Below are 110,554 nucleotides of genomic sequence, written 5' to 3'. Positions count from 1 at the left end.
AAGTGTCTACTTGACAGGGATAATACCAATGTTCCAACAGAACTTTCCCGGCTTTTTTGATTGTTCAATGATCAAGAGAATGCTGCCTCAATAGCTACAGAACTTATCTTCGTTTTCCTACCAGTATTTCTAAATCAATCGTAATCTGCGATAAGGACTCTTGAACGCTGGCGATGGCTGATTCCGTCCCATGCCAGGAGAGTGGCGTCATATGAATGAGTGAATTCTTCATAACTTCCGTTACGGGCAGAGTGTATGTTAGCGGAATGCAGTCTACGAGATGATGATGCTGGGCAAATCGGTGCAATACACGCTCTCTGCCGTCTAGTTGATGAGATCGGTCCCGAAACAAAAGCTCTCTCATTTCCATTAGATATCGGGAACGGGGAATCACTTTGATGATCCAGCCATCCTTCTTCATCACTCGCCCGAACTCTTCATAATTCGAAGGGGAGAGGATATTCAGGATCACATCCAGTTGCCCCTCTGCAAAGGGACTATAAGTAAGATCACCAACAAACCAGACTTGCTGGTCGTAGGTAGAAGAAGCCATGGCAATACCCTCTTTGGCGATGTCGATCCCCCAGCCCACAGATGAAGTATTCTGTGTAATCTGCTTCAAAAGAGATCCCTCTCCTGCACCTGCGTCCAGAATATGCAAGGGCTGACTCTTGCTATTGGAGTAACCTTCAATCCAATGGCGAATGATTTCGGTCAGAGGCGTATAGATCGCAGTTTGAGATAAAATATTCCTTTTGGCCGAAAATAACCGTTTGTCATAGTTGCCCTTGAAAAAACGTGTCATGAAATTGATATAGCCTTGTCTTGCCAAATCAAAGGTATGCTTGGAACTACATTGAATACTATGCGGACTAATCGTTATCATTGTGTGATGACAGATGGGACATGTAAGCATATGGATGTATGGATAAATAAGCGCAGCACTTCGTTCTCTGCGTTGGATTGACATGGAATAACACCCCATTCATTCAGATCTGGATAACTGAAGAAAAGGGCATAACAAATAAACCTCTATCGTACATCTTAAAAAAAGAGGTTATGTTATGCCCCAAGTTATCTGTATCGAATGAATTGAATAATCATAGGATGGTTGCGCTCCTTTGCCAATCAAGAGTAGGGTGAAAAAGTGAACGATACTATTATAACAGTTTGCGCAGAGAGGATAAACGGAAGGAAGACTACACCGTTGTGAAAAAAACAGAGCGCCCTGTTAACCGTTAGTCGGTCAACCAGAGCGCTCCATTTACTATTTAGCTGTGGCTGTCTTCAATACATACTTGGATAATGCATCGTCATTGATCTGGTAGATGATATGATCGCTGTACGTTGAATAACCATCGAGCATTCCAGGATTCGAAGCGAATGCATATTCATGTACCGTTTCCAATGTTTGCGGATCAAGAATAAAGCCGGATTTGGCAAAATTCAGTTTGTAATTTTCATCCTGTGTACGCTCAACGACCATCAACACTTCCTGCTGATCTTTGAATGTACGTTCTGTGACTTTGCCTTTCATGGTGTACAGCTCCAGCTTTTGGCCTGTAAACAGGGTATAACCGTTGCCAGCGGTTTGAACGTAGGCATCACCGGCAATAGCACGGCCCCAGGCGAGTTTGCCATCGGTTCCAAATCCCATCAGCTTGTTGCCTGTGTTTGCAAAATTGGCACGCATGATCACGGAACCATCGTCCAGAATGGCCAGCGATTCACCGCCACCATCACCCAGGGTGTTGGCATTGCTTGGGAACTGATAGAAGGAAAGACGATTCAGCGTGCGATCATAGATCTCCACTTTTGGATTGGACGCTGCTTGCCAGAAGCTTCCGACTTTAGTTTGTTTGCTGGCATCGACTACGATCCGGTCACTGCCTGCTTTGAGTACAGCACCGTTGATTGTTTTTTCCGTAATCAGTTTTCCCTTCTTGTCATACAGCGAGATGGCTGAACGAACGGAACCGTTCGATTGAACACCAGGGCTTGAAGCGATCAATAATGTATCGTCGTCCAGAAGGTACATGGATGATGAGTTATTTACGGTTTTGACCCAGTTGGTTTTGCCGGATGTATTATACGAGTATACTTTCTTAGTTCCATCCGAATATTCCATATATACATAGGCTGTGCCGTTGTTGGTATATATGGAGTTGGAGTAGGTTGTATAAGGCCCACTTTTCTCATGGAAAATAACGTTCCATTTCAATTGTCCGGTCGTGGCATCCAGTGCCTGGAGCGAATCCAGCTGCCAATCCAGCTTGGTATTGCTACTTGTTTTGATGACTGGCTGTGAAGAATGAACGTATACCAAGTTTTTGGAAGGCACAGCATTCAATTCTTTGATGATGACGTCTTTCTCCGTGTTCACCTCAGTGAGTGCCAGGGATGATGAGGTCCACGCAGCCTTGGGCAGTGGAGCATTAGACTCTGCTGCGTAACTCGGTGTATGCAGGCTGAAGAGGAGCATGCCACTGAGAATGAGCACAGCCCATGTTTTGGACTTTCGTTTGTTGGATGTATGCAAGTTATAAACCACCTTTCTTCGGTTCAAAATAGAACCGATTGTTGAATTCTACCATTTCATACATGTGAAATTCAACCTGAGTGTCTGTAACCTTTTATGGTTGAGATATAATATTATTGTTGTTTGGAGAAGTTCGAGGGTTACAGGGAATTCATCTTCTTTCTGTTAAGAAAGAAGTCTGCTATATTTAGTCGGATGACGAGGGCTGATAAGGGTACGAGCCTGCTAGATTAGAGGAACGACAAGGAGAACAGACATGAACTGGAATGAAAATATGACCACTGCGGGTATAGGCATTATTGTCCTTTTACTGCTCATCGCCTGGATCATTCGTCGAGTCATTCGGCGAGGGCAGCGCATACGAAGTGAGGCCAATCCGCGTAAGATTACGATTAAGGATATCGATAAAATGCAGGATGGATCGGAATTTGAACTGTACCTGTATCATCTATTCGAACAACTCGGTTATGCCGAAGTACATAAGACCACAAGCAGCCGAGATTTTGGTGCGGACCTTGTGTTTGTGGATAGAGCAGGCAGAACTAATGTCATTCAGGCCAAACGTTACGGAGCGAATCATCCGGTTGGACTCAGCGCAGTGCAGGAGATTTACACGTCCATGCGTTATTATGAAGCAGATAGATCCATCGTGCTCACCTCAGCCAGATATACGGAAGCATGTCGGACGTTGGCGGCAGTCAACGGGGTGAAGCTGCTGGATCGGGAAGATCTGATGGACTTGATCACGCTGTTTAAGTCCAGAAGAATGGAGGAAGCATTGGAATTGATTGAGGAAGACGATCAGGAACCTGTGGAAACTTGGCAGTCGAGGAGAAAAAGAGTTCCGCGTTAGTAGAGGAACGACGTTGAATCCGCGTAGATCACCTTCACTTGTCTGACTGCACATGATAATATTGAGTGCATACCAACCAAGGGAGAGTGTTTATTATATGGCACGTACACAAACGCAAAAAACATTGCGCAAAGCAGAGCGGTCTGGACAATGGTGTCCGGAGCAAGGTCGAAGAGTAAACGGAGATTATGGAGCATTATCCCAGCATGTTCGAATGATGCCCACGAAACAGGAAAAATTGCAAAAGGTCAAACACAAGAAGCGGACCCAGGATGGTGGTGCTTCTTTTTCTTTTGTCTATCGTGTGCGGAGTACTGCATAAGCATCCAATTGAAAAAAGATCTTCCTCCGGTTGGAATGACATCCCTTGGACTGTTAAAATCAATGTATCTCTTTTGAATTGCTAATACAACACATCCTCCTATCTTCAATGAAAGGAAGAATCCTACATATGACAACAGCGCTTCGCATGAATAAGAAAATCGTTCGGCGTTTTTTGCTGCAAACGCAATCTTTATTAGGACGTTGGCCCGCCGCTTACTTGCCTTCGGGCCCTGAACAGGTGATGCAGCTGATCCGCTCCCTTGGCTGCGTACAGATTGATCCTGTCGCCGCTGTAACCGGAAATCAGCATTTGGTGCTGAGTGCCCGTGATCCGGGGTATAACTCCGATGATCTACATACCTTGCTGAGTGATCATAAAGTGTTCGAATATTTTGCCAATGCCGCATGTGTTATTCCGATTGAAGACTATGCTCTGTTCGAACCTGTGCGTGCCCGATTACGCGATCGACTGGCTCCGTCACTGCAGGGGCTGGAGAATACAGTGCAGCATGTGCTGAAGCGTTTGGAAGAAGAGGGACCGCTACCTTCAAGAGCTTTCCGTGCCGTCGAACGGGTAAGCGGATATTGGGACAATGCGGATGTGCCGAAAACGAAGGATACCACGCTGGCGTTAAACCTGCTTCTGGATTCGGCAGCCATTCGTGTCGTGGCGAGACAGGGGAACGAACGTTATTTTCAGATTACGGAATCCGGACTGCTGGAGCAAGGTCGATCAATGTCAGCGGATATCGATATTTTGGCTCAAAGGCAGGTACTCATGGACAAGTACATTCATGCATATCGGGTCGTGGACGTGCGAGATCCACGATTGGGCTGGATGAAATCCACCGCTGCTGAACGGCGGAATGATATGGCTGCACGTGTTGCAGATGGTCGCATGATCCCGCTGGAGGTAGAGGACGTTGCGACGCCTTATTACATCCGTGCAGAAGACGAAGGTTTGTTACTGGAGATGGAAAGGGAAGAGACGCACTATGATTCATCAGGTCCGGTTCGATTCCTGCCCCCGCTGGACAATTTGCTGTGGAGAAGGGAACGGATTGTGGATTTATTTGATTTTCATTATAAGTGGGAGATTTACACACCAGAGGTGAAACGTACCTACGGTTATTACGCCATGCCCATTCTTCACGGAGATCGGCTGATTGGACGCATGGACCCACGACTGGATCGCAAAACGGGCGTGTTAACTGTTCGGTTATTATCGATGGAAGAGACTGCTCCGCCTGTGGAGGAATGGATCGCGGACTTTCGGGAGGGGCTCCAATTTTTTGCAACCACACATGGAGCACGAACCATTACGGTAGAGAAGACAGTGCCGAAAGAACTGAAAAAGCAGCTCAAGTCGATTTTGTAGAATCGTTAGACACCAAAAAGGGGAGCAATAGCTCCCCAAAGACTGATCTGGACTTGTAATAAGCTTGTTACTACACTCCCTCAGTAGATTTGTTTTCAATTAACGCAGATGTGGTACTTCAACATTCGGATCAACATCTGCTTCATAATCCACGCCGTCGGTTTCGAAACCAAACAGTTGGAAGAACTCTTGACGGTATCCTTCCAGATCGGACAGATCGTAGATGTTTTCGGTGTTCAGCTCGTTCCAGAGCTTCGCTACTTCTTCCTGAACGTCCGCTCTCATCTCCCAATCATCGATACGGATGCGGCCTTCTGCATCGGTCGGAACTTCTCCACCCGCATACAGGCGATCAGCGAACAAGCGTTGTAATTGCTCGATGCAGCCTTCGTGCAAGCCTTTTTCTTTCATGACTTTGTACAATGCAGAGATATACAGCGGCACCACTGGAATTGCGGAGCTCGATTGGGTTACCAGCGCTTTGGCTACCGTGAGGTAAGCGCGTCCGCCCTTTGCACTCAGACGATCATTCAACTTGTGTGCTGTCGCTTCCAGATGATTCTTGGCTTGACCGATGGAACCATCACGATAGATCGCATGAGTAAGTTCAGGGCCGATATAGGAAAAAGCAATGGTTGTTGCATGATCGGCGAGTACTCCGCCCTCTTGCAATGCGTTCATCCACAGTTCCCAATCGTCTCCACCCATAACCTTCACCGTCTGTTGAAGTTCATCTTCACTTGCCGGATCAATCGTAACGGACGTCACTTCTCCCGTATGGAAATTGACTGTTTTGTTCGTGTACGATTGTCCGATCGGTTTGAGCACCGAGTTGAATACTTCACCTGTGTTCGGATCGGTACGGCGTGCCGAGGCTACGCTGTAGACCACGAGGTCAACCTGACCGAGTTCACTTCGAATCAGTTCGACGGTCTTTTCTCTTGTTTCATTGGCAAAGGCGTCGCCTGTAATGCTGTATGATTTCAGTCCTGCTTCTTCAGCCGCCTTCTCAAATGCAGCGGAGTTGTACCAGCCTGCTGAAGCCGTACGTTTTTCTGTGGAGCTGCTTGGGCGGTAAATGCCGATGGTGTTGGCTCCGGCACCAAATGCGGATACGATGCGCGAAGCGAGTCCATATCCAGTGGAGGCTCCAATGACGAGTACGTTACGCGGTCCGTTCAATTGCGGTTGGGATTTTACATAATCAATTTGTTCCTGTACTTGTGCAGCACAGCCTACAGGATGGGAAGTTGTACAAATAAAACCACGTGTTCTTGGTTTAATAATCATTCATTTGCATCCTTTCATATTCAACTCTTGTTCATCATTATTGGATAATGCTCTTGTACATACTTCCTTATTGTAAAACAATTGCCTCCGAAACGGAAACCGTTTCGATGGATTTGGCTAAAAGACGGGTATTCCAGCTTCACATCCGGGATGCTATTATATAGTAGATTCTAAGGATTGAAACGAAAGGAAGGCAAGCCATGCTGAAGGAACGGATTGAATATCTGAGCAAAAGAAAGCAAATCTCCCGCAAAGACCTCGTGGAAGGTCTGGTCACGCAGGCTCACTTTGCCAATATTCTGGCCGATCGTTATCCACTCCCTGAAGATCTGGCAGAGGCTATTGCGTCACGTCTTGGCGTTACGACTTCCTATCTGTTAAATGCTTCTGCACAGGATGAGGAAACACTGGCGCGGGCAGAGGCTATTTTTGAACAAATGTCAGTTCCAGCTTCGGTGATAGCAGAAGATATCGTGCACGCGCTGGAGGATCGGGATGATGCGCTGACAGTAGAGCTGACCACGGCTCTGATGAAGGCGGTCTATTATCAGCAACTAAATGATGCAGCAGCTCATGAATATATACATACCTCCTATTTGAATTTTTATCTGGAGAAATACGGTCGTCCTGACGATGTAGATTTGCCACGGCCGCTAGCGAAGGCGTTATTATATTACAAAGTGCAATACTATCGTTCCAAGCTTGCCTATGTGGATGTGTTAACGCATGCAACCAGACTCAGTGAGTTGGCCCTTCCTGGAAGTGAATTCTGGCTGTCTGTGCAGAATATCAAGATGGAAGCTTATATCCAGGTTAAGCAGTACGAGGAAGCCAAGCAGGTGTTTGATCTCACAATGCGACATGTCTATGATCAGCGGCTGTTTCATCGGTTGTCCGGTTTATATGTGGCGTACAGCGGATATTGCTTTGCGATGGGACTTGTGCAGGAGGCGCTCTCGGCATTGACAATGGCAGAGGCGAATCTGGTGTATGCCGGCAATCAGGGCGATCTGGTTACAGCCATTGCGAACAATCGGATTGTCATGTTAACGATGACGGGGGAGCTGGATCAGGCGCAGTCGGAGATTGAGCGATTCGAATCCCTGTTGCAGCAGGAACCGGAAGAAACACAGCAAGCCATGAAGCCATTAGTCAGTGTGTATCGGTGTGAAGTGGCTCTGGCACGAAAAAACTGGGGTGTACTTGCGCAGAGTGTGGATCAACTTCTCCAATGTGCATCGACTCCGGATCAGCAGATGAGCGCAACCTTCTACCAGAGCCATCTGGCTCTTGCGCATGGAGATCGTGAAGTGTTCATGGAGCGTGCTCTCGCGTGTTTGCCTTATTTTGAGTCCGTACAGCATGTCATGCGACTTGAACCTTTATATGAGGGAATGGCCGTGGTGTCTGAGGATCAGCGAAAATATAAGGAAGCCGCCATGTATTATCGGAAGCTAGTGTACCTGTTGCGCAAAAAATAGATCAAAAATCGGCTTGGAACAGCCGTTTTTTTGCATGATTTTGTTCAATACCATTGCATTAGGCACAAAATATGCCTGCCAACCTTTCATTTAAGAGTCGTTTTACGGCTCTTTTTTTGCGGATTCACCCCAAATGCATGCTAAAGAAACGAAAATCCATTGGTTTAATCGTCGGATTTTTCGTTTCTTTTGTATGCAGTCAAAAGGGTATTCAAGGACAAGCCGTCCTGTTTATACTTTAACTATAACTAAAAACAAAAAAAACGAGGTGTTCATTATGGGATGGTTTGGTAAAAAGAACAAACAGGAAGATGCGATTGCGAAGGCAGATAAAATGATGAATAAAGGACTCAGCGGCATGATGATGAAAGGTTTCGTCTCAAAGGAACATCGGGAAGCAATCAATCAGAGCCTGGATTCGGCGAAGCAGGCACAACTGGCGGCAAGTGGTTCCCTTCCCTTAACCGCAACAGCCACGGTAATCACGATTACCGATACGGGCAAGCTAATCAATTTTGATCCAATTGTTGTACTTGTTCTGGAAGTAACAGAGACGAATGGCAGTCAGTATCAGCGAACATTGGAAACACTGGTGTCTAAGATGCAGATTCCGCGTGTGGGAGATCGAGTGGGATTGGGTCAAAATCCGGCGAATCCGTCCGAGCTAATTTACATGGGGCTGTTGTCCGTCTAGAAGGTGTTCGAACTACAAAAGAGCAGGCTATCATTTATTGAATACAATTAACAACGAATAATAGAGATATAGAGAGGGTGGGGCAGATGGTAGGTTTCCTGAGATTGGTCGGTGTGTTGACTGTATTTGGGGTAGGGTTCTCCCCATTTCTGTTAGAGCAGTTGTGGAATGATTCTTTTATTATTAAACAGGCATGGTGGTATACACCAGCCATTTTTGCCGGATTTGGGCTGATCTTTATTCCCTCCATTTTGACTAATATCTTCGGCGTTGGGAGGGTGAAGTCAGGATTACCAGCGGTTGGTGTCATTAAAAGTATCCAGCAGACGGGTACGTATATTAATGAGCAGCCGGAAGTTCGACTGGGCCTGACCGTCTCGCTTAAAGGGCGTGAGAAATACGATACCGAGTTGAGAACGATTATACCGTTGACGTCATTGGCTCAGTTTCAGCCGGGCAGCTTTATTCCTTTAGTGGTCTCTGTGAAGGATGAACGCAGGGTAGGGCTTGATCTGAAAGGAAGACTGTCTCAGGAAGATATGCAGCAATTGCTGGATGAGAAGATGGTGCAGTATGGCGTGGCACCTGAGATGATGGATATTGCACGAACGGGCGAGAAAGCGTTGGCCAAAATTTTGGATGTTACTCCACTTGGAAGCGGAGGTAATGGCAAAATCAAACTTCAGCTTACGCTTAGTGTAACGAAGTCAAATGGAGAGACGTTTAAGGTGACCACACCAAAGGAAATTTATCCATCTACCCTACCTCAGGTTCAGCAAGGCCATATTATTAACGTGATCTACTCGAAGCAGGACCCGTCAAAGTTGGTGCTGGCACTGAATGTACAGGAGGGACAGTTAAGTGACCTTTTCTCATCCTGATGCTGTTTGAACAAAAAACCTGCACCATCACGATTCAAGTGATGGTGCAGGTTTCTTTTTGTGTATTTTGTTTTGGAGAGAATCTGGATGAGCTTAGCTTAAATCAGACGATGCCCAGGCGCATCCGATAAGAGAATAGAACTTGTCTCGATTCTCCGTCAAATATGCGGGTAGCCAGCTGTCTGAACTCGTCTGCTACTGTGAGCAGATCAGTGGCTCCGAGTTTCACTGCCGTTTGCAGGCCTCCTTGGCTGAGTGCCAGATTGACGTAACGATCCGCATCGAACGTTTCCCGATGATGAAATACAATTTCATGCGAATAACGGAACAAGCCGGACTGCTTTATCTGCTGCAAATGTCCGTCTTTACTCCATTTATGTGCCTGATTTTCCTGGAGGGCCAGACTGGCCGCCCGATGATCTGCCTCCGTATTCAGCTGCAGATAGGCTTGTTCCAATTGCCAATCAATCACTGGTGGCCAGTCACAGTCGTAGGCAGCAAATATGCCTCCTGGACGCAGTACACGCGCAAATTCGCGCAGTGTGGATTGGGGCTCCATCCAGTGGAACGACTGTGAGCAGGTCACGATATCCACACTGCCATCAGGTAGTCCCAGTTCGTGGGACAGGCCGGAGACAAAGCGAAGATGGTCCGGTTTGCCTGCCGCTTCCCATTTGGACTCTGCGACAGCTCTCATATCATCGCTTGGCTCGACGCCAATAACACGTTCTGCCTCATTTAGCCAAATCCATGAGGATAATCCGGTACCACAGCCAATATCCGCGACCATACGAGGTTTGCTACCCAAATAGTTCGTCAAAATATCCACGACCTCGGTGGGCGCAGCAGGTCGGTTCTGGTCATATAACGTACCGAAACCTTTGAATCGTTCCACATTGTTACGTCTAATGTCTTGCATGGGCAAACCTCCTTCAGGAAATGGACGGATAGGAAACCAAAAGATCAAAAGATGATCAGAGCTTCATTATATCATTCATTTTTCACCCCGTTGTTAACGACCTGTTGCAAATGTTCTACTGCTTTGATATGTCGTCTGAGCAGTTCCTGTCCAATATGAGGAGGTTTAACTACGGTCAGGTCTGAACCGAACGACATCAGGAAGGAGTAAAGCCATTCTCCTTCATTCAGTTCAAGGGCAACGCGCAGCCTACCGTCGGGCTCTTTTTCAACGCGTGACGGTTCAAAAAAATCATAAACCCTATACGCAATTGAGTTGGAGAACGACAGTACCAGAGCGGTTTGGTTAATAGAGACGTGAGCCTCATTTGCCATTGTACCGATGTTCATGCTGTTCTTGGAAACCCTCGGCAGAAATTTCAGCTGGGTGATGCGTTTCATTTTGAACGTCTGAAATTCGTTTCGGTCGTGCTCGTCGTGGATGTATCCCTTGAAATACCAGGTACTGTTCTTGAACAAAAGTTTGAGAGGCTCAACGGTCGGGACACTCCTCTCTCCATCCGAATTGACATAGTGAAACGTAATCCATTGATTCGTAAATATCGCCTGTTTGACCTGATTGAACAGTTCCCTCTCTTGTAGTGGGATGCTGCCCCATGGTGAAAAATCGAACTCGATCCAATCCAGCTTGTGATCAAACAGGGCGGTTAAACGTTTGAGCATATGGGCAGTGTTAAGGTGAGGGATAGCGCTGACGCTATATAATCCAAGCAAAATTTCATTCTGATCATCTTCGGACAACAGAGATTTGTCCATGACAAAGTTGTCCATGAGATGGATGCCGCCATGCTTTCCGGTTGTCGTGTATACGGGGATACCTGCTGCACTTAGTCTGTCGATATCACGGTACACCGTGCGCACGGATATCTCGAACAAACGCGCGAGTTCGGGGGCGGTAGCTTTCTTTTTCTCCAATAACAGCAATAGCATTCTGAATAATCGGTTATTTTCCATGCCGACATTATACCATGACAATAGGTGTCAGGGTATGGGTGGTACACTTGTGTTAGAGTCTCACCAAGACATTTTAGCTCAGTCTTATAATTAGTTTTTGATTTATTGCAAAGTAGTGAAGGGGATGAAATCGATTCTGAAGAAACGAAGTGTTAGCCTAAAAGCTTTCTGTAAGAAAGCTACTTCGGAAGCATACGCTATCATCGGATTTTTCCACTTAGAAAGGGGAATAAAAGAAATCCGAGGATAACAGCGATCAGAAGAACGATTCGTGACCGGAACGGCTACTGCATAACATCAAGTACTTAATTTAGAAATGAGTTAAAAATGAAGGAGGAATTGATGATGTCGATGAAAGACGGATTTTTCTGGGGTGGCGCAACGGCCGCTAATCAGTTTGAAGGTGGATGGGACAAGGGTGGTAAAGGCCCAAGTACTTCCGATATGATGACAGGTGGAACGCACACCATACCGCGGCGGATTACGACTGTACTGGAAGAGGGCACGTATTATCCGAGCCATGAAGCGGTTGATTTTTATGGTCATTACAAAGAGGATATTGCCTTGATGGCCGAAATGGGCTTCAAAATGTTCCGCATGTCCATTAACTGGTCCAGAATCTACCCGAACGGTTATGATCTGGAGCCAAACGAAGAGGGATTGCAGTTCTATGACAACGTCTTTGCCGAGTTGAAAAAGTACAACATTGAGCCGCTCGTGACCATTTCTCACTACGAGACTCCATTTGGTCTGACCCAGAAATATAACGGCTGGGCTTCCCGCGAAGTGATTGATTGTTATATCCGATATTGTACAACCCTCTTCAACCGATACAAAGATCAGGTGAAATACTGGCTGACCTTTAATGAGATCAACTGTCTGACGATGCCAATGGGGGCTTATATGGCTGCAGGTATCCTGTTTGAAGGTAAAGAGACTTTGATCGATGGCGTTGATGATCCACAGACCCGCTTCCAGGCGCTGCATCACCAATTTGTTGCAAGTGCAAAAGCGGTGAAGTTGGGACATGAAATCAATCCTGACTTCCAAATCGGCTGTATGGTCGCTTTCATGACAACATATCCGAATACATGCAACCCGGACGATATTTTGCTCGCGCAGAAGAAGGACCAACTGTCCAACATGATCTGTGGAGACGTACAGGTTCGTGGAGCATATCCTGGATTCGCCAAACGTTTCTTCGCCGAAGAAGGCATCCAGATCGAGATGCAGCCGGAAGATGCACAGGCTCTGCGTGAAGGCTGCGTAGACTTCTATTCCTTTAGCTATTACATGTCCTTGGTCGAGAGTGCGGATGAGTCGTTGGATAGAGCAGAGGGAAATCTGCTGGGCGGCATCAAGAATCCGTATTTGGAAGCTTCTGATTGGGGCTGGCAGATTGATCCGAAAGGATTGCGTTACACCCTGAACCACCTGTATGACCGTTACCAGATTCCATTGATGGTTGTGGAGAACGGATTGGGTGCGGTGGATGTAGTGGAGGAAGATGGCTCCATTCAGGATGACTATCGCATTGATTATTTGAGAGGCCACATTGAACAAATGAAAGAAGCAGTTGCCGATGGTGTGGAGCTTATCGCTTACACGATGTGGGGATGTATCGACTTGGTCAGCGCATCCACGGGTGAGATGAAGAAACGCTACGGCTTCATTCATGTGAACAAGGACAATGATGGAAATGGTGATCTGAGCAGAACACCGAAGAAGAGTTTCCACTGGTACAAAAAAGTCATTGAATCCAATGGCGAGGAGCTCTAGGTTTGCACTATAAAACGGCTTCATAATGACGTTAAAGAACCTCACCGGAGCAGGAGCACCCGTGAGGTTCTTTAACGTATTCAGCGATGGCTCCGGCAGGACCACGCAGGCTTGTTCGTACGGCTGTTCATCGTGATGCGTAGCATTCATTAAACCGCGCGCCAGGAGATGCACGCGATGTGAAGTTGTGCAGTCGCATTTTAGTACAGCTTCCAGCGTGTTCAAGTCAGAGGTTTAGACTGAAGCAGGGAGATTCGTTCCAGATAGCGCTGGTAGAACCATATGCATGTAGCAAGCCAGCATCCGCTTAAAAAGTAACCTCCGACTACATCACTGGGATAATGCACGCCCAGATAGATGCGGCTCATGCCAATGGTAAGGATGAAGGCTGCGCTCACAATGATCATCGCTATTCGTCCGGCTGTTGTGGGTACATGCTTCCAGATCAGGAAGGCCAGTCCGCCGTACAGGCTGAACGCTGCCATGGAGTGTCCGCTGGGGAAGCTGTACCCGGTCGCTTCAATGATCCGGTGAATGGTGGGGCGCGCACGCTGAAACACGAGCTTCAGCAGGGTGTTCAGTATTGCAGAGCCTGCGATGACACAGCCCAAAAAAAGAAGCTCCCGTCGATGTCCTAAAAAGACATACAAAACGATCATCGAAATGAGGGTAATAGCGACGACGGGCAAGCCGCTGCCAATCCAGGTGAACAGCTCCATCCACCGGGTCATGCCAGGGGATTCCATGCCCTGAATCCAGGTTATCAGGATGTCGTCAAATCGGTGAATCTGATTATCGCTGATGGACAGGGCGATGATAGCAAATACAACAAGGCTTAGAGCTGCGGCGAGCAACGGAATGGAAATATTTTTTTTAAAATTTTGCATCAATGGTTATGTTCCTCCAGGATGTCTGTTTTCTTATCGTTTTCTAATTTACCCTTAAAGCTGCTCCCAGAAAAGTGGGCTATGATTAGATGCAGGTTCATTAAATTGGGAAAAGGGGATTAACTTATGTCTTTTATACGATTTGATTACCAGCTTTTTCATTGGATTAATCAGCAGGCGATGCAGCTCTCGTATTTGGATGGCATCATGATATTTTTTGCGAAATATGCCCTTTTTATGTTTCCTGCGGGAATGTTTGTGTACTGGATATCGAAGAGTCAAAAAAAACGCATGATTGTGCTGCAAGCCATATTGGCAGCATGTGCGGGGACTGCCGTCAGCTTTGTTACAGGTCACTTGCTTCACAGAGACCGGCCATTTGTGACCCATTCGGTGATTCAATTAATCAACCATAGCGCTGATGCATCCTTTCCAAGTGATCATGCGACGGTTGCCTTTGCATGTGCCGCTGCATTTTGGCTGGGTCGCGTCAGGTATCGGTGGGGGTGGGTTCTCATCGCCACTTTCATTGCAATTGCTCGCGTATGGTCTGGTGTACACTATCCCTCGGATGTAACTGCCGGCGCGCTCATTGGTGTGGCAAGCGCCTGGGGAATCGGGCGGATTTTCATCCGTATGAAACTTCCAGCCCTGTTCATCCCTCATCAAGCGAGAACACTCCAATCAGAAAACCGCAAATGAGCGGCTGTTCACCCGAAGCGGCGAATCAGCTGTTCCGCCGGAAGTAAGGAGGCCACACTGTAGTGGTAAAAAAGAGGGCTGTTGTGCAGCCCTCCTTATCATGTCCGGTGTTGGTTTCCGACATTCAGGATGCAGATGCGGGAAGCAGGACAGTTACGGTCGTTCCTTCATTTACATGGCTATCGATGAATATCTGCCCGTTGTATCGTTTGACGAGGCGTTCCGCAATGGCGAGTCCCAAGCCGGTCCCCCCTTGTTCGCGACTGCGGGCTTTATCAACACGGTAGAAACGGTCAAAAACATACGGCAAATCCTCTGCTGGAATGCCCATGCCTTTATCGGCAATCTGAATACATACATCGTTGTCACGTCGCATTCCGTGGACCCGAATCTCTTTGGTTATCGGTGAATATTTAACGGCATTATCAACCAAAATCCGCAGGATCTGCTCCAGATGTTGAGGAAGCATCTTCACTTCAATACCGGATAGATACTCCAGATCAATGTCAAAGGCAGTATCCGGGTACAGCTGCACAACGTTGGTGAGCGCATGCTGTACCGTCTGGCGAAGATCGACCGCAGCTTCCACTGCAATGTGCCCAGACTCGGCTTGGCTAAGTAATAACAGTTCATTCACTATCGTTTTTAGCCGTTTAAGCTCCTGGGCGGAAACATCCAGGGATTCATTCAAAATGTCCGGGTCATGCTTGCCCCAACGGTTCAACAGGGAAATATGTCCTTCAATAATGGCTACGGGTGTACGCAACTCGTGCGAGGCATCTTCCACAAACTGCTTTTGTTGCTGAAACGAAAGCTCCAGCTCATCCATCAGTCGGTTGAACATTCGGGCGAGGTTGGTCAACTCATCATGCTGATCCGGCACATCCACCCGTTCATGAAGTCCCTTCTGCTGAATCTTGATCATCGTTGCATTCATGGTCGTAATAGGCTTGACGAACTGGTGTGAAAGGACAATCGCGCCCAGAATGCTTAAACCCACAGCAGCAATCCCCCCGCCAAACATGACCAGCAGCAGTATATCGCTTAGTTTATCCGTATTTTCCAGGTTGGTCACCATTTCAATCGTCCCGCTGAAATTTGTGGTTATGAGTGGTGATCTCATAATGAGCAGGTGATCTTCGTAGTGCCATGCATTGATCAGAATGCGTTTTTGCACCGTTTGCGGCTCGACCCACTGTTCAGGAAGACGGTTGGATACTTCAAGAAGCACAGTTCCTTCCTGATCCAGAATGCGGATCATCTGATTCTCCTGATTGAACTTGGTCATAAAAGAACGGTTGTCTGCAATTTGCGCTGATGACACTTCTTTCTCTTGAAAGTAACTTTCCATCTCAATCATGCTTTTCTCCATATTTTGCTGTTCCTGTTCAATGAGCCATTCGTTAATTACAAAGTATTGAACGATGTTATACACAATAAACAGCGTGCCCAGCAATAGTGAAATCCAGATCGTCAATTTCCAGCGGATAGACCAATGGGAGCGGGGAAGATATGTTCGAATCCAGCGTATCATTTCTGAATCCCGTAACCCAAGCCTCGTATCGTCTGCACAAAGCTGGGAGAGCCCGACACATCGATTTTACTGCGCAAATAACTGATGTAGACATCAACCACGTTAGTATCCACGTCAGCATCGTATCCCCATACCAGATCCAGCAGCATCTCCCGGGTCATGACACGACCCATATTTTGCATGAGGATCACCAGCAGGTCAAATTCGCGCCGGGTTAATTCAACAACCTCTCCGTCTTTCTTGAAAATGCGCGCCTCCAGATCCAGATGCAATCCATGATGAATCAGTACGGAATGTTCGCTGCCGGTGTTGGAACGGCGAAATAAGGATCTCATCCGTGCAAGCAGCTCTTCAATGGCAAAAGGCTTCGGAATATAATCATCGGCTCCGCTGTCGAGTCCCATGACGCGATCCATTACACCATCACGAGCCGTAATCATAATAATGGGTGTTTGTTTGATGTTGCGTATTCTCCTGCACACCTCTACGCCGTTAAGGCCGGGCAGCATTAGATCGAGCAGGATCAGATCCCACTCCTTTTCGAGTGCCAGTTCAAGTCCGTGTCTTCCATCGTAGGCTACACTGACCGTGTAGGCTTCATGCTGCAATTCCAGTTCTATAAAGCGAGCCAGGTTTTTCTCATCTTCAATCAGCAATATGTTTCTCATCAGAATCGGTCCATTCCTTAAATTTGGAAGCAGTCAGATCGAGCTTACAGGTTAAGCTTACCAAGTCCAGTGTACAACATTCAAATTAGAAAAGAATAAAAGAAGTAATGCGGTTTTCTTATCAAATTCTAATGCAGAAGGTCTAGACTGGGCTTAACCCCAGTACGAGAGAGAAGTGATCATAATGAGCCAGCCGAATCGGGTTCAATCCATTGGTTCAAGAACACCCGCCAATAGTGCAAGGACACCCCTCAAAACGCCTAATGACAAGATCAAACCTGAACCAGCCAAGAGCACATCCAAAACTTCAACGAAGAAAAAATCATCCGGGATGGGGTGGCTTGTTGCCCTGATCTGTATTGGCGCTACCGGAGCAGTGGCATTATTCCTGGATCCGTCTGTCAAGGACACCGTATTGCATGCTGTAGAGAATGCAGTCGGAGTTCGTGCCACACCGCCTGCTGTATCTGCCAATCCAGTCAGTCAAGCTCAGACAGCACCATCTGGAGCGTCGTCGCAAGCACAGCAATCCGTTCAGTCACAGGCCACAGCTTCTACAACGTCGACGGTGCCAGCTGTACCTTCAACGGATCATATTGCCGCAGCCAAGGACATTGCCAGGACTTACGCCGATATGCCTCCAAGCAAGGCTGCTGCTGTACTTGTACAATTGACCGATCTGGAGATCGTGTATGCAATGACCGAGATGTCCACAGAACAGAGAGCGCAAATCTGGAGTAAAATGGACCCGGAACGGGTTGGTAGCCTTTCGGTGCAAATGAAGCCTCGCTCCGTGGTTACGGATCGTGAGCTTGCGCTCATTCAGCGTAAAATCAATAAGCAAAACAGCGACATAGCCAGCCAATCAGTCCAGGAACTGGTACATACCTTCTCGAAAATGTCTTCCCCAAGTGCAGCCAAGCTGATTCAAAAATTGTTCCAGACCGATTCCGCCAAAACGATTGATATTCTGAAGAAAATGGATGTGGATACCCGAGCGAGTATTTTAACAGTGATGGCCGGTAATTCGGTTATGATGGATACAGCAAAACAGATTTCTCAGTCTTTTCTGAAATAATGATAAGGACATTGAATCAAAAACCAAGCGATAGATCGAAAAAAATCCCCATAAAAGGGATTTTTTTTAGTGTGTTATAATATTCCATAATTATGAAATGTAAAGAAATTACCCGATGGCATAGCAAGTGATGTTCAATACGGGAAGGGGAAAAAGAAATGAAGTGTGCAGTGATCGTAACGTTAGCTCTGTTGTTCATTACAGCCGGATTTCTGCTGGTACCGGAAGGTCGAGCGTATGCTTGCAGCTGTGTAGAATCGAATGCCCAAGAGAAACTGAAGACGTCCACATCGGTTTTTACAGGTAAAGTGGTGAAAAGGGGTGGGGTGCAAATATTTAGCACTGACCGAGTGAGAGCATATACCTTTGAAGTGGATACCGCATGGAAGGGTGTTTCTTCTAAACGAATGACTGTCCTGGGTAATGATGCCGGTTCGGAATCTTGTGGGATTCAATTGGAGAAGAACCAATCCTATCTGATATTTGCCTACCAGGATGAAGAGGGAAGTAAGTTGCATACGAATCTTTGTAGTGGAAATGTTTCCGTTGAACAAGCCGGAGACGCGTTAAAGCTACTGGGAGCAGGGAAAGTGCTGAGTCAGGATGATTTTGGAGAAACCATTCATGGACGAAGTTGGTCATCTTATCTCATGATATATGGTGGAGTTGTTCTATTGATTGTATTGGTAAGTGGCTGGATCTGGAGAAGAAAGAAGCGCACTTAATGTAGGTCTAATTGAAGGAAAAGTGGTATTTCGGCAACGGAGGAAAAAAAATCAAATCCCCGTGTGGAACGTTGAGGTAAGCTCGCGTTCCATGCGGGGATTTTCTATATTCGGTCGGATACATCGTACCGATTCAATTAGTTTAACTGCAGCATATATTCATACGCCGTGATACCGAATACCCGTTTAAAGTGTCTGTTCAGATGGGTCAGGTCGACAAATCCACATTCAGCAACAGCAGAGTAGATATCTTTATGTGTTTCAATGGACTGTCTGGCACGCTCCACCTTGCAATTCAGAAAAAACTGGTAGGGGGATATGCCGGCCTGGGACTTGAACTCGCGGATAAATTGAAACTTGGACATGTTAAATTCCGCACACAGGTCGTCCAGTTTCAGCACGTCTTCAATACTGCAAAACATCATTTCTTTCGCTTTTCGAACCAGATTGTCCTGAGGCCGCCACAACTTGGTGTCCATTTCCGACTGGGAGAGTAATTGCAACAGGCCCAAGAGCAGTTCACTGCATCTCGCCTCATCCTGTCCGTTTTGAACAGCATCATTCAGCATCAGGATGCTTCGTGCAAGCACAGGGTCATAGACGATGGGGTTATTAAAACGCAATTCCTTTTTCCCAAGAACCTCTTCGACCAAATCCGGCTTCAGATATAGCATGACATAGTCTATGCCGGCTTTGTCATAGGAACTTCCATCGTGGGACTGCTCCCGGTTGAATAACATCACGCCGTTTTTGTGGGAGGCCTGATAATGTCCGTCCAGATGGTATTGCTGAATACCGCGAAGCGTTACTCCTACTGCATATTCCTCGTGGCAATGCTTTTTATAGGTGAAATCCGTAAAGCTGGCGGATAAAGCCAGTATGTCCTGAGATTTCTTATAGTTAAACAATTCCATGCTGCACACACCTCCCGCGCGTTAGATGATTCCCGATACCATAATGGCTGAGTATAACAAAAAAAGAGCCATAAGGATACTCACTGCTTTTTGATGACGATTGAGTAACGTTCTGAAGACGGAGCCAAACACGACCCAACTGGAATAGGCCAGGAAGCCGATGATGGTAATGATGATCACGAACAGAAACGTTGACATGGTGCTATCGTAGTACGGCAGCACATAGCTGGGAATGACAGTGAATGTGAACAGAACCACTTTTGGATTCACAAACTGCATGATTAAACCGTTCAGAAACCCCGTAACTTGCTTCGATGCTGTCTCCGTGGAACCCATTTTATAGACTTGATAAGCCAGATATATCATATAAACACTACCCACGATCTGCATCACATGGAGAATGCCAGGCAATACCTCAGCGAGAAGATGATTGAGAAGAGCAGAAGCAGCAAGTAACAAGCCAAATGCAACGGTGGCACCCCACACATATTCCATCGTTTTCCGGGGACCAACCTGCCCGACGGAAGTGAGAATCACAATATTGCTGGGGCCAGGTGTAAAGGTAACGACAATACAATAGATGAAAAAAGATGTAAGATTCATAGTGCCTCCCCGAGTTGTAGTTACATGATCATACTCCGGGGAGGCATTGGCTTATAGTACATTATTGCAGCAGAATGCACATGAGCGGGAAAAAAATCATAACTTTCCAGCTAATAGAAACGTCATAGAAGTAACTACTCTGATATCGAGGTGATTAAATGAAAGCTGTAAGTAAGTTGCTGTTCCTATGTATGATACCTCTTTTATTGTCTGCCTGCTTACAAAACGCGGAAAGTAAACAGCCGACCAATAATTTGGATCTGAGTCCTCCAGTTGAAATTTCATTCGAAGAAGCGGAAGCTAGGACCCCGTTTGAAATCAAACAACCGTCAGTTCCTTTCCAAGTTATTCAAAAATCAGCAAGGATTTTAGATACCAATGGTAAATTTGAAGCAGTAGAAATCACGTATGTAAATACCGATGGAGGATTGAACCTGATCACTATGATTACAAACTCAAAGGTGGATACGCCTCCGAATGGGAAGAAAGGTCTAAAATTATCTAATGGTTCGCAAACGTGGGACCAAGGAGACGGACATGTAAGTGCCATCTATTGGAGAAACGAGGGTTTAACTTACTCTCTTATTTCAGGAAAAAATAACAATCTTGAACCGTTATACGATTACCAAACATTACTTGAAATTGCAAATACATTAAAATGATTTTGGTAAGCTAAATCTTTACGGTAACGGGGCACGATAGTTTAATTAACTACCTTTTTGCATAAGGCAGTTCTCTTTTAGGGTAAAACAACATTAAGATCAAGACCCAACTTCTCTGTATGCACAGAGGAAGTTGAGTCTTTTTGTTACTGTATTAAAGCACTTGTTCTATGAATAAAGACTGCAAGGCTAATTTACATTAAGGCATCCAGAAAACGGGTTGCGATGCCGAAATAGATAAACAATGACAAAATATCATTCAGCGTAGTGATTAATGGGCCGGAGGCTACCGCAGGGTCTACTTTGAAACGACTGAGCAGAAGCGGAATGCAAGTACCGGTCAGTGTTCCAATGACAAGAGTGAAGAATAGTGATACGCCAATAATCGCTCCAAGCAGCCAGTCACCTTGCCAGAAATAGGCGATGACCGTAATTAGCAAGCCACATACAAGCCCAATCATTGTGCCTACCTTAATTTCCCGGACAATTAGAGCGAGCACTGTGGCCTTGTCCAGCTTGCGCCCAATTAATCCGCGTACAACGACCGCAAGGGATTGTGTACCTGTATTCCCCGTCATACCAGCTATCATGGGCATGAAGAACGCCAGTGCCACAACCTGATTCAGTGTATCCTCGAAAAAATCCACGATGCTGCCCGAGATGAGTCCGATAAATAACAATAAAATCAGCCAAGGTAGGCGACGTCTGACGGCAACCAGCGGTTTGGTATCAAAATCGATGTCTTTACTGCCACCACCCATTTTGGCGATGTCTTCACTGGCTTCGTCCATAATAATATCAATGACATCATCCATTTGAATAACGCCGCATAGTCTGCGATTTTCATCCACGACAGGCAGAGCCATAAACTCATATCGCTGCAACAGCTGCGCGGCTTCTTCTTGGTCCATATCGACTGTTGCATGGATGACACGTCGGGTCATCAGCTCTTCCACTTTGGTCTTGTCATCTGCCTGAGCAAGGGATTGATAGCTCACGACACCCACCAGTTTGCCTTCATCATCGGTGACATACAGGTAACTGGTCGCTGGGATGTGCAGCGATGCCTGCGATTCTCTCAGTGCTTCCTTCGCGGTTTCATGCGATAACAGGGTACGGTAATGATCGGTCATGATTCGTCCCGCCGTCTCCGGTGGATAGTTCAACACGGATCGGATAATCGAAGAGTGATCCAGGTTCATCGTAGATAACAGCTCTTCCCTGCGTTTGGGGGGCAGATCATGCATGAAGCGAATCAGATCACTTTTGTCCATTTGCTGCATGACTTCCAAGGTGCGTTCCGGACCTAGTTGTTCGAATAGATGAACCTGTTCGTGAAGCGTGAGCGCTTCTGCCATGTCGGCGAGAATATCAGGCTTGAATAGAAGTAAAAAGCGTTTCGTCTCTTGTTCAGGGAACTTTTTATATACGAGAGAAAGGTCATAGGGATGCAGTTCTTTGGCCCATTTATAAAATTCGGTCAGGTTTTGGGTTTGCACGAATTGCACAAGGAGCTCCGTAATCTCTTCAACCGAAAAATCTTTTTTTGGATGGGATCGGTTCATATGTAGTCTCCTTTCTAGATGGGTTCAACTCCGTATTCTTAAACGAAAAGGAATGGAAGTTAAACAGCGACCACGGGAAATGGATATTGTAATCTTGCTAAAACATTCGATATGGGCTTACAAATGAATGCTCCCGGGATATACTTGATGTAGAAAACCCGATGAGGAGGAGACATGTGGAAACGGTTGTAAGAACACAATTGTTATCTCTGGTCGAACCGGAATATCAGAAATTCTCGGCTGCGCTCATTCCGAATATCACGAATTTGTTAGGTGTGAGACTGCCTGAAATACGCAAGATGGCGAAACAAATTGTAAAAGAGAACTGGCGCGCCTATCTGCAAACCGCTGATGATGATTATTTTGAAGAAGTCATGCTGCAAGCGATGGTCATCGGTCATGCCCAAGCAGATATTGAAGAATTGCTGCATCATATCGCTTGGTTTGTCCCCAAAATTGATAACTGGTCCGTATGCGACAGCTTCTGCGGGGGATTGAAATATACAAAGGCACATCTGGATCAGGTGTGGCATTTCTTGCAGCCCTATCTGGTATCCAACCAGGAGTATGACATTCGCTTCGGGGTTGTGATGCTGTTGAACTTTTATATGGAAGAAAAATATATCAGCGAAGTTCTTGCCTCATTAGATCGCATTCAACACGATGGTTATTATGTGAAAATGGCAGTGGCATGGGCAATCTCCATCGCTTATGTGAAACAGCCTGAAGCCACGCTGCGTTATTTGCAGGACAATACATTGGACGACTTTACGTATAATAAGGCTCTTCAGAAAATAACAGAGTCCTATCGTGTTGATTCGGAGACGAAGCAGATCATCCGCAGCATGAAACGAAAAGTGAAGAAACCGGTTCGTGTGTAGTATGTGTGGATAACGAGAAAAGAAATCAGATAACCTACGGGGGAAAGGACGATAGACGTATGAGAAAGAGCATCATGTGGACCAAAATGGAACTGGACGGTCGTCCGTGGGTACTGATTGGCACCGAAAAAGGGTTATGCCGGGTCATTATGCCCAATGAAACGCTTGAAGATTGGAGTAGCTGGATTGGCCGAATTGCTCCTGGAGTGGAGCTCGAAGAAAACGAAGCAGCGTTGAAGCAGACAGGCATGATGGATTGGCTGCAATCCTATTTTGCCGGAGACAAAGTGGCCTTCACCGATGAAATCCCGCTCGATCTGATCGGAACGACATTCCAACTACAGATATGGACAGAACTGGGACGTGTTCCTTATGGTGAGACAAGAACCTATGGCGACATTGCTGCTGCGGTGGGAAGACCTTCAGCGGTGCGAGCTGTTGGGGCCGCCAATGGAGCCAACCCCATTCCCGTACTGCTGCCGTGTCACCGCATAATCGGTGCCAACCGCAAGCTGACCGGTTTTCGCGGAGGATTGGAAATGAAGCGAAGACTTCTGGATATCGAGCAAATTGAAGGTGTGACCGATGGCGGGCATGCGCGGTTTCACTTCTAATCATAATATTTTCATATAAAAGAAGCGGTGGACTACAGCTAGTGCTTCGCTCAATTCTAAATATGTACAGGCACTCTCTAGTGCCTGTTTTTGCATTCTCTATTGTTAGAAGTATGGAGGAGAAACGGAAATATTACGGAAGTGGGTCTTTCCCTTCTGGGACATGGCGCTAACGAATCTCCTACACCTTATTGTGAGGAATAACGTGACGTGTAAAAGCTAACGAACCTCAATAGCCTTATTGTAGTAAAAACCTGTAGAATGACGCGCAAAGGCTCACAGAGCAAGGGAATATGGTGTCTACGGTTCGTTACGATGACTGACCCGTGGAATTTCGTCAAATAGAGTGTGCTCGATTCGTTAAAATAATACGATTGTCTGAGAGCTGTTACGGTCACTTGCTCAAACGATCATAAGATGTTCGCATATACGACATTTAGGGTTATGATGGACGTGGATTACTAGGAAGGCGGAGTCACGGCTGTTTATGAAATCAATGATCAGGTGATCGGGATTGCTCAGGCATACCACCAAGGAAAGGGAAATCAAAGCGAAGAAATGAACAATAATAAAAATACAATTTATTTAAAAATGAGTAGTGTTTTACTCGTTGCTACCATAGGTTGTCTACTTGTTGCTGTCTACTTGCGTACCAAAACAAACACGAACATGTATCAATTTTTAACGTGGGACATTTTCTTAGCATGGGTTCCATTTATCATTTCATCAACGATTAGTTATGTATGCAATATGAAACTTACAAAAACGAGTATCGCATTGGTCGGGGTGATGTGTGCAGGCTGGTTGTTCTTTCTACCGAATTCGGCATATCTTTTCACAGAAATCCTGCATGCATTCAGATACTTTGATCCTCAAGGGGAAACTAAATTCTGGGTTAATATTGATTTTTGGTATAGCCTCACCCTGACGTTTGCCGTAGCTATACTGGGTTTACTTCTGTCCATTTGCTCGATACATCAAATCCACAAATTGTTAAATAAACGATTAAACCAATTTAGCAGTATGGTAGTTGTAGGCGTTATTTTACTCCTGAGCAGTCTAGGGGTATACATCGGCAGATTTAATCGGTGGAATAGCTGGGACGTCCTGAAGCAGCCTGGCCTAATTTTGAAGGATATCATGACTGATTTAAGTGCAGGCAACAGCATTCTGGTTGAATTTGTGGCCATGGTATTTGTGATTCAAATTTTTGGATATATTACACTTCGTATACTGATGGGGAAGTCCAATAATATCTAAACGATAATCGTATGGAATACCAACGTTTTATATATTTTTGCTGAATGAAGTCCTATGGTACCATTGACCACAGATAAACCGGTACTCGATGCAGGATAAACCGAGTGCAAAGAGGGAGTGACCATGTTGAAGCAGGAATATTGGTTAACCAACGTAGCATTGGAGCAAAGTTATGTAATGGAAGACGGACAGGTAACTGGAACCCGGACGAGCCTTGCTCATCTGCGGATTGAGGATGGAGTTATTGCAGCCATCGTGGATGGGGATAAGGCATTGACCAGTGACTTGCCGCAGGTTGATGGTAAAGGACTGTTGCTGCTGCCTTCGTTCGAGGAAGCCCATATTCATCTGGACAAAACGTATTACGATGCACCATGGAAAGCGGTGCGACGCATCTCCAGCATTTTCGAACGTATCGAAGAAGAAAAAGTGTTGCTGCCCAAGCTATTACCCGATGCGAAGCGTCAAGCGGAGAGCATTCTGACTTTGATTCAGGGGTATGGGTCTACCCATGTGCGCAGTCATTGCAATATTGAACCGGTCAGCGGGTTGAAACGGCTGGAAGCGACGAAGCAGGCATTGGAGACATGTTCGGGCAAAATATCCTCTGAAATCGTTGCTTTCCCGCAGCATGGACTTCTCCGCTCTAATTCGGTTGAACTCATGCGTCAAGCCATGGCAGAAGGGGCCACTCATGTAGGTGGGCTTGATCCTCACACCGTCGACGAGCATATCGAGAAATCGCTAAACGCAATGGTCGAACTGGCTGTTCAGTATCAGGCAGGTATCGATATTCATTTGCATGATTCGGGAGAACCGGGTAAACAAGCGTTGCTGCAATTGGCTGATCTGACCGAAGAGGCAGGTCTTCAAGGTAAAGTTACTGTAAGTCATGCGTTCTGGTTTGCCCGTGCGGAGCAGCAAGAAACGGAAGACATGGCCAAGCGAATGGCCTCCCTTGGTATGAGCGTTGCTTCGACCGTGCCTATCGGTAAAATGATGATGCCACTTCCGATGCTCCATAAACATGGGGTGAACGTGAAGCTGGCGACAGACAGTTTGACGGATCATTGGTCTCCTTTTGGTAATGGAGATCAACTGGAAAAAGCGGGCCGCTTCGCCGAACTGTACGGGTATAACGATGAACGGTCCTTGTCTCAATCGCTTGCATTTGTCACAAGTGGCATCACCCCACTGGATTCAGAGGGGCAACAGATATGGCCGAAGGTAGGGGACACAGCCAGTTTTGTACTGGTAGAAGCCAGCTGCTCGGCAGAGGCAGTTGCCAGAAGGTCTGCGCGTCAAGCGGTATGGTTTGAAGGAAATCTGGTAAGTGGGTCGGTGTAGAATAGAGCATAATGGAAGGATGGACCACGGGAAACCGTGGTTTTTTTGTTCTGGATCTGTAAGGAAAGAAGCACTAATCAGCAGTTGAGAAAAGAGGAAGGAACTGCTCGCATATACCACTTTTTGGGTTATGATGGACTAGTCATCATTTGAGCGGGAGTTCGAGGACAATGGTGACATCATATTAAGTTACGATTTAAGTTGAGAGGTGGAACATGATGATCAGAGAGGCCGAAGCCAGGGATGTCGAGGTTATTGAAAGGTTATACAAAGAATTATTGCCGAACAACCTGAATACGAAGGTACTGGCAGAGCGGATTGAAAAAGTTGGGAATAATCCCAACAGTTTCTTATTTGTTTACGAAGTCGGTGATCAGGTTATCGGGACGGCGCATTTACATATCTGTATGGATGCCTTGGTGGAAAACAGACCTTTCGGCGTGGTTGAGCGGGTTATCATTACGGAGCATGTGCAAAGCAAGGGATATGGATCTGAACTTATGAAGTATATAGAGAATGTGTGCATACAGAAAAATTGTGTGAAGGTTTTTCTCACCAGCGGTTCATCCAGATACGAGGCACACGGCTTCTACACGAAATTAGGATACGATGGTGAATCCAGCAAGGCTTTTAAGAAATATTTATAAAACGATTTTCAGGTTGATTGTATATTCGTATCCATATTTTAATAAATAGATGGGAGGATATATAGATGAAAGACATGAACTATTATGAAACTTTTATTGCAGTAGCAGAAGATTGTTCTGTTAAAGTGGCAGAGTTCCCTAAAACCAAAAATGGCGCCAAAACTGTTCCTGTTCTACAGTATGAGATGATAACAAACCATCCTTATCAATATACGCAAGAGGATGTTATGTTTGAAGTATTCGCGCAGCGCAATGATATTCCCGTTGAACAAAGATCACTAGAGAGAACCAAGTTTTTCTCTAAAGGACAACCTTGCCTACGCACATCATCCTTAGGCAAGCGTTATGGATGGGGCATTCATCATAATTCACAAGGAAAAGTGGCGATCTACGCTGTTGAATCGGAAGAATATAAAGACTTTTTAAATGATAGTAGTTTAAAACATGTAAAGGCCATGCGTTCGAGCCGTCAATAGCTCTATAATCTAACTATCAATGCTTAGCAGTGATATGGCCATATTGAAGGGATTTCAAGACAACCGTTACAGGCAGGAGGTAAGAGATGCAGGCTTTAACCAAAGAAACAACAGATACATTATTGGCAGCGATGGACACGTACAAAAGAATTGCACAAAAACTGATCGATAAATTGATCTCGGAAACCAGCCAGGCTGAAAAGGAAGAGATTATCGATGGAGCGTACTACTTGCTTTCCGATGAGGAAGTCTTGAACGGTGAAGACCACCTGAGTGGAAAATGGCATTTCGATGTTCATGGAGAGCATTGCATGTTCGAGAATGCAGAAACAGGGCAAACGTTGGAAGTTTCTCTCGGCAGTAAAGATGATGTGGGAAACATGGACCCTTATTTTTTTTATAACTTTTTGAAATCCACTACAAATTATGAACACCTGATTGCGTATTTTGAAAATCCCTTTGGGGATATGTTGGATTTTTTCGAAAGGTTGGCAGCCCAGAATGTGCTTATTCATGTTCATGGGGTTGAATATAGAAAGCTTCTTTAACTTCGTACAGCAGCATCCCGTTCATTCAAATGGGGGATATGTGTTGAAGAGAAGAACGGGATTATTCGTTACTACATAAAGAAAGGCTAACGTTGTACGCGTATGATTATATCCTGGTCATGATTGCCGAACCCGGAACCATAGAGTGTCAATCCACCGACGTTAGATCCCTCCTCGTCAACCGTGAAACGAAGTGTCCAGAACGGTTCCTCCAGTTTGATATCCTCGATCGTCACGTCCGACATCCGCTCTCCATCCATATACGTACCCGAGTCATCAACACGAATCGTCTTTAATAATCCATATTGATTCACATTGCGATGCCACCATGTCGGCGTATATTTGCCACGAGCAGCCCTTCCGAAATCAGCTGGGCTTGTCCAGGTTCCAAGCGAAATACCGTTAAACGTAAATCGGATATCCGAGGGCCAATGATCTCTTAATCCCGGGGCTTCAGAAGCTATTTCCACTGAAATTTCAATGGCGCTGGCAGTCTGATCAGGAAGCATATAGTTAGGCGTTTTGTATTCGACATACCCCCTTCCAAACCAGAGGATGGCAGCGTGGACCCGCTCAGGATCGAGAAAGTAGCGTGGGTCGTCCCAAACACCAATTTCTTTCTCATGCGTCCCAAGACCGCAGGTAGGATGGACTTCAAATGCAGTATAGTGCCCCACTGAAATCGTCTGCTCTCTAATCCTTGCTGTCCGGCTGGCGGATGGTAGTTCGATCTCGATGTTATTTTGTTTGAGGGAACACAATTTGTGCGTGCCTCCATTCAGGCGTATCCTACGGCTATCAATCAGTCCGGCTTGCTCAAGCTTTCGTATGTGCATCGTGACGATGGAGGGGCTAAGTTCTAACGCAGCCGCAATATCCTTCACATTCATTTCGCTATCTGCAATCAAATCCATGATCCTCCATCTAACCTCGCTTGCCAGTGCTTCGTATAACGGTATAAATTTCGCTTCTCCGTTCGCTTTGATCATCCTTAACAATCTCCTAACCAGGTCTATTGAAATCACATATATATTAATTTAATGAAATTAACTTGACCCTTCAACTCTAATGCATTGAAAGTATGATTGCGATAGTGTTTAATTTTTTTATCTGCTTATGAAGTTGGATTCTTAAATATGTGAATTATAGAAAAAGAGGTGGCTCAAATGAAATACAATAATCCGGTCATTAAAGGGTTCTATCCAGATCCGAGCATCTGCAAGGTGGATGACACTTATTATCTGGTGTGCAGTTCCTTTCAGTATTTTCCGGGTGTCCCGCTTTTTGAAAGCAAAGATTTATTGAATTGGACCCAAATCGGTCATTGTTTAACTCGAAAAAGCCAGATTCATCTGGAGACTGTGAGCAGCTCTGGTGGAGTATTTGCCCCTACAATTCGATACAACAACGGGCGATTTTATATGACCACAACCAATGACACTACTCGTCAGAATTTCTACATATGGACTGAGGATATACACGGGGAGTGGTCAGAACCGATTATTGTGGATCAAGGGGGAATCGATCCGGATTTGTATTTTGAAGACGGTAAGGCCTTCTTTATGAGCAACGGGACCGACGATGAAGGGATTGGGGGAATCATTCAGTGTGAAATTGACATTGAAACAGGTAACAAAAAGACCCCAAGCCGTTCAGTATGGCAAGGATCAGGCGGACGCTATCTGGAAAGCCCACATTTGTATAAAATGAATGGATACTATTACCTCATGGCATCTGAAGGCGGAACCGAGTACGGTCATATGGTCACTTATGCGCGGGGAGATTCCCCTTCCGGTCCTTTCGAGCCCTATGCCAAGAATCCTGTTCTGACCAACCGTAATCTGGGCGGTTATGAACTGCAGGGGGTTGGTCATGGCGACCTGATTCAGGACGAGGAAGTGAATTGGTGGATTTTTCATTTGGGATTCCGTCAGATTGGACAATGGCTTACCTATCATCATCTTGGCCGAGAAGTATTCCTTACGCCAGTTACCTTCGACGAGGAGGGCTGGTTTACGGCAGGGCATAAAGGTACCACACTTATGAGTTTTGACACTGATCGTATCTCTGACACAGTCATTCAACAAGAGAAGAAAAGCTATACGTTCGAGAACGCGGATTGGAATCTTGAATGGTGTTATCTTCGTCATCCAAATACAGAAAATTACTTGTTAGAGCAAGGCAAAATAAAGTTAAAAGGAACCGAAGTGACACTGGATGTTCCAGCATCCCCGACATTCATTGGCCTACGTCAAAAAGACTTTGACGCGACCATCTCAGTTGATGTCAGTCTTACGAACGGAGAGGCAGGCATCACCATCTACATGGATGAACAGCACCATTATGACTTGGCCATTCGCAAAGAGCAGAGCGGGTATAAGGTAATTGAGCGTCTGAATATTGGGGATATCAAATCAGTCGAAAATGAAGTGGAGCTGGGAAGTGATCATCATGCCACATTGGTTATACAGGCAAGCCATGAACGCTACAGTTTCCTTATGCATGCAGATGGCAAGGACATCCTATTAGGTACAGCACAGACGAAATACCTTTCCTCAGAAGTTGCCGGGGGATTTACAGGGGTGCTCATTGGTCTATACGCTAGTGGCGAAGGTTCTGTGGCTGAGTTTTCTAAATTTAAGTGTGATTATCTTTGAAAAGGTAAGGGGAGGGACTTTTGTTCCTTCTCTTTTTTGGTATTCCAATTAAATATATAATTAACCTAACTGTTGCTTTTTCGATAGACTTGTACATAGTTATGATGTCAGGAAGAGGTGTATAAACGTGAAAATAAAATATGAAATGCCTGAATCATTAGTAGACATTGTTCGAATAGATAAGGAGCTACGTGAACGAAATGCTGGAACCTTCCAGGATTTTGTAGGCTTTTATATTAGTTTTAATAATGATGAGGATAGATACTACTGTACGCCAGATGATGCAATCATATTTGGTAGAACAGGAGCAAATGGTGACCACTTTGCTTTTTATGCGTTTAACGGATCCTTTACTGATCTGGAAGAAGCTCCTATTATTTTTATTCAGCCTATGGCAGCTGGTAACCAAGTAACTTTAGTGGCCAGAAATCTTAAGGATTTGTTGGCTTTGTTCATTAATCTTAAGGAAATATATGTATTGGAACGATTTCGATTTTATAAGAACAAATTAGATTTTATTAATGATTATAATGATAACTATTTAAATGATATAAGGCTGAGAGAGAATGATAGCAATTTTATCATTAATCTATTGAGGACGAAGATCGAAGGTATAGTAAATATAGATGATGTATACGAATATATTATTGATTTAAACAAACAAATTAAACTTGTTGTAGATAATGATGGTTATTAGTTTCCGGATAATACCTTTATTGCGAATTAAATAATCTAAAAATATAACAAAAGTATACGAGGCCTTGTTGTTAATCATATAGCTGGATTAGACGCATAAGGGAGGACTATATGGAAGATCAATGGAGAATTGCAACGTATGATGCTGCCTGGAGGCAGATGTTCCTCGAAACGGGGATGACATTAAGAGAAGCATTGGGAGAAACGGCAGTGCGGATTGACCATGTCGGATCAACTTCCATCGTCGGAATGGATGCCAAGCCAATCATAGATATACAAATTTCCGTAACTAATTATGATGGTTTGCTTAACTACAAGCATGAAATCGAAGCGGTCGGCTTCGTATTCAGAGAAGAAAATCCGGATAAAACCAAGCGATATTTTCGCGAAATACCCGGAAGCAGGAGAACACATGTACACGTAAGACAAGCAGGGAGTTTCTCTGAGCAGATGAACTTGCTTTTTAGAGATTATTTGAGGGAACATCCAGAGGAGCGATTGAACTATGCGGAAGAGAAGCACAGGCTTATGGCATTATACAAAGACCAGCGACCCAAGTATGTGGAAGGCAAAGGACCGATGGTGTGGAGCATATTAGAGAAGGCTCATATTTGGTCCCAAGAAATCGGATGGCAACCGGCAAAATCTGATGCATAGGAACATTCAATGGATACAAGTAACCTAATTGGAGTGGTGAAATGAACATTGGAAGAAAGCTGCTAACGACCGTTCTAACCATCATTTGTTTTACATTAGCTGCAAGTATAATATCCATGAATGAATCCTATAGCTTTGATTTTTATATTATTGCTTATCTTGTATACGCGGCTCCCTTGATCTTATTTATCGGGCTACCTTTATCCCTATTGCTGGACTATTTGTTGAGCCGAATTCAATTCGTCAATCATGTCTTATATCTAAGTACGAGGATACTGGGCTACGCATGTGCTGGAGTCCTAGGGATGTATATCTATTATTTGCTCATGGGCGCTGGAGAAGAAAATTTAAATTTTAAAGAGTCGATAGTTTTGACCTTATTTGCTGTCCTTGCTGCTATAATATTTGTGTTGATCGATCTGGGATTGGAAAGTTTGTTAAAGGTGCGAAAACGGAAGGCGTAGTTATAACAAAGTGCTGATTTAATATCATTATTCAGGAGGAATATAAGATGCCAACCCACTGTGCACTTCTTGTAATCGATGTTCAGGTAGCCATGTTCGATGAATCAGATCCTGTATATCAGGGGGACTTATTGCTTCAGAGAATACAACATTTAATTTCCAAGGCTCGGCAAAAAGGTCACTCCGTCATCTACATTCAACACAGTGAGGGAGCAGGGAGCCCCCTTGAACGTGGAACGGCAGGTTGGGCGATTCACCCGTCCATTGCGCCGATCACTGGTGACCTTGTTATTGAAAAGCAGACACCGGATTCGTTTCACGAAACAGATCTGAATCTGAAATTACAAGAAAACGAAGTGAAGGATCTTATTCTGACTGGCATGCAGACGGAGATATGCGTGGATACGACTTGCCGCAGAGCAAGTAGCCTTGGCTATGCAGTAACCTTGGTTCGTGATGCTCATAGCACATGGAATTCCAACATTCTTCAAGCTGAGCAGATTATAGAACACCACAATTCGGTTCTCAGCATGTTTGCGAATGTGGTGGGTACCGAAAATGTAATGAATGGATGAGATGAATTGACGTTTAATAAAAGAATATTTAATCTTTCAGCCTGGCTTGCAGTGTTAGCAGTCATTTTCATTCCAGGAAAAGTCTATACGGAGGGGCCTTTACGAACAGAGTATGGTTTTCCATTGCGATTCTTTACTGATTATCACTATAAGAAACCTGATGATACGATCTGGTTCCTTTCCACTGTATATGTGAATGCTCTACTGTATTTATTTAATGTCCTGTTTATTTACGCTGGAATTCATGTTTTACTCTATGTAAAGAAGAGAATGACAACGCTAAAAGAGTAGGGAGCTGCGACGATCGCGGCTCTTTTGTTTTTACCATATCGTGGGTTATCATAGAAAGCACGATTGCCTGCATTACGATTTTGGACCAAATCGGGATTTGATCAGATTAGCGGGATTTACGGAGAGCGTGAACATTCGGACAAAACTTTTGCCAATATGGAACTGATCAAAACACTTAAAACGCATGAGTAGTAAAGGAGAATGGCTGAATGGAATCTTTCTTTCGTTATAACTGGATCGTGCGTGAGCAATGGTTTCAGTGGTGTGAGGATGTACCGCTTGAAGAGCTGCTTAGGCCTCGAACAGGCGGAGTAGGCAATATATTGCAAACGTTTTTTCATATCATTGATGTAGAGTGGAGTTGGCTCCAAGTATTGCAGGGCAAACCGGATGGTATGGAGAATTTTGAAGACTATAAGACACTGGAAGCTGTGAGACAGTTCGAGCGCAAGCTGCGACCCGATGTGGAGACATTTGTTCTATCCTGGGATCCTAGCATGGAAAAGAGACCTTACATCGATCCTGAATTGGATAGCACCGTCGTCAAGGAATCGTGGGGAGAAGTGATGCGTCACGTGATTGCTCATGAGATTCACCATATGGGGCAATTATCGGTATGGTCCAGAGAACTGGACAAGAAGCCTGTGTCTGCCAATTTCATTGGTAAAGGCCTTATTACACCTGACAACTAGAGTGAAAAGGAGACAATATGATTCATTGCAGAGAAGCTAGAATTGGGGATGGCGAGGGGATTAGCCAATTATCCTATCAACTGGGTTACACCAGTACAACAGAAGAGATCATCGAAAGGTTGAATCGACTAAGCTCAATGACCGATCATTATGTTTGCGTAGCTGAGATCGATTCCCTTGTTGTGGGTTGGGGGCACGTACAGGGAAGACATTCTATCGAGAGTGCCCCTTTTGCCGAGATTGGTGGCTTGGTTGTCGATGAGCATCATAGAGGTGCGGGAATCGGTAAAAAGATCATGAGCGAATGTGAGAAATGGGCACGGATGAACGGGTTTAACAAAATCAGGGTGCGATCAAGCGGGATAAGGGAAGATGCGCATCAGTTCTATATTGCCATCGGATATGAAGAGAAGAAGTGGCAGAAGGTTTTTGATAAATCATTATAAAGATTAATGGAGTATCAGATACCGTTATTTCTAAATTCACAAAGAAGGGTCGGGCAAAATGATTATATCTTTGGAAAGTATCCGTTGGGTTGATTTGAATGAAGAGATTCGCTGCCTACTTGGAAAACCATACAAGTTGCTTCCTCTGTCACCGGGGCTGGAGGCAGATGTTGTGAAGATAGAATGCAACGATCACTCTTATGTGTTAAAGATATGGAACAAGGACTCCAAACCCGATATTCGCAGCCAGTATGAACTTTTATCTGAACTAAACCAGAGGGGAATACAAGTCTCCAAACCGTACGGTTGGGGCATGGATGTGGATTCTAATCAGGTTCTCTTAACGAGTTATGACGGGGAGCCTATAGCCAAGTTAAGCAAAACCAAGCTGGAGCATTTGGCTCAAATGTTAATTAAGGTCCATGGCTATGATGTAAATGATGATACGGATAAGACGGATGCAAATTTCATATCACAATATGACTTCGTTGGATATTTCTTTCCCTCCATTGAACTGCATGAGGATATCTATCAGATCCTGACGAGCCTACTTCAACGGACTGAGTTTAGGCAGGATCATTTGATCCACGGTGATTATAACCTGGGAAATATTCTGGAGGAAGATGATCAATATACGATCATCGATTGGACGAATGGGCAGCTCGGTGATCCGAGGTACGATATAGCGTGGTCCATTTTTTTGATGACGATATATGCGGGGGAACGAAACGGTAAGATGTACAGTGCTCTATTCAAGAGTCTGACGGAATACACACCGGACGATACAGAGATTTTTGAAGCGATGGCTTGTTTGCGTTGGATTCTGTTAAAGCGAGTGGCTAATGTACCCATGGGTCCAGATGTGATGCAACGGATTAAAAAGATTATTGGCAATAATTCATATTTAAATCATGAACTGTTGTAGTACTGTCCTAAACCGCCCTTCGATGCATACCTATGGTATAGAGGAGCGTGATAGGTATGGAACAGAAGGTGCAAACTTATTTTGAACTGAAACAGCTGCAAAAAGAAATTGAACAACGATTATCTGTGTTACGAGATGAGATTGTCGGGTATTGTGAGGAGCAGGGCGTCTATGAGACACAAGTTGGCGGATACGCCGTAAAAGCGGTGCTTCAGCACCGCAAGGAATATGATGATCAGAAGCTATACGCTTCCCTTCCCGATCCGGACATCTGGCGACTGCTGTCCAAGGTGGACAGTCATAAGCTGAAAAGCCTCATCAAGCTGAACATACTGACGGAGGAGCAGATCAGTCCAGCTTGTACGGTGAAGCCGGTAACATTATTACAGGTGGACAAGTTGTAACCGGACAATTTCTACGTGCGTGGACGCAAAAACTGGCCTTTTGTGTTCGATCAGCAGCTACAGCCGAAGGATTCGTTCTGGCGCATCATTAAGCAGTATCAATCATAGGGCTACTTGTCATTCACACATATACGCCAACGCTCCCCGAGGAGCTGATTGAATCGGTCACAAGGTGGCCGGTTTTTTTGTTGTATGCAATATGTTGTGCTAATTTCAGCCGTGCGCTTTAAAAACATCTGTGAGCATAAACTTGATTCATTGCCGGAATGAGAAGCAAAAGGATTGCTTTAAACAGTTATGTGAGTGATTTATATGTTATAATTTGTAATTAATTCATGTACCATCTTTGATAAGGAGAGAGAAAATGAAGATTAAGTACTTGGCTATTGTTGTGCTCTTGTTTATTCTCGTAGGATGTTCTGACAGGATCATATCTCTGAATGGGGAAAGCGAACATTGGAAAGTTGTGGTCACCAACAGGTTTCAAACCGGTATGGTTGAATTTACGATCCGATACATCGGTGACGAAAATATGGTGAAAGATGTTGGTTATCAATTTGGCGGTAAAGATCTAGCGGCAAGCGGATTGGAAGAAGATCTAGGTACACCTTTCCGGGATATTAAGCACGCCTCGGGTCCGAAATATCTGGAGAATGAAGACTTTCCCATCCCTGTCCATATTCAATGGAATGAAGATCAGGAAGAGACAGTATATCTTCAAAAATTGTAGACCGATGAGTTGAGGAGATGGACCATGAAGAAAAAAATCATTTCGATCGTTCTTGCCATCTGGGTATTAATGATTGTGATCAGTGTAGTTCTTCTGTTTCTGCCCAGAACGATCCATCTTGTTGGTGTGGGTGTAAAGTATCGGCTGGGGGGAGAAGACAACAGGGAGCCAGAGCAAACGGTTCATATCAAGATGAATGGCAAGCGTTATCTAACGACCTCGGGTGATTACATATTCAGAGGAACTATTGATATTGAAGGTGAGCCTTTCCCTGTACCCGAAGATCAAAAGATGCTCAAAATTCGTTTTCACGAGGGATACGGATTGATGGAATACTTCATTTATGAAAATGGGAAAACGGGTATCTTCCTATACGGAACACTATTCGTAGATCGTGCATTCAGCAAACTCACCATCGCCATTTCGGAGGAGGATTCAAGCGGAGAGCAGAACAGTAAAAGCTGGAGCTCCGAAGATGGGCTCATGCTCTCCATGCCCGCAACGAATCGTTCCGAAGCCATTCAGCTCTCTAATGAACTGATGGAAACCTACTCGGGGGCTTTACATTAAAATGAGAAATCATAAACATAAACAGGCATGCATTTACCTTGAGGGCCTTCTCCCTTCATGTAAACGACATACCTGTTTTTTTATTTATGCTGCAAATCTCTAGTAATCTTGTGTTCAGTTTCCAAGCAAAGCTTGTTCTACTTCATCCAGAACCTGACCATAGGCAATCGGTCCAAATCCAGCTACCCAGACCGTGTTGTCCACCAGGTAAACCTGGTTGCTCTTCACAGCCTTCAGGCCTTTCCAGACTGCATTGTCACGCAGCTTAGTGAGCGCTTGTTGTTATCTGCTTCACTACCGGAGATGATCATGAAAATACGATCCGGATTCAATGCAGGCAACAATTCGAGCGACACATTCTCAATAACTTCATTCATGACGATGCCCGCTTTTGCAAGGTCAGAAGGTAATGGAATGAAAACTTGTGTATTATCTTATCATTCTAGCGAGTAACAGGAATGCTATCAATCATCTTCGATGTTCCCTTCGACATTCTCCCATCCTCTGTAATGATCCAGCATGCGATGATTACTGTTTAATAGCGTTTACATTGAAATTCGAAGTGAAACACCGTAATTAAATGGATTATCCTCCTAAAACGATCGATCTGCCGTTGATTAAGTATGCCAAATGTTGGTCCGATTTTATAAGCTTATTTTGTAGGCCAGAGGCTTCTGGATTATACAAAAATAAGGGATAAAGGAGAGTCTTTGTGAACGCGAACACAATCGCAAAAGAACGCCTCCCCTGGTCAGCTCTGCTCGCTTTGGCCATGGCTGGATTTATATGCATTCTTACAGAAAGCCTGCCGGCGGGGCTGCTGCCGCAGATAGCGCAGGATCTGGAGATCAGGGAAGGTTTGGCTGGACAGCTCGTCACTTTGTATGCGTTGGGATCTCTTCTAGCGGCAATTCCTCTGACGACAGCAACTCGTGGATGGAGACGCAGGCCGCTGCTGCTATCATGCATCTTCGGTTTTCTGATTTTTAACACGATTACGGCTGTATCTTCGGTATATGGTTTGACCCTTGCTGCTCGCTTCATGGCGGGCGTGTCTGCTGGAGTGTTGTGGGGGATGACTGCAGGTTACGCACGCCGGATGGTTTCAGACTCGTTAAAGGGAAAAGCGATGGCTGTCGCTATGGTAGGCACACCGCTCGCGCTTGCATTGGGCGTTCCCTTGGGTACCTTTTTGGGCAATTACGCAGGATGGCGTCTTATTTTTGGAACAGTCTCATTATTGACGGTAGTGCTTGTATTGTGGGTGCTCTGGAAAGTACCTGACTATGAGGGTGAGCCTGCACGTCAGCAGCTTGCGCTTCATCGGATCTTTGTTATACCGGGGATTCGTCCCATATTGTTTGTTGTTCTGACCTGGGTACTGGCCCATAACATTCTGTACACGTATATCTCACCTTATCTCGGCGAGACGATGCTGTCCGAACGGGTGGACCTGGTTCTGATGATCTTTGGAGTGACTTCGGTGATTGGTATATGGATGATTGGGCTGTTGATTGACCGTTACATGAGATTATTGATTCTGGTTAGCCTTGTTCTATTTGCGCTGGCCTCGCTGGCGATGGGGATCTTTATCCATCAACCGATGATGATCATTCTGGGAGTAGTGGCGTGGGGGCTTACATTTGGCGGAGCGGCTACGTTATTACAGACTGCAATTGCGCAGGCGGGAGGCCAAAGTGCCGATATTGCCCAATCCATGCTGGTGACAGCATGGAACCTGGGGATCGGAGGAGGCGGGATCGTCGGAGCCATCCTTCTGGACCAGATGGGGGCTCGTTTCCTGCCGATTTCCCTGATCCTGTTGATCGTTATAGCCTTACTCGTCGCCTGGTCCCCCAGCAAACATGGTTTTCCCAAGACAGGCTAAGAAACGATGACCGATTAATGCATTTACACCGCATTCGTTCCTTCGATGAGATTTTTGGTTGCAATAGGTGAAGACATCGCGATGAGGGTGGTGTAAGTACCGTATTGATCGCATCGGTCTCCGAACGCTTCAAGACCAGCAATCGAATCCGTCATGATTTTCAACAGGTAGTTATGCTCTCCGCTCATGCGATGACATTCGATCACTTCAGGTGACGAACGGCAGAAATCAAGAAAGGCATGACAATCCCGTGTGCGAAAAAGAAGATAGGAAGTACTTGACCTCCCTATTTTCTGCGGGGAAATGATGGTGCGGTACTCCTCAATTACACCGCTTTCTTCCAATCGCTTCACGCGTTCCGTTACGGCGGGTTGAGATAAACCTACCAGCTTGCCCAGTTCCGTCATGGATAGCCTTGCCTGGTTTTGCAAATGAAAGAGGATATTAGTATCGATTTGGTCCATGAGATGGCCCCCTTTTAAATTATAGGAAATGCTTTGTGAATACCTTTATATTCATCGCAGATTAAAGCGGATAACTTGGTTGTCTTATGTAATACGGATGAGATCATTTATATAATAAGCACACTTACTTTAAATAATCAAGCACATTGCACATGGAGGGGAAGAGTGAAATGGGAGACAGATATATGAAGTTTAATCCTGCATTTGTAGAAGAAGTGATTAACCGTACGTTGGCAGAAAAAAGAATTGTGGGTTCCGTTGTTCAGATTGCCTGGAAAGGGGAAGTGGTCTATAACAGCGCGGATGGCCTCGCCGATCGAGAACAGAACAGACGGATGCAAGAAAATGCGCTGTTCAGGTATGCTTCTGTAACCAAACCGATTGTATCCACCGCCGCCATGGTATTGATATCCCAAGGTAAATTAAAGCTGGATGACCCGGTTATGAAATGGCTGCCTGAATTCCGTCCCAAACAGCCAAATGGAGAAGTTGCCTCCATGACGGTTCATCATCTGATGACACATACGGCGGGGTTAACGTATCGTTTTTTTCAGGAGAACGAGGGAACGTACGAACTTGCAGGAGTATCAGATGGGATGGATATCGCTGGCATTACGCTGGAAGAAAATTTGCAGAGGATTGCTTCTGCTCCACTGTTGTATGAGCCGGGGAAGATGTGGAGATATTCGATTGCAACAGATGTACTCGGTGCAGTTATTGAGAAAGTGACAGGGCTGACACTGCGAGAGGCCGTACAACTGCTCGTGACTCATCCACTGGGCATGAAGGATACGGATTTTGTCGCTGTGGACTCGGAGAGAATAACCGCTGCCTATGCGGACAGTTCCAACAGTTCGGGGCAACCTCGTCGCTTGCGCGATGAGGACCATGTACCTTTTATTGAAGGAACGGGGGGCTTCCAACTCGCACCCGAAAGATACCTTGATCCATCGTCTTATCTTTCGGGTGGTGCGGGCATGATAGGAAGTGCAGGAGACTTTCTTATATTGCTTGAAACGCTGCGTCAAGGTGGAGGTTCCCTTCTTCCTAAAGCGATGGTCGCCGAAATGACGACTAATCAGATTAGCGATCTGGACATGCCTTATTGGCCAGGCAGAGGATTTGGCCTGGGATTCACGTTGCTGAAAGATCCGGTAGAGGCAGGTACACCGGAGTCTGCTGGAACATGGCGTATGGGAGGAACCTATGGTCACTCCTGGTTTGTTGATCCAACAGAAGAACTGAGCGTTGTCGCGTTTACCAATACAGCTCTGGAGGGCATGTCGGGCAGGTTCACAACGGAACTTTGCGAGGCTGTCTATGAAGGGATTGGGCTAAAGGGATAAGTCGTATTATGGATTTATATGGAAAATTATGATAAGGTGGGCAATAGGTTACAGTGAGTTCTAAATTTGATTCCGAAATGAGATGAGAAGATGGATCGCATCCGCAATTACCTGTTTGTTTCTGCAGGCAATTTTCTAGCTGCCTATATGATCTTTCCTGAAAGAACCATTGGCAAATCCATGATTTTTGCTGCACTGATGCTGTTGCTGAGCATGGGAATGGATTTCATGAAAAGCAAATCCAGTTCAGTAATTCCGCACCGATCATCGAAAAAGGTGTGACACTCGTCCCATTTCGGTCCCTTCTGGAGAAGCTGGGCGTCCAAGTGAAATGGGATCAAGCGATCCGTACCGTGAGCGGTTCGAATGAAGGTCCCTCTTTCTCCCTGAAGATTGGCAGCACGATGAGGAATTGTTCTCAGGAGAAGCTGTCATCATGGATCGGTTCCAGTGGGGACTTGAAGTGATGCTGCGGGGAATTAATCTCGACAATAGTTAATGAGGGAGTAATTATATTTATATGAAGAAAAGCAACTGATTAATTTCAGTTGCTTTTCTTTGTAATGGATCTTATTCTACTGCCTAACGTTTCAGTACGAGACTAAGCTGTCGTACATAAGGTGCTAACTCGCTAACTGAATCCAAAAAGTTAATATATACCCGTAGAAGAGTACCATTAGGCTTTGGTTGTCCTAACTCTAACTTTAGCCATTCGATGACCTCAAGCAGTTCATTCTGAATGGGCTCTGGCTGTGGCAGCTCGCGGATTTTATCGGCAAAAAACTTCAGAAGCTCATCTAGATTGTCCTGCCGGGTCTGGTCATCTGGTGGATTGATTTCGTTGAAAAAGGCACTTGATGCCTTGAGCACAGGTTGGGCTTTGCTGGCGATCAAATCTCCGATAACAACATCCAGCCGATCCACAATAAATCCGGCCAAATTAGCCATGGGAACAGCAATCACCGCTTGAAAAGTGTGAGACAAATATTCTTTGACCATGCCGCGGAAGATAGCGACAACATCCCCGAGATATGGGAGAATAGGCTCGCCGTATGTTTCATAGAAGCAATCCTGATGTAAGGTCAGCAGAGAGGCACGTTTTTTTCTCCATTCGATTAGAAAGTTCTCGTTGCTTGTGACCGGAAGCTCTTTAAACTCACTGGTGAAAAAATAATTTTCAAGCATATATTGCAGCTGAAATTCGATCTTCTGGCGCAGCACTTCCTTTGGTGGAAGCCCCTCGAGCCGAAGTCTCCGATCAAGCTCCCTTGCCTCTTCGAACAGGATTCTGTGTACCTCGACAAATACCCCGGTAAATAAATCTTCCTTAGAGGAAAATACTTTATATATGCTCGCCTTGGCCATGCTACAAGCTTCTGCGATGTCCTGCATGGAGGCAGAGAAATATCCTTTTTCTCTAAAAATGCGCATTGCTGTAACGACGATTAGTTGTCTTTTGAATTGTTCCATTTTAACCACCCCTACACATTCTGACATGTCCTCTTATTGTGGTCAATAAAGGAAATTGACGCAAAAACTCCAAAGTCATATAATGAACCTGTGAGTTTTTTATTTTATTTCTAGGGAGGTGAGCCAGAGCATTCGCTTTGGCGCAATATGAAAATTAACGAACAGATTGAAATGCTGGTGCTTACTCTTAAGATGGGCGAGCATGATTTTGTTATTAACCCGGTGGCAATCCGTGACGAGCAATCTTATGTATTGGTGGATACCGGAATGCCTGGTTCTTACGGCCAAATTACGGAGCTTTTGACCCAAGCGGGAATTGACCCTGCGGCCTCTCATTCCATTATTCTAACCCATCAGGATGTCGATCATGTAGGTAGCCTACCACAGTTTAAGGGTGAAGGTGTTAAGGTATATGCCCATGTGCATGACCAGCCTTATATCGATGGACTTAAGCCGATGATTAAGTTCAGCGGGGAACGTAAGGAGGGACTTATCGCCTCTCTTCCGCAGGATCTTGCATCTGCATTTGAAGCTACTTTTTCGGGAAAAGAAAAGAATGTAACCGACTTGCTGACAGATGGGGAAAAGCTGCCATTCGGAGGCGGACTGACAGTAGTCTATACACCAGGGCATACGCCGGGTCATATCAGCTTGTACCATGAGCCTAGTAAGACACTCATTGCAGGTGATGCATTAAATGTTGAAGACGGTAAGCTGATAGGTCCTAATCCGGCAGTTACGCCAGATATGCCACTGGCGCTGGACTCACTCCGCACGCTGAAGGCTTATCCAATAGAGACTGTAATTTGCTACCATGGAGGCATTTTTAAAGGGGATGTTCAACAGGCCCTAGATAAAATAACGGAGAACCTGTAATGGACGGTACCGGCGAAGCCCGGGCTGCGTTGTGGAAAAAGAGTAAGTGGGGCCGTTTTGTGATGACCTTTGCCATTGCTGTCCTTGGTGGATTTGTTTTTCAACTGATCCATATGCCAATTCCCTGGCTACTTGGCTCCATGGTGTTCCTCGTGATCGGCTCCAGATTATTTAAAGGAATCACCTTATACTGGTCTGGACAAGTCCGCGATACCGGCATGATTATCATCGGCTATACCCTGGGGCTTTCGTTCACCTTGTCGACCTTAACGCAGATCGGACTTCAGCTACCAACTATGGTTCTATTTACAGCTTTGTTGCTGTTATGTGCCGGGGCCATCGCGTTTTTAATTTCGAAATTGTCCGGTATTCCTTTCCCAACGGTGCTCATGGGCAGCATTCCCGGAGGCCTCAGTCAGATGATTACGTTGGCCGAAGAAGTGAAGGGCATTGATATCACTGTCGTCACCTTTTTGCAGGTGTCCCGGCTAATGATGATTATTTTCTGTGTACCGCTGCTGATCTTCAGCCCATTGTTTCATGTGAGTGGCAACCATAGCGCTGTAGCTGCTGTTGCGAGCGGATCTACTGGATTTGTTACATTATCACCGCATATTTGGGTCTTTGCCGCAGTATGCGTACTGAGTGCGTTCGTTGCTAAAAAGATCAAGCTCCCAACGGCATTTCTGCTTGGACCGATGATTGGCACGATCCTGATTAATTTGACCGGATATGAAGGTCATGCACTGCCACCTTTTGTGCTCAGTCTTTCACAGCTGATGATCGGGGGCTACATTGGGCTGCTTTTGGATCTGGAAAGTCTGAAGAACAAGACCAAAATCATTCTGCTATCAGTACTAAGCGGAGTGCTGCTGATTGGGATCTCCATGGGGCTAAGTCTACTGCTGACGCGAATGCATGACATCACAATCGTCACAGCATTTCTCGGCTTGTCGCCAGGTGGTATGGACCAAATGGCCCTCATTGCCAAGGAAGTGAACGGCGATCTGTCGATTGTTACGTGTTATCAGCTCTTCCGAACATTTTTTATCTTTTTTGCTGTTCCGCCATTGCTCAAGCTGGCTTTCCGGTCAATGCTGAAAGGAAAACAGGTTACTAATTAAGTCTATAAGTTGAATTCTTCATGGAACTATTTGGATAGCTAGGGCAAATTTTTATATGCTCTAGCTGTTTTATTGTCCAACTATAAGAATTTATATGTTCCACGCTATAAATTATCCTTATATTTCTACGAGAAACACAGCGATCATATCTTCTTTTCAGATAAAAAATAATAGTTTCGTGCAAAGATTTTTAAGGAGAAAACCATTAATATAATTACTATCAAATGAAGATACTTATGGAGGCAGCATGTGATGAGTACACAGAAATTGTGGTATGACAAACCAGCGACTTCATGGTCCGAAGGCTTTCCGGTCGGAAATGGAAGATTAGCTGCAATCGTGTATGGCGGAGCAGAACAAGAAGTTTGGAACATTACTGAATCGACCTATTGGTCTGGAAAAAGAGAACCTATTACGAGCCTTTCCTCAGGCAAGGATGATTTGGCACGACTGAGACAGCACTTTTTCGATGGAGATTACGAAGGCGGCGAGCGATTAGCGAGCCAATTATTAGAGCCGAGCAAGGCGAATTTTGGAACTAATCTGCCTGTATGTGATGTAATCTTGAAGTTTAAAGCTTCGGGACAAGATGTTGTTCGAGAGCTTAATCTTGAAAACGCAATCACGAAGACGACTTATCAAATAGAGGGCTCAAAGGTGCACCGCGAGCTGTTTGCTTCCCATGCAGATGGACTTATCGTTTGCAGGCTGTGGAGCGAATTTCCGGATGGCATTTCATTCAATATCCATTTGGAAGGCAAGACTGATCTATTCGAAAGTTGGAACGAGCCACAGGGGGAAGGTAGAATTTCCTTTAAGGGGCAAGCTCTTGAGAAACTGCATAGCGACGGTGAATGTGGCGTTCGTTGTCAGGGAAGCATGCACGTTGAGACCCAGGCTGGTTTTATTAGTGGAGACTCCGGATCGATTGAGGTTACGAACGCGAAGGAAGCTATTATTTATTTTGCAATAGATACAGACTATGGTGTGACCGGCGACGACTGGATGCGCGTGGGAAACAAGAGGAACCTATTAGCGAAAGCCAAGGGATATGAGTATCTTAAATTGGATCATATTTCGGACTATAACAGTCTGTATAACCGAGTCAGTTTAGAGCTTGGGACATCTGAACTAACGCTATTACCTACGGACGAAAGAATCCGCAATCTATCACAGGGCAAAGGTGAGGACCCTACGTTATTCGCGTTGTTTTTCCAATATGGCCGATATTTGACCCTCTGTGGCGCAAGAGAGGATTCGCCACTGCCGCTGCATTTACAGGGGATATGGAATGATGATCAGGCTTGCCGGATGGGCTGGACCTGTGATTACCACATTGATATTAACACGCAAATGAACTATTATCCGACAGAAACGACTCATTTGTCTGAGTCTCACCAGCCTTTAATTCGTTACATTGAACAGCTAGCAGAGAGTGGGAAAGCAGCGGCTCAAGATTTCTATGGTAGTGACGGCTGGGTGGCGCATACCGTATCCAATGTTTGGGGATTTACAGCCCCAGCTTGGCAGAATTCCTGGGGACTTAATGTGACAGGTGGCCTGTGGCTTGCCATGCAGCTGCGTGATCATTACGAATTTACGTTGAGCGAGCAATTCTTAAGTCAAACAGCCTACCCTATTCTAAAAGAATCCGCTTTATTCTTCCTAGATTATATGGTTGTGCATCCGAAGAATGGCTGGCTTGTTACGGGACCTTCGATCTCCCCGGAAAATACCTTCCATGCCAATGGCACGCAGAAGCATCACTATCTGTCCATGGGGACAACGCTCGATCAGGTATTGGTAAGCGATCTGTTCGAATTTGTCTTGGAGGCTGCAGAGAAGTTTGGGGTTGATGAGCAGCTTCAAGCGGATTTGAGAAAAGCCATTGCATTCCTGCCACCCCTTCAGATCGGCCAGAAAGGGCAGCTTCAGGAATGGTTGGAGGATTACGTTGAGGCACAGCCTGAGCACCGTCATCTGTCCCATTTACACAGTCTATTTCCAGCTTATCGCATCACACCGCAGCATACTCCTGAGCTTAGTGAGGCTGCGCGTGTTACCTTGGAGTCTCGTAAATCGACCAACAATCATGAGGATGTGGAGTTTACGGTTGCTGCCTTTGCGGGTTGCTATTCTCGTCTACATGATGCAGAAAGTGCTTATGAGCAGATTTCACATCTGGTTGGAAACTTGTGCTTTGATAACTTGATGACCTTTTCGAAGCCTGGTATTGGCGGAGCGGAGAGTCCTATCTATGTGGCGGATGGCAATTTTGGGGGAACGGCCGCGATCGCGGACATGCTGCTACAGAGTCATGCAGGGGAGCTTCATTTGCTGCCAGCCCTACCGTCATCATGGTCTTCAGGGCAATATCAAGGACTTCGTGCAAGAGGAGCCTTGGAGATAGACGTCATCTGGTCGGAGGGACAATTGGATGAGGTGTCAGTCCGCACATTGGCTACGGGAAACACCACGCTCCGCTATGGTGAACAGAATCTACCGTTCAGCTATGAAGCAGGGCGCAGCTACAGATTGGATTCCGAACTGCGAATACAGTAAAGAGTAGATATCCTAACTAGATTACAGAGGTGGATGTCCACACCCTTAGTTTCAGTAACCCCAGACCTACAGTCTGGGGTTATAAGCATTTGACTTAAAGTTCAGTTTAACGCTTATAATAGAGCAAGCTGAAACATCTTATGAACTGGACTTGGGGGAGAGTAATTTGTTTACAATCAAGGAAGTATCAGAAAAATTAAATTGCCCTGCTCCTACGATCCGATTTTACGATAAAGAAGGACTATTACCCGATATTCGTAGGGATGTTCACGGCAACCGCCTTTTTGAAAAAAGAGATATAGACTGGATTCGCTTAATAACATGTTTTCGTGCCACAGGAATGAGCGTAGCGGATTTGAAAAAAATCGTTGATCTTGCCTTGCAGGGAGATGAAACGATCGGACAGCGCAGAGCCATACTAGAAGCCCATCAAGCGGAGATCAAGAGGAAGCAGCAAGTGCTAAATGAGGCTTTTGAAGCCGTTAGTCAGAAGCTTGAAGTGTATAACGATATAGAAAAGGGAAATCCTGAGGAACGTTTTCTCACGTACATCGGGGAATTAGATACAACCATATAAGTCGAGATTGTGACAAGTCACTCTGTGTAAGAATAGGGTGGCTTTGCTGTAATCAAAAACTTACCTTAAAGTGCACTTTAAGATATATACTAACATGGTTAAAAAAATTTTCATCGGAATAAGAAAGCAGGAGAGAAATCCGCTAACTTTATCGATGGGAAGTTTCGCAATCAAATACCGACATCGATGGATTATAGTTTAAAAGATACCGCTGGAGCCCTATACGATACGATAAAAGGAAACCCAAATGGCCGACCAAAGGGAAGTCTTCCAATGGAGCCCTTTGATGCAAAAGCATTTTCAGATAGTAACGAGGATCAAGTTATGTGCCTTGGTCATTCGACCTTATTGATGAAGGTCAGTGGAGTGGAGCTGCTGCTAGATCCAGTATTCAATAAATACGCCTCCCCCGTTGCTTTCGCGGGGCCAAAGAGATATAGCAATAAGCCGCTAGCACAGATTGAGGATTTGCCTGACATTGATGTTGTCTTGATATCGCATGACCATTATGATCATCTGGACTATGAGTCTATCCGTAAGCTAAAAGGAAAGGTCAAACAATTTATCGTTCCGTTAGGGGTCGCTGGACATTTGACAAAATGGGGCGTAGATTCGAGCCAGATTAAAGAGCTGGACTGGTGGGAGTCCATTAAAAAATAATGCTTGCCTTAAAGTGAACTTTAAGGGTTACGATAACTCACGAGCCAAGCTCAATTCGTGATCTGGAGGGAATACACTTGAGTAAAACCATTTTAATCACAGGTACATCAACAGGCTTCGGCAAAGAATTGGTTCTTCAATTTGCGAAGCGTGAATGGAATGTTGTCGCTACCATGCGGGATACATCGAAAGCTGCCGCTGAATTTAGCCAATATAGTAATGTACAAGTTCTGGCCCTGGATATTACTAATCAGGAAATGACCCACGAGGTTGTGGATGCGGTAACGCGCCAATATGGACGAATTGATGTGCTGCTCAATAATGCCGGATATGCTCAAGCAGGTATTTTTGAAGAAGTATCCGTTGACCAAGCACGTCAGCAATATGAAACGAATGTGTTTGGTGTAATGACCACTATTCAAGCCGTTCTTCCACAGATGCGGGAAAATCGCTCGGGTCACATTATCAATATCTCATCTATGGGCGGCGTACAAAGCTTGCCGACGCTGTCTATCTACTGTAGCTCTAAAGCAGCGCTTGAAAGCCTGAGTGAAGGTCTGGCAGTTGAGGTTAAGGGCTTGGGCGTAAACCTTACCCTTGTAGAGCCTGCAGGATTCAAGACAGGTTTCCAAGGAAATACTCAAGAAATTACAAGCGATATCCCGGACTATCAACCGCTGTATGATTGGTATAATGATCTTGCTGAGACCGCGCCTTATGGCGATGTTGAAAAAGCCATGTCAGCCGTTGCTGATATTGCCGGCACAGAGAATCCTCCAAGAAGACTTGCGCTCGGAAGCATGGGACTTGTGATGGCTCGTACGCAGCTGAATGGTATGCTTGAGGAATATGACAAGTGGGAACACATTACAGCAAGCGCAGATTAATTTGAAAGAAAGAGGAGTGGATAATACATCCGCTCCTCTTTTGCATAATAAAGAATCCATCATCTATTTATAAAAGCTAGTAATTATAGTAATGACAACATTGATCGTTGTGCCAAAGCACAGAAAGGTATGATTTTCGCGCCCCAATCTTTGAGATGATTTAACCCTAAGAGGACATCTGACACCGTAAGAACCAAGACAGCCAGAGACAAAATGGTATGATTATGAAGTCCAATGTTATCCCCTAGATATTCAATCACAGGAACGCCATTTTGAAAAGGACATTATGATGGAGCCAGACTCCACTCCAAGCGGAACAAATCATAGAAATCCGATATGAGACGGTGGAGCGAGCGGGCCCTTTTTTCTACAATGCGAAGATAGCTCATTTTTCCTGATCGAAACCTTAACCAGCTTCGGGAAGAGAAGCAGAGTCCTTCTTTATCCGGCTCCCATTTACATGTCCACTATTGTTCATTACACTTGGTTTATAGTACCTACTTAAATCCAAACTCAGATGATCAGGAGGAATATATTTATGCATCAATCCGCACATATTCAGGAAGCCAGAGACTACTTATTAAACCGTATTAATGATAAGCCTGTCGTGGGCATGATTCTGGGATCAGGGCTAGGAGCGCTCGCGGACGAGATCGAGAATGCTACCGTCATTCCATATACGGACATTCCTTATTTTGCTCAATCCGAGGCTATTGGTCATGCCAACGAATTGGTCATCGGAGAACTGATGGGTAAGACTGTCATAGCGATGAAAGGACGCCTTCATTATTATGAAGGATTTTCGCTGGATGAAGTAACGTTCCCGGTCCGGATTATGAAAGCACTGGGTGTCGAGCAGTTGATCATCACCAATGCTTGTGGAGCGATTAATACCAGCTTCGAACCTGGACAGCTTATGTTGATTACAGATCATATCAATCTGGTAGGCAATAATCCGCTGATGGGGCCGAATAATGCCGAGCTGGGCGTGCGCTTCCCGGACGTATCACAGGTATATAATCGTGAACTCCGCAGTATTGCTATGAAGGTAGCGGAGGAGCAGAATGTTGGTTTGCAGCAAGGGGTGTATGCATGGTGGAGTGGTCCGGCGTATGAGACTCCAGCAGAGATTCGCATGATTCGTACGATGGGCGCGGATGCTGTGGGTATGTCGACGGTACCTGAAGCGATTGTAGCCATTCATGGCGGCATGAAGGTGCTGGGTATTTCCTGTCTGACCAATATGGCCTGCGGCATTCTGGATCAGCCGTTAAGTCATGATGAAGTGATTGAAGTTGCGGCAAAAGTGAAAACAACCTTCATCGGACTGGTTAAAGGTATTCTGAAAGAGATGTAATCTGTAATCGAGAAGGATGTTTCCTTTCCTTTCAAAGTACTCTTGTTTGTAGCATTGTCCAAGACGGAGTGATTCCGTTGGGCAGTGCTTTTTTTACAAGATGAACATGTGCAAAAATATTCCTATATCGGTCAAAACGACCTATAATAATAAAGATTGAAGCAAAAAGGATCGGCTTTAGGCTGAAAAAGGAGACTGATAGAAATGGAAGAATTGGGCCCTACTGAGTACGTCATTTTTGAAAGGATTCAAGCAAACTGGTTAAGAGGTTTTGAAGGAGTAGGAGGGAAGCTTTTCCTTACTAATGAACGATTAGTTTTTATTCCTCATGGCCTGAATTTTCAGACGGAATGGGTTCAAATCGAGATCTGGGCTATGACTAAGATTGAGAAAAGTGCGACATGGGGACTAATCCCTAATGGAATTACCATTACATTGGACAGTGGACATGTCTTCAAGTTTGTTGTCTGGAATCGCTCTAAGATTATCAAGGAGATTGTACAAGCCAAGAGAATTAATAACGAAATAATGTAAGAGCTTGAGATGAAGTACATAAACCAAAAAAATGTGGGAGAATAAAGTGAACGGAGTTACCCTGGCCTAGACCAGGGTATTTTCAATCTAAATAGCATCATTGTAGAGCAAAAGGAGAGTGAGCAAGTTTAAAAATATTGATGCACTATATTAGGAAGGCTTCTTTCAGACACGCATTAATTCTATGATATTTTTATTTAGCTTTCTAGGGAGATACACTCTTTTTATGTTTAATGAAAAACAAAAGAATCGCTCCCTGGAGTGCAGGCATCAAGCCGCACCAGGGAGCGATTCTTTTATGTTGGATTTAATAGGATGCGGGCCAGAGCAGCAGCAGTGAACATAGAATCAGACCTGAACCGCCGCCCAAGGTATAGACCGTGAGCTGGCGGAGTAAGGACTTTTTCCAGAACGGCAGAGCTGTCTGGGTGCGAATCCGTTCATTTTCCCGTTGTAGGGCATTTGATTCTCTAACAAACATGCGCTTGAGATCGCCGAATCCTTGCAGAAAAGGGTTCATGAACCCGCTTTGCAGCACATGGATTGCTGTTCCGGCCAAGAGACATATCAGACCGGCGACAAACAGCTGGTCTGAACCTTCATGTAGGCCACCGGAGCCGCCTAGTATTCCGCAGAAGTCCAGCAGATAGGCGGCCAGGGCCGCTATTAGACCGGACAGAGCGTAACGGATAAACATTACTCGGATACCCGCTTGGTGAAGCGGAGATCCGGGTTGGAACGAGTATCAAAGATAACGCCCTCAATACTTGGACTAATCAATGCAGTGTCGGCAGAGAAGAGGATCGGTATAATTGGCAGTTCGTCCATTAGAATGGCCTCCGCCTGATGCAGCTCTTCAAACCGTTTAACTGGATCAAGCTCAAACGTGGATTCGCTAATCAACTTGTCGTATTCAGGATTGCTCCAGTTGGTGAAGTTGTTGGAGTTCTTCGATGTGTAGTGTTCCAGCACACCCAGCGGGTCGAGGAAGTTTCCTTCCCAGCCCATACGTGCGACTTGGAAGTTCTTTTGCTTGAAGGTATCGATGTATGTTTTCCATTCCTGATTCTCCAAGTTGACTTCAATACCCAGATTGGTTTTGAGCATTTCCTGAATGGCTTCGGCTACTTTTTTGTGTTTGTCGGACGTATTGTATTTGAAGGTAACTGTCGGGAGTGCAGACAAGCCTTCTTCCTTCAATCCTTCCGCCAGCAATTCTTTGGCTTTTGCCGGATCGTACGCATAATATTGGGTTGGCGCCTCTTCCCGGAAATCTTTGCCGGATGGTGCTGTTACGCCGTAAGGAACATATCCGAAAGCTGGTGTTTCACCACCCTTGGTTACACTTGTCGTCAACGCTTCACGATCAAGTGCATAAGAGAGGGCCTGTCTGATCTTTTTGTTCGTGAAAGGTTTTTCCTCCACATTGAAAGAGTAGGTATATACGCTGAACGAAGGATGGGACAGGAACTCCGCATTGTTCCGCTCCTGATCAAGGGTATCCACTGGCAGGGAGAGGATCAGGTCAAGCTCACCCGTTTTGAACAGTTGATAGTACGTGTTGGAGTCCTGAACCATTTTGAAATGGATGGTATCCATCGTGATGTTGGATTTATCCCAGTATTGATCATTTTTAGCCAGCGTAATTTGCTCATTGTGTTTCCATTCCTTGGCAATGTAAGGACCGTTACCTACGATCGTATCGGCTTCTGCTGCCCACTTCTCATTATTGTCCACAACGGAAGCTTGAACCGGCAGATAAGCATGGCCAACGACAATGGTTGGGAAGAAGGCCAACGGAGATTTCAGCTCAACCACCAGTGTATGATCATCTTTGGCGGTCACGCCGACATCCTCAGCTTTTCCTTTTCCCGTGTTATAAGCTTCTGCACCTTTAATGTAATACAGAGAAGAAGGGTCATAAGCGGCTGTCGCAGGGTTCAATACACGTTTCCAAGAGTATTCAAAATCCTTGGCAGTTACAGGTTCATTATTCGACCATTTTGCATCGTCGCGAATGGTAAACGTGTAGGTTTTACCGTCCGGCGATACATCGACTTTGCTGGCTGCGCCTTCAACGATTTTGCCTGATTTGTCGTATGTATACAGTCCCTCATACAGATTATCAATCACCCAGTAGGATGTCGTATCAGATGCCAGTGCAGGGTCCAGTGTGTATGGTTCTCCACCGGCCAGATTGGTGTTCAGTACTTGCTCAACGTTTGCCGCTGCTGCCTGATTGTCCGGTTTTGAAGCAGTTTCACCATTGTCGGTTGTAGAACTGGAGCAGGCACTCAAGGCAACGGATGCTGCCAGCAAGAGAGAGACGGCCCAGTTCGTTTTTGTTTTATTCATTGTTCATTCCTCCATTAATGATTAATTCGTGTTATTCGTAAAGATGACATGCTACCCAGTGTCCTGTTTCGACCTCCCTTCCGGCAGGCATGCGGTTTGCGCAAACATCCATCGCGGCGAAACATCGTTGATGAAACGGACAGCCCGCCGGGGGATGAATGGGACTGGGCGGATTTCCTTGGAGGCGAATACGCTCCCTTTGCCCTTTTAAACGGGGATGTGCGGCGGGAATGGCCGACAGCAGCGCCTGAGTGTAGGGGTGGAGCGGATTGGCAAAGAGATCGTCCCGTCCGGACAGTTCCATCATTTTACCTAGATACATGACTCCGATCCGGTCGCTGATGTGCTTCACCATAGCCAGATCATGCGCGATAAATAGATACGTCAGTTCTTCTTCACGCTGCAGATCCTTCAGCAAATTGACGATCTGTGCCTGAATGGACACATCCAGCGCGGAAATGGGTTCATCCGCTACGATGAAACGCGGCTTGACGGCAAGTGCCCGGGCTATCCCTATGCGCTGGCGCTGTCCTCCGCTGAATTCATGCGGGAAGCGGTGAGCGTGATCCGGGTGAAGCCCGACGCGCAGCAACAAGTCCGCGATGATGTCTTTTCGAGCTGCTCCTCGTGCCAACTTGTAAGCGTCCAGCCCCTCAGCGATAATATCCCCGATGCGAAGCCTCGGGTTAAGCGAAGCGTGCGGGTCCTGAAAGATCATCTGCAGATGGCGGTTCAACTCCCGCTTCTCACGCGGCTTGGCCTGTCCGATATCTTGTCCGTTAAACAAAATCTGTCCTTCCGTAGCTTTCAGCAGCCCCACGATGGTTCGACCTAGTGTAGATTTGCCGCTGCCGCTCTCGCCGACAAGCCCGAGTGTCTCTCCCCGACGGATGTTCAGGCTGATGCCGTCAACCGATTTGACGGTCAGATTGGACGGGCCGTGAAAATGCTTCTTCACATTGCGAATTTCAATTATAGATTCGGTCATGCTCATTCCTTTCTGCCGGGATACGGTCATCCACTCGAGGAGCTCGAGGATCGTTTAGCCAGCATCTGGCACTGTGTTTTGATGAAAATATGGTTGCATCAGGCATTTCCGTCAAACAGATATCCATCGTGTGCGGACATCGGTCTGCGAACGGACAGCCAGGCGGGAGCGCAGCAATATCCGGGGGCGAGCCCTCAATAGGAATTAGCCTGTCATGTTCTGTATCATCCAGTCGCGGGGTGGACTGGAGCAGTCCCCACGTATATGGATGGCGTGGCCTATCAAAGATATCCTCTACCGTGCCGGTCTCCACAATGGTGCCTGCATACATGACGGCAACGCGGTGAGCCACTTCGGCGACAACGCCCAGGTCATGGGTAATCAGCAAAATTGAACTGCCTGTTTGCTGCTGCAAGCTGCTTAGAATATCCAGAATTTGCGCCTGAATAGTAACGTCGAGAGCGGTCGTTGGCTCATCGGCTATCAGCAGCTTAGGATCACAGGCAAGTGCCATCGCAATGGCAACCCGCTGACGCATTCCGCCGCTGAATTCATGAGGATATTGATGATAGCGGCTTGGTGCATCAGGAATACCCACGAGGTTTAGCAGTTCTACAGATCTGGCCCGGGCATCTTTGGGTGATAGTTTGCGGTGCTTGCGGAGTCCCTCGCCGATTTGACTACCGACTTTCATCGTTGGATTCAGAGAAGACATGGGGTCCTGGAATACCATGCTGATCTCGGAGCCTCGGATTCGGCGCATGGCTTTAGCGGATAATCCGCTGATAACTCGCCCCTCAAAGCGAATTTCGCCGCTGCGAATGCGGCCGTTCGGTGACGAAAACATACCCATCAGGGAACGGGCGGTTACGCTTTTTCCACTCCCACTTTCGCCGACGATGGCAAGTGTCTCTCCTTCATCGACGTGAAAAGAAACATCTCTTACAGCTTCAAGTTCTTTGTCACGTGTGGCAAAAGAGACCTTTAAATGATTGACCTCCAGTAAATGACTCATGGTGTGAACCTCCTTAACGGTTGGAGCGCGGATCAAAAGCATCCTGCAGCCCATCACCGAAAGCGTTAAATGCAAACATGGTGAGCGAGATCATTAGACCGGGAAATAACAGTCTCCACCATTGTCCGCTCAGAATGACCCCAAGCGAATCGTTGGCCATCGTCCCCAAGCTGGCGATGGGTGACTGGATACCGAGTCCCAAAAAGCTCAGAAAGGATTCGGAGAAAATAGCGGAGGGAATCGTGAAGGTCAGGTTGACGATAATGATTCCAGCCGCGTTAGGCAGCAGGTGCCTGAAAATAATCTTGGCATGGGATGTGCCGAGCTTCTGCGCTGCGAGCACGTATTCCTGTTGTTTCAATTGCAGGATCTGACCTCGGACGACGCGGGCCATACCAACCCAACCCGTAATGGACAGGGCAATAATCATCGTTAACAATCCCGGTTTCATAACGACAAGAAGTAGAATGATAACCAGCAAATACGGGATACTGTACAAAATTTCAATGATTCGCATCAAAAGGCTGTCGATTCGATCGCCTGTCCGTCCTTGTCCGGCGCAGTAGCCGGCGATTCCGCCAATCAGGACACCAAGCACGAGGTCTATGGCTGCAGCAGTAAAGCCAATCAGCAGCGATATACGAGCTCCTGACCAGGTACGGGCCCACATATCCCGTCCGAGATCATCCGTGCCAAACCAGTGATCAGCCGAGGGTGGCAGATTGGTCTTGAGTAGGGACTGTGAGCTTGGCGAGTAGGGAACCAGTAACGGACCTACCAGAGCCAGCGCAATAATTACAACGAGCAACAACAAGCCAAGTAAAGATAATCGATGGCGAAAAATACTGTATGTACGTTGTTTCCATAAGGGAAGACCCGGGCTGGCTATACGGTTCGCACTCAACTGGCTTCGATCTGCCGGTGCGAAGCGAGGGTCCGATGTAATGGGGTCTGTAGTTGTAGCTTTCATGCTAATCTCCTTTGCTGGACAGCTTGATTCTCGGATCGACGATCCGGTACGACAGGTCGATCAGGAATAGGGTAACGACCAGAATAACACTGTAAAAGATCGTCGTTCCCATGATGACCGGGTAATCACGATTGAAGATGCTGTCCACGAAATATTTGCCGATTCCCGGAATGGCAAATATCTTTTCAATCACGAAGGTGCCGGTGATTACGGAGGCGAAGAGCGGCCCGATAAAAGATAATACCGGAATGAGTGCGTTTCGCAGTCCGTGCCGGATGACGACTGACCAGGTAGACAATCCTTTGGCTTCTGCTGTTCTTATGTATTCCTGCTGCAACACATCCAGCATGCTGGTCCGCATGAAGCGGGCGATGACAGCCAGTGGCGTTACCGACAAAGCCAGCGAGGGCAGTATCGTATGCTGCCAGGTTCCCCAGGATGCAACGGGGAAGAGCCTCCATTGGACAGCCGCATATTTAATGAGCAGCGGTGCAAGAATGAAGCTCGGGACGGATATCCCGATGATGGCAATGAACATGGATATGTAGTCCAAGGGCCTTTTGTGGAATAGGGCGGCGACCGTCCCCAGTGCAATGCCTGCAATCAGTGCAATGACAATGGACTGGATGCCAAGAAGGGCGGAGGGCGGAAACCCTCGTGCGATCAACGTGTTGACATCGGTCGTTTTGGACTGGATGGAGGGTCCCAGGTCCAGCACCAGCAAATTTTTCAAATACAGTGCATACTGGACAGCAAGTGGTTCATCCAGATGGTATCTTGCACGCATATTTTGCAGGACAGCTTCAGGTATCGTTTTGGAATCGTTGGAAAAAGGGTCGCCAGGGATCATGTGCATGATTAGAAAGGTCAGCGTCACAATGATCCAGAGCGTCAAAAGCATGGTGAAAAAGCGTTTAACAATATACATGATGCAAATCTCCTGTTCTGTTTCTCTAGGCACTCTTCCCATTTAATCTACTACTGTTCAATTAATCTTTGCACAGATATGCACACATTCGAAGTAGAATGCGAGAAACTATTAAAAGCTGATAAGAATACTAGGTATATTAAAGTGGTTTGTATATATTGTCAACATTAGGTTGTTAGGTTTGTCACCTTGGATAACTCTCAGAACATAAAAATGGCTTGCTTTTTCCTGTATAATTGGGGTCAGATGAATTTATCAAATCCCCCACGGACCAATGATCCATCGAATCCTATATAGACAATATTAATAGCTCGAATGAAGAATAAAATAATCGGAAAAGAAGGAGTCTTCCAATGATCCAAATAACCATGCGTCAATCCAAGCAGACAGATCAGGAGCACCTTGCAGAGTTGCGAGCCCTGGTTCTATATGATGATCTACATAGGTTGGGAAGGTACGATGAGGTGAAGGTTCGTGAACGTTTCCGTAATACATTCGACCCTGTCCACACGTGGATTATTGAGGTCGAGGGTGCATGGGTGGGGTGTGTAGCGATGAAACCCAAGTTGGAGGAGATACTACTGGAACATTTCTATATCCATCCCGACTCTCAGGGTAAGCAAATAGGAACTCAAGTGCTGAACATGCTGCTGAAACGGGATGAGGTCCGGGGCAAACGTGTTATTTTAAATGTATTGCAGGGCAGTCCGGCTCGGCGTTTGTATGAACGCTTTGGGTTTGTCTTGGACAGTGAAGATGAGGTGGATGTGTTCATGTCCGTTCAAGTACAGTAATCGTTACGGTCAAAATAATAAGTAGCTAACAGATCCATTCATTTAATTCTTGAATGGGTCTATTGAACTTTTCTATTATACTTTCCAGGGACGGTATCCTAATATGGATAATAACCTACTTTTTATATAGGAATTATATAGTATGGAGAATACCAAGATGCCGCATTGGAAGCGAAATCTGTATATTCTGTGGTTTGGCCTGTTTTTCAATCATATGGCTTACACCTTGTCTGTGCCGTTCTTTCCGCTGTTTTTGCAAAATGACCTCGGTATTCAGAGCGGATTGGAAGTCTGGTCCGGCATTTCGATCTCGATCAGCTTTCTGATCAGTGGACTATGTGCTCCCTTCTGGGGATCGCTGGCTGACAGATATGGCAGCAAACTGATGCTGATTCGTTCGGGTGTTGGTCTCGCCATTGCTCACCTGGCTAACTATTTCGTTTATGATCCTTTCACGTTTATCGCTGTGCGGATATTTCAGGGACTTATGGCCGGCTTCAATCCTGCATCCATTACGTTGGTCGGCACCAATACACCGGAGAAGCATGTAGGTTATGCGCTTGGTGTCATCTCCACATCCACGGCTGCCGGAGGAATTCTGGGACCGCTTGTGGGTGGAGTACTAAGCCATTGGATCGGGCTGCGCGGATGCTTTATCGCCTCGGGAATCATTACACTGCTCTCCGCCGTGATGGTGATATGGGTAAAAGAATCCCGAGCTCCCCGCACTGTGGTTCGCACAAGTATTCTGGGTGATCTGAAAAAAGCTGCCTCCACTCCGGGATTAATGCGGATCTATGGTTTGATTTTGCTCGTTTCGACTTCCGTGCTCATTATCGAACCTGTACTGACGCTTTATGTTGTCCAGATTGGTGGAGACGTCAGTAGTGCAACACTTAGTGCAGGAATCGTCTTCTCGGCCATCGGCGTGGCAACGGTAATTATGGGGCCGCGTTGGGGACGGATTGGCGGGAAGATCGGATACGAGAAAACGCTATTTATCGGTCTGCTGGGCGGCGGCATTGGCAGTTTACTGCAACTGACGGCGTATAACCTCATTTATTTTGGAAGTCTGCGATTTGTCTATGGCCTGTTCTTCGCTGCGGTGTATCCAGCCTTGAATGCGTTAATCATCAAATATGCTGACCGGGATTTCCGGGGAAGGGCTGTCAGTCTGAGTCAGACCGCCAATCAATTCGGTATTGTACTCGGCCCTTTACTCGGTGGTTTTCTGGGCGGATGGACGGGGATTCCTTTTGTTTTTCTCTTAACAGGCATTGTCCTTCTGGGAGCAGCCTGGACAGTCCGAGTAAGCGATAGGAACCAGGCGAATAAAACGGGATTGGGGATGGCACCAGCAGAAGCCGGCGGAAACAGCATAAAGAAATAATGAAACGACTCTCAGCGAAAAAAAGGATACTCGACTGAATGGGTCATCACCACAACATAGGGAGGAATTAATATGTCACTACGACGATTGAGATTGGGAGCAAACTTGAATGGAGTCGGCAATAGCATCTCTTTTTGGCGGCACCCGGATATTCCGATCAATGCCAGCGTAAATCTGGATTTCTACAAGAAGCAGGCGATGAAGGCGGAGGAAGGAAAGTTCGATCTGCTCTTTATTGCCGACGGTCTCTTTATTAACGAGAAATCCAATCCGCATTTTCTGAATCGTTTTGAACCGTTAACTTTGCTCTCCGTTCTCGCGGGAGCAACCTCACACATTGGGCTGGTTGCGACGTTATCCACCTCATATAGTGAACCGTTCACGGTGGCAAGACAATTTGCTTCTCTGGATCATATTAGTGGAGGACGAGCCGGATGGAATGTGGTCACTTCACCACTGGAAGGCTCGGCACTGAATTTTGGCAAAGGTGAGCATCCAAACCATGCACTGCGCTATGAAATTGCGGAAGAACATCTGAATGTGGTCAAAGGGCTTTGGGATTCCTGGGAGGATGACGCGTTTATTGGAGATAAGGAGAACGGTGTTTTCTTCGACCCATCCAAGTTACATACACTGAACCACAAGGGAGATCACTTCTCCGTTCAGGGTCCACTCAATGTGGCGCGCTCGGGGCAGGGGCATCCGGTCATTTTTCAGGCAGGTTCTTCCGAATCCGGCAAGGATCTGGCGGCCCGATCGGCGGATGCTGTGTACACAGGGCATGAGACGTTGGAGGAAGCCAAGGAGTTCTATTCGGACGTGAAGGCAAGAGCGGTGGCTTATGGGCGTAAGCCAGAAGATATCTTGATCTTCCCTGGCATCGGTCCCATTGTGGGCAGAACGGAGGAAGAAGCCGAGCGCAAGTATCAGGAGATCGCGGAGCTGGTCAGCATCGATCAGGCACTGAATTATTTGGGCCGTTACTTCGATCATTATGATTTCTCCCAGTTCCCATTGGATGAGCCCTTCCCGGAGATTGGTGATTTGGGCAGTAACAGCTTCCGCAGTACAACGGACAAGATCAAGCAGCAGGCACGAGAACAGGGATTGACCCTTCGCCAAGTCGCGTTACTTGCATCGACGCCTCGCACATCCTTTATCGGTACACCGGATCAGATCGCCGATCAGATTCAGGAGTGGTTCGAAGGCGAAGCCGCAGACGGTTTCAATATTCGCACGGTCGTACCGAACGGACTGGCGGACTTCGTGGATCTGGTCGTGCCTGTGTTACAAGAGCGCGGGCTGTTCCGTACCGAATATGAGCATGTGACACTGCGGGGTAATCTGGGTCTAGAGATCCCACGCAATCGTTATACGCTCGAGACGGTAAAATAAATCACGAGCTTGCTCCAGATGGAATACATGAACATGTATTGTCATGCAAATTCCACTTTTAAGAAGACAATGAAAGCATGAAGAAACCAGCAAGTCGCCCATCATCGGGGACTTACTGGTTTCTTTAGTTGATCTGTTGCAGTTATACGATTATACCCTCAGATCAATCTCAAACGTCTTGATTTCATAAGGTTCAAGAGTAAAAGTTACCGGCGTGTCATGCAGGAGTTCGCCATCCGGCACCTCCATTAGATTGCATTCTCTCCACGCGTGAATCCGCAGATCGCTTGTCAATTCCAGCGTATTCATGCTGCCGGAATAATCATGAACGCGAACGATGACACGATCGGAATCCTCGGCCTTCTTGACTGCCGAGATCATGGCTGTGCTGCCGGACAAGGTGAACATGGAGCGACTTGGCTGCTCTGATTGACCTTGTGTATATCGAAGTGGAGCATTCAGAAGCCAGGCCTGCTGCACGGTTCCACCAACCAGCCAATCCCCTTGGTGCGGAAGAAGAGCATAGGTGAAGCGGTGCAGTCCCTGATCGGCATGTGGATCAGGATGAGTCGCACTCTTGATCAGGGTTAACCGCATCACGTTATCTTTAATGTCATAACCGTATTTGGAATCATTCAGCAAGCTGACGCCATAACCTCTGTCGGACAGATCAGCCCATTGATGGCCAACGGATTCGAAACGTGCCCAGTCCCAGCTTGTATTCCAGTGCGTGGGCCGTTTAACGTTGCCGAACTGAATGTCATAGGTGGCTTCGGTGGAGCGGATACCGACAGGGAAGGCAACCTTCAGCAGCTGCTGTTGTTCATGCCAATCCACCTCAGTGTCATAATCGATCCGCCGATGCCCGGCATATAAAGTCATGTTCTGCGTAATGGTAGAGCCGAGGTATTCCCAAGCGAAGCGGATCACGGCCTGAAGCAGCCCGGTCTCTATGACTTCAATGCTGGTGCATTTCGTAATCTCTCGCATATCTTCCTGATAGAAGATATCAATATCCCAGGCCTCATGGGCCAGCGGTTTATCCTCGAATACCTGAAGCACATTGCCTCTTGCACCTGTGGCAAGCACCTCACGTTGAGACTCTTTATCGTAAAGGCGGGTCAACTGTCCATCCTCGTTCCACTCGAGCTGATAGAACGGTGTCTCGATCCCATTCGTTGTGTGGGTGAATGATGGATGCACAGGGCTGTCGTTTAACGTACTGCTCTGGAAGTGAATTGTGGTATACCCCAGCGAAGGAATATCCTTCACCTCGACGGACCAACGTGCATCCTGGTATTGAGCGTTCAAGATCTCACCGGAATCGCTCAGCCAGGTCCCCGTTGCCAATTCGCCTGAAGCCGCAGGAATGCTCACGATCTCTGTAACGACCCATGGGGAAGCGTTCCAAATGGTGTACATATAAGGAGATTCTCCGCTGCCAGCGATAGCGGTTCGAGCCTGCGTGTCCACGTTACGGCCAATCTGCTCGGCTTCTGCATATTCAATTCTGCTGTCCTCATACACCTCCGTGATGGAGGAACCGGGAATGATGTCATGGAATTGGTTGCGCAAAATGATTTTCCAACCCGCAGTCAGGGACTTCGCTTGATACAGATTCCAGTCATTGTGCACAATACTTTGTAATGCATTCAGCCATTCCGCTTCACGGTAAGCCAGCTCAAGCTTGCGGTTCATCCGTTTGTTGTACGCCTGACTTGTATACGTTCCGCGGTGATATTCCAGATACAGCTCGCCATCCCATGTATGAATGTACGAATCGGTCTTCTCCACCGTTTCCTGCAGCTTCTCAAAATAATCATCCGCGCGTCCTGTCGTGACTTTGGGTAGTCCGGGCAACTGATCCAACCGCCGTCTCATCTCCAGCATTTCACGGTTGACCCCGCCTCCGCCGTCGCCATATCCGTACGACAGCAGCAGATCCTGGTTCATCTCCTTATCGCGGTAGGCATCCCAGATACCCTTGACCGTCTTCGGGATGATCTTGCCGTTGTAGGTATAGAACCATGACCCCGGCTCCGACCACGGCTCGGGTGTGGTAATGAAGTGGGTCAGTACTTCTGAGCCGTCAATTCCGCGCCAGTGAAACGTATCAAATGGCATACGGTTGTATTGGTTCCAGCTGATTTTGGTCGTCATGAACGTATGAATGCCCGATTTTTTCAGAATTTGCGGCAAGGACCAGCTGTAGCCGAACACATCCGGCAACCATAGATATCGGCATTCTGTCCCGAACTCTTCTTTTAGAAAACGAGTGCCGATCAGTAACTGCCGAACCAAAGACTCGCCCGAGGTCAAGTTGCAGTCTGCCTCCAGCCACATGCCTCCGCCCGCTTCCCAGCGACCTTCAGCGACACGTTCCTTGATGGATTCGTACAGTTCCGGGTAGTCCTCTTTCACATATTCGTACAACTGAGGCTGTGTTTGGAGGAAAACATACTCCGGGAACATTTCCATCAGGCGCATAACGGTAGAGAAGGAACGAGCACATTTCTCACGTGTATGCTTCAACCGCCACAGCCAGGCAACGTCAATATGAGTATGGCCGATACAGGTGACAGTCACATCAGAAGCTTTGTCCATCGCACTCAGTCGGGCACTCAGGTCATCCCTTGCGTCATGGACAGATGCATAGAAGACATCGGACTTAGGCTGCGACCAGTCAATGAGGCGGAAGGATTGCTGGAGCGCATGAAGCAGCTTCGTACGTTCCGGTGCATGGGCATCCAGAATTCGGACCGTTTCCAGAATCGCTGACCCTGTAAATACAAGATCATCCACAGCTTCATCCAACCAGCACAGTTCAGCCTGTCTGAACGTATGTGTCTGATTGCGGGGCTGACCGCCACCTTCCAGACCAGACCATAATCGGAAGACCAGCTCGCTGGTGCTGCCTGCCGCAGAGGCTGGAAAGAACACTTCCTTGTGGTTGGAATCCACGCCTTGATAAGGCTTGCCATCCCAGTAGAACAGCGACTCAAAGCCGGAATTGTTACCACCGCCGGTATCGCCAAAATCAAACAGGCCGACAATCCGTTTATCCTCCCAGGAGGAAGGGAAATCGGCTTTTGTTCTCAGCCACAAATAGAGATCTCGACCGGTCCAGTTCTCTCCTATATGCATAGGCTTCCAATCGCTATCGTCCCCCGGCAGGGCAGGGTTAATCTCTTGCCTGCGATCTTCGCAGGCAAGAAAAGCATGTAAAGGTAAACGATCCCGGTAACGGAGCTCGGATAATTCATGAATACGTGCTTGAAGTTTGTTTTCAGTAAGAAACATCGTTAAGAACCCCCAGTACATTTTATCGGGGAGTGATCCATATATAGAGAGCATCCAAAGCGAGTATGTATTACATATATTCATAGGGGAATGCGCCCATTATAGCGCTTCCATTCGTTTTTGACAAACCAAAATATGGATTACAGATCCTACGAGCGGGTGATTGTCGAATTTAACCAAACGGTGATACACTGAGTTGGAAATGGGTCTGAAGGAGGTGTTCAGGCACGAATGTCCAGAATACGAACCATGTATAGGAATTATCTGAAGAAAAAAATGTTCAACAAAATTCTGTTGTTTTATTCCATGGTCATGGTCCTGTTATTCATCAGTGTTTCCGTGTTGGCCTACCGCTACTATGAGCAACGGGTCGTACAGGAACAGATGGATGCCAGTCTGCAGGAACTGGATATTGTCAGTATCAATCTGAATCAGCAGTACGAACGACTGTATAACGCCGTGCAGCAGATTTATACCGACGCTATGATCGGCGACGATTTGAAGTATTTTCTGACTCATGAATATGAGGATTTTCTCAATTGGCGCTTGAATCAATATGCTTACAGCTACCGCACGGAGCGCGGGAACTTTGATTATCAATTGCGTCTGCTGCTAAAGGATGAAGCCTCGATTGCAAATGTCGTGTTATACAGCACGGATCAGGATTTCTTCTATGTTCTCAATCGCGAGACCCAGCACTTTTATTATCAACCCAAGCTGTCAGTAGACCATAAGGATTGGTTCCAGCGGCTGCGGAGTGCACCGTGGCAGTACACGGGCAGCGAGCCGCTTTTCGAAGGGAAAATGGATGATGTCCCTACCCCATACAGCTACGCAAATGTGCTCAAGGACTCCGTGACATTGAAGCAGTACGGTGCAATTATGTTCGAACTGAATACAGATCGCATCAAAGGGCTACTGCGGGACAGGCTCGATGGCAAAGACAACAGGATCATGCTGATGACCGGGGAAGGTCAGGTGATTTTCGATTCGCAGGGCAAGTATGATAACACCGTCTACCCTTATTGGGGAAAGATGAATTTACCGGAGGATTGGGTGAATTTAGAGGAACGCTCCAAGGTGCAGCTGCTGAATATCGGGAATACAGGAATGGTCGTGGCTGCCATTATTCCGGAGTCACACATCAAACAGAGCCTTCAGGCCATTCGTCTCAGTCTTATCGGGATTGTCATCCTGTGCATCATTGTTAGCTTTGCGGTAACGTTCACCATCATCCGCCGATATTCCAAAAAAATTCACAGGCTCGTGCTTTACATGCGGCGCTGGCAGGAGGGGGATCTGAGTAAGCGGATCGAGATGGAGGGTGAAGATGAATTGCAGCAGATTTCGCAGAGATTTAACCATATGTGTGATCGGCTGGAGTCTTACATAGAGACGGTATATGTGTCGGAGATCAAGCAAAAGAATGCGCAGCTCGTGGCTTTGCAAGCCCAGATCAATCCCCATTTTCTGTACAATACGTTGGAAAGCATCCGTATGAAAGCCATCAGCTTGGGAGCCAGGGATGTTGGACAAATGATTTATATTCTTGCCACGATGTTCCGTCATTTGATCAAAAAGCAGACGCATGTGACCTTGGCGGAGGAAATAGAGCTGTGCGGCATGTACCTGGCTTTGGTCCAGTATAGGTATGAGGACAAGTTGGAAGTGGAGACTCATATCGAGAATTCGGCGGCGGGGAGCATGATCGTCAAGTTATTGATCCAGCCAATCATTGAAAATTACATTGTGCATGGTTTTCGTACGAATGATGATGATAACCGGATTACCATCACCGCCGCAGAAGCAGATGGTGTGATCCTTATTCGCGTTAAGGATAACGGAAAGGGGATTTCTGCGGAGAGGTTGCTTGAACTGCAAGACGCGTTGCACACGGGCGATGAAACTACTGAGACATCCGATCAATCTTTGGGTCTTAAGAATGTCCACGACCGCATACGTCTGAATTATGGCAGTGATTATGGTCTTCACCTGATCAGTGTGGAGGGAGAAGGATGTGAGGTGACGATCAGTATTCCAGTCACAAGGGAGGAAGCGGGATGAGAAGTGTAATGTTGGTCGATGATGAGCCGCTCATTGTAAAAGGAATGCAAGCCATCATTGATTGGGATCAGAATAATATGCAGATTGCGGGTACGGCTTGCAATGGGTTGGAAGCGTTAGCAATGATGGACGAGGGACCTGTCGATCTGATTATTACGGATATCATGATGCCGCAAATGACCGGACTTGAGTTGATCCGGGAGATTAGAGAGCGCAGTCCGTATACCAAATTCATTATTTTGAGCGGCTACGAAGAATTTAAATATGTGCGGGAAGGCATCTCGCTGGGGGTAGAGAACTACCTGCTCAAGCCAGTCAATATGGACGAATTGGAAGCAACCATCAAGCATATGCAGCGCGACTGGGAGCAGGAGGAAATACGCCAGATTCAGATGGATCAGAGCTGGAGGATTCTGCGCAACAATATTTTGCAGCGGTGGGCGAACGAGACCATTGACGCCAAAGAATTTCGGGAGCGTGCACAGCTGCTAGAGATTCCCATGAACAAGTCCAATTATTGTGCTGCCGCTCTGCGGATTGTAGGGGATGACGAAGGGAATGATCCGCAGAAGATACACCTTGCGGGAATCGCTGAGAAGTGCGAGTTGCTCGGAAACCAAGGCCTACCGGATGGCTGCGGGGTAATCTGCTTTCCTGATCAGGAAGGAGATATCATGCTGTTGTTCGTTTCAGCCAGTACGGAAGATCGTGGTGGATGGCACCTTCAGGCACTCAGTAGAATGAAGCAAGCGGTTGCGGAGGTCACAGGTGCACGTGCATGGGGGATCATTGGCCAATCCGAGTCGACCTATCTGGGTTTTCCGAAAAGCTGCAAGTCTGTAAAGCTGTGGTTACAGAATCATTTGTTTATGGAGGGTGATACCTTCATCATGCAAGTGGAGAGCGAGGAAGACGCCAATCCGTATCAGGAGAAGCCTGGGCCAGCGATGGAGCAGTTCCACAAGTTGCTGCGGGATGGGGAAGGTACAGAGGTGGATCGGTTCATCGACGAAGTCTTCATGGTTGAGGGTAAGGAATGCTGCTTCCCGAGAACACCGTTCTTCAATTCTGCCATCCAGCTGATGCTGGCTGCCAAGGAATTGGAGAAAACACCTGACTACGGGGAAATCTTCGGACCCCTGTCCAGAATTCATACGCTCAGCAAACTGAAACAATTGGTGAGAAAAACCGTTCATCGTACGCTGAATACATATCATACCGCCGAGAAAACGTACAGCCCACATATCATGTCTGTGTTGGAGGTAGTGAAGAATCACTATCAGGATGAGCTTTCACTAAAGACGCTCAGTCAGCGGCTGGAACTCCATCCGAACTACCTCGGCCAATTGTTTCAGCAAGAGGTCGGCACCACTTTTTCCGATTATGTGAACCAGTACCGAATTGAGCGCGCCACTCATTTGCTGTTATATTCGGACAAAAAAACGGCCGAAATCGCGGGCGAGGTAGGCTACTGGGACTCCACTTATTTTTACAGACAATTCAAGAAATATGCTGGTGTTTCTCCTACGGAGCTGCGCTCCATCTACATGAAAAAATAAGCCAGGTATTGCCGGCTGAATGAAGACACACCCCGTGCGGGTGTGTTTTTTGTTGCGGAAGAAAGGTCGGATCTTTAATTAATCCATCAATTTATTAGGTTTTTCAACTATCTCAAAATTGGTAGCGCTTGCATAATGGAGGAAGGAGTGAACGAGGAATCCAAAGCACCAAAAAGGGCTTAGGTCTGCCAGTGTTGATTATAGGGGATTAATGCTGGATGCAGCTAAGCGATAGTGAACGCGATTATAAGGAGGGACAGCCGTGCTGGGCATCTTCAAAAGTCTGATGAAGAACAAGGCGTTTCTTCTGCTGGTACTGCCGGGAGCAGCGTGGTTTATCATTTTTGCGTATTTGCCAATGTTCGGAACGATTATTGCTTTTAAGGACTTCCGGATTCATCCGGGCGGATTTCTTGAAAGCGTTCTAAAAAGCGATTGGGTCGGGTTCAAGAACTTTGAGTTTCTGTTCTCAACCAGTGACGCTTATATCATCACACGTAATACTATTCTGTATAACCTGGGTCTCATCTTTCTCGGATTGGTCCTCGCGGTGACGCTTGCGATCATTATGAACGAACTGCTGAATAAACGGCTCGCGAAGATCTACCAAACCGCGATGTTTATGCCTTATTTCTTGTCCTGGGTTATTATCAGTTATTTCGTCTTTTCGTTTCTGAGTGTGGAAAAGGGTGTGTTCAACCAGATCATTACCTATTTCGGTGGAGATCCGGTCAGTTGGTACAGTGAGACAGGGTATTGGCCGTATTTTCTCATTCTGCTGGGCCTGTGGAAAGGTGCAGGTTATGGCAGCGTAGTCTATTTGGCAGCAATCGCAGGTATCGACCGCTCTTATTATGAGGCAGCGATGATCGACGGCGCCACCAAGTGGAAACAGATCCGGTACATTACGCTGCCGCTGCTCAGACCGCTGATGATCATTCTGACCATTCTGGCGATCGGCGGCATCTTCCGTTCCGACTTTGGACTGTTCTATCAGGTTCCGCGGGATTCCGGTGCACTGTATCCGGTCACCAATGTCATCGACACGTTTGTATACCGCGGCTTAACCATTATGGGCGATACGGGAATGAGTACGGCTACAGGATTGTATCAATCGGTCGTCGGTTTGATTCTTGTCCTGCTGGCGAACTATGCTGTGCGTAAAATTGAAAAGGATTATGCCGTATTCTAGGCTGCGGCAAGGGGGGTGCTGTCCATGAGTAACTTAAGCGAACCAATAAAGCGGGCATCTGCCCCTGCGAAGAGGAGCAGAAAGAAACCAAGAGATCTGAATGCCATTTCGCCGTTATCCAATGTGATTTTTAATATAGCGATCGGTCTGTTTGCCTTATCTTGTATCTTTCCATTTCTGTTCATCATCATCATCTCATTTACCGATGAGAAGACGCTGGCGATCAATGGATTTAAGTTAATCCCTGAAGTCTGGACGATGGATGCCTACCGATTCCTTATGGAATCCGGGCAGCAGATGGCCCAGTCGTTTGGGGTTACCTTAACGGTGACGGTTGTCGGTACCGCGCTGACACTGTATTTGGTCACCACGTATGCGTATGCCATCTCGCGCAAAAATTTTGCACAGCGTCGGTTTTTCAGCTTTTTGGCCTTCTTCACCATGCTATTTTCCGGCGGTCTCGTTCCCAGTTACATTGTGGTTACGCAGGTGCTGCACTTGCGGGATTCGATATGGGCGCTGATCCTGCCGTCGATCATGAACGCTTTTTACATTATCGTTATGCGTACATTTTTCACGACCACCGTGCCGGATGCGGTTATTGAGTCGGCCAAAATCGACGGAGCTACTGAATTCGGTATCTATACGCGCATCGTACTGCCGATTTCGTTGCCGGGCATTGCGACTATTGGATTGTTCAGTACGTTAGGATTCTGGAATGACTGGTTCAATGCGCTGCTCTATATCGACAATGCGAAATTGATTCCGCTCCAGACATTGTTGATTCGAATACAGAACAATATGGATTTTGTTGTGCAAAACAGCAGCCGGGTCGTATCCTACGACATTGCCTCGACACTGCCAACGGAGACCGTCCGCATGGCGATGGTTGTTCTGGCTACACTGCCGGTTGCGCTGGCGTATCCGTTTTTCCAAAAGTATTTTATACAGGGCCTGACCATTGGTTCGGTCAAAGAATAAGTCTGGTTGTGCCTGCCCCCAAAGGGCAGTAACAATAACATTAATAAGGGGGATACACATGAAGACAAGAAAAATCGCTCTGCTCATGGCTGCTTTAATGCTTGCTTTTGCTACGATGCTTGCAGGCTGCGGTGGCAGTAATACCAATGATACTAGCGGGAATACGGCATCCGGGGGAGAGTCCGGCGATAAGGACCCGGTAAAGCTCAAAGTATATCTGATCGGTGGCCCACAGCGCGACCTGCCCATTGTACAGGATGAAATGAACAAATACTTAATGGAGAAAATAAATACAACCGTCGACATCACGATGATTGACTGGGGTGATTATTCCAAACGGATGCCGGTTATTACCGCCTCGGGCGAAAATTATGATATCGCTTTCACCTCTTCGTGGGCTTATGACTATCTGCCAAATGCTACTAGAGGAGCATTCCTGCCAATCAATGATCTGTTGGATAAGTATGGTCAGGGCATTAAAGAGCAGCTTGATCCACGCTTCCTTACGGGCTCACAGATCGGTGGCCAAAACTATGCCGTGCCAGTTAACAAAGAGCTGGCTTCGCAATGGGTATGGCGCTTCAACAAGCAGTATGTGGATAAATACAACATGGACATCACCAAGATTCGTACATTAGAGGACCTGGAGCCTTACCTGCAGCAAATCAAGGACAATGAGCCGGCCGACATCACTCCGCTGGCTGTTCCGAAGGGCTTTAAGCCTTATCTGGCATTCGACTTCCTGTTGGGTGACGAATTCCCAGTCGGCATCAACATGGATGGTGATACCGGTAAATACGTTAATGTGCTGGAATCGGAAGAGCTGAAGAGCTCCTTGAAGACCATCCGCAAATACTATCAGGCTGGTTATCTGCGCAAGGATGTAGCGACATTGGAAGGTATCGACAACATCAAGACAGGCAAATGGTTCGTTGACCGTGAACAGACACAGCCTTACGCCGAACTGGGATGGTCCAGAAGCGCGGGCTATGATATCGTGACTACACCGATGCAGGATCCGGTTATTTTCACCGGCTCGGCAACAGGTGCTATGCATGCGATTTCGGCGAACTCCAAAAACCCGGAACGGGCCATGATGTTCCTGAACTTGCTGAATACTGATCCGTATCTGCGGAACCTGATCAACTACGGCATTGAAGGTACACATTACAAAAAGATTTCGGATAATGTCATTGAGGACCTGCCAGCGATGAAGGACGGATTCCAGATGCCTGGCTTTGCCTTGGGTAACCTGTTCCTGACCTACATGCACAAGGAAGATCCAGCAGATAAGTGGGAAGCGTTCAAAGAGTTCAACAATTCCGCGAAGGTTGCTCCAAGCTTTGGCTTTAACTTCAATCCTGACCCGGTGAAGACGGAAGTGGCTTCCATCTCCGCCATCGTGAAGGAATTCTACCCATCCATCATGACGGGTGCGGTTGACCCGGATGAGCATCTGCCGAAAGCGATCGAGAAGTTGAAAGCAGCAGGTCTGGATAAAGTGATTGCAGAAGCGCAAAAGCAATACGATGAATGGCAAGCTGCAAACCCAAAATAAGCCTGAATTATAAAGTAGACATGGAAACGTCTGTCCGGTTTTGACGGGCGTTTCTTCTTACCCTGATTGGATTGCCAAAATTGGATTGGAGGGTATGGCATGAAAAAGCTTGGTGCTAGTCTCATATTGGTCATAATGGTATGTGCTGCTCTTTCCTCAGCGGCCTTGGCGAAGCAACCTTATTCATCTTATTGGTTGCCGGATCAATTGCTCCAATGGAATCCGGCTTCTGACCCGGATGCGGCCTTCAACCGGAGCACCGTTCCGCTCCAGAGCCGTTTCACGGGGGAGAGTGTTAACCCGAATGCAACGAAAGATCCGAAAGTAATGGCGTTGTCTGCGCTGAATCAGGGAACCAGCGGCGTTCCATCGCAAGGCTCGGATACATTCTCTGCGAATACGTTCTCTTACTGGCAGTATGTCGACAAGCTCGTATATTGGGGCGGCTCGGCGGGAGAAGGCATTATTGTGCCGCCAAGCGCTGATACGATTGATGCGGCACACCGGAACGGAGTGCCAATCATGGGCACGGTGTTCTTCCCGCCATCCGTGTACGGTGGCAAATATGAGTGGGTGAAGCAAATGCTTCAGCAGAACAGCAACGGTTCCTTCCCGGCGGCGGATAAACTGATCGAGGTCGCTGAGTACTACGGTTTTGACGGCTGGTTTATCAACCAGGAGACCGAGGGCGGAACAGCCGCAGACGCACAGTTGATGAAGTCATTCCTCCGTTATCTTCAGGAACATAAACCCGCGGGAATGGAGGTCATCTGGTATGATTCCATGACGAAGGAAGGCAATATTTCCTGGCAGAATGCGCTGACGGACCGGAATGCGATGTTCCTGCAGGATAACGGGAACAAGATATCAGACAGCATGTTCCTGAACTTCTGGTGGAATGACCTTGGCAGTTCTGCGGCCAAAGCCAAAAGCCTGGGCAGATCACCATTCGAACTGTTCGCAGGCATCGACGTCGAAGCTAAAGGATACGATACCAGTCTGAAATGGAACTCGCTGTTTCCTGAGGGAAAACCGGCTGTAACTTCGCTCGGCATTTATCGGCCGGACTGGTCGTTCAACAGCGCGGACAGCATGACCGATTTCTTTGCCCGTGAGAATAAGTTCTGGGTGGGGCAGAACGGCAACCCGGCCAATACGGCGACAAGCCAGGCTTGGAAAGGGATTGCGAACAATGTGGTTGAATCATCGCCGATAGATCAGCTGCCATTCACCACCAGCTTCAATACGGGCAGTGGCGAGAAATTCTATGTGGATGGCACGCAGGTGCGGGAGACCGGATGGAATAACCGCAGTTTGCAGGATGTGCTTCCGACATGGCGCTGGTTAGCAGAGAGTAAGGGCAACGCACTTACGCCGTCCCTGGATTGGTCGGATGCCTACTATGGCGGCAGTTCCCTCAAGGTAGCAGGTACGTTAAGTTCAGCAAATGCCACCCATCTGAAGCTGTATCAAACCGATCTGAAGATTGAGCCGGCTACCAAGCTGTCGATCACGTACAAAACGCAGAACAAGCCGAGTATGAAGGTTGGCCTAGCTTTTGCAGACCGTCCGGAGCAATTCGTCTTTCTTGATGTAAAAGACAAAAAGGCATCGGGTTGGACGACGGACATCTTGAATCTGACGCCTTACAAAGGAAAGCAGATTGTGGCATTGTCTTTGTATTTTGACAGTACAGAAATCGTATCGGATTATAACATTCATATTGGGCAGCTCTCCATCCACACGAACGGTAACCCATCGAACCCTCTTGAGGCCGTTCAAGCATTAAACGTCACCCAATCCGATTTCCGTGGTGGCATTTACGGCGATGCCAGGTTGCAATGGGAAGCGTTGGACGAGGAAGTTCAACAATATGAGATTTACCGCGTGCTGCCCGACGGCAAAGAGACTTGGGTCGGTGCAACCGCCAATAACGTGTTCTATGTGCCTGAGATGAAGAGAATCAACGCGGAACAGGCGACTGTACTGAAAGTCGTGGCAGTAAATGCAAAGTATGTGCGCGGCCAAGCTGCCAGCGTGACCATCCAGTGGCCGGCGTATCCGAAGCCGGAAGCAAAATTCAAGGCGGATACAACGCTTATCACACCGGGTCAGCAGGTGCATTTCACCGATCTCTCATCCGAGGTGACAGAAGGTTGGTCGTGGACTTTTGAGAATGGTAGTCCGGCTGTCAGCACGGAGCAGAATCCAGTGGTAACGTATGACAAGGAAGGCACGTACCCTGTGACGCTTACAGCTACGAACAGCTCGGGGCAGGATACGGTGACGAAGCAAGCTTTGATCACCGTCAGCAAGGGCGCTTCCGGGGTCAAAAATGTTGCACTTGGCAAAACGGCCACTGCCGACCATGCCTGTGGACCTGCTGAAGGTGCGGGAAAGGCGATCGACGGCAAGGTGACAGGCAACAGCAAGTGGTGCGCACTGGGTAATCAGCAGCATTGGTTGCAGGTTGATCTTGGCAAAGAACATCAGATCAGCGGTTTTGTCATCAAGCATGCGGAGAGTGGTGGGGAATGGTCTGGTTTTAATACGAGCGACTATTCCATCCAGGTCAGTGCTGATGGCGTGAACTGGTCCGATGTAGTTCAAGTACAGGGGAATACCGCAGCCGAAACATTGGACGCGATTGCGCTGGTTAAGGCTCGTTATGTGAAGCTGAATGTGCTGAAACCAACACAGGGCGGCGATACAGCAGCCCGAATCTATGAGTTTGAGATTCGAGGGTTGCAGCCGTAGTTGCAGTTAAGAAGTAACAAGTGTAGCTGTGATATTAGCAAAAAAAGGGGCCATGTCACCAACACCGTTTCAATGACGGCTGGCTATTACTGAAGCAGTCGGCCTTCTAGCGGGAGTACCCCACCGCATCACACCATGGCTGAATATGACTAAACTTGAGGCTCACAGATCATTGGATCTTGTGAGTCTTTTTACGTTTATGCTGGATTCACTGGCAAAGGTTCTAAAATCGTTGTTTTAGATAAAAAATCGGTTTTGCAATCAAAGACATTGCTAATGAAAAGTCTTATATTGTAGTTAAAATGATAAGAAGGGAGTGAAGGTGATGAAGAATAGAAAGATCATGTTTACTCGTCCGCTGCAAGTGGAGACGGTAGAAGAGGACTTTATTTTTCCAGTTTTAGGTGAGAAGGAAGTATTGGTTAAACTGATCTATTCCCTTATCAGTCCAGGAACGGAGCTGGCGATGTTATCGGGAAAAGAAGAGTGGGCCAAGCTTCCCGTATGTCCGGGGTATGCGAGTGTAAGTGAAGTGATCGAGGTGGGGCAGGGTGTAGACCATGTTCAGCCTGGGGACGCTGTGTTCCATTATGGTCATCATACTGAATATCAAGTGGTATCCACAGATCATGTTTTCATCAAAGTTCCTGAGAAGCTGGATTTGAAGTGGGTTCCCTTTACCCGCATGGCAACCGTGGCGTTCACCTCTGTTCGTGTATCCAATATTGAACTTGGAGATGTTGTCGGCGTGACGGGGCTCGGATTGGTAGGGAATTTGGCTGCTCAATTGGCGCGCCTACAAGGTGCAACCGTGATAGGTGTGGATCTGTCACCGGAACGAATCCGAACAGCTCAGGCATGTGGGGTTGACTATACGCTTCATGGCGGAGAAGATAAAGTAAAAGACAAGATATACGCCATCACCAATGGAACAGGTGTCTCCACTCACATTGAGGCGACGGGTGTGCCCAGTGTAGGTGTTCAAAGTCTGGAGTGGATCGCAAAGCTGGGGGAGATTATTTTCCTGGGCAGTCCACGAGGCGAATATAACACGGATGTCACCGATATATTGAACTACTGCCACCTGTATGGACGAGGCTGCATTACGTTTAAGGGGGCACATGAATGGCGCTTCCCGGTGGAACCGAACGAATTCGTTAAGCATTCCCTGGTGAGAAATTCGAACATTGTATTTGAACTGATGTTAAAGAACAAGCTGCATATCGAACCATTGATCAGTCATGTGATGAAGCCGGATCAAGCGCAAGAAGCATACGAGGGCCTAAGAATAAATAAAGACCAGTATAACGGTGTACTGTTTGACTGGTCCTAGGAGGAGATTGGAATGATTAGAGGGTTAACAAGAGCAGGCTTAGGGAACATCGAGTCCAATGAACAATATATTACGAATGCTGCAAAATACGGATTTCAGTCTGTAGATTTGAATCCGCTCTCATTAATTGAAGAGGTTGGCCAGGAACAGGCCAAACATCTGTTGGAAAGCAATCAGGTGATCATCGGTTCATCTGATCTGACCGTAGACTGGAGAACCACAGATGAACAATTCCGCGAAGGACTTCAATCTCTGGTTCAAATGGCAGAAGCCGCTACTTCGTTGAACTGTTACAGCTGCTGTACCTATATTTTACCTTCCACGGATCAGCCAGCAGCATCGTTTATGGCGGCAGCTACCAGACGATTGAGACTGTGTGCAGATATTCTGGACGCATATGGAATTCGACTGGGATTGGAGTTTGTTGGTTGCCATCATCTGCGAACTCAATGGAAGAATCCATTTATTTGGAGTGTGGAGGATACGCTGGACTGGATCGAAACGATCCATGCTCCCAATGTAGGTTTGTTGGTGGATTCCTACCATTGGCATACGAACGGTTTAGCGATCGAAGAAGTGTTGAATCTAAAGAAGGAACAAGTTGTGCACGTCCATATTAATGATGCTTATGATCTACCCATTGAAGAATTGCTGGATTATGAGCGTTTATACCCTGGTGAGGGAGTAATTGATTTGCAGGGGTTCTTGAAGAACCTGAAGGCGATTGGTTACACAGGCGTCGTATCTCAAGAGGTGCTGGCACCAACGCCAACCCTCGATTCAAGTGAATTGTTTGCCAAGTCTAAAGCAGGCTTCGATAGCGTGTTTGCCAAAATATAAACCGGATCAGTGAGAAGGCAGTTAGGAGGAACAAATGTGTATGAGCCATGGATGAATAGCATTTCGCCATTCGTAAGGGCGGCGAGAATGACGGAATCATTTTCTTTGGCAGGGGAATGGATAGACCACGATCACGTGTATACATACATTGAACAAGGGGAAGCGGAGTTCTTCTTGAGTGGTGTGAAATACCTGGTCCAAGAAGGCGATATTGTGCTGATGCATCCATTCATGTCTCATATCATTCGGTCCACCTCCAAGCAGCCATTGATTCAGTATATTTTTCATTTTGATCTGTATTATGAGGAAGAGCGAAGTTTATTGAAGAATACGAGTGCAACTCATAGTGAAAGACCTGATCTGGCCGATAGGGAAATGAAGCTGGCTTCCATACGTCCAATCTCTCATTTGCAGCTAGCCGATCGAATTGAATGGAAAAAGAGATTTGCGCTTATGCATAAGGAGTTTCAGGAGCAACGGGGAGGGTCTTCGTTAATCACGAAATCCATATGTTTGGAATTGCTGCATCTGTTCTTCAAAAATCAATCCGAAGATCAGGACCAAGAGGGGAACATGACCAAGGGGTGGGCATTCATCGAAAAGTCGATTCGTTATATTCATGAATGCTACGCCGACCCTCAATTAAATAATGTTGCCATTAGTAGACATGTCGGTGTATCGACGAACCATTTATCGCATTTGTTCAAAAGCAAGCTGGGGATTACCCTTCACAAATATGTGACACATATCAGAATAGAGCAGTCCCAGAAAAGAATTATGGAAGGAACACATAATTTAACCCGGATTGCCGAGGAGGTTGGCTTTTCGAGTATTCATCTGTTTAGTCGGTCTTTCAAGGCTGCTGTAGGTATCACTCCCAGTAAATATGCAGCGATGAAATCGAGGGTAGAGTGAACTCCGTAAAGTTCAGTAAAGTTCATACGTTCATATGACAGCAATGATGATCATAAAAAATGACCCATACATCAAGTATGGGCCATTGGTGTTTCACGGGGCATAGGATTGAAGTAGATGCTGAAGCGCACTTCGAACATCCCCTTGAAAATGACCTCCATGGTAGCAAATGAGCGTATCGATCTCAAATCCAAGCAAACGTTGTACAGAGCGAACCGCTTCCTTCAGGTCCAGTGTATGCTGGGGGTTGGCAATTCCGAGCTCGCCATTGTTCTCAATGACCACTGCATCGCCAGCGATCAGGGTGCGACTGGAGGGAAGATAAATGGATATATGCCCTGGTGTATGACCGGGTGTGTGTATAATTTCCATGCCTTCACACCATGGCAGTAGCTCACAATCATGAACCGTCTGATCAACCGTACTTGGCTCAATCATTTCCAATGTACAGATGAATTCCTTCGCTGCGGGCTGCTCTTTTTCAGGCAAAAGGCAAAGTGTTGCTAGCGCTTGCTCCAGCCGCAATGAGGTTCTCGTGCCATCAATATATGGAGCTTCCTGTTCATGCGCGATAATCCGGATATGGGGATGGGCTCGCTTGATCTCTGTGAGAGAGCCTACATGATCCAGATCATGATGGGTAATGATGAGGCCAGTCAGATTGGACAACGACAACTCATGTCTATTCAATGCTTTTTCAATATGTGGAATGAAGCCGGCGTACCCGCAATCTACCAGAAAGGCATGCTGTTGATCACCAATTAGGGCAGGTGTAATCACCTGCGGCATCCCGTTGTATTCAAATTCGATACTTAGTGGTTTAACGTATATACTCATGAAGTAAAGGCACCTCCTGATTTGAATCCTTCAGAAACAGATTACCGTATGCTATTAACAACGAGCAAGGACATACATGATGCAGTATTAATATTGTCCGCGTTTATGCTGAAGCAGGATACGACGGATACTGCGCTCTGTCAGGTAATACTGTTGTGCCAGAAGACGAACAGAAATTCCAGATTGATGAGCCTCAGCAATTGCCTTATTGCGTTTTCGCAACATGGCTCTCGAGCCGGAACATGCTCCCCATGGTTTCTTAGATTCTTCATGGACCGGGATATACAAATAGGTTCCCTGAATATATTGTTGAATGCGCTGCACCAGTTCTGGTGGCAGTACATACGCGGCATTTTTGTATTTCATCTGATTTTGCTCCTATCTATATAACGTAATGGATATATAGAGGGGCAAAGCTCTTACCTTCAATGCTGTTCGAAAAGGCTCCAGGCAAATATGGAAAGAATGCTCTGCCCAGAGCCGGATGCATCGATTCGAACCATCCCATCAGCTCCTTTCTTTAGTTCAGGATGATGTGCATATAGACGTGAACGTGACATACAGTTGAAATTGGCATTGTATTACACCGGGAGGGGACAGTCAACCGAATGTTTCTTGACCTTGCTGTGGAGATTATTGTGTAGTTGCTAACTAAACATAAAAGATATATAGTATATTCAGAAAAGAAATAGTAAGGATGAATTAAATGGCATACTCTACAGCCTTATCACAGGGAATCTCTATTCTTCTCTACGTTCACTCATACACCGAGAAGAACTGTCATAACTATCTATCGACCAAAGTGATATCGGAGCAGCTAAATATTCCGGTTCCTACGACGGTAAAAGTCATTCGAAACCTGAATAACGCCAAACTGACGATGGCCAAAGAAGGTGCCAAGGGCGGTATATTGCTTGCTCAGCCTTTATCGGAAATCACGATGTTGGATGTATTCCTGGCGGTTGAACCCGGCAAAGACTTGTTTAAAATTCATACCGATGTAAAGCTCCAGGGACAAGACGTGGACGACGTGAAACAAAAGGTCATTCATCATCTTGAAGGTGCGGAGATCGCAATGCAGAATTATTTAAAAGAAATACGGTTAACCGATCTGTTCCATGAAGAGAAAAAGGGTTAACCTCTTTTTTTGGATTTAACTAGATATAATATATATCGAGTATATTACGATTTATTTTTGAGAGGAGCGGTCAAAATGAATATGCATACCAAAGTGGTTGAAGCCAAAAACGGGGTTCCCATTCCCCAACTGGGTTTCGGGGTATACAAAATAACGAAAGAAGCAGAGTTTACAATCGCGATTCGCGAGGCCATTCAGGTCGGATACCGACATTTTGATACCGCCCGAATCTATGGGAATGAGAAAGCGCTTGGGGCAGAGATCCGGCATAGCCAGATCCCGCGTGAGCAATTCTTTATTACGTCGAAAGTCTGGAATACGGATCATGGCTATGAAGCGACCAAGAAAGCTTTCCAAGAAACGATAAACAAGCTGGGTGTGGATTACCTTGATATGTACTTAATCCATTTTGCCTCGCCAAAGTATATGGAAACGTGGAAAGCGATGGAGGAATTATATGAGGCAGGCAAGATCAAAGTTATTGGCGTCGCGAACTTTGAGATTCCGCATCTGGAAGAGTTAAGGAAGCACGCAAAAATCTTGCCGATGATCAACCAGATTGAGACGCACCCGGAGTTTCCGCAAAACGAACTGCGTGTCTATATGAACAAATATCAGATTTTGCATGAGGCATGGGGTCCATTGGGGCAAGGGAACAAAGTATTGTTGCAGCATCCGGTATTGAAGGAAATTGCCGATCATCATCACAAAACGGTGGCTCAGGTCATTTTGCGTTGGCATCTGGAACGGGACGTCGTCCTGATCCCCAAATCATCCAATCCGAAGCGAATCAGAGAAAATAGTGAAATCTTTGATTTTGAACTGTCCGCCGAGGAAATGGAGAAGATTAGCCGTCTGAATACGGGCAAGAGGTATTCTATCCATCCAACAGGGTATATTGTAAATCCAATTTTCAATAAATTGATGAAACTTTTTATCTAAGCATTTTGCATTAATCCAAAGAGCGTCTTTCAATCAGCAAGATATAGATCGAAATGAATTTATTCGTCTATATCTTGTACCCGGAAGCGAGTTGAATCGAATTATGCAAAGTGCTGGTCTAGGAAAATAAGACAAAAAACGAGTCGTGGGTCGTATTCCAACGGCTCTTTTTTGTGTGTTATGAAAACATTGACAATTCGTTTACAATTCCAGGATTTACCGTTTACAATTCTCTCCTATAATTACAATCGTGATAGGTAATTTTTACTATGAACGTGGAAGTTTGGGGGGATGAGCCGGACAAGCTCTCATAAAGACGATACATGCAGAATACCAGACAGCAGGGCATGACAAAACAAGTCAAATTAAATGGAATAGAGAAGGGTGACAAGAGCCAATGTCAATGAAAAAGGCGTTAGTGGTGTCCATGGTAGCAACAGTGTTAGGTACTTCTGTGGTTAGTGCAGTATCGGCTGCTCCTGCAGTCAAACCTGCGGCTAGTTCAGCTCAGGTACAAAATTCCACGCTTACAATAAACGGTAACAGCGTCGTCGTTCGTTCCATCGTTAAAAATGGGGAGACACTTGTGTCACTTCGTGATGTGATCAAAGCCATCGGCGCACAAGCAGAAGTACATAGTGGAACGACGGTGATCAAGCTGAATGATCACAGCGTGACGCTCCAAAACAATAGCAAACAAATCGTGGTAGATGACGTTAAAGTGAATTTGAATCAACCGGTTACCATCATCGGTGGTACAAGTTACATCGCTCTTCGTCCACTGGTGTCGGGCGTTGGCGGTACGATCGTCAAGCGAAACGGACTGCTTGAGATCAGTACAGTATCCTTGCTCGAAGAAGCCGAGAATCCTCGTTTTGCCGGAGCGGATAAGTTGATTGTCTCCAAGAGCAATAACGATGGCAGAACGGATTATCTCGTGAATACGACAAGCGGTAAATACGATCTGTTGTTAACTACAGACGGGGGATCGGATCTCGTTATTTCGCCAAGTGGTGATCAAGCGGCTTATACGAATGCCGAAGGAGCCGTATACGTCATTGATCTGAAGACCAAGGCTTCCAAACTGATCACGAGCGACAACAGCATCAAGCCTGAACTGGTATGGTCAGCAGATGGAAGTGCAATCTATTTCCTGCAAGGGGACAAAGGTTCCGTCATTGCCAAGCTGAACCTGGCAGATGGAGTGATTACGAAAGTGGTCGAAGACAAGGTGGACTATAAGGAAAACCTGAATGTTTCTGCTGACGGTAAGAAATTCATTTATACCGTAACGACACTTGGCACCGTAACTTCGGATACAACCAATGTGGATGAAGACAATGTCTCCATTGATTTCTCATCCAACCAACAGCAAATATTTTCGTATAACACAGGAAATACAAAACCGGAGGCTGTGAAGCTAACGACATCAACCGATGACAAGGTGTTTGTATGGTCTGCTGACGGGCAAAAAGCCTACTACGTGAGTGTACCTTCCGAAGACGGTAAAGCATCATTGCTGTCTGTGGATTCATCTCAGAAGTCAACGCCGGTGTATGCCGAGTATGATGTAGAACAAGCTATTCTGTCGGGTGGCATCTTGTATATACTTGCGGCCCAGGATGACAGCAATAGTGTGATCCTTTCGATTGACCCGGTAACTGGCAAACAAACCAAGCTGTACACCGTATCTTCCGACGTATCCTCCATTTCCGTTGCCGGATCACAAATCTCTGTGGTGGAGAACGGCCGAGTTCTGGTACAAGCTGGTGGCAGCTGGAGAGCTGTTACGAAGTAAGGTTTGACATGAAGTAACATTAAAGCTTTTTAATTCGAGAGGAGTTTAATTAACATGAAAAAATGGATCAAACCCTTCACAGCAATGCTTATGGCTGTATCTCTAATTGGTGGACTTGGTGGCGCAACGACGGCATCTGCTGCCAAGAGCACAGAGAAAGGCAAAATTGTCATTAACGGTTCCTCAGCACTGCTTCCGCTCACGCTTCAGGCTGCCAGTGAATTCAAGAAAGATAATCCAAAAGTCAAAATCTCCGCTTCCGCAGCAGGTTCCATCACAGGTCCTCAATCCGTTCGTAAAGGAATCGCAGACATTGGTGCTGTGGACTGGGATGCATCCAAAGATGTACCTGGCTTCAAGAAATTTGATGGCTTGGTAGCCAATCCGGTAGCTGTAACAGTGTTCACGGCTGTCGTTAATAGCAATGTGGGTGTAAGCAATCTGACAACAAAACAACTGCAGGACATCTTCTCCGGGAAAGTGACAAATTGGAAGGAAGTCGGCGGATCGGATGCCAACATTGTTGTGGTTAACCGTAAGTTTGGTTCCGGTACACGGGTTAACTTCCAACAAAAAGCACTGGACGGCAAGGACTTCATGAGCAAAGGGGACAACTACAAAGAGGTTGGCTCCAGCGGTGATATGAAAACAACGATTGAAACGACACCAAATGCAATCGGTTATATTGACCTCCCGTATGTGACTAGCAAAATGAAGGCCGTATCAATCAATGGCGTAGCACCAACAGAGAAAAACGTCCTGAACAAAACATACAAAGTATGGGGCATTGGATATTACATGACCAAAGGTCAACCTACGGGAGCAACCAAAGCGTTCATCGAGTATATCCAAAGCAGCAAGTTCCAGAACGGTTCCCTGAAAAAATTGAAATTCATTCCGCTTGCTGCCGTTAAATAACGAAAGCTGCGAACGTTCATCATTCTCGCATTTCATAAGGAAAGGGATAGCCAGCTTCTGCGCATGGTCGCCAAGCTGGCTTCTCTATGTGAAAGGAAGAGCCCTTCATGATCGATTTAAATCCATCCACGAACAGCCCTGCTCCGAGTGAGCTTGGTCCAAGCATCGGCAAGGCTCCCGGATCGGGAACCCGGTTTGACCGTAAGGCGCGTTTGAGATGGTCCAATAAACTGTTTCGCATGGTCTGTATTGGCAGTACATTGTTTGTTTGTCTGGTTCTGTTATGCATTCTGGTTCTTATGCTTCGTACGGGCGTTCTGACCTTTGCGGATGTTTCGCTCAGGGAATTCTTCTTCTCTACCAACTGGGACCCGGAAAATGAGCATTACGGCGCGCTGATCTTTATCTTGGGAACACTGGCACTCACGGGGCTCACGATGCTGTTTGCCATTCCAATCTCCGTCATCATTGCGGTATTTCTGGCTGAAATGACGCCCAAATGGCTCCGCCATATCCTGCGGCCAGTACTGGATCTGTTGGTGGGCATTCCTTCTGTTGTGTACGGTTTCTTAGGACTGACGATTCTCATCCCCTGGCTTAGGGATATCAGCGGACATGATCTGGCGGATGGTTTGCTCGCAGCGTCCATCGTTCTGACGATTATGGTGCTTCCTACCATTAGCCGGATCAGTGATGATGCTATAGCTGCTGTGCCGAACAAATACCGGGACGCAGCTTATGCGCTTGGTACGAACCGTTTCCAAACCATAACTCGTGTAGTCTTGCCTGCTGCAAGAGGCGGAATCATGTACGCCGTCATTCTCGGGATGACTCGCGCCATTGGAGAGACAATGGCGGTGGTGATGGTCATCGGTAATACGGCGCAGCTGGCTAACAGTCTGTTCACGCCAACAGCGGTGCTGACAAGTAATATCGTTATGCAAATTTCAAGCGTAGAATTCGATTCCACCTGGAATCACGGACTGTACATGATGGGCTTTATCCTGCTTGCCATTTCCATCTTGATGATTGTAGCTGTAAGAATGCTTCAGAAAAAAGGGGGACGCTACTCATGAGTATGAAGAAGCAGGCGAACGCTGTCCCCGCCTATTCGTTCGGCAAACGCAGAGGTGCATCCGCGCTGATGGACCGGATTTTTACGGGCATGGTATGGGGTGTAGGGATTGTCGTCATTTTATTCATTGTTGGATTGTTATTTCTTCTTCTAGAAAAAGGGCTGCCCTTGCTGAGCTGGGATTTTCTATATGGTGTTCCAAGCGAGATTGAAGAAGGAGGAGGGATTGGCCCGGCGCTGTTCAACTCGTTCTATGTGTTGATTCTCTCCCTGCTCATCTCCATTCCGATTGGCATGGCAGCCGGAATCTATCTGGCGGAATTTGCCCCAAACAACAAGCTTATGGAGATCGTGCGGATTTGCGTGGAGGGACTGTCATCTGTTCCATCCATCATCTTTGGATTGTTTGGTATTGCCCTGTTTGTGGAGTTCTTTGAAATTGGTCTTACGATTCTGGGAGCCGCCGTCAGCCTTGCCTTTCTGAATCTGCCAGTGCTTACCCGGGTAACCGAGGAATCGGTCCGGGCGGTGCCGGTTGAACTTCGTAGTGCATCCTTTGCACTTGGCTCCACCCATTTGCAGACGATCCGTAATGTATTGCTGCCAGTGGCTATAAACGGAATCATGACAGGCATCTGTCTGACGGCAGGCCGGGCATTCGGTGAGAGTGCCGTCATTATTCTGACCGCAGGGGTGTCTACATCCGGGGAGATGTGGGACTTCAATTTGCTTTCGCCGGGAGGAACCCTTGCTGTACACCTGTGGTACATTCAATCCGAAGCGATTGTGCCGGATGCCGAGGAAATTGCGCAAAAGACAACGGCTGTGTTGATCTTTGTGGCCTTGCTCATTAATATTCTGTTCCGTGTGCCAATTTGGCTGAATGCACGCAAAAATCAAGCCTAATGTGTCAGGCTAATCCAGTAACAAGATCAATTTCAACACCGGGAGGAACTATTGTGCAGCCAATCATTGAGATCAACAAATTGAATTTATATTACGGTCAGTTCCAGGCGCTTAAGGATGTCTCCATTGAAATTCCGGAACGGGCCATTACTGCTTTTATCGGACCGTCAGGTTGTGGCAAATCCACGCTGCTGCGGACCCTCAACCGCATGAATGATCGGATACCCGGAACACGTATTGAAGGTAAAGTGGCTGTAGGTGGGACAGATATATACAGCGGCGAGGTGCATGTAGAGACTATTCGTAAGAAGATCGGGATGGTCTTTCAGCAGCCGAATCCCTTTCCGAAATCCATCTATGAAAATGTGGCCTTCGGCCCAAAACAACACGGTATTCATAGCAAAAAGAAGCTGGATGAAATCGTGGAACAGAGCCTCCGCTCTGCTGTCCTGTGGGATGAAGTGAAGGATAACCTGAAGCGTTCCGCGTTAAGTCTGTCTGGAGGACAACAGCAGCGCCTCTGCATCGCACGTGCACTGGCAGTGGAACCGGACATTCTGCTCATGGACGAGGCTACGGCATCGCTTGATCCCGTCTCGACCTTCAAGATTGAGGAGTTGGCTCATGAGTTGAAGGAACGTTATACCATCGTGATGGTTACGCATAATATGCAGCAAGCAGCTCGGGTATCCCAGCAGACGGTGTTTTTCCTGGATGGGGAGGTCGTGGAATACTCCGCTACCCAAGACATGTTCGCCGAGCCCGTGGATTCGCGTACGCAGGACTATATTAGTGGTCGGTTTGGTTGATTGTGAATCAGTAAGAGGTGGAAGTCTTTCAGATAGTTATCTGGAAGGCTTTTTTCTGTTTTTGTTGACTGCATATTCTATCTTTTATTTAACATTAACAGCGAGAAGACTGCTAAACAGATGAGATTTTGCTTTGTGTAACTAGTTTAATATGAATTAAACTAAATTAAAAAAAATTGATAAAAAAGGAAACATTTCAACTAAATGGTTCGTTATATACAGTGTGAGTGATATGACTATGGGATCGTTGGATTGGAGGGAATAAAAAGAAGTAGACCGAAGCAGATGGACACATTTGTAACAAATTTCTATTCAAATTCTGAAATGAGGAGGCAGATTTAAAATGAATTTTAGAAAAACTTTTTCATTCTCTGTATTTGCACTAATATTCACACTTTCTTTTGTGACACAAGCTTATGCTGCTTCTACTGATTTGCCATCATATCCTATTGCGAAGCAAGAGAAAGATGAATGGTGTTGGGCTGCAGTCAGTTCAAGTGTACTCAAATTCATGGCTAGCAAAAATGTCTATCAATGTGATTTTGTTAAGAAGGTCAAGTCGACCAGTTCGTGTGCAAATGTATCAGCATCTACAGTAGAAGCTCAAAGTGGCATGCATGACTACGGGGTATCTTCCAATTATTACTCAGGTAATTTGAATGTAGCCCAAGTCAAAAGTCAGATTGATGGAGGACGTCCAGTATATGTGAGCTGGAAATGGAATAGTCCTACGGCTCTTGTTGGTCATGCAGTCGCTATTTATGGATATAGCAATACTCCAACTTATACTTATTACATGCATTATCTAGATCCTTGGGATGGAGTTAAAACTTCAATGGAATATTCAAAATTTAACGGTGGTACGGGAGCAGAAAGAACATGGAGATGGGGACTTAAGGACTTTTGGCATTATCAATAAGGATTAGTTTGGGAGGTCAATAATAATGAAACATATGAGAATTCTAATAATGATATGGATGGGCCTAATGGTCAGTTACATGATGGCTCCAAATATTTATGCCAGTACAGTACCTGAAGATGTTCAGACTTTTGCCAAGGGACAAGGATTGGAAGATTTTAAAAAATTGGTATTAGATGACCCTGTTGGATACGGTTATGAGAATGAAGAAGAAGTTAAGTCTGTCACTTTGGGTCCTGGTTTCGAAGTACACTTGTTCGACGCTGACAAGTTTAAAAATGTGTCTGACAGTTTAATTGATGTATCGAAGCCAACAGGGCAGTATGACTTTATCGTGCAATCCAACGGAGTTGGAAAATCATTTCTCAGTATTGAACGATTCGAAGGTGGTTTCAGGGTGGTTCTTGCAGGAGGAGATGCATCCAGGTTGGATGCATCCTTAAATACTATGACAAAATTCTTATCTACTGACGTAGATACCCTTAACCCGATATTGATAAAAGACGGTAACATCCGTTATCTTGCCGTTAAAACTGATGGCAAAGAAGTAAATATCCCAGATGTACCTACAGAGAAAAAATCGCTCATGGGAGGAATGGATAATAATCAGCTATGGGACTCCGCGAAGACGATTGACTTCCTTAAAGCTGTGCAATCCCAAGGGGCTGATCCTGAAGTGGACGGGGCTGGTGGATATCCAGACATCAATTCCAAAACGTCTTCAAATGATTATATGGGAATAACATTAATAAGTTTGGTTATTGCTTTGATAGGTTCAACAGCTGTCTATATGTGGGTACGAAAAAAACAAAATGTAAAATGATCTAATAGAGTAAGAGCCAGCCAGCTCGTGTATAGTGCCACATTTCACAACCCGTTAACTTACCCTTCATAAAAGTAAACATGTAAAAGCTAAATCAAAACCTAGTCAAACCCAGAGTACCTGCGGATTTGGGCCTATTGTGCCTGTGCATTCGTGGGTGCTCTTTTCTAAATCTGGCAAATGTTCCGCCCTCAGATGTTTACAAAGTCCTTCATTTATACCTCTTCATCACCCCTGTTATGCTAATTCTCTTCCTAATGCTCCACTAGCTGTGGTGGAACTTTCCTGAATGGTGAACAAAATCTGAATTTTTCTTCCCCCTCTTGCAACCTTTCTCTAGTACATTTCAGCACCTCAATATGGAGGAGGATAGAGCATGATCTTCATAGACACAGAAAAAGAAATCGTTAACGAAATGTAAAGTAATGCAGGGATATGTCAAATTTTTAATAGGCGCTTTCATTGCGTTGACCCTGCCCTCAAAGTTTCTTATATTTACTCCCGACACAACAACTGAGAACGGTGGTGGGATGATCTTGTTCAACAATAAAGGAAAGAAAATGCTTGCTATGCTTACGCTTATACCACTGGCTACGGGCCTTGTAATGGGAGCTTTTCCTGCTGCGGTAACCTATGCGGATGCGGGAGATAACACACCAACCAACAGCTCGGCAACAGGTTCATGGCAAACGGGGGATTTGCACGTACATACCTTTGAGTCCGACGATGCGCAGAATTCCCTGGGAAATGTACTTGACGCGGGACTGACGAAGTATGGTCTGGACTGGATTGCGCTTACGGATCATTTGCGGTTATCCAAGCGGGATCACAACGGGGTAGACATTCCAGGCGGATCGATTCCGATGTCCCAGGGGATGAACGAATATCAGGTGCCACAGATCAAAGCACTTCAGGAAGCAGGCAAATACGCAGGCAAGACGATTTTCTCCGGTTTCGAATGGGACATGCCGACGCATGAACACGTTGGGGTGGGGATTCTTACGGATGAACCGAATTCGACCGAAGCGCTGGAAGCTGCGAACGAATTTGAATATCGTTTTACGAATCGCGCAGCGAATCTGTTCGATGTGGCTGACGTATCGAATTGGGATCAGATGGGGGGACGTGCCTATACGACTCATCAGGATGCACTGGCTGCTATCAATTGGCTGGCAACCAAGTATCCAACGACAAGTTATGCGATGATCAACCATCCTTCACGCGGCAAAAACAAATATACTATCGCGGACTTCCGTGAGTTCAACGATCTGGCCCCGCAAGTTGTATTTGGGATCGAAGGCATGCTGGGTAACCAGATGGAACCGGATCGTGGCGGGTATAACACAAAATACAACGTTGCTAATCCAACAGCAGATGATGGATACAAATATCGTACATATGGCGGTGTGGACTATATGGTAGCCAAGGTGGGCGGTCTTTGGGATGCATTGCTGGGAGAAGGGCGTCACTTCTGGAACTACGGCAATTCGGACTACCATTTCAAGACGATTGACACGAATTCCAGCGGTTATTTTCCGGGCGAATATGCCAAGACCTATTCGTGGGTTGATGGTACAGGCATGCAAGCCGTGCTGGAAGGACTGCGTTCGGGGAAATCCTTTTCCGTATTCGGTGATCTGATCAACGCACTGGACTTCACGGCTTCCGGCGCAGGCACTCAGGCTGAAATGGGCGGAGACCTGGGTGTGACCCAAGGCGATGAAGTGGAACTGAAAATTCGGTTCAAGAGTCCAACGACGAGCAACAACTATGAAAAACCAATCAACAGCGGCACGTCTGCTGGACAAGTACCGGTGGTTGATCACGTAGATCTCATCGCGGGAGATGTGACGGGCAAGGCCGAGAAGGGCACAGCCGCATATTCCAAAGACACCAACGACTCTACTAAAGTACTGGCAACCTTCACGTCCAACGATTGGACAACAGATGCCGAAGGTTACCATGTCATCACGTACAAAATCAAAGCCACCGACCAGGATAAATATTATCGCCTGCGTGGTACAAATCTGGGCATGAATGTTACTGGTGAGACTGTAGATGGTGAACCGCAGCTTGATCCAAAGATCACAACAGCTGATGCAGAGACTCGCTTCAACGAGATCAATGATCAGAACTATCGCGATCTGTGGTTCTACTCCAATCCGATCTTTGTGAGTGCCACACCTTACAGTGATGCACAGGCGGTAACGGATACGCTTCAAGCGATTGACCTGGGCGATCTGAACGCGGTCACTTCCGATCTTACCCTTCCTGTTGAAGGAAAACATGGAGCCACGATTAGCTGGTCCAGCTCTAACCCGGAATTGATGGATGCACAGGGAAAACTTCTGACACAGCCTGAGAATAATGAGCGACTGGAATTGACGGCAACAGTACAACGTGGCAGCGAAACGGATACCAGAACGTTCACAGTCATTGTGGAAGGAACGAATAATCAGGTATTAGTGTTAAAAAGCAACATGACCACTGCTGACGGCCAGCCGTATCATACGGATACATGGACAAACCAGTCCGTAACGGTTAGTGTAACCAGCGCAGTATACGCGCCAGCCACTTCGGCGACGATCGAGCTGTCTCTTGATGAAGGCCAGACGTATGAGCCGTATACGGAGAATACACTTTTGGAGATAACCGAGGCTGGAGAGAATAAGCTGTTATTCAGAGCGACAGACGATCTGAACGAAACGTATACTTTACCATTGGTGGTCAAAATAGACCGCGAAATCCCTGTCATCACCCTGCAAGGCAGCAGCCAGATGACATTAACGGTGGGAGATACGTATAACGAACCTGGAGCACAGGCTGCCGATAATGTGGGCATCAGTGGTTCCGTGCAGATTGACGGCACAGTGAACACACAGGCGGCGGGGATCTACACCCTTCGTTATAACGTGAAAGATATTGCTGGAAATGCGGCACAAGAAGTGATACGTACGGTTACCGTGCAAGCCCGTTCGGGCAATGGCGATGGTAATGGGGGCAACTCAGGCGGGAATTCTGGGGGAAGCACACCAAGTGTGCCAACAACGCCTTCAGTTCCAACCACACCTACGAACCCGGATACGGGGTCAGGTTCATCTACTGAAGTGAATGTAGAGGTAGGAGCGAATCAACCTGTACAAACGGGTCTCAAAGACATCGTGCAATTCAACGCTCCGGCAGGAGCCATTGGGGAAAAAGATACATTGCAGTTATCTGTCGTGTCCAAGGACCAATTGCAGAATGCAGCTTCGCTGAACGTACTGGGCCAAGCAGTGCAGATTACTCGCAGTGGAGGACGGACATTAAACGATCAGGCAGCACTGAGCCTGCAATATGATGCTTCCAAGCTGCCTCAAGGTACACAGCCAGCGATCTACTATTATAATGAAGCTCGTCAGAGCTGGTTATTTGTCGGCGGGAAGACAAACGCAGCAGGAACGGTGACGACGAATGTGAATCATTTGGGAACCTTCGTGGTATCCAGTTACGTACCAGCCAATCTGTCCGATCTGAACGGACACTGGGCATCCGACTATGCAGATCGTTTGATGGGCATGGACGTGATACAGGGTTACACAGATGGTACTTTCCAACCATCCAAGAAGATTACACGGGCAGAGTTTGTTACGTTGATCAGTAAGGCACTGGCCTTGAAGTCTGTGCAGTCGGATACGACATTTGCAGACCAAAGCAATCTGCCAGACTGGGCGAAGAGTGACATCGCCGCAGCCGTACAAGCCGGAATCGTGAAGGGCTATGGAGACAATACGTTCAAGCCTAATCAGACGATCACTCGTGCCGAGATGGCTGTGATGATGGCAAATGCATTGAAGTTAAGTCCAGATGCACAGACGGGAACGAGTGGAGATACTGTAAAACCAAGCTTCACTGATGCGACGCAAACGCCGTCTTGGGCGCAGGAAGCACTGAATACAGCCGTTCAGGCCAAGATTGTGAACGGATATACGGACAATACGGTTCGTGCAGGGAATATGACGACCCGTGCGGAAGCTGCTGCAATGATCTATAAGTTGTTGATGGCGATGTACGTTTGATCTTAATAAAAGAATGAAAGCAAGGGCCATCCTGAGAGGGATGGCCCTTGTTTATTTTATAGTTAACTCATATATTTCAAATAAATGATTATTTACTTGTCTCGTCCAACTCTCAATTTTATCACCTACATTAACATCGTTGAAATCAGCCTCAATTCGCATTTTACTGAATTTTGCATCTGCTTGATAGAAGTCACTCGAAGTAACATAAAACCTCGAATTTTTCGTTACATTCAGATATTCCCCATTATCCAGTACGATGGAGTAAAGTATCTTGTCTCCGTCTACTTTACTGTTTTGCTCTTTTATTTCAACGACGGTGCCTGTGTAATATTGTTGTTCCTTTGCTGGTGAAGACCACCCTTTCATAAAATCCGAAAATAAAATAAAATAGACAACTACCAGAAGCATCACGACAAAGCTGCTTATCCAGATAAAGGGCCCAATTTTTTTTGCTTTCAACCTTTTCATCCTTCCTCAATGTACTTACAGTATGTAGCATTTATTATGTAAGTTAAAGCAATCCAAAACGAAAGTGTCACGAATAGAGAAATATATCAGCCGATCCTGGAGGGCAAGGGATTGAATAATTAATTCTATAGCAAAAAGATCGGAATAAATAAGGCAGGCAGCAGATTCAATACCTTGATCTTCGTAATCTTCAAGATGTTCAACCCCGTACAAAGCGCCAGGATGCCGCCGATCAGCTTAATTTCGTTCATGATGTTCGTTGTCATGAAGACGGATAAGAAATCAGAAGAGAAGAAGACCAGAACTTCGATGACCAATAGAATAAACGCTGAGAAGATAATGCCGATCCCGAAGGTGGATGCCAGAATCAATGACGTAATGCCCGAGAAAATCGTATTAATTTGCAAAAGGTATTATCCTCCTGTAACGCACTTTGCAGTGGCTCCAGAATCAGGATCGATTCCACGCACAACAATTAGATGGCAACCGTTAATCCTTCATTTAAGCCATTGGACGAGAATTTCGTCATGATGTTGGACAAGATGTTCTCGAAATTAATCAGTTGCCCAATGATCCCGCCTAAGGTCAGGAAGATGATAAACATAATCTGATATTGGCTGGTGGAGATGCTGCTCATGGTTGTACTCATGCCTATGATGAGCGCGCTGATCCCAATCACTTGATTGAGTGTGGACTTATAACCGTCATTCATGAACCTTTTGGAGATGGCCCCAAGGGTACTCCCGCATATAATGAAAAAACAATTGATCAATATACCAAGCATGATTTCACTCCTGAATTCACCAAACTGAGTTTAGAACATCGTCGACTTCTTTGATTCTTGTGACAGATGGTGTTTGGATTAGATTTCCTTTGACCATGACCATAGAGACGTCTGACAAGGCCTCAATATGTTCCAGCGGATTTTGCTTCATAATAATCAGATCAGCATGTTTCCCGATATCCACCGTCCCTGTAACATCCTCAACGCCCAGAATCTTCGCATTGGTTCGAGTCACCATGTCGATGACCTGTTTGTTGTTCAGGTTGGCCTGTCTCATGTAGTGATCCATTTCTCTCCACATATCATAGTGAGTCACGTAAGGCATGGCGGCATCGGTACCGATCCCAATGGTGATGTCGTTTTCGATCGCTTGTTTTACACCTTTGAGCATGGAATCGTAGACGAGTCTGGAATTTTCTTTTACCGTTGCACTTACCTTCGTTACGCTGGTATCCAGTGAAGCGGAGGGATAGGCGGCTTGCAGGGTGGGGATGAGTGCGGTGTAGCCATTCAAGGCATTTGGATTATTTTTGTACAAACGAATGATTTCGTCGTCCATCTCCGAACCGTGCTCGATCGTATCGACGCCACCCTGTAACGCAACGCGTACACCTTCCGTGCTTTCCACATGCGCTGCCACCCGCAGGCCAATCTTATGCGCTTCATCGCAGATCGCTGCAACTTCGTCCACCGTCATCTGTAAACGGCCAGCTTCGCCCACCATTTTCGCATCCGTCACGCCACCCGTCACACATATTTTGATCAGATCAACGCCGTGTTTCACATTGATCCGTACATTTCTTCGTGCTTCCCACGGGGAGTCGCCAACCAGAGCCAGGAATGGAGCACCGTGTCCGCCCGTTACACTTAGGAAAAACCCGGAGACAAGCAGATTGGGGCCGACAAAGTCACCGTTGTTAATCTCATCCCGCAGCTGGACGTCCGTGTAAAAGAATTCCCCCACACTGCGCATCGTCGTCACACCCGCATGGAGTGCGGTCAGCGCGTTGCGTTTCATTCGTTTTTTCAAAACGTTTCTGCCAAACTTGGTGTTCAATATTCGATCATAGGCAAACTGCAACATGCCTTCACTGACCGAGAGACTGAACGGTTTACCATCTGCAAAGAGGTGTACGTGTGCATTGATCAATCCAGGCATCACGTATTTCCCTGAAAGGTCGATTGTGGTGTAGTGACTTGGGATAAGCAGTTCGTTATCTTGGCCGATAGTCTGAATAAGTCCTTGTTCATTGACGAGAATCGTCATGTTTTTTTGCAGATTGCGGCTTGAGTCGCCGTGGATCAGATTGACGTTTTTCAATGCGTAAGCAGTGTTCATATTGTGTTCCTCCTTAGAATGTGGGTGAGGTGAGCAGTTAGGGTAAAGGTAGATAGTTGATTAAATAATGAATAATTAATTCATTTTTAGTTCAAAAAAATAGCCAGATCATCTGGTGGATTTTTTTGCGTGCAAACCAAGTGAAGTTGATCTGATCTGCACGCTTTGTCTATCTGGCATAAGTGATGAGATGGAGCGTTATTCGTTGAGGCTCTTCATACCGTACAGTCTGTATACATACAACGCTTCGAATATTTGCTTCCGGCTGTCCTCACTCATATCCCGCTTCAATAGATCCAGGTTCATGTCGATCACGTTGTGCGCGAGGATGTTCAGTAAGATCAAATTCTCCTCGGTGCCAATCTCATACCGTTTATATTGATTCTTGAGATAGGCCTTCTTGGTTTCGATCATTAGCTCAACAAGTTCATTCTTGGCGTTGGTGTAGATGGTGCCTTTATTCTTTTCAAAGATGATCACGATCTGATTCCGATATTTCCGTAATACGTCCACCTGTTCCTGCAACAGTGCCGACTTTCGCTCGCTATCCGTTTCCTCGAAAAGAGTCTGGTTATCAAAGTGAATCGTCTCCACCAGCACATTTTTCAGATAATCCACCAGATCCGGCGGCACGACGGCGCAGAATAGTTCTTTCTTGTTCTTAAAATAAGTATAGATGTTGCCCACGGAAATATTGATCTCATCCGCAATATCGCTCATCTTGGCATCGACATAGCCTTTCTCAAAAAAGACCTTGAGCGCCGCGTATTCAATTTCTTTCCTGACTTCGTCTTTCTTGGCTTGCACCATCGGGAACGACTCCTTAATAGTGAATGGTTGGTTCGTTATTAGGATAGATCTTTTTGAGGGGGGGGGCAAATGTGAAAATGTTGAGAATATTACATGAACGTTGGAAATTTCGTGTCAAGTAATAGAAGAGTTAATCATATTTTACTTTAGTATTAATTAAAACGTTATATGAATCAATTTCATAATGCTTAGTTGCAGAATCGTAGACTAACCGAATTTGAGCATTTTTGTTTTTGAAAATTAGGCTGCTTGTTCTTGTAATTGGCGACTTAGACGATCTCATGCTAACTTTGCGACATTATAAACCAGCGTTACCAAGTTAAAATGTGCCTTCGCTTTTTGATCGGTTCGATGTCTTACATTGTTCAACTGGAAGAATTGCTTTAGGTAAGCATTGACTCTTTGGACTGCAGATCGTTTTTTAGCGAGCTCTTTCCGACGTTTTGAGCCTCGAGCCGGAGCGCAATACTTTCTAAGATCAATCGTGATCTTCATTTTGTAAACCTTTTGGCAAAGTGAATCTTGCGCTAATGGACAGCTCTCACATTCTTTCGGTCGAACGTATTTGACCGTTTCATAGTTCGAGTCGTAGCTGTCGTAACGATAAGAATGCTCTCTCACACAGGTAGGGGCGAAGTGTTCGTCAAACCCGACAAGTTCCGGTTCCCGCCGACGGTTATAAGCGGTAACGGCATGGGCCTTCGCTTCTCGAACTTGCTTATATATGGGCTCATAATCGTAACCTGCATCCATGGCTGCATATTTGAAATCGAAATTTGGATGCTGCAAAGCAACCCCTTTTAGGATAGGAATCGCGGCTTTACCATCATTCAAATTTCCAGAAGAGAGCATGGCTCCCAGGATATACTGACTCTTGGTTCCTACTGCAAGATGACCTTTATAGCCATACCAGAAGACGTTTTTTCCATCACTATTTTTCTTGATTCCCCACCTACGGGTTAAGAGGCATTTCATCCCTTAGAACATGGAACGTCTCACTGAATTGTGCAGCGATTTCTTTCTCGAAGATTGGCTTTTGTTTCTCTTCTTCTTGTTTTTGTTCGAGCCAAGCCTCACGTTCGGTTCTTGATTTTCGCCCACGCTTCTTAGGTTCGGGTTTTTCCTTTTCTTGCTTTGCAGGCGCTTGATCCCGAGCTTCGATATGCGTTGCATCTATGGCAACGGTATCGTCCGTAATGAATGATTCGGCCATGGCTTGCTTTAACAACTGTTCTTGCGTGTATTCCAGCTATCCGTTTCCCATAACTGCTTGGAGCCCGTTATCTCGCGATTGTTGGCAAGTCGCTTGGGATGCTTTACTTTAATTTTCCGCTGTGGACGAAGCAGGGCCATTTGTTTGCAAAGACGATAGACCTTCTTCTTGTTAATCTCCAGATGATGGCGTCTTCGAAGAAGTATGTTCAGCTTACGTTAATCGTAGTTTGCACTTTCGCCAGCTAAGAACTCGATGATCTATTCGCTTATCTGTTCATCACTGATTGGCTTGCCTTCTTGTGTATAAGATAAACCAGATGCGGGGCGCCCAACCCTGTGGACAGTCTCTTGAGGTTGCTGCTTGTTTCTATTCACATGTGCATAATACGTGAACCGCTCTACTTCTAGCACACGTAGCACGAAGCTAACGTTATTGCCTTCCCCGATATGCTTCTGGGCGATCTCTATTTTTATCCGCAAGTGTGGGTTCGTTTTTTTTTTTTTTAGTAGGTCTTTGAGAATGTCCCTTTCTAAGGCTTGCTCTGCAAAGAGCTTCTTAAGCTTTTCATTCTCCTTCTGCAGCTGTGCATAATCTTCTGCAGTGGGCACATATTTCGCTTGCTTGAAGCTGGCTCCATCCAATTGATAAAGATCCTTTCGGTTCAGTTCTCTATCCCTCCGCCTCAATATTATTGTATCGGAGTAAGGGGTGTACTATTTTTTTTGTTTGAATCTTAAATATGTTTATACACTTTTTTTGATCAATCGACTTTAAATGACATAATAAAACAAATTATACCTCTATAAGAAATAAATATATTATATATACTAGGACTATACAAACTTTATGTAGGTAAATGTCATAAAAGTAAAATATAGCACACTTTTTGATTGCTTGAGGTTTGTAAATTTATATTCACTAGGAGATGATTAGATTGCCAAGAAGGACCAAAATCAAGATTTTTGTGATTTTGCAGACATGTTTGATGCTTATTTTTACAATGCCTGTCTACGCTGCAACATACATCTATGATGATGCAAATCGACTAACAACAGTGACTTACGATAATGGTGCCCAGGTTCAGTATACCTATGATAATGCAGGTAATCGCTTGACTGCTCATAAGACAGGGTTTGGTAATTTACTGAAAAACCCGGGATTTGAACGGTATTCGGGAAATACAGGAGTCGGTGATCGGTGGAGTAAAGTTGAGAGTAGTGGTATTACAGGTACTTATCAAATTGTAAATAATTACGTGAAATCTGGTATACAAGCACAGAAAATCAGTGCTACTGGTCTGAACAATGAGCAGACGATTGGTGTAATGCAAACTGTGGCTGTACAACCTTACCAAGCATTTGAATTGAAGGGCGCACTGCGTGTAGATTCATTGAATCAGGCTAAGGCAAAATTATTTGTGGAATTTCATAGTGCAACAAATCAATATATAGGCGGAAAAGTAATAGAACAATCACAAGTAACTAACGGCTATGTAACCTTGCAAGGTCAAGGAGTAGTACCAGGAAATGCAACAAAAGCACTCATTCAAATTGCTATTAGTGGTACGGGAGCTAATGGATCAGGAACAATTTATGCAGACGACATAGAGTTCAAGATCAATCAGGCTTCGCTTCAAGTAACAAGTACCAGTCCTGAGGAAGGAGCAGAGCAAGTAAATCCTTTGCAGCCTATTGTGATTACTTTAACAAAACCTGTTACTGCAGGATCGGAATACAGCGATATTGTTCTGAAACAAGGTGATCAGAGTATAGAATCAATTCTTCAGATTGAACAAAATATATTGACGATCACGCCAACACAACCATTAGAACTGGATCATACATTTAAGCTGAATATGCCAAAAGATGCGTTAAAGGATGCCGAAGGTAATGAATTGGAGAGTCCATTGACGCTAACCTTTGCCACAAATTCAGTTGATGGTAATTTGCTGCTTAATTCAGGTTTTGAACAGTATACAGGCAACAATGGGGTTGCAGATGATTGGAACAGTCGTCAAAGCGATGGGGTAGATAGCACTTTTGAGATAGTAGACACTTCGGTTCAGTCAGGATTGAAGGCACAGAAAATGAATGTGGCAGGATTGAGGGAAGATGATTCAGTTGCTTTATACCAAGAGCTAGAAATAGAACCTGCAGACAGCTTTGAATTGAGTGGCTTAATAAACGTGGAGTCGCTTAATGGTGCAAGAATGGGGATACAAGTAAATTTTTATAATTCTACAGGCGAATATCTTGATGGTAAGTTCATTGAACTGTCTCAACCGAGTGCTAGTTATGTAAATCTACATGATCAAGGAGCGATCCCTTTGGGAGCTTCAAAAGCATCTGTTCAAGTACTAATTACTGGAACTGCAGATGATGGGGTTGGAATTATCTATGTTGATAATTTATTTTTCAAGACAGCGATAACTCCAGTTGAAGCGCCAGAAACATTGCCAGAGTCCACTCCTGAAGTAAAAGATATCCTTCTAAACCCAGAGTTTGATCAATATACAGGTACGGAAGGCATTGCGGATGATTGGAATAAGCTCGTTAGTGACGAGACCGAAGCCATCTATGAGATGGTTAATGAACCTTTGCAATCAGGAGTTCAGGCTCAGAAAATAAGTGTGACAGGATTAGAAGAAGGAAAATCTGTAGCAGTATATCAAGAAGTTAGTGCATCTCCAGATCAATCTTTTGTGCTGAATGGCTCACTATTTGTGCAGTCATTACTACACGTCGACATTGCATTCCATGTTGATTTCTATGATGCCACAGATACGCTCGTAGGCAGTAAAGTCATCACTCAAAGTGAAGTAACTGAGGGTTATGTGACTTTACAAGACCAAGGAGTTACACCGTCTAACTCTGTCAAAGCTGTAGTGAATGTCACAATTAAAGGTTCAGCCTCTGATGGAGCTGCAAGTGTAGTTATAGATCATTTGCATTTTAATATTAGACAAGAAGAGCAAGCGATCGGAAAATCTAAAAATAAATTGAAATTTGTAACATCTAAATTAAGTGATGGGGTGTATAAATATGTCAAAAAATAAAAATGCGCGCAAATGGTTAATATGGCCACTATGTGCGGGATTAGTTATATCTCTTATCTCACCTGGAACGACAGGTTTTGCCGAGGCGGTTGTTGAACATTTTAATGAAGTGTTGCTAGGTAAGCCTGAAGCTCAGCATATTATTGAGGTGCCAGATCAAGCCCCGGATATCAAGGTAGAACACAATAATCATTTGGAGAGATTTCAGGAGTTTGTGTCTCAGGAGGAAATTGTGCATGAAGATAAGGTTGTGCAACCTTTAACGAATACTGCAACAGCAAGATTAATGGCAGTAGATGTCGATCGGAAGGATGTATTTAATCTGTCTCAAGAGCAGATCGAGGATTACTTGGCAAAAGGATATAGCATTGAAGATTTATATCAATTGGACGAGCTAGCAAATCGATTATTAATTGCTCCCCAGGTTATTGAGAGTCGCAAAGAAAGTAGCAAATTAACATGGACTGATCTTGAGAAATTATTGGTACAAGAGCAGGAAGCTGAACAACTGAATGCTTTGTCACAGGATTATCCTAAGGAATATGCCCAACTACAAAAAGAGAAGTTTTCAGATAGAGAGGTATTGATTCTCCTGATCTCGTACGATGAGGGCAAGGGGAATTTATCGGAACTTTTAAAAGTCTATCGCTCACAAGGTGAACCTGGGCTTGCCAACTATAAAGGTACTGTACAAAAGAGTTTACAGAGTAAGACTAGCAAGGGTAGTGAGTCTTCGATAGACCCTGAGGTTTTAGAGAGAATACACGTACTTTCCAAGGATACAGGGGTACCGTTATCAGATTTATTGGAACAATATCATACAGCCAAAGAACTCAGTCAGCAAGTATTTGTAGAAAAGGAGTAGTTGCGGATGAGAAGAGTAGGGGTATGGTTAAAAAATGGTATTGTAGCTTTGCTTGTTTTTATCATCAGTTCACAAGTGGGTATTTCAAATGTTAATGCCCAGATTAATGGACAGCAATTAGAAAGAGTACTCAATGGACTTGTTACTCCAAAGTTAGTTAATGAGTCAAATAAACCAAATCTGGCTGATCGCAGCAGTGTCTCAGAGTCTGTTGACCCTGCTACGGGAACACTGACAATCACTGAGATTGATCTTAGTTTGCCTGGTAAGGACGGGCTAGATTTGACGATTGGACGTCAATATAATTCCAGTCAGGCTGAAATAGGTAGTAAGCGTGTGTCTGTAACTACGAGTTCATCTCAGCAAGTTGGCTTTGGGACTGGGTACTATGTCAATATTTTATATTGGGATTTGAACACCAAGAAGTATGGAGTATATTTTCCAGGATACTATTCAAATATAAATTCCGCACATAGTATTGCTAACTATCATATTAAAAATCAGCCTGACAGTGGGCGTGTATACATTGATTATGATGTGGAATATAAAACGGTCCAGTATGTTCAGATTACTTATACAACAGCAACTAAAATTTATCCTGATGATAACTCATATATCCGTTCGCGTTATGATTTGGGTGGAGGATGGGCACTGACTTTTCCTTCACTGCAAATCGAAGATGGCTATGTCCATTACCATAATGGTAAAGGGGCAGCATATGTAGTTAAATTTGACGGCAGTAACCGCGGGCAGTTAGAAGATTATGGCCGAACCGATGTCGAGCTATTATACGATTCTGGCTTTAACAATGGGCAAATGACATCTACGTATGCTTTGGTTGATCAGAACAAGCAGAAAACTTATTTTGGAGGTGATGGTAGATTATTAGGTATTAGGGACCGCTTTAATAATGAAATTAAATTTACGCATATAAATAGAAATATGAACGGTAGAACTTATCCTGTTATAACCAAAATTGTAGATTCAATTGGTCGAAATGTAGATTTTTCCTACCAAAGTAACCTTAACGATCCTAATTTTGATAGTCAAAATATGACTGAGAACATAACCCTTACCGTCAGTCATCCTTCTACAACCGAAAGAAGAACTATTGTGTATGCAAAGAGAAGGGATCAGATCAGCATTTTCAACAATGGGACACTCGTAGGCAAGAGATATGAGCCATATCTTAATGCGGTTGTTGATGTGAAAGGGAATGTTTCTTATTTTGAATATTTCCCAGCAACAGAAAAGTTCGATGCTACCAGTAAGTATTTAAATAATAGTTCAGCAGGTACAGCTGTTCATCTACTGGAATACGCAAGATATCCACGTTCCGCTACTTTCTATGAATATGCTGTTATTTCACGAAACTGGGGTGGAGAGGGTGCATATCAAGTATTTCAGGTAGCGAAAAGATGGGATGGCTTAAATCACTATAAGTATGACGCTCCCAATCCAAGTGTCTCTACTATCGGACCTTATAATCAACAAGATTATACTTACTTTGGGGATGTAACTGGTTATCCTACTTATTATGCAGAAGAGGGGATTCCTGAGTCCTACCGATTTGGATCAGAGGCTAAAAATCAAGATGGCGTTAGAACAAGATACACATTTAATGGTAAGAAGCAGTTATTGATGACGGAGCAAACGGCTACTAATGGAGAGAAAACGACAGATACCATACAAAGTTATCATCCCACATTCAAAAATAAACCGATTAGAGTTGAGACGAAAGTAACTAGTGGTAGCAGGGAGAACAGATTCTATCAGAACTTTGATTATTATAGTTGGGGAGATCTACAGAGTGTGAATCGTCCTCTGACTGCTGCGCAGTTAAATGATCCCGCGCAAGTGCAGCAGCATAGCACAACTTATGAATACGAACCTAACTATAAGCTACCGTCGAAGGTTCAATACTATCAGTCGCCGGGTAATCTGTTGACGGAACAATATACTTACGATTATCAGGGGAGACTAAAGACAGCACAAAATGTCAATGGTGAGGTTACTACTTATAACTTTACCCAAGCATCAGATGGTAGAACGTTGGAGACACTTTTCCCACTTGAGAATGGCAAAACAGCAAGAACAGTCTCTTATTTTAGTCAGAGTGGTGGATATCAATTATTTCCGACTTTAATTAAGAGCTATTACACGAACGAATATGGACAGCTTACGGAGACCTCTGTCCAGCGCACATATAATGTTCTACTAGGTCTGATGACTTCGGAGACGAACGCAGATAACAAGACTACACAATATCAATATGATCTATACGGAAGACCAACGAAAATCATTTATCCTGTGAGCAACAGCCAGAGTGGGGAGCGATATCAAAGGGAAGATGCGCTTCAATACTATGATCAGATTGTCGATAGCAGTCCTAATTACTTTGATCAGCAGAATAAGTATCTCATTACAACTCGAATTGACTCCCATACGAAAACTACTAGATTAGATGATAATGAGGTCAGCTATGATGATGTTAAACATGAATTTTACAATGGATTCGGTAATGGAGTTCTACTAGGCCAACTTGACAATTTAGCAGGAAATGAACTTGTTCTGGCTCAGTATCATTATGATTCTATGTCTCGTCCGATATATGTTATTGATACTAGTGGGAATGTATCAACAGCAGCCTATGATAAATGGGGGAGGGCATTTGAATCTACAGATGCTTTTGGTAACCTGTACCGTACGGATTACGATATTATTGATCGGAAGAATACCTCTTATCTGGTTGCGGCCAGTGACGTTACCGCTTTCCGCGCTAACGTTCAGGACAGTCTGAAACGGAATGTACTTGAAACATTTAGTGATCAATGGGGGAGAGAGATCGCAAGGAAAGGATATCCGAATTGGCCGAATCGAAATGCCGCAGTTGTTCAAGAGGATTACACTTATGATCACTTGGGTAATGTATTAACCTATGTGGATCCGAATCGGAATACAACCCGTTATCAATATGACAGATTAAATCGACTAACTTCCGTACAGGATGCATTGAATCAAACAACGTCGTATAGCTATAATAAGCTCGGGCAGTTGCAGAGTACAACTCAAACTGACGGAACGAAGAGTTGGGTGACAAATAAAACTTATGATGAAACAGGACTTTTGAAAACAAGTACTGATCCAGGTGCTAATCAGGACGTATTTAATCGCAATAAGCTTGGACAAGTCTCTGTCCGCAAAAATCCCAACAATACTTCGATCTATTATTTGTATGATGAAACGGGTCGAAGTACGATGAAGATTGCAGGATCGAATACGATAAAAAATGTATATCAGTTCCGTAAATTTGGTCCATCACGTCAGGAAGAACAACGGAATGGTTCAAGTGTTATAACTACCTATAGTGATTACAATATATATGGTGCGCAAAGGTATAAAGGGACGATATATGATGGTGTTGTCACAGTTGTACGACATGAGTATGACGATCAGAATAGATTGAAAAATATTGCTGATGCGTTTGATTATTTTACACACTACAAGTACGATAAGACGCGAATTAGTAAAGTACAGACGAATGGAACATATCAGGTTTCTGCAGCAGATAATGCCAATGCTCAGTATATCTATGAACCGGATGGTAAGATAAAGAGTATTATCTACCCGAGACTATCGGACGGTAGTGTGTTAACTACAGATAACCAATATGATGCTATTGGTCGGTTACTGAAAGTTACCAACAAGAAAGGTACTACGGTACTATCTCAGTATCAGTACAGTTATGATAGTAATGGGAACATCACTTCTGTAACAGATGCATCAGGTATAACTGATTATAAATATGATAAGTTGGATCGGTTAATTCAGGTGAAACGTCCTACAGGTGAGACGATAGACTACACCTACGATGCCCGAGGTAATCGTAAGACACTAGCAGAAGATGATCGTTTATTACAATTCGCTAGAGAACAGACGTATACATTTAACCTGTGGGATCAGCTAAAAACTATCACCGAAGGTAATATGACTACTGAGTTCGAATATGAAATGCAAGGACTGCGCTTGTACAAAGAGACAACGACTAGAGCGGCTAATGGAACAGGAAATCCACCAGTAAAAGAGAAAGTTCGTTATGCGTATAACAATAACGGACAGGTAATATCGGAGTCTAATGATTCGAATCAGGCGATTGCGAGTTATGTCTGGGGACCGGATCGGATGTTAGCAAAAAGAGATGCTAGCACGAATAAAAAGTATTATTATCTCTATAACGGTCACGGTGATGTTGTACAGATAATTAACGAGAACGGTACTACGGTGAATAGCTACCAGTATGATGAATGGGGCAATATCCTGCAGCAGACGGAAGAGATCAAGAATTCATTTAAGTATGCAGGAGAAATTCAGGATGAAGAGACAGGGCTATACTATCTGCGGGCGAGATATTATGATCCTGGGGTTGGACGATTTATAAGTAAGGATACGTATGAAGGCGAACTAAATAATCCGCTGAGCCAGAATTTGTATTCGTATGTTCATAATAATCCGTTGAAGTATGTAGATCCGAGTGGTCATAGGGTCTGGTTAATTCACGGAACGAATCTTTCGGGTGCCGAGCATCCAGAAGATACATGGACTCCGGATTTTGTGGAGTATGTGGAAGGACTTTTTAATGAGTCAAGTAAAAAGATGAAATGGACTGGTGGCAACTCAACTGGTGCTCGCTCAGAAGCGGCGAAGGATTTTGTGACAGAAGTATATGAATGGCATTCTAAAAACCCTGATGATCCAATAAGATTAGTTGGTCATAGCCATGGTGGGAATGTCGCCATCATGTTAGCTAATCTTTTAGATAAAAAAGGAATGAAAGTAGACACTTTGATTACAATAGCTACCCCAGTTAGGGGTTACAACTTAGACAAAAATACTTCCGTTGGCCAACACATTCATGTATACAATAAAAAGGACCAAATCCAGGTAAATGGAGGGCCTCTGTGGGCTTTGGGCGCTACTAAAGGGCGTACATTTAAAGGTGCCGAAAATGTGAGGGCCAAAGATGCTGAAAAGCCAGGCGTCTTTAGTCCGAACGGTGGACCTATTGATTCTCATTCGAGTATGCATAGCAACAAATCTATATGGGATAAATATATTAAACCGAAGTTGAAAAAGTAGAACTGAGCTGTCAATAATCAAAGAGGAGGGCGTGTATGGCAACATGGTTAAGGCTTTTAATCATAGTAATAATAATATTTAATGTTTCATCATTTGTATGGTTACTACTTGGTTCAACAGCCTATTTTCAACGAGAAATGGATATTGTTGGTACATTTTATTTATTAATCGTTGGTATTCCCGTTCTTTTGTTGGCTATATTATTTACTGTATTTCTCATTAAAGGAACTGTTCCAACAAATGGAGTACACTACATTGGAATTTGTCTGGGGCTGATACTGTCATTAATACTCTCTGCCATCCTGATTCATGGTGTTAACTCCAGTGGGTGGGCAAAAGAGAAGTTAGAAAGCGATTCACCAAAGATTACGGCTGATGGTAAGTATGAATATCATATTGACTTAATTAATTTGTTTCAAAGGAACAGTAAAGCGCGTCTTTATCTAAGGAATGTAAGCACCGGAGAGGAAAAGTTTATCCCTATTAATATCCAGACACGCAAAATTAAAACTCTTGCGGTTGGTAAGGTTAACCATTGGGTATTACTTGAACCAACGGACATTGACTCTCAATATATTCTGTACACGACAAAAGACCTTGGTCGCTTGCCCGAAGAAAAATTCAAAATAGACATTTTAGCAGGAACATCAAGTGGAGTTAAATAAATTTCATCAACCACAATGCGAATAGATTTCGTGTTGTGGTTTTTCTTTCATCGGGGGGCATGTATTTCCCACCTAGTGCCGAATGAATTAGGTGGCAATCTTAATAACCTATAACCTTAGAATACCAATGCCACCGATGCTTCAATTTGTTGTACGCGCTGGTACAAAACGGCCGAAGGGCGGTTCATTAACGAGGATACGTATGAAGGGAAGATTACGAATCCGTTGAGTTTGAATTTGGATACGTATGTGCATAATAATCCGCTGATTTATGTAGACCCTAGTGGGCATAAAGTTTGGCTGATTCACGGTACTTTCTCAACCGGGGATACATGGACTCCGCTTTTGTGAAATATGTGGAAGGTCTATTTAATGAATCAAGTGAAAAGTTAAATTGGACAGGAAAGAACAGTACTGGTGCTCGTTCAGATGCGGCGGAAGAATCCATAAATAAAGTGTATGAATGGCACAGTAAAAATCCTGACGAACCTATTAGATTGGTAGGGCATAGTCACGGGGGGAATGTAGCTATCTTGTTAGCTAATCTTCTTGAGAAAAAGGGAAAGAAGGTCGAGATATTAATAACTGTAGCGACTCCAGTTAGGGAATATAAGCTTGATACAAAGGTTGGGCAACACATTCAAATGTATAACAACAGAGATTCCGTCCAAATGGATATGGGAGGAAAATGGTGGCGATTAGGGTTTGGTTCTACATCTACGAGGAAGTTTAAGGGTGCAGATAATGTGCGTGCGAAAGACGGAGAGACTGGCTCGAAAATTGAAGCACATTCTACGATGCATAGTAATGTAGACATATGGAAGAAGTACATCGAGCCAATATTAAAATTAAAATGAAAAAGATGTTTACATGAGAGAGGAGGGTTATTTTGGCGATCTGGTTAAAATTTCTATTGATATTACTAATGATTTTTAATCTGTCATCATTGGTATGGTTTCTCCTCGGTTCTACAGCGTATTTCCAAAGAGGAATGGATATTATGGGAACAACCTATTTGTGGGGAGCTGGTATTCCTGTACTATTAATTACGATTGTATTTACTATATTTCTTTTTAACCGATTTCTCTCGTTTCTTCAATCCTTACTCTCACCCGAAAAAGTAGCATAGGCCGCTGTGGATGCTGGATACTTCACGCCAATTTTCAGTTCAATGGTTACTTGGGTTTTGGACACTTTCCGCTGTACACAGGTGAAAAAGTTACCGAAGCGGCGCTGACTTGGCCGAATCGACGGGGCTTAAAGCAGCTCATTATTCCCGTATTTCGACGAAAGCGGCCGAGGTGCCTTATGCGGTATTCAAGGGGCTATTTCATCTTTTGGTTGCTCAAAAGAATCGCCGTTTTCGTCGGCAGCTTGCTTTTCCCAAAGAGCTGCTCCTGTTGGATTCGACCACGGTTACGGTAGGCGAAACCCGTCTGCCTTGGGCGCCATATCATGGCAAGAAAGCAGGGATCAAACTTCATGTTGCGCTGCGAGAAACGGAACATGTACCCGAAAAGGTTGTAGAAACGCCAGGATCGCTTCATGATGGGCCAATCTCAGAGCAACTCGTGCATCCCGATTTCATTATGGTCATGGATCGAGCATATGGAAAAATTGAGCGACTGGATCGGTTCAAAACCAGCAACCAGTCTTATGTGGTCAGACTCGGAGATAACGTTTACTTCCACCACCCTCGCGCTCTGCGCAGACATCCATCGAAGGACTCTGGCGTAATTCGGGACATCTCATGCCAGCTAGGTACACCCCAAAATCGTAGCCAGGAACGTCACCGGGTGGTGATTTTTCATGATTTTGAGGGTCGAGAAATTCGAGTGGCTACCGATTTAACGGAGGTCAGCATTGAGCAAATTGCTCAAATGTATAAAGCTCGCTGGCAAGTCGAAGTCTTTTTCCGCTGGATCAAGCAAAATCTGAATGTGCCTAACTTATTTGGAACGACGGAAAATGCCGTTTACGGTCAGTTATACGGGGCTTTAATCGCTTATGTTATCTTCACAAGCCTCTTTGAGTCGGCAAAAAAGGCCGTACCCAAGCATGTAGAACTTTCATCTATTCGTTTTTTTCGTTTGTTTCTTACGGAACAATTGCCCGTCGAATGGCGAATGGTGATGTGACAGGATCATTTTTCAAATTCGGTTTTTCACCAAAATGGATTTACATAATTAGGATATTCACCAGACGTGATTAAGTAATATTGTATTTATTACGCAATGACGTACCACATTCTCTCTTTGGATGTGGTACTCTCCTTAAAAAGGAGGAAGTGACATGACAAGTACCAACAGCGAAGACCTCGCTTTGCAGTACGCACAACTTGTCCAACAGGAAGACGATTACGTCGACCAACTGATCACATGCAACAAACTTATCTTAGACGCCCTAGACATTATCGCGAAGCGAGCAGGGGTGTTACACATGGACACAGTGAAACAAGCAGCATATCACCTTCATGCCATGGAACAGGATCTAAACCGAAAGTTATTTAAAGTTCGACTGGAGAAGAGTATCTTGGCAAATCAAATGAGCCAGTCTACATAAAGTCACCTTAATTAAAGGAAAGTACAAGATCATATAAGATGATCCTGCGCTGTCCTTTTGCCTTTCCATCCAAACGTTTTCCGCCTTCAATTAAGCATTGACTTTCCTCCCAAATCCCCCTACACTTCAATTATTAAAATACTTTTAAAAACATTCATTGAATGGTTCGAAATGAATGAAAGGAGGCATATAACTAACGATGTTACCAACATCACACAACACCCAGCAGGTGAAGCGCATTAACGTTGAACTGGTGAAGAACACGCTCCGATCCATGGGCGTAGGCACAAAAGCTTCCATTGCGAACCTGACCAAACTCAGCGTAGCGACATGCGGCACGATCCTGAACGAATTACTCCAAACGGGTGAGATTATCGACCTGGGTCCAGATGAATCGAGCGGTGGAAGACCGGCGAGTCGGTATCAGTTTAATGCGGACTACGCAAGCGTACTGTGCCTGATTATTCGAACAGAGGGCGGCATTCACTCGATCACACATACATATGCCAATCTGAACGGGGAAATGGCGGACGAACAGACACTCATTTTAGATGAGATTAATGTAACGATAGTAGAGGATCTGATTGCAAACCTGATCGAACAACACCACAATGTGCAGGCCATTGGCATTGGTATACCAGGGGTGGCACACAACGGTGTGATTGGCATTTGCGATGTGTCGGAGCTAGCGGGTCAACCGCTGGGGCCAAGGCTCAAGGAGCAGTACGATGATGTGGAAGTGGTCATTGGCAACGACATGAACCTGACCGTCTACGGACTTTACAACCAGCAGCAATTTGAGGAAGAGAAAAACTTCGCGGTGGTGACTTTTCCAGAGAACCATTTTCCGGGTGCGGGCTTTATTATTGATGGTCGTCCGCTCACAGGGAACACGCAATTTGGGGGCGAGGTGTCCTTTTTACCTTTTGGCGTGTCACGAGAAGAGCAGTTGCGAATGTTGAAAACGACGGAAGGGTTGCAGGAACTGGTGGTACAGACGCTTGTATCCATCATCGCGATCATTAACCCGGCTACGATTGTAGTCACAGGCGATACGATGGACCCGGCTATGCGGGATGGCCTGACGCAAGGTTGTCTGGACATGATCCCACAGGAGCATATGCCCAAACTGATCATTCAGCGAGACACACGACGTGAATACCTAACTGGGGTGGTCGCTGTTACGTTGGAGAGCCTGACTTACCGCATCCAACTGATCGAGAAGCAATGGTAGTCAACCACATTTTATGGCACCTTAATGGAGGAACTTAATTTGAATCAGCAAGCAGGTACACAAGGAAACAAGAAGAAGTTCAACAAACTGTACGCCATGCAATTGGCAACGATTTTTCTGGGATTTATCGTGTTTGGCATATCGGAAAATATTAAGGGGCCAGCTATCCCGCGCATTCAATTCGACTTCAATCTGGATGAGAAACAGCTCGGGACGTTATTGTCCCTGAACGCACTGGGTTACCTGATTGCCTGCTCATTCACCGCTATCCTGGTTCGCAAATGGGGCATTAAGGCAGTTAGTGTCATCTCTTTTGCCTCCATGATCCTTTCGGGTGTGTTCATTTATGTGTCGCATACATATCCACTCTTTGCTTCATCATACTTCTTCATGTATATCGGAAACGGCATGCTGGAGATTGCGCTGGCGATTCTGGGGGCGCGGATCTTTGTAAAAAACACAGGTACGATGATGAACCTTTCCCATTTCTTCTATGGGCTGAGTTCAACGGTAGCTCCATTGCTGGCGACAGGTGTGATGTCGTTGCACGTGTTCGGACACGAACTGGACTGGCGCGGTATGTATCTGGTGATGTTGTCGCTCTGTCTGCTGCCGATCATTGCGGCGCTGCGCAGCAAGTTTCCGGGGGATGATCTTCCTCATGAAGATCGGACTTCACTGAAGACGTTAACACGTGATCCAGCTATCTGGCTGATGGTGCTCATTCTTTCTTTTGGCGTGGTATC

Annotated in this window: 101 protein-coding genes and 3 pseudogenes; 72 read left to right on the top strand and 32 right to left on the bottom strand. The window is 45.7% G+C overall.

What is annotated here, in order from left to right; genetic code table 11:
* Positions 1 to 103 precede the first annotated feature (103 nt).
* From AMS66_RS15345 to AMS66_RS15340, 3 genes and pseudogenes are all read right to left on the bottom strand, one after another.
* A complete protein-coding gene (locus AMS66_RS15345) occupies positions 104 to 805 on the bottom strand; it encodes a methyltransferase domain-containing protein (RefSeq protein ID WP_160319692.1) in 702 nt (233 codons plus the stop codon).
* 9 nt (positions 806 to 814) lie between these two features.
* Positions 815 to 916 (bottom strand): annotated as a pseudogene (locus tag AMS66_RS34715) (putative RNA methyltransferase); the annotation flags it as partial.
* Between the two features lie 351 nt (positions 917 to 1,267).
* Positions 1,268 to 2,539 carry a hypothetical protein gene (locus AMS66_RS15340; protein WP_053781601.1) on the bottom strand — a complete coding sequence of 424 codons (1,272 nt, stop codon included), beginning with the start codon at positions 2,537 to 2,539 and terminating at the stop codon, positions 1,268 to 1,270.
* A gap of 256 nt (positions 2,540 to 2,795) precedes the next feature.
* Here AMS66_RS15340 and AMS66_RS15335 point away from each other — a divergent pair, with 256 nt between their 5' ends.
* From AMS66_RS15335 to AMS66_RS15325, 3 genes are all read left to right on the top strand, one after another.
* A complete protein-coding gene (locus AMS66_RS15335) occupies positions 2,796 to 3,392 on the top strand; it encodes a restriction endonuclease (RefSeq protein ID WP_053781600.1) in 597 nt (198 codons plus the stop codon).
* Positions 3,393 to 3,489: 97 nt separating this feature from the next.
* Positions 3,490 to 3,714, top strand: coding sequence for a hypothetical protein (locus AMS66_RS15330; protein WP_053781599.1), 225 nt, complete (start codon positions 3,490 to 3,492; stop codon positions 3,712 to 3,714).
* Positions 3,715 to 3,861: 147 nt separating this feature from the next.
* Complete coding sequence (locus AMS66_RS15325; RefSeq protein ID WP_236703413.1) at positions 3,862 to 5,094, top strand: DNA glycosylase AlkZ-like family protein; 1,233 nt, start codon at positions 3,862 to 3,864, stop codon at positions 5,092 to 5,094.
* Positions 5,095 to 5,193: 99 nt separating this feature from the next.
* On the opposite strand, the gene fabV is transcribed toward AMS66_RS15325, so the two are convergent.
* Positions 5,194 to 6,384: an enoyl-ACP reductase FabV gene (gene fabV / locus AMS66_RS15320; RefSeq protein WP_053781597.1), complete on the bottom strand. Its 1,191-nt coding sequence runs from the start codon at positions 6,382 to 6,384 to the stop codon at positions 5,194 to 5,196.
* A 200-nt stretch (positions 6,385 to 6,584) separates the two neighbouring features.
* Here fabV and AMS66_RS15315 point away from each other — a divergent pair, with 200 nt between their 5' ends.
* From AMS66_RS15315 to AMS66_RS15305, 3 genes are all read left to right on the top strand, one after another.
* The gene (locus AMS66_RS15315; RefSeq protein WP_053781596.1) at positions 6,585 to 7,865 is read left to right on the top strand and encodes a helix-turn-helix transcriptional regulator; all 1,281 of its coding nucleotides are present in this window, start codon (positions 6,585 to 6,587) and stop codon (positions 7,863 to 7,865) included.
* A 277-nt stretch (positions 7,866 to 8,142) separates the two neighbouring features.
* On the top strand, positions 8,143 to 8,559 hold the full coding sequence (locus AMS66_RS15310) for a hypothetical protein (protein ID WP_053781595.1): 417 nt from the start codon (positions 8,143 to 8,145) through the stop codon (positions 8,557 to 8,559).
* Between the two features lie 113 nt (positions 8,560 to 8,672).
* Positions 8,673 to 9,440 (top strand): hypothetical protein, encoded by a 768-nt coding sequence (locus AMS66_RS15305; protein ID WP_236703412.1) that lies wholly within the window; start codon positions 8,673 to 8,675, stop codon positions 9,438 to 9,440.
* Between the two features lie 103 nt (positions 9,441 to 9,543).
* Here AMS66_RS15305 and AMS66_RS15300 read toward each other — a convergent pair whose 3' ends face one another.
* Together AMS66_RS15300 and AMS66_RS15295 are read right to left on the bottom strand one after the other, a co-directional pair.
* Complete coding sequence (locus AMS66_RS15300) at positions 9,544 to 10,359, bottom strand: class I SAM-dependent methyltransferase (protein ID WP_053781593.1); 816 nt, start codon at positions 10,357 to 10,359, stop codon at positions 9,544 to 9,546.
* A 71-nt stretch (positions 10,360 to 10,430) separates the two neighbouring features.
* Entirely contained in the window at positions 10,431 to 11,372 is a 942-nt protein-coding gene (locus AMS66_RS15295) for a helix-turn-helix transcriptional regulator (RefSeq protein ID WP_236703411.1), read from the bottom strand.
* A gap of 345 nt (positions 11,373 to 11,717) precedes the next feature.
* Between AMS66_RS15295 and AMS66_RS15290 the strand changes: the two genes are divergently transcribed.
* Positions 11,718 to 13,151, top strand: coding sequence for a glycoside hydrolase family 1 protein (locus AMS66_RS15290; RefSeq protein WP_053781592.1), 1,434 nt, complete (start codon positions 11,718 to 11,720; stop codon positions 13,149 to 13,151).
* Positions 13,152 to 13,372: 221 nt separating this feature from the next.
* Here the strand turns inward: AMS66_RS15290 and AMS66_RS15285 are convergent, their stop codons facing one another.
* A complete protein-coding gene (locus tag AMS66_RS15285; protein ID WP_053781591.1) occupies positions 13,373 to 14,038 on the bottom strand; it encodes a phosphatase PAP2 family protein in 666 nt (221 codons plus the stop codon).
* A 126-nt stretch (positions 14,039 to 14,164) separates the two neighbouring features.
* Here AMS66_RS15285 and AMS66_RS15280 point away from each other — a divergent pair, with 126 nt between their 5' ends.
* On the top strand, positions 14,165 to 14,740 hold the full coding sequence (locus AMS66_RS15280) for an undecaprenyl-diphosphatase (RefSeq protein ID WP_053781590.1): 576 nt from the start codon (positions 14,165 to 14,167) through the stop codon (positions 14,738 to 14,740).
* A gap of 124 nt (positions 14,741 to 14,864) precedes the next feature.
* Here the strand turns inward: AMS66_RS15280 and AMS66_RS15275 are convergent, their stop codons facing one another.
* Both AMS66_RS15275 and AMS66_RS15270 read right to left on the bottom strand, forming a co-directional pair.
* A complete protein-coding gene (locus AMS66_RS15275; RefSeq protein WP_053781589.1) occupies positions 14,865 to 16,274 on the bottom strand; it encodes a HAMP domain-containing sensor histidine kinase in 1,410 nt (469 codons plus the stop codon).
* Positions 16,271 to 16,942 carry a response regulator transcription factor gene (locus tag AMS66_RS15270; RefSeq protein ID WP_053781588.1) on the bottom strand — a complete coding sequence of 224 codons (672 nt, stop codon included), beginning with the start codon at positions 16,940 to 16,942 and terminating at the stop codon, positions 16,271 to 16,273. Before AMS66_RS15270 ends, AMS66_RS15275 begins: the two co-directional genes overlap by 4 nt.
* A 184-nt stretch (positions 16,943 to 17,126) precedes the next feature.
* Between AMS66_RS15270 and AMS66_RS15265 the strand changes: the two genes are divergently transcribed.
* Both AMS66_RS15265 and AMS66_RS15260 read left to right on the top strand, forming a co-directional pair.
* The gene (locus AMS66_RS15265; protein WP_053781587.1) at positions 17,127 to 18,020 is read left to right on the top strand and encodes a hypothetical protein; all 894 of its coding nucleotides are present in this window, start codon (positions 17,127 to 17,129) and stop codon (positions 18,018 to 18,020) included.
* Positions 18,021 to 18,178: 158 nt separating this feature from the next.
* Positions 18,179 to 18,745: a hypothetical protein gene (locus AMS66_RS15260; RefSeq protein WP_053781586.1), complete on the top strand. Its 567-nt coding sequence runs from the start codon at positions 18,179 to 18,181 to the stop codon at positions 18,743 to 18,745.
* A 137-nt stretch (positions 18,746 to 18,882) separates the two neighbouring features.
* On the opposite strand, the gene AMS66_RS15255 is transcribed toward AMS66_RS15260, so the two are convergent.
* Together AMS66_RS15255 and AMS66_RS15250 are read right to left on the bottom strand one after the other, a co-directional pair.
* Positions 18,883 to 19,659 (bottom strand): AraC family transcriptional regulator, encoded by a 777-nt coding sequence (locus AMS66_RS15255; RefSeq protein WP_053781585.1) that lies wholly within the window; start codon positions 19,657 to 19,659, stop codon positions 18,883 to 18,885.
* Positions 19,660 to 19,680: 21 nt separating this feature from the next.
* On the bottom strand, positions 19,681 to 20,262 hold the full coding sequence (locus tag AMS66_RS15250) for a LysE family translocator (RefSeq protein WP_053781584.1): 582 nt from the start codon (positions 20,260 to 20,262) through the stop codon (positions 19,681 to 19,683).
* A 158-nt stretch (positions 20,263 to 20,420) separates the two neighbouring features.
* Between AMS66_RS15250 and AMS66_RS15245 the strand changes: the two genes are divergently transcribed.
* Complete coding sequence (locus AMS66_RS15245) at positions 20,421 to 20,924, top strand: hypothetical protein (protein WP_053781583.1); 504 nt, start codon at positions 20,421 to 20,423, stop codon at positions 20,922 to 20,924.
* Positions 20,925 to 21,118: 194 nt separating this feature from the next.
* Here the strand turns inward: AMS66_RS15245 and mgtE are convergent, their stop codons facing one another.
* Positions 21,119 to 22,489: a magnesium transporter gene (gene mgtE, locus AMS66_RS15240; protein WP_053781582.1), complete on the bottom strand. Its 1,371-nt coding sequence runs from the start codon at positions 22,487 to 22,489 to the stop codon at positions 21,119 to 21,121.
* Positions 22,490 to 22,665: 176 nt separating this feature from the next.
* Here mgtE and AMS66_RS15235 point away from each other — a divergent pair, with 176 nt between their 5' ends.
* The 7 genes from AMS66_RS15235 (at position 22,666) to AMS66_RS15205 (ending at position 28,262) form a co-directional block, all read left to right on the top strand.
* The gene (locus AMS66_RS15235) at positions 22,666 to 23,370 is read left to right on the top strand and encodes a DNA alkylation repair protein (RefSeq protein WP_053781581.1); all 705 of its coding nucleotides are present in this window, start codon (positions 22,666 to 22,668) and stop codon (positions 23,368 to 23,370) included.
* A gap of 59 nt (positions 23,371 to 23,429) precedes the next feature.
* Positions 23,430 to 23,984 (top strand): methylated-DNA--[protein]-cysteine S-methyltransferase, encoded by a 555-nt coding sequence (locus AMS66_RS15230; protein WP_053781580.1) that lies wholly within the window; start codon positions 23,430 to 23,432, stop codon positions 23,982 to 23,984.
* 504 nt (positions 23,985 to 24,488) lie between these two features.
* Positions 24,489 to 25,244 carry a DUF1361 domain-containing protein gene (locus AMS66_RS15225; protein ID WP_053781579.1) on the top strand — a complete coding sequence of 252 codons (756 nt, stop codon included), beginning with the start codon at positions 24,489 to 24,491 and terminating at the stop codon, positions 25,242 to 25,244.
* A gap of 123 nt (positions 25,245 to 25,367) precedes the next feature.
* The gene (locus AMS66_RS15220) at positions 25,368 to 26,591 is read left to right on the top strand and encodes an amidohydrolase (RefSeq protein ID WP_053781578.1); all 1,224 of its coding nucleotides are present in this window, start codon (positions 25,368 to 25,370) and stop codon (positions 26,589 to 26,591) included.
* 215 nt (positions 26,592 to 26,806) lie between these two features.
* On the top strand, positions 26,807 to 27,238 hold the full coding sequence (locus tag AMS66_RS15215; protein WP_053781577.1) for a GNAT family N-acetyltransferase: 432 nt from the start codon (positions 26,807 to 26,809) through the stop codon (positions 27,236 to 27,238).
* Positions 27,239 to 27,303: 65 nt separating this feature from the next.
* Positions 27,304 to 27,714 carry a DUF6157 family protein gene (locus AMS66_RS15210; RefSeq protein WP_053781576.1) on the top strand — a complete coding sequence of 137 codons (411 nt, stop codon included), beginning with the start codon at positions 27,304 to 27,306 and terminating at the stop codon, positions 27,712 to 27,714.
* An 86-nt stretch (positions 27,715 to 27,800) separates the two neighbouring features.
* A complete protein-coding gene (locus AMS66_RS15205) occupies positions 27,801 to 28,262 on the top strand; it encodes a DUF6896 domain-containing protein (RefSeq protein WP_053781575.1) in 462 nt (153 codons plus the stop codon).
* Between the two features lie 86 nt (positions 28,263 to 28,348).
* Here the strand turns inward: AMS66_RS15205 and AMS66_RS15200 are convergent, their stop codons facing one another.
* Positions 28,349 to 29,251, bottom strand: a complete 903-nt coding sequence (locus tag AMS66_RS15200; RefSeq protein WP_053781574.1) for an ArsR/SmtB family transcription factor — start codon at positions 29,249 to 29,251, stop codon at positions 28,349 to 28,351.
* Positions 29,252 to 29,428: 177 nt separating this feature from the next.
* Here AMS66_RS15200 and AMS66_RS15195 point away from each other — a divergent pair, with 177 nt between their 5' ends.
* The 10 genes from AMS66_RS15195 (at position 29,429) to AMS66_RS15140 (ending at position 37,369) form a co-directional block, all read left to right on the top strand.
* Positions 29,429 to 30,919, top strand: a complete 1,491-nt coding sequence (locus AMS66_RS15195; RefSeq protein WP_053781573.1) for a glycoside hydrolase family 43 protein — start codon at positions 29,429 to 29,431, stop codon at positions 30,917 to 30,919.
* 127 nt (positions 30,920 to 31,046) lie between these two features.
* Positions 31,047 to 31,616, top strand: coding sequence for a hypothetical protein (locus AMS66_RS15190; protein ID WP_053781572.1), 570 nt, complete (start codon positions 31,047 to 31,049; stop codon positions 31,614 to 31,616).
* Positions 31,617 to 31,726: 110 nt separating this feature from the next.
* Positions 31,727 to 32,272, top strand: a complete 546-nt coding sequence (locus AMS66_RS15185) for a GrpB family protein (protein WP_053781571.1) — start codon at positions 31,727 to 31,729, stop codon at positions 32,270 to 32,272.
* A 511-nt stretch (positions 32,273 to 32,783) separates the two neighbouring features.
* Positions 32,784 to 33,311 carry a cysteine hydrolase family protein gene (locus tag AMS66_RS15175; RefSeq protein WP_053781569.1) on the top strand — a complete coding sequence of 176 codons (528 nt, stop codon included), beginning with the start codon at positions 32,784 to 32,786 and terminating at the stop codon, positions 33,309 to 33,311.
* 500 nt (positions 33,312 to 33,811) lie between these two features.
* Complete coding sequence (locus tag AMS66_RS15165) at positions 33,812 to 34,294, top strand: DinB family protein (protein ID WP_053781567.1); 483 nt, start codon at positions 33,812 to 33,814, stop codon at positions 34,292 to 34,294.
* A 17-nt stretch (positions 34,295 to 34,311) separates the two neighbouring features.
* Positions 34,312 to 34,740 carry a GNAT family N-acetyltransferase gene (locus AMS66_RS15160; RefSeq protein ID WP_053781566.1) on the top strand — a complete coding sequence of 143 codons (429 nt, stop codon included), beginning with the start codon at positions 34,312 to 34,314 and terminating at the stop codon, positions 34,738 to 34,740.
* Between the two features lie 58 nt (positions 34,741 to 34,798).
* Positions 34,799 to 35,665, top strand: coding sequence for an aminoglycoside phosphotransferase family protein (locus tag AMS66_RS15155; RefSeq protein WP_053781565.1), 867 nt, complete (start codon positions 34,799 to 34,801; stop codon positions 35,663 to 35,665).
* 56 nt (positions 35,666 to 35,721) lie between these two features.
* Complete coding sequence (locus tag AMS66_RS15150) at positions 35,722 to 36,069, top strand: hypothetical protein (RefSeq protein WP_082350713.1); 348 nt, start codon at positions 35,722 to 35,724, stop codon at positions 36,067 to 36,069.
* A 364-nt stretch (positions 36,070 to 36,433) separates the two neighbouring features.
* Positions 36,434 to 36,799: a hypothetical protein gene (locus AMS66_RS15145; protein ID WP_053781564.1), complete on the top strand. Its 366-nt coding sequence runs from the start codon at positions 36,434 to 36,436 to the stop codon at positions 36,797 to 36,799.
* Between the two features lie 24 nt (positions 36,800 to 36,823).
* On the top strand, positions 36,824 to 37,369 hold the full coding sequence (locus AMS66_RS15140; RefSeq protein WP_053781563.1) for a hypothetical protein: 546 nt from the start codon (positions 36,824 to 36,826) through the stop codon (positions 37,367 to 37,369).
* 233 nt (positions 37,370 to 37,602) lie between these two features.
* Here AMS66_RS15140 and AMS66_RS32735 read toward each other — a convergent pair whose 3' ends face one another.
* Positions 37,603 to 37,746 carry a hypothetical protein gene (locus AMS66_RS32735; RefSeq protein WP_160319691.1) on the bottom strand — a complete coding sequence of 48 codons (144 nt, stop codon included), beginning with the start codon at positions 37,744 to 37,746 and terminating at the stop codon, positions 37,603 to 37,605.
* Between the two features lie 395 nt (positions 37,747 to 38,141).
* On the opposite strand from AMS66_RS32735, the gene AMS66_RS15135 reads away from it, so the two are divergent.
* On the top strand, positions 38,142 to 39,257 hold the full coding sequence (locus tag AMS66_RS15135) for an MFS transporter (protein ID WP_082350724.1): 1,116 nt from the start codon (positions 38,142 to 38,144) through the stop codon (positions 39,255 to 39,257).
* A gap of 23 nt (positions 39,258 to 39,280) precedes the next feature.
* Here the strand turns inward: AMS66_RS15135 and AMS66_RS15130 are convergent, their stop codons facing one another.
* Positions 39,281 to 39,721: an Lrp/AsnC family transcriptional regulator gene (locus AMS66_RS15130; RefSeq protein WP_053781561.1), complete on the bottom strand. Its 441-nt coding sequence runs from the start codon at positions 39,719 to 39,721 to the stop codon at positions 39,281 to 39,283.
* Positions 39,722 to 39,906: 185 nt separating this feature from the next.
* Here AMS66_RS15130 and AMS66_RS15125 point away from each other — a divergent pair, with 185 nt between their 5' ends.
* The 3 genes from AMS66_RS15125 to AMS66_RS34710 all read left to right on the top strand — a co-directional run bounded on the left by AMS66_RS15125 (position 39,907) and on the right by AMS66_RS34710 (position 41,534).
* Complete coding sequence (locus AMS66_RS15125; protein ID WP_053781644.1) at positions 39,907 to 41,067, top strand: serine hydrolase domain-containing protein; 1,161 nt, start codon at positions 39,907 to 39,909, stop codon at positions 41,065 to 41,067.
* A 90-nt stretch (positions 41,068 to 41,157) separates the two neighbouring features.
* Positions 41,158 to 41,349 (top strand): hypothetical protein, encoded by a 192-nt coding sequence (locus AMS66_RS32730; protein WP_053781560.1) that lies wholly within the window; start codon positions 41,158 to 41,160, stop codon positions 41,347 to 41,349.
* On the top strand, positions 41,346 to 41,534 hold the full coding sequence (locus tag AMS66_RS34710) for a stalk domain-containing protein (protein ID WP_160319690.1): 189 nt from the start codon (positions 41,346 to 41,348) through the stop codon (positions 41,532 to 41,534). The genes AMS66_RS32730 and AMS66_RS34710 overlap by 4 nt, the downstream gene beginning before the upstream one ends.
* Positions 41,535 to 41,649: 115 nt before the next feature.
* On the opposite strand, the gene AMS66_RS15115 is transcribed toward AMS66_RS34710, so the two are convergent.
* Positions 41,650 to 42,537 (bottom strand): TetR/AcrR family transcriptional regulator, encoded by an 888-nt coding sequence (locus tag AMS66_RS15115; RefSeq protein WP_053781559.1) that lies wholly within the window; start codon positions 42,535 to 42,537, stop codon positions 41,650 to 41,652.
* Positions 42,538 to 42,684: 147 nt separating this feature from the next.
* Here AMS66_RS15115 and AMS66_RS15110 point away from each other — a divergent pair, with 147 nt between their 5' ends.
* The 8 genes from AMS66_RS15110 (at position 42,685) to AMS66_RS15075 (ending at position 51,114) form a co-directional block, all read left to right on the top strand.
* Positions 42,685 to 43,413 carry an MBL fold metallo-hydrolase gene (locus tag AMS66_RS15110; RefSeq protein WP_053781558.1) on the top strand — a complete coding sequence of 243 codons (729 nt, stop codon included), beginning with the start codon at positions 42,685 to 42,687 and terminating at the stop codon, positions 43,411 to 43,413.
* Entirely contained in the window at positions 43,413 to 44,537 is a 1,125-nt protein-coding gene (locus tag AMS66_RS15105) for an AbrB family transcriptional regulator (protein ID WP_201782180.1), read from the top strand. The genes AMS66_RS15110 and AMS66_RS15105 overlap by 1 nt, the downstream gene beginning before the upstream one ends.
* Positions 44,538 to 44,789: 252 nt before the next feature.
* Positions 44,790 to 47,099, top strand: a complete 2,310-nt coding sequence (locus AMS66_RS15100) for a glycoside hydrolase family 95 protein (protein WP_053781557.1) — start codon at positions 44,790 to 44,792, stop codon at positions 47,097 to 47,099.
* A 166-nt stretch (positions 47,100 to 47,265) separates the two neighbouring features.
* Positions 47,266 to 47,676, top strand: coding sequence for a MerR family transcriptional regulator (locus AMS66_RS15095; protein WP_053781556.1), 411 nt, complete (start codon positions 47,266 to 47,268; stop codon positions 47,674 to 47,676).
* 186 nt (positions 47,677 to 47,862) lie between these two features.
* Positions 47,863 to 48,336: an MBL fold metallo-hydrolase gene (locus tag AMS66_RS15090; RefSeq protein WP_082350709.1), complete on the top strand. Its 474-nt coding sequence runs from the start codon at positions 47,863 to 47,865 to the stop codon at positions 48,334 to 48,336.
* A gap of 77 nt (positions 48,337 to 48,413) precedes the next feature.
* On the top strand, positions 48,414 to 49,223 hold the full coding sequence (locus AMS66_RS15085; RefSeq protein ID WP_160319689.1) for an SDR family oxidoreductase: 810 nt from the start codon (positions 48,414 to 48,416) through the stop codon (positions 49,221 to 49,223).
* A 538-nt stretch (positions 49,224 to 49,761) separates the two neighbouring features.
* Complete coding sequence (locus AMS66_RS15080; protein WP_053781553.1) at positions 49,762 to 50,580, top strand: purine-nucleoside phosphorylase; 819 nt, start codon at positions 49,762 to 49,764, stop codon at positions 50,578 to 50,580.
* A gap of 204 nt (positions 50,581 to 50,784) precedes the next feature.
* Positions 50,785 to 51,114, top strand: a complete 330-nt coding sequence (locus AMS66_RS15075; protein WP_053781552.1) for a GRAM domain-containing protein — start codon at positions 50,785 to 50,787, stop codon at positions 51,112 to 51,114.
* A 307-nt stretch (positions 51,115 to 51,421) separates the two neighbouring features.
* Here AMS66_RS15075 and AMS66_RS15070 read toward each other — a convergent pair whose 3' ends face one another.
* The 6 genes from AMS66_RS15070 to AMS66_RS15045 are packed head-to-tail and all read right to left on the bottom strand — an operon-like array spanning position 51,422 to position 57,370.
* Complete coding sequence (locus AMS66_RS15070) at positions 51,422 to 51,811, bottom strand: DUF3899 domain-containing protein (protein WP_053781551.1); 390 nt, start codon at positions 51,809 to 51,811, stop codon at positions 51,422 to 51,424.
* A complete protein-coding gene (locus tag AMS66_RS15065; protein WP_053781550.1) occupies positions 51,811 to 53,469 on the bottom strand; it encodes a peptide ABC transporter substrate-binding protein in 1,659 nt (552 codons plus the stop codon). The genes AMS66_RS15070 and AMS66_RS15065 overlap by 1 nt, the downstream gene beginning before the upstream one ends.
* Positions 53,470 to 53,500: 31 nt before the next feature.
* Positions 53,501 to 54,457, bottom strand: a complete 957-nt coding sequence (locus tag AMS66_RS15060; RefSeq protein ID WP_053781549.1) for an ABC transporter ATP-binding protein — start codon at positions 54,455 to 54,457, stop codon at positions 53,501 to 53,503.
* On the bottom strand, positions 54,438 to 55,472 hold the full coding sequence (locus tag AMS66_RS15055) for an ABC transporter ATP-binding protein (RefSeq protein ID WP_053781548.1): 1,035 nt from the start codon (positions 55,470 to 55,472) through the stop codon (positions 54,438 to 54,440). Before AMS66_RS15055 ends, AMS66_RS15060 begins: the two co-directional genes overlap by 20 nt.
* A 13-nt stretch (positions 55,473 to 55,485) precedes the next feature.
* Complete coding sequence (locus tag AMS66_RS15050) at positions 55,486 to 56,442, bottom strand: ABC transporter permease (protein ID WP_053781547.1); 957 nt, start codon at positions 56,440 to 56,442, stop codon at positions 55,486 to 55,488.
* A 1-nt stretch (position 56,443) separates the two neighbouring features.
* Entirely contained in the window at positions 56,444 to 57,370 is a 927-nt protein-coding gene (locus tag AMS66_RS15045; protein ID WP_053781546.1) for an ABC transporter permease, read from the bottom strand.
* A gap of 353 nt (positions 57,371 to 57,723) precedes the next feature.
* Between AMS66_RS15045 and AMS66_RS15040 the strand changes: the two genes are divergently transcribed.
* The 3 genes from AMS66_RS15040 (at position 57,724) to AMS66_RS15030 (ending at position 60,949) form a co-directional block, all read left to right on the top strand.
* The gene (locus AMS66_RS15040; RefSeq protein WP_053781545.1) at positions 57,724 to 58,164 is read left to right on the top strand and encodes a GNAT family N-acetyltransferase; all 441 of its coding nucleotides are present in this window, start codon (positions 57,724 to 57,726) and stop codon (positions 58,162 to 58,164) included.
* A gap of 142 nt (positions 58,165 to 58,306) precedes the next feature.
* Positions 58,307 to 59,554, top strand: coding sequence for an MFS transporter (locus tag AMS66_RS15035; RefSeq protein ID WP_082350707.1), 1,248 nt, complete (start codon positions 58,307 to 58,309; stop codon positions 59,552 to 59,554).
* Positions 59,555 to 59,626: 72 nt separating this feature from the next.
* Positions 59,627 to 60,949: an LLM class flavin-dependent oxidoreductase gene (locus AMS66_RS15030; RefSeq protein ID WP_053781544.1), complete on the top strand. Its 1,323-nt coding sequence runs from the start codon at positions 59,627 to 59,629 to the stop codon at positions 60,947 to 60,949.
* Positions 60,950 to 61,099: 150 nt separating this feature from the next.
* On the opposite strand, the gene AMS66_RS15025 is transcribed toward AMS66_RS15030, so the two are convergent.
* Positions 61,100 to 64,249: an alpha-mannosidase gene (locus AMS66_RS15025; protein ID WP_053781543.1), complete on the bottom strand. Its 3,150-nt coding sequence runs from the start codon at positions 64,247 to 64,249 to the stop codon at positions 61,100 to 61,102.
* A gap of 231 nt (positions 64,250 to 64,480) precedes the next feature.
* Here AMS66_RS15025 and AMS66_RS15020 point away from each other — a divergent pair, with 231 nt between their 5' ends.
* From AMS66_RS15020 to AMS66_RS14980, 9 genes are all read left to right on the top strand, one after another.
* Positions 64,481 to 66,313, top strand: coding sequence for a cache domain-containing sensor histidine kinase (locus tag AMS66_RS15020; RefSeq protein WP_053781542.1), 1,833 nt, complete (start codon positions 64,481 to 64,483; stop codon positions 66,311 to 66,313).
* Positions 66,310 to 67,872, top strand: a complete 1,563-nt coding sequence (locus tag AMS66_RS15015) for a response regulator transcription factor (protein WP_053781541.1) — start codon at positions 66,310 to 66,312, stop codon at positions 67,870 to 67,872. Before AMS66_RS15020 ends, AMS66_RS15015 begins: the two co-directional genes overlap by 4 nt.
* A gap of 286 nt (positions 67,873 to 68,158) precedes the next feature.
* Positions 68,159 to 69,064 (top strand): ABC transporter permease, encoded by a 906-nt coding sequence (locus tag AMS66_RS15010; RefSeq protein WP_373456334.1) that lies wholly within the window; start codon positions 68,159 to 68,161, stop codon positions 69,062 to 69,064.
* A gap of 24 nt (positions 69,065 to 69,088) precedes the next feature.
* Complete coding sequence (locus tag AMS66_RS15005; RefSeq protein WP_053781540.1) at positions 69,089 to 70,045, top strand: carbohydrate ABC transporter permease; 957 nt, start codon at positions 69,089 to 69,091, stop codon at positions 70,043 to 70,045.
* 58 nt (positions 70,046 to 70,103) lie between these two features.
* Positions 70,104 to 71,603 carry an ABC transporter substrate-binding protein gene (locus AMS66_RS15000; protein ID WP_053781539.1) on the top strand — a complete coding sequence of 500 codons (1,500 nt, stop codon included), beginning with the start codon at positions 70,104 to 70,106 and terminating at the stop codon, positions 71,601 to 71,603.
* Positions 71,604 to 71,702: 99 nt separating this feature from the next.
* Positions 71,703 to 74,360: an endo-beta-N-acetylglucosaminidase gene (locus AMS66_RS14995; protein WP_053781538.1), complete on the top strand. Its 2,658-nt coding sequence runs from the start codon at positions 71,703 to 71,705 to the stop codon at positions 74,358 to 74,360.
* Positions 74,361 to 74,685: 325 nt separating this feature from the next.
* Positions 74,686 to 75,693 (top strand): zinc-dependent alcohol dehydrogenase, encoded by a 1,008-nt coding sequence (locus AMS66_RS14990; protein WP_053781537.1) that lies wholly within the window; start codon positions 74,686 to 74,688, stop codon positions 75,691 to 75,693.
* Positions 75,694 to 75,705: 12 nt separating this feature from the next.
* A complete protein-coding gene (locus AMS66_RS14985) occupies positions 75,706 to 76,533 on the top strand; it encodes a sugar phosphate isomerase/epimerase family protein (RefSeq protein WP_053781536.1) in 828 nt (275 codons plus the stop codon).
* A gap of 36 nt (positions 76,534 to 76,569) precedes the next feature.
* Positions 76,570 to 77,448 carry an AraC family transcriptional regulator gene (locus AMS66_RS14980; protein ID WP_053781535.1) on the top strand — a complete coding sequence of 293 codons (879 nt, stop codon included), beginning with the start codon at positions 76,570 to 76,572 and terminating at the stop codon, positions 77,446 to 77,448.
* 93 nt (positions 77,449 to 77,541) lie between these two features.
* Here AMS66_RS14980 and AMS66_RS14975 read toward each other — a convergent pair whose 3' ends face one another.
* A complete protein-coding gene (locus tag AMS66_RS14975) occupies positions 77,542 to 78,285 on the bottom strand; it encodes an MBL fold metallo-hydrolase (protein WP_053781534.1) in 744 nt (247 codons plus the stop codon).
* An 87-nt stretch (positions 78,286 to 78,372) separates the two neighbouring features.
* The gene (locus tag AMS66_RS14970) at positions 78,373 to 78,651 is read right to left on the bottom strand and encodes a CD3324 family protein (protein ID WP_053781533.1); all 279 of its coding nucleotides are present in this window, start codon (positions 78,649 to 78,651) and stop codon (positions 78,373 to 78,375) included.
* Positions 78,652 to 78,991: 340 nt separating this feature from the next.
* On the opposite strand from AMS66_RS14970, the gene AMS66_RS14965 reads away from it, so the two are divergent.
* The 10 genes from AMS66_RS14965 to AMS66_RS14920 all read left to right on the top strand — a co-directional run bounded on the left by AMS66_RS14965 (position 78,992) and on the right by AMS66_RS14920 (position 91,671).
* Positions 78,992 to 79,423 carry an RrF2 family transcriptional regulator gene (locus AMS66_RS14965; protein WP_053781532.1) on the top strand — a complete coding sequence of 144 codons (432 nt, stop codon included), beginning with the start codon at positions 78,992 to 78,994 and terminating at the stop codon, positions 79,421 to 79,423.
* Between the two features lie 75 nt (positions 79,424 to 79,498).
* Positions 79,499 to 80,365, top strand: a complete 867-nt coding sequence (locus AMS66_RS14960; RefSeq protein ID WP_053781531.1) for an aldo/keto reductase — start codon at positions 79,499 to 79,501, stop codon at positions 80,363 to 80,365.
* Positions 80,366 to 80,768: 403 nt separating this feature from the next.
* Positions 80,769 to 82,163 (top strand): stalk domain-containing protein, encoded by a 1,395-nt coding sequence (locus tag AMS66_RS14955; RefSeq protein WP_236703410.1) that lies wholly within the window; start codon positions 80,769 to 80,771, stop codon positions 82,161 to 82,163.
* 54 nt (positions 82,164 to 82,217) lie between these two features.
* Positions 82,218 to 83,081 (top strand): phosphate ABC transporter substrate-binding protein, encoded by an 864-nt coding sequence (locus AMS66_RS14950; RefSeq protein WP_024628717.1) that lies wholly within the window; start codon positions 82,218 to 82,220, stop codon positions 83,079 to 83,081.
* A gap of 107 nt (positions 83,082 to 83,188) precedes the next feature.
* Positions 83,189 to 84,157, top strand: a complete 969-nt coding sequence (gene pstC, locus AMS66_RS14945) for a phosphate ABC transporter permease subunit PstC (RefSeq protein ID WP_053781530.1) — start codon at positions 83,189 to 83,191, stop codon at positions 84,155 to 84,157.
* Positions 84,154 to 85,062: a phosphate ABC transporter permease PstA gene (gene pstA / locus AMS66_RS14940; protein ID WP_053781529.1), complete on the top strand. Its 909-nt coding sequence runs from the start codon at positions 84,154 to 84,156 to the stop codon at positions 85,060 to 85,062. The genes pstC and pstA overlap by 4 nt, the downstream gene beginning before the upstream one ends.
* Before the next feature lie 53 nt (positions 85,063 to 85,115).
* Positions 85,116 to 85,871 (top strand): phosphate ABC transporter ATP-binding protein PstB, encoded by a 756-nt coding sequence (gene pstB, locus AMS66_RS14935; protein WP_181014119.1) that lies wholly within the window; start codon positions 85,116 to 85,118, stop codon positions 85,869 to 85,871.
* A gap of 343 nt (positions 85,872 to 86,214) precedes the next feature.
* A complete protein-coding gene (locus tag AMS66_RS14930; protein WP_053781528.1) occupies positions 86,215 to 86,790 on the top strand; it encodes a papain-like cysteine protease family protein in 576 nt (191 codons plus the stop codon).
* A gap of 25 nt (positions 86,791 to 86,815) precedes the next feature.
* Entirely contained in the window at positions 86,816 to 87,613 is a 798-nt protein-coding gene (locus tag AMS66_RS14925) for a hypothetical protein (RefSeq protein ID WP_053781527.1), read from the top strand.
* A 536-nt stretch (positions 87,614 to 88,149) separates the two neighbouring features.
* On the top strand, positions 88,150 to 91,671 hold the full coding sequence (locus AMS66_RS14920; RefSeq protein WP_144424500.1) for an S-layer homology domain-containing protein: 3,522 nt from the start codon (positions 88,150 to 88,152) through the stop codon (positions 91,669 to 91,671).
* Between the two features lie 51 nt (positions 91,672 to 91,722).
* Here AMS66_RS14920 and AMS66_RS14915 read toward each other — a convergent pair whose 3' ends face one another.
* The 7 genes and pseudogenes from AMS66_RS14915 to AMS66_RS14880 all read right to left on the bottom strand — a co-directional run bounded on the left by AMS66_RS14915 (position 91,723) and on the right by AMS66_RS14880 (position 96,932).
* The gene (locus tag AMS66_RS14915) at positions 91,723 to 92,133 is read right to left on the bottom strand and encodes a hypothetical protein (RefSeq protein ID WP_053781525.1); all 411 of its coding nucleotides are present in this window, start codon (positions 92,131 to 92,133) and stop codon (positions 91,723 to 91,725) included.
* Positions 92,134 to 92,267: 134 nt separating this feature from the next.
* Entirely contained in the window at positions 92,268 to 92,549 is a 282-nt protein-coding gene (locus tag AMS66_RS34375; protein ID WP_053781524.1) for a DUF554 family protein, read from the bottom strand.
* A gap of 68 nt (positions 92,550 to 92,617) precedes the next feature.
* Positions 92,618 to 92,926 (bottom strand): DUF554 family protein, encoded by a 309-nt coding sequence (locus AMS66_RS34370; RefSeq protein ID WP_053781523.1) that lies wholly within the window; start codon positions 92,924 to 92,926, stop codon positions 92,618 to 92,620.
* 16 nt (positions 92,927 to 92,942) lie between these two features.
* Positions 92,943 to 94,265 (bottom strand): amidohydrolase family protein, encoded by a 1,323-nt coding sequence (locus AMS66_RS14900; RefSeq protein WP_082350706.1) that lies wholly within the window; start codon positions 94,263 to 94,265, stop codon positions 92,943 to 92,945.
* 198 nt (positions 94,266 to 94,463) lie between these two features.
* Positions 94,464 to 95,075 (bottom strand): TetR/AcrR family transcriptional regulator, encoded by a 612-nt coding sequence (locus AMS66_RS14895; RefSeq protein ID WP_053781522.1) that lies wholly within the window; start codon positions 95,073 to 95,075, stop codon positions 94,464 to 94,466.
* A gap of 279 nt (positions 95,076 to 95,354) precedes the next feature.
* A pseudogene (locus tag AMS66_RS14890) lies at positions 95,355 to 96,324 on the bottom strand (transposase); the annotation flags it as partial.
* Between the two features lie 224 nt (positions 96,325 to 96,548).
* Positions 96,549 to 96,932 (bottom strand): hypothetical protein, encoded by a 384-nt coding sequence (locus AMS66_RS14880; protein WP_053781519.1) that lies wholly within the window; start codon positions 96,930 to 96,932, stop codon positions 96,549 to 96,551.
* A 293-nt stretch (positions 96,933 to 97,225) separates the two neighbouring features.
* On the opposite strand from AMS66_RS14880, the gene AMS66_RS14875 reads away from it, so the two are divergent.
* The 10 genes and pseudogenes from AMS66_RS14875 to AMS66_RS33765 all read left to right on the top strand — a co-directional run.
* Complete coding sequence (locus AMS66_RS14875) at positions 97,226 to 99,346, top strand: Ig-like domain-containing protein (protein WP_053781518.1); 2,121 nt, start codon at positions 97,226 to 97,228, stop codon at positions 99,344 to 99,346.
* Positions 99,333 to 100,211 (top strand): ribbon-helix-helix domain-containing protein, encoded by an 879-nt coding sequence (locus AMS66_RS14870; RefSeq protein ID WP_053781517.1) that lies wholly within the window; start codon positions 99,333 to 99,335, stop codon positions 100,209 to 100,211. Before AMS66_RS14875 ends, AMS66_RS14870 begins: the two co-directional genes overlap by 14 nt.
* Positions 100,212 to 100,217: 6 nt before the next feature.
* Positions 100,218 to 105,347 carry an RHS repeat-associated core domain-containing protein gene (locus tag AMS66_RS14865; RefSeq protein ID WP_053781516.1) on the top strand — a complete coding sequence of 1,710 codons (5,130 nt, stop codon included), beginning with the start codon at positions 100,218 to 100,220 and terminating at the stop codon, positions 105,345 to 105,347.
* Positions 105,348 to 105,382: 35 nt separating this feature from the next.
* Entirely contained in the window at positions 105,383 to 106,012 is a 630-nt protein-coding gene (locus AMS66_RS14860) for a hypothetical protein (protein WP_053781515.1), read from the top strand.
* A 153-nt stretch (positions 106,013 to 106,165) separates the two neighbouring features.
* Positions 106,166 to 106,303: pseudogene (locus AMS66_RS34705) on the top strand (RHS repeat-associated core domain-containing protein); the annotation flags it as partial.
* Between the two features lie 41 nt (positions 106,304 to 106,344).
* Positions 106,345 to 106,869, top strand: a complete 525-nt coding sequence (locus tag AMS66_RS14855) for a PGAP1-like alpha/beta domain-containing protein (protein WP_053781514.1) — start codon at positions 106,345 to 106,347, stop codon at positions 106,867 to 106,869.
* Between the two features lie 381 nt (positions 106,870 to 107,250).
* Positions 107,251 to 108,150, top strand: coding sequence for an IS4 family transposase (locus AMS66_RS14850; RefSeq protein ID WP_144424498.1), 900 nt, complete (start codon positions 107,251 to 107,253; stop codon positions 108,148 to 108,150).
* Positions 108,151 to 108,304: 154 nt separating this feature from the next.
* Positions 108,305 to 108,574: a hypothetical protein gene (locus AMS66_RS14845; protein WP_053781513.1), complete on the top strand. Its 270-nt coding sequence runs from the start codon at positions 108,305 to 108,307 to the stop codon at positions 108,572 to 108,574.
* A gap of 199 nt (positions 108,575 to 108,773) precedes the next feature.
* A complete protein-coding gene (locus AMS66_RS14840; protein ID WP_053781512.1) occupies positions 108,774 to 109,808 on the top strand; it encodes an ROK family protein in 1,035 nt (344 codons plus the stop codon).
* Between the two features lie 96 nt (positions 109,809 to 109,904).
* On the top strand, positions 109,905 to 110,554 hold a 650-nt coding region (locus AMS66_RS33765), incomplete at its 3' end, for an MFS transporter (RefSeq protein WP_236703422.1).

The organism is Paenibacillus xylanivorans, assembly GCF_001280595.1.
GTDB classification, from domain to species: Bacteria; Bacillota; Bacilli; order Paenibacillales; family Paenibacillaceae; genus Paenibacillus; species Paenibacillus xylanivorans.
Note: the sequence above shows the minus strand (reverse complement) of the source record. Positions and strands in the feature narration are given on the sequence as shown.

Bases quoted from the DNA above. Each gene is read 5' to 3' on its own strand.
- AMS66_RS15345 (WP_160319692.1), bottom strand. From the start codon at position 805: ATGACACGTTTTTTCAAGGGCAACTATGACAAACGGTTATTTTCGGCC.
- AMS66_RS15335 (WP_053781600.1), top strand. From the start codon at position 2,796: ATGAACTGGAATGAAAATATGACCACTGCGGGTATAGGCATTATTGTC.
- AMS66_RS15330 (WP_053781599.1), top strand. From the start codon at position 3,490: ATGGCACGTACACAAACGCAAAAAACATTGCGCAAAGCAGAGCGGTCT.
- AMS66_RS15325 (WP_236703413.1), top strand. From the start codon at position 3,862: ATGAATAAGAAAATCGTTCGGCGTTTTTTGCTGCAAACGCAATCTTTA.
- fabV (WP_053781597.1), bottom strand. From the start codon at position 6,384: ATGATTATTAAACCAAGAACACGTGGTTTTATTTGTACAACTTCCCAT.
- AMS66_RS15315 (WP_053781596.1), top strand. From the start codon at position 6,585: ATGCTGAAGGAACGGATTGAATATCTGAGCAAAAGAAAGCAAATCTCC.
- AMS66_RS15310 (WP_053781595.1), top strand. From the start codon at position 8,143: ATGGGATGGTTTGGTAAAAAGAACAAACAGGAAGATGCGATTGCGAAG.
- AMS66_RS15300 (WP_053781593.1), bottom strand. From the start codon at position 10,359: ATGCAAGACATTAGACGTAACAATGTGGAACGATTCAAAGGTTTCGGT.
- AMS66_RS15295 (WP_236703411.1), bottom strand. From the start codon at position 11,372: ATGGAAAATAACCGATTATTCAGAATGCTATTGCTGTTATTGGAGAAA.
- AMS66_RS15290 (WP_053781592.1), top strand. From the start codon at position 11,718: ATGTCGATGAAAGACGGATTTTTCTGGGGTGGCGCAACGGCCGCTAAT.
- AMS66_RS15285 (WP_053781591.1), bottom strand. From the start codon at position 14,038: ATGCAAAATTTTAAAAAAAATATTTCCATTCCGTTGCTCGCCGCAGCT.
- AMS66_RS15280 (WP_053781590.1), top strand. From the start codon at position 14,165: ATGTCTTTTATACGATTTGATTACCAGCTTTTTCATTGGATTAATCAG.
- AMS66_RS15275 (WP_053781589.1), bottom strand. From the start codon at position 16,274: ATGATACGCTGGATTCGAACATATCTTCCCCGCTCCCATTGGTCTATC.
- AMS66_RS15270 (WP_053781588.1), bottom strand. From the start codon at position 16,942: ATGAGAAACATATTGCTGATTGAAGATGAGAAAAACCTGGCTCGCTTT.
- AMS66_RS15265 (WP_053781587.1), top strand. From the start codon at position 17,127: ATGAGCCAGCCGAATCGGGTTCAATCCATTGGTTCAAGAACACCCGCC.
- AMS66_RS15260 (WP_053781586.1), top strand. From the start codon at position 18,179: ATGAAGTGTGCAGTGATCGTAACGTTAGCTCTGTTGTTCATTACAGCC.
- AMS66_RS15255 (WP_053781585.1), bottom strand. From the start codon at position 19,659: ATGGAATTGTTTAACTATAAGAAATCTCAGGACATACTGGCTTTATCC.
- AMS66_RS15250 (WP_053781584.1), bottom strand. From the start codon at position 20,262: ATGAATCTTACATCTTTTTTCATCTATTGTATTGTCGTTACCTTTACA.
- AMS66_RS15245 (WP_053781583.1), top strand. From the start codon at position 20,421: ATGAAAGCTGTAAGTAAGTTGCTGTTCCTATGTATGATACCTCTTTTA.
- mgtE (WP_053781582.1), bottom strand. From the start codon at position 22,489: ATGAACCGATCCCATCCAAAAAAAGATTTTTCGGTTGAAGAGATTACG.
- AMS66_RS15230 (WP_053781580.1), top strand. From the start codon at position 23,430: ATGAGAAAGAGCATCATGTGGACCAAAATGGAACTGGACGGTCGTCCG.
- AMS66_RS15220 (WP_053781578.1), top strand. From the start codon at position 25,368: ATGTTGAAGCAGGAATATTGGTTAACCAACGTAGCATTGGAGCAAAGT.
- AMS66_RS15215 (WP_053781577.1), top strand. From the start codon at position 26,807: ATGATGATCAGAGAGGCCGAAGCCAGGGATGTCGAGGTTATTGAAAGG.
- AMS66_RS15210 (WP_053781576.1), top strand. From the start codon at position 27,304: ATGAAAGACATGAACTATTATGAAACTTTTATTGCAGTAGCAGAAGAT.
- AMS66_RS15205 (WP_053781575.1), top strand. From the start codon at position 27,801: ATGCAGGCTTTAACCAAAGAAACAACAGATACATTATTGGCAGCGATG.
- AMS66_RS15200 (WP_053781574.1), bottom strand. From the start codon at position 29,251: ATGATCAAAGCGAACGGAGAAGCGAAATTTATACCGTTATACGAAGCA.
- AMS66_RS15195 (WP_053781573.1), top strand. From the start codon at position 29,429: ATGAAATACAATAATCCGGTCATTAAAGGGTTCTATCCAGATCCGAGC.
- AMS66_RS15185 (WP_053781571.1), top strand. From the start codon at position 31,727: ATGGAAGATCAATGGAGAATTGCAACGTATGATGCTGCCTGGAGGCAG.
- AMS66_RS15175 (WP_053781569.1), top strand. From the start codon at position 32,784: ATGCCAACCCACTGTGCACTTCTTGTAATCGATGTTCAGGTAGCCATG.
- AMS66_RS15165 (WP_053781567.1), top strand. From the start codon at position 33,812: ATGGAATCTTTCTTTCGTTATAACTGGATCGTGCGTGAGCAATGGTTT.
- AMS66_RS15160 (WP_053781566.1), top strand. From the start codon at position 34,312: ATGATTCATTGCAGAGAAGCTAGAATTGGGGATGGCGAGGGGATTAGC.
- AMS66_RS15155 (WP_053781565.1), top strand. From the start codon at position 34,799: ATGATTATATCTTTGGAAAGTATCCGTTGGGTTGATTTGAATGAAGAG.
- AMS66_RS15150 (WP_082350713.1), top strand. From the start codon at position 35,722: ATGGAACAGAAGGTGCAAACTTATTTTGAACTGAAACAGCTGCAAAAA.
- AMS66_RS15145 (WP_053781564.1), top strand. From the start codon at position 36,434: ATGAAGATTAAGTACTTGGCTATTGTTGTGCTCTTGTTTATTCTCGTA.
- AMS66_RS15140 (WP_053781563.1), top strand. From the start codon at position 36,824: ATGAAGAAAAAAATCATTTCGATCGTTCTTGCCATCTGGGTATTAATG.
- AMS66_RS32735 (WP_160319691.1), bottom strand. From the start codon at position 37,746: ATGAATGAAGTTATTGAGAATGTGTCGCTCGAATTGTTGCCTGCATTG.
- AMS66_RS15135 (WP_082350724.1), top strand. From the start codon at position 38,142: ATGGCTGGATTTATATGCATTCTTACAGAAAGCCTGCCGGCGGGGCTG.
- AMS66_RS15130 (WP_053781561.1), bottom strand. From the start codon at position 39,721: ATGGACCAAATCGATACTAATATCCTCTTTCATTTGCAAAACCAGGCA.
- AMS66_RS15125 (WP_053781644.1), top strand. From the start codon at position 39,907: ATGAAGTTTAATCCTGCATTTGTAGAAGAAGTGATTAACCGTACGTTG.
- AMS66_RS32730 (WP_053781560.1), top strand. From the start codon at position 41,158: ATGGATCGCATCCGCAATTACCTGTTTGTTTCTGCAGGCAATTTTCTA.
- AMS66_RS15115 (WP_053781559.1), bottom strand. From the start codon at position 42,537: ATGGAACAATTCAAAAGACAACTAATCGTCGTTACAGCAATGCGCATT.
- AMS66_RS15110 (WP_053781558.1), top strand. From the start codon at position 42,685: ATGAAAATTAACGAACAGATTGAAATGCTGGTGCTTACTCTTAAGATG.
- AMS66_RS15105 (WP_201782180.1), top strand. From the start codon at position 43,413: ATGGACGGTACCGGCGAAGCCCGGGCTGCGTTGTGGAAAAAGAGTAAG.
- AMS66_RS15100 (WP_053781557.1), top strand. From the start codon at position 44,790: ATGAGTACACAGAAATTGTGGTATGACAAACCAGCGACTTCATGGTCC.
- AMS66_RS15090 (WP_082350709.1), top strand. From the start codon at position 47,863: ATGGATTATAGTTTAAAAGATACCGCTGGAGCCCTATACGATACGATA.
- AMS66_RS15080 (WP_053781553.1), top strand. From the start codon at position 49,762: ATGCATCAATCCGCACATATTCAGGAAGCCAGAGACTACTTATTAAAC.
- AMS66_RS15075 (WP_053781552.1), top strand. From the start codon at position 50,785: ATGGAAGAATTGGGCCCTACTGAGTACGTCATTTTTGAAAGGATTCAA.
- AMS66_RS15070 (WP_053781551.1), bottom strand. From the start codon at position 51,811: ATGTTTATCCGTTACGCTCTGTCCGGTCTAATAGCGGCCCTGGCCGCC.
- AMS66_RS15065 (WP_053781550.1), bottom strand. From the start codon at position 53,469: ATGAATAAAACAAAAACGAACTGGGCCGTCTCTCTCTTGCTGGCAGCA.
- AMS66_RS15060 (WP_053781549.1), bottom strand. From the start codon at position 54,457: ATGACCGAATCTATAATTGAAATTCGCAATGTGAAGAAGCATTTTCAC.
- AMS66_RS15055 (WP_053781548.1), bottom strand. From the start codon at position 55,472: ATGAGTCATTTACTGGAGGTCAATCATTTAAAGGTCTCTTTTGCCACA.
- AMS66_RS15050 (WP_053781547.1), bottom strand. From the start codon at position 56,442: ATGAAAGCTACAACTACAGACCCCATTACATCGGACCCTCGCTTCGCA.
- AMS66_RS15045 (WP_053781546.1), bottom strand. From the start codon at position 57,370: ATGTATATTGTTAAACGCTTTTTCACCATGCTTTTGACGCTCTGGATC.
- AMS66_RS15040 (WP_053781545.1), top strand. From the start codon at position 57,724: ATGATCCAAATAACCATGCGTCAATCCAAGCAGACAGATCAGGAGCAC.
- AMS66_RS15035 (WP_082350707.1), top strand. From the start codon at position 58,307: ATGGAGAATACCAAGATGCCGCATTGGAAGCGAAATCTGTATATTCTG.
- AMS66_RS15030 (WP_053781544.1), top strand. From the start codon at position 59,627: ATGTCACTACGACGATTGAGATTGGGAGCAAACTTGAATGGAGTCGGC.
- AMS66_RS15025 (WP_053781543.1), bottom strand. From the start codon at position 64,249: ATGTTTCTTACTGAAAACAAACTTCAAGCACGTATTCATGAATTATCC.
- AMS66_RS15020 (WP_053781542.1), top strand. From the start codon at position 64,481: ATGTCCAGAATACGAACCATGTATAGGAATTATCTGAAGAAAAAAATG.
- AMS66_RS15015 (WP_053781541.1), top strand. From the start codon at position 66,310: ATGAGAAGTGTAATGTTGGTCGATGATGAGCCGCTCATTGTAAAAGGA.
- AMS66_RS15010 (WP_373456334.1), top strand. From the start codon at position 68,159: ATGAAGAACAAGGCGTTTCTTCTGCTGGTACTGCCGGGAGCAGCGTGG.
- AMS66_RS15005 (WP_053781540.1), top strand. From the start codon at position 69,089: ATGAGTAACTTAAGCGAACCAATAAAGCGGGCATCTGCCCCTGCGAAG.
- AMS66_RS15000 (WP_053781539.1), top strand. From the start codon at position 70,104: ATGAAGACAAGAAAAATCGCTCTGCTCATGGCTGCTTTAATGCTTGCT.
- AMS66_RS14995 (WP_053781538.1), top strand. From the start codon at position 71,703: ATGAAAAAGCTTGGTGCTAGTCTCATATTGGTCATAATGGTATGTGCT.
- AMS66_RS14990 (WP_053781537.1), top strand. From the start codon at position 74,686: ATGAAGAATAGAAAGATCATGTTTACTCGTCCGCTGCAAGTGGAGACG.
- AMS66_RS14985 (WP_053781536.1), top strand. From the start codon at position 75,706: ATGATTAGAGGGTTAACAAGAGCAGGCTTAGGGAACATCGAGTCCAAT.
- AMS66_RS14975 (WP_053781534.1), bottom strand. From the start codon at position 78,285: ATGAGTATATACGTTAAACCACTAAGTATCGAATTTGAATACAACGGG.
- AMS66_RS14970 (WP_053781533.1), bottom strand. From the start codon at position 78,651: ATGAAATACAAAAATGCCGCGTATGTACTGCCACCAGAACTGGTGCAG.
- AMS66_RS14965 (WP_053781532.1), top strand. From the start codon at position 78,992: ATGGCATACTCTACAGCCTTATCACAGGGAATCTCTATTCTTCTCTAC.
- AMS66_RS14960 (WP_053781531.1), top strand. From the start codon at position 79,499: ATGAATATGCATACCAAAGTGGTTGAAGCCAAAAACGGGGTTCCCATT.
- AMS66_RS14955 (WP_236703410.1), top strand. From the start codon at position 80,769: ATGAAAAAGGCGTTAGTGGTGTCCATGGTAGCAACAGTGTTAGGTACT.
- AMS66_RS14950 (WP_024628717.1), top strand. From the start codon at position 82,218: ATGAAAAAATGGATCAAACCCTTCACAGCAATGCTTATGGCTGTATCT.
- pstC (WP_053781530.1), top strand. From the start codon at position 83,189: ATGATCGATTTAAATCCATCCACGAACAGCCCTGCTCCGAGTGAGCTT.
- pstA (WP_053781529.1), top strand. From the start codon at position 84,154: ATGAGTATGAAGAAGCAGGCGAACGCTGTCCCCGCCTATTCGTTCGGC.
- AMS66_RS14930 (WP_053781528.1), top strand. From the start codon at position 86,215: ATGAATTTTAGAAAAACTTTTTCATTCTCTGTATTTGCACTAATATTC.
- AMS66_RS14925 (WP_053781527.1), top strand. From the start codon at position 86,816: ATGAAACATATGAGAATTCTAATAATGATATGGATGGGCCTAATGGTC.
- AMS66_RS34370 (WP_053781523.1), bottom strand. From the start codon at position 92,926: ATGCTTGGTATATTGATCAATTGTTTTTTCATTATATGCGGGAGTACC.
- AMS66_RS14900 (WP_082350706.1), bottom strand. From the start codon at position 94,265: ATGAACACTGCTTACGCATTGAAAAACGTCAATCTGATCCACGGCGAC.
- AMS66_RS14895 (WP_053781522.1), bottom strand. From the start codon at position 95,075: ATGGTGCAAGCCAAGAAAGACGAAGTCAGGAAAGAAATTGAATACGCG.
- AMS66_RS14870 (WP_053781517.1), top strand. From the start codon at position 99,333: ATGTCAAAAAATAAAAATGCGCGCAAATGGTTAATATGGCCACTATGT.
- AMS66_RS14865 (WP_053781516.1), top strand. From the start codon at position 100,218: ATGAGAAGAGTAGGGGTATGGTTAAAAAATGGTATTGTAGCTTTGCTT.
- AMS66_RS14860 (WP_053781515.1), top strand. From the start codon at position 105,383: ATGGCAACATGGTTAAGGCTTTTAATCATAGTAATAATAATATTTAAT.
- AMS66_RS14855 (WP_053781514.1), top strand. From the start codon at position 106,345: ATGGACTCCGCTTTTGTGAAATATGTGGAAGGTCTATTTAATGAATCA.
- AMS66_RS14845 (WP_053781513.1), top strand. From the start codon at position 108,305: ATGACAAGTACCAACAGCGAAGACCTCGCTTTGCAGTACGCACAACTT.
- AMS66_RS14840 (WP_053781512.1), top strand. From the start codon at position 108,774: ATGTTACCAACATCACACAACACCCAGCAGGTGAAGCGCATTAACGTT.